Origin of the sequence: Leptospira gomenensis (assembly GCF_004770155.1) — a bacterium.
Lineage (GTDB): Bacteria > Spirochaetota > Leptospiria > Leptospirales > Leptospiraceae > Leptospira > Leptospira gomenensis.
Map to the genome: position 1 here is coordinate 1 of NZ_RQFA01000046.1, position 115,343 is coordinate 115,343.

Genomic DNA, 115,343 nt, shown 5'->3' on the forward strand with positions numbered 1-115,343 from the left:
CTGGAAGAGCGAATTAGATTTTTTGCACTTTCATTCCAATGACGTCCAACAATTGGTGAGCCCGCAAGATTAATAATTCCGTCAAGATCTTCTATATCCTCTTTAAGAAAGAGATTCGACTTAATTTCAATTCCTGTTTTTCCGACAAAAATGCTCGGTAATTTTGAAGACCGGCTAAATACTCTAACGTATTCACCTCTTTCAATCAATCTTAATGCTAATGCTGAACCGATCAACCCTGTTCCACCGGCAATGCCTATTTTCATGAAATTTCCTCCGCCGAATTTCCTTGCTATACTGAAATAGAATCTGGTTGCCGAAACACGGGAGTTCCCGCAACATAGGTATGTGATTAAGAGTAATGTCCTGACTTATTGTTTAATTTTACTATTTCCAATTACAATCATCGCAGGTAATCTTTACCTATTTGAGTCAACGAACAAGAAAGTAGAAATTTACCTACAACAGCCACCATTTTTAGTTTTTGATTTTACGAATTCTTATTTATCTAACAACAACTCCAACATTGCAAATTTATTAGATAGAAAACCTGAAACAACTTGGACCAAGTTGCGCGAATCGATACAAAAAGAAGATTTTCAAGTCGAGCTCAGACAAACTCACCACTTAAAAACGGGTAAGCCCGTAATTTCTGACTGGAGGCATCTGCACATAGTTGCCTGTGCGGGAACTCACGCGGATCTTAAAATATCTATACTTCTCCGAGAATCGATAGATATGGATAAAGAATTAAGAATGCCTAAAGATAAAGTAATTAATGAGCGAATTTTAAAATTCTCAAAGTTGCTTCACTATGAAATTCCGCTAAGTGAATTCTATTCCCCTCTGGAAAGTGCAGAGTTCCCGCAAAACATGTTCATCTGGACAATTCAAGGAACTTGGATGACGGAACAAAAAGACGGACTTGTGAACGCAAAACTTTGTTTGAGCGACATTTGGCTCAGCGAGGACTAAATGAAGAGGAAAAACCGGGAGTTCCCGCAAAAACTGGGGAGAACGACGGGAATCGAACCCGCGACGGCCAGTACCACAAACTGGAGCTCTACCAACTGAGCTACGTTCTCCATCTCTGTTTGTCCTGGTGACCCGAGAGGGATTCGAACCCCCGACCCACTGCTTAGAAGGCAGTTGCTCTATCCAACTGAGCTACCGAGTCTTGAGGAGGATTTCGGAAAAATCGGGATGATAGGATTTGAACCTACGACCCTCTGCTCCCAAGGCAGATGCGCTACCCCTGCGCTACATCCCGTTTCCGACTCCATGTTTTTAAAATAACCCGCACTGTCAAGTAGAGTCTTCGACTTTTTCAATATGTCTCAGAATCTCAGGATGAGTCGGAAGTACGGACAACGCCTTACGAAAGGCAAAAATCGCCTCTTCTTTTTTACCGACCTTTGAAAGAAGAATCCCGAAGGAATCCAAATAAGCGGCATTGTTCGGTTCTTCTTTCAAAACCGACTTTAGACATTCTGTGGCCAATTTCCATTCTTCTTCGGTCGTTTCTCTCTGATGAATCAAAAGATAACCCAAAGAATTCAGACTGTTTTTATGATCCGGACGAAGTCTTAAAATTCTTTTATGAGTTTCAATCGCTCCGTCTATTTTACCCGACTTTTCAAGCGCGAAGGCTTTCATGGAAAGAATCCTCAAATCGTCAACCTGAAGTTTCAGACGTTCTTCACATCTATCCAAAGCCTTTTCATATTCCTTATTTTGAATCAAAGAGAAGATAATCAACAGAAAGGAATTTTCACGTTCTCCGAATCTCGGAAATTTTTCAAGAAGATCATTCAGAACCGAAACACATTTTCTATAATTACCGGTCCTTGCACAGCATATTGCAAAATTATAATATAACTCCGGGTCTTCCGCACCGGAAGAAATCTCCCGATCTATCAGAGTGAGCGCCAACAGAAAATTCTCCTTGTTTATCTCCTGAAGAATTCTCCTTTTTGACGAAGAGGATTTTTTCTTTTTATCTTTTTCGGACATTCTTAATCAAAGTTGCGGAAAGATCCTCTAAAACCGCAAACTCGGTTTGATCGAGCGATAAAGGCGTAAGAGAAATTTTCCCGGAAAAAAAAGCCGCAAAGTCTCCACCTTCCTCCGTAGAATGACCCAAGTCCGATCCGCCCAAATAAAAATCGGCGATCCCGCCGATGATATTCTTTTTGGAATAAGTATCCACGTAAGTGCGTCTTCCCAGTTTAGTTACGCGAAGGTTTTCGAACGAGGCTGAAAAATCGGAAGGAATATTCATGTTATATACGAAACTCGTTTTCAACAGAGAGGAATATTCGCGGATAAAATCCCGAACAAATTCAGCTTCTCTAATATAATCGTATTCGCGATCGATATTTCCTGAACTTACGGCAAGCGATAGTTTATTATGAATGGCGCCGTGTCTCGCCGCCCCGACCGTTCCAGAATAATGAACGTCGTGCCCCATGTTCACTCCGCGATTGATTCCCGAAAGAACCAGATCGATTGCGGGAAATATATCTCCGTGTAGGCCGATGTTCACACAATCGGCCGGATACCCGTCTACGATATAATGATTGTCGTTGATCCTTTCCACGCGCATAGAATCGTAGATGGACAAAGCCATCGAAGTCGCGGAACGTTCCCGCAACGGAGCGATCAAAAAAGTATCATGATCCTTCCGAAGGACCGTTTCTAAGGCTTTAATTCCCGACGAGGCGATGCCGTCGTCGTTCGTAATCAATATATTCATAAAATAATATGTAGAATCGAACCGGACAAATACAGATAAAAAACGAACGGAAAAAATCCCGTAATAATAAGCGAAGTCAACGAGAAACGGATTGCGTCGGAGGTTTTTAAGTCGTAGACGAACTGAATTCCTCTGGAGACGATCATCGTATAATAACCGATTAAAAATAGGAGAATCAGAAAATATCCGATTCCCCCCGTTAGACCCGTTTCACGCAATAGGATCGACAAGGGGCCGAAAAAAACGAGGACCGCCGTCCCGAAGCGACACAGATTGAACGTATAATTGACGTTAGCCGTTCTTTGCTTTTTCTGAGCGTGAAAATCTATCACCGACGCTAAGATCAATGGCAAGGTGGAAATCAAAGACAGATTCGCTGCGAAAGCCACCAAAATCAAAGTGATCGATCCGCTCGTATAAGGTGGAGAAAGATAAGTCGCTCCGACGGAAACGCTCAACGCGCTCGGAATCATAACGAACCAGGAAAAAAGATTCGTATTTTTTTCGGAAAGATTAGCTAACGCGGTTTCCAAACGTATCGGTTCATACAGAACCGCTTCCAGAAGTTCGAGAACGGAATTGAATAAATCTTTCAAGAATTTTTACCTAAGAGCATGCGGAAGAATCACAAGAACGGGGGAGTTCCTAAATTCTTTGAAGAAAATTCTTTCGTTCGAAAAGGAATCCAACTTCGCACCCAACATCATAAACAAACGGTCAAAAGGAGATTCCTCCTCTTCGTAAAGGGGAATTTCTCCGTCGTATTGACAAAGCCTCGATAATTCTTCAAGCGCCTCTTGTCTTCCGCCGATTTCATCCACAAGTTTGTTGCGGAACGCGTCTTGTCCGGAATAAATTCTTCCTTCCGCCAATCCCTGTACCGACTTTACGGTTTGATTTCTTCCTTTTGCGACGTCCTGAACGAATTCCGTGTAGGTATCGGAAAGCATCTTTTGTATCATCTCGTCTTCTTCGGGAGTGGAATCTCGAAACAAGGAAAGCGAATCCTTATATTTCCCTTCCTTATAAGTACGCATCTTTACGCCGTATCGATCCAACAAACCCTTGATATTCGGGGCCATCGCGATCACCCCGATAGAACCGGTGATCGTTCCCGATAACGCGAATATTTTATCCGCTGCGGAAGCGATGTAATATCCTCCCGAAGCCGCCATATCCTTCATCGACACGACGATCTTTCGAGTCTTTCTCAGGCGCATCAATTCGTTATAAATTTCCTGAGACGCTCCGACGGTTCCTCCCGGAGAATTGATTTCGATTAAGATTCCTTTAATATTAGGATTATCTTCTATATCTCTCAGCTTCTGCAGAATCGTTTCCGAACCGGTCGATTCGAAGGTAGAATGTCCGGAATGGATCTCGCCTTCCACTTTGATGAGCGCCGCTCCGATCGGTGCGGTGCTAAAAAAGGTTCCTCCGGAAGTTCGGGAGTATTTGGTGGTACTCGTCGCAAGGGATATATTTACGAGTCCGATGAGAACGGACAAAATGGTGAGAACAAATGTGATTGCTAGGGCAAGTCGGTTTCTTTCCACAGTTGAGATCAGATTCTTCCCTACAAGCGGTGTCAATGAAATAAGGGGCGAAAGCCGTATAGGGGAAACGTGGGGAGTTCCCGCAAATTTTCCGAGTTACGGACGATTCGGTGAATTCGGATGGACCCCCCAGCTTTCTCCGACGAATCCGGGGACAGAAATGAAGATCGCCGGGATTTCGGTTCATGTAGCCAAAATAAGACATAAACCGAGCCGCTTCCCCCGCCTCACCGCTAACCTCATCCGTTGTCCAGGATGTCCTTCCGTGTTTTGACGTGGAGTTCCCGCAATTTCCCCGTTGACACGAAAGATCGCCCTCAAAGACTGACCAGTCAGTCAGAAATTTATGAAATCACTCATAGAATCGTTCATCAAAAATCGCCTCTTCATGTATTTAGGAATGACCTTTATCTTCCTCTCCGGAATCGTCTCGCTCCTCGGTTTGCGACGGGACGCCTTTCCGAACGTGGACATGAAACAAATGGTGATCTCCACCAAATTTCCGGGCGCCTCCCCCGCAGACGTCGAACTTAGAGTCACATATCCGATCGAGGAACGATTGAAAGAGATCGACGGAATCGACGAGATCCGCTCCTTTTCCCGGAATTCCGTCTCGGACATAGACGTACGCGTCAACCTCGAAGAAAAGGATCCCGAAAAAGTATTAAACGAAATCCGACGGGCGGTGGACAACGCCATGTCCGATTTTCCTGCTCAAGTGACGGAAAAACCGAAAATGACGGAGCGAAAATCCGGATCGTTTCCGATCATAGAATTCTCCGTTTTCGGCGGCAAGGACGAGATCGAACTTCATACTACCGCCGAATTCATAGAATTGGAACTGGAAAAAATACAGGGGGTAGCGCGCGTAGACGTTTTTGGCAAACGCGATCGTGAATGGCATATATTAGTAAATGCGAATAAACTAAAACAATACTCTCTCGAACTTCACGACATCACTACGACCATCCGCAACAGGAATATAAATCTACCGGCCGGGTCGGTGGATTCGGAAAACGCATTCGATCTAAGAATCGACGGAGAATTCAAAGATCCTTCCGAAATAGGAAAAATTCCCACGCGGACGAACGAGATTTTCTCCACCGTAAAATTGGCGGATCTCGCGAGAGTGGAGGACACGTTCGAATATCCCCGCTTCCTCGCCATCGCAAACGGAAAACAAGGGTTGACACTTTCCGTAATCAAAAAGGAAAGAGCGGACGCGATCGAAGTCGCCCAAAACGTCCACAAACGCCTGGAAGAACTTTCCAAAACGTATCCTTCGGGAATGAAGACTTTCATCCTAAACGACGAAGCCAAACGAACGAAAAATCGACTGAACGTGGTCACTTCGAACGCACTGATAGGATTCGCGATCGTCTTCGGAATCCTATTTCTGTTTTTGGATTTTAGAACGGCCACCCTTACTTCGCTTTCGCTTCCGTTCTCGATGTTGATGACCTTCTCGGTCCTTCCTTTTTTCGACGTTTCGTTTAACATGATTTCGATGATGGGGCTCATCATTTCCCTCGGTATGTTGGTCGATAACTCCATAGTCATCTCCGAAAACATCTATACATATCTCGCGGAAAAGAACGATTCGTTCACGGCTTCCCTCCGGGGAACGGTCGAAATGATCATTCCCATTTTCGGATCGTATCTAACGACCGTAACCGCGTTTTTGCCGATGCTCTTTATGACCGGGATCATGGGAAAATTCATCTGGGAAATACCGTTAGTCGTCATCGTCGCTCTCACCGCGAGTTTGGTGGAATCCTTCCTCTTTCTTCCCGCGAGAATCGCCGCATTCGCAAAAACTCCCGATCAGATGAAGATCAAAAGCCCGTTTCGCAGGAAGATGGATTCCATTTTCGCATCCCTCGAAGATCGATTCTCGAGACTCGTTTCCTTCAACATCAGACATAAAAAAAGTTCGTTCGCCGTAATCCTCCTCCTCGTCTTCGGATCCTGCGGAGTAATGTCGCAGATGGACTTCATTCTCTTTCCGAAAGAGGACATCGAGATCATCATGATCAAGGCAGAATTCTCTCCGACGTCGCGCATCTTTCAAACGCGCGAGAAGATGAAGTATATGGAGAACGTCGTTCAAAAGATTCCCAAAGGAGAACTGGTAAGTTATTCGACCAAAATAGGAGTACAACAAACCGATCCGGACGATCCGCTTTCCCGTTTCGGCGAAAACCTCGGCGTGGTTCTGATTTATCTTACCCCGGAATCGACCCGTAAAAGAAAAGCATCCGAAATTCTAAAATCCATCGAAGCGGATCTCAGAAAAACTCCGGGAGTCAACGAACTCTTTCTGGAGGAATTCGGAAACGCTCCTCCGATCGGAGCTCCCATCACGATTTCCATCCAGGGAAAAGATTACGAAACTCTAAAGAAGATTTCCAACGAACTTCAATCTTTTCTAAAATCGATTCCGGGAGTATTTTCCGTCCGCGACGATTATCGTTTCGGTCGTAAGCAGATGTACATTCAACTCGACGAAGGTTTGGAAAGTTTCACCGGAGTATCGACACTTTCGGCGGCCAACGGTTTACGCGCCGCATACGACGGTGAAAGAGCAGGAACGGTCCGAAAAGGAAGAACGAAAATCTATCTGAGAGTTCTTTACGACAAGGACTTCCGCAAAAACCCGAACGAGATAAAAACTATTCCTCTGAGAAACAAGGCGGGCAACATCACCAACTTGGCGAAAATCTCCAAGATGGATCTGATCGAATCTCCGGAACTTCTCGCTCACAAGGATTTTGAAAGGGCCATCACGGTAAACGGCGACGTAAAGTTGGATCAGATAACGGCGCATGACGCGAACCAAAGGGTCGCGGACGAATTCAAACCGCTCATCGAAAGACAATACCCCGGCGTATCGATCTCTTTCGGCGGAGAGGAAAAAGACACACAAAGATCGATGACCTCTCTTGCGAAAGCGGGTTTGATCGCCATCTTCGGAATTTTCGGAATTCTCGCTTTGACGATACGCAGTTTCTGGAAACCGGTCCTGATCCTAAGCACGATTCCTTTGGGAATCATCGGAATCGTGATCGGCTTTCCGTTGTCCGGAAAATCGATCAGCTTTCTCGCGATGATCGGAATCATCGGTCTCGCGGGAGTTTTAGTCAACGCATCGATCGTTCTCGTGGATTGTATCGATTCGATCCGAAAAAATTCGAACGCGACTATGGACGAAATTCTAATCGAAGCGAGTCAAAGAAGATTCAGACCGATCCTTTTGACTACGTTGACGACAGTCGCCGGTTTGTTACCTACGGCGTACAGCGTGGGCGGTTCCGATCCCGTACTCATTCCTATGACGTTGGCCTTGGGCTGGGGATTGGGTTTCGGAACGTTAGGCAGTCTTTTATACGTTCCCGTTACTCTTTCGGTGTTCAACGACCTAACCTCTAAATTCAAAAGGAAACCGGCCGCACAAAGGAAATAAGTTCTTGTCTAAAACGGCTAAGACGAGCGCGGAAACGAACGAACCGGGAAAGAAATATTTTCCCGGTTTCGGGGCCTATTATCCCACATCCGGAAAGGAATCCAAAAAATCGCAGGAAACGAAAAACAAACTTTTGGAATCGACCCTTCTCGTTTTCGGAAATAAGGGCTTTCACGAAGCGAGGGTCGAGGACATCACTGCGCAGGCCGGATTCGCCAAAGGGACGTTCTACGAACATTTCAAAAGTAAGGACGATCTCATCTATATCCTAATCGACTACGCCGCGAGAAAGGATCTGGAAATCGCAAAATCCCTTTTCGCACGTTGTACAAGCTCCGTCGATATACGGGAAAATTTTCTGAAACCTATCCTACACGAAATCGAATCGAAGAAGGAACTTTCCAGGGTGTGTTACCAATTTCTCACGAACGAGATCATGACCAAGGACAAGTTGAAATCCAAAATCGAATACTACAACCGTCTGTATCATCGGTATCATTTGAAGATGATCCGAATCGGACAAAATCGTAATTATCTAAGCAAGGATTTCGATCGCGAGGAGATTTTCGTACTTTTCCGTTATATGACGGACGGTTTCGGAATCAATCAGGCGTATTCCCTGATTCATACGCGGAAACCGGAAATTCAAATCGACTCCGTTTTGAAACTATTCGACCGTTCCTTGCTCGTCGTTTCCTGAACGAATCCGCTCCGCGTATTAATCCCAAGTCGTTTAATAATCCTGTCTGTAAATCGAACCACCCGAAACGTTTTCAGGAGAGGAAGTCCCTGTCCAAAAGTTGGCTTGAAACTGGAGATAAACCGCTCTTGAATCCCGGTTGTCCGTCGTATGCAGGAAATAATGTTTCGCCGAATTCGTATGCATCTGTTGGAAGAACAACTGGACCTTATACAGATGATAATCTCCGAGAAGATTGATTCCCGCCCAATAGATGTAATACGCTTCTCCCGGATCGAAACTCTGGTTCTGATTCCAATCGCCTTTTACGAACTCGAACTTAAAAACCGGCATGATGTATTTCGATTCGTAAAGATGAATGTTGTAACCGATCGTACCGTGATATCCCATAACTTGATTGGCGGCCGAACCGGAGAATTTGCTCCAAGCTCCGTTGAGATAAAAACCCTTCCACGTAAACGTCATGTCGTAGGTATGGCCGACGATTCCCAGATTGGGACGCCCGGGTGTGGTGACGGAACGGTCCGCGAGATAATCGGAATGTAGTCCCGTAGGATCGGAGCCCCCCGTCGGAGTCGTTTGCTGGAGGATCAGTTTCGGAGCGGCTTGATTTTTATAAAGATATTCCAACGGAATCGGCTGCGCCGTTTTAACCTGCGTAGTTTGTGCGAGACCGGCTCCGAAGGACAACTTGGCGTCGTTCTGAAAAATTTCGTCGCCCTCCACCCAACCGATATCCTTGTCCGCTTTGACTAGACCGCCGAAGACGTTGTATTGAATTCTACCGTAATAAACGGGAGCGAGGAGTTGCGGAAGATTTTGTCTGGTTGCCGTGTTGTCTTGTCTTCTGCCGTAACCGTAATCGCCTCCGCCTCCGTGACCGTTTCCGATGAAAGCATGGACGGAAAGATGTCTCGTATATTTTTTATCGATCAATTCCAAAGGATGGAACGCGATCATGGCTCCGATATCGAACTGCGGAAGAACGTTGGTGATCAAAGAACGTTCCAAATAAACGAAGTTAGCCGAACTCTGGATATATTCCCTGTTAAACGGAACGTTGATCTGACCAACGGTGAAACGCGAACTCATAAACGGAATGTTCAGCCAAACAACCGCTTCGTGGATCAAACCGCGCGAATCGTTTAGCGTAACGTCTTTGACGTCGCCGGAGGTTTTATCCTTGGTCAACTTCAGGAATTGGCTGTTCAACGCGTTTTCCAAACGCAACTGAGTGGCGAAACCCCACCACTTCGCGCCTTGATAAAAGAATCCTAGTCTCAATCTTCTAAAGTTGGCGTCTACCGTGTTAAAATCCTCGTTTCCGGAAAAGGGTGATTCTTTGCTGCCGCTTACGCCTCGGAATTGTGTTCTTGCAGCGATGACCAATTTTTCCTCGTTCAACTTATCGGGTCTATGTCGGAAGTGATTGGGAAGTTGCATCTCCTTTCGTTCTGGAAAATTCTCCCGAACGAAGGAATCGATTTTGGTCCGGTTCGGACCGGGTTTCGTATAAATCAAACCCGTCTCGTTGTCTTCGTAAAATTCCTTTTTCGTATTTTCCTGGGCCTTCGGGTCCGGGGTGGAATTCGGTTTATCCTGCGACCAAAGCCCCGTTCCAAAAACGAATAAAACGCCGATGACGGAGATCCGCGCCAATCCGCATTCGATCGAGGGTTTCCGCTTTTTCATTTTTACTTTCATCTTACTCTGAAACCGGAATGTAATTTTTCCCGGCCGAACTCTCCTTTTGTAACCTGTTTGAGATGTATATTTCATTCAGGTTACAAAAGGATTAGGGGAATATTTCATTTCGATTACAAAAACCGAGTTTTCCACGGAAACGTTACGAAACGAAATCCGACGCGGATAAAAGACCGTGTTAGGCGCTTGGATAGTTTATACGACCTCATTTCTCGGAACGACGGATCGCACCGATCTTTTCGAAGCGAAGAAAACTTTACCGACGCAGTCGCAGGAAGAAGTGCAGGATGGCGGATATCATTCGAAATCCCGTTCGACGCGTCTTCGTATCCGATCGTCCGGAAGAGCGGAACTTCCGAACTTGTAAAAGATCGAATACTCGCTCCCGGTCGTACGAAAGTACACGCGGAACTACTTTATAAAAATAGAATATTCCCCGCCGGAGATCATCTCGCCGGATCGAACCCAAAGGGACCGTTTGATCGCGTTCCATGGCTCGTGCCGGTATTCTCGGAAAAAACGGAGAGATCGATGTAAAACCATTCCCGGGAACGGATCCTTCCCGGTCGCGGCGACTCCTATCCGGATACCGCGAATCAAGTCCGGACGAAATACGGGAAGTTAGGGATGGAAGCGGGGAAAATAGAAAATAGGATTTTTACGCCGTTTGTGATGTCGCTTAATAATGAATTACGGATTTCAGACGTTCCGAATCCCCGCTAAAACGACTCTTATCCGCAAAACCTCCGCCCGTATCGATCAAATCCAGATAACCGTCCCTAAAAAGGGAAAGGTCTTTTTGCGGAGAGGGCGCTTTTTTACCGGAAAGATCGGATAACGACGCTAAGGCGAATATTTCAAACGCCAAGTCTGAAATATAAATCCGATTGAGATCGAGAGCCTCCGCGTCCGAATTCGCAAGGATTTCCCGAAGCAATTTGGATTTTTTGCGGATCGTCTCCGCCGCGGGAGATTCGAAATCGGTGATATCTTCCGTATATTGAAAAAACGCTTTGGCGACCTTTTCTCGTTTAAAACCGCGTAACACGTGTTCGCTGAGAAGCAGATGTGTTCCTTCCCAGGTTTCGTTTATGATGGAATCGTTATGTAACCTTGGAAGCGCGGAAAAATCGCCTACGATTCCGTTTCCGCCGAGGACCAAAATCGAGTTGTACGTGATTTCCGTCGAAGTCGAGGAACATTTATATTTCAACAGAGGGGCCAAAACTTCTCCTGCGAGTTTCAGAGAATCGGGAGTGTGGATATGACGAAATACGGACGCGAGCATCGCCGTATGTTTCAACCGTTGATCGCTTAATTGCTTTAGCAAAGAAGAAAATTCTAATATTTTACTTCCATAAGCCGTCCTGAATTTCGCGTATTCGTAGGCTTCCATCCATGCCCTTCTCGAAATTCCGGAGGCGGCCAAAGAAACGTGAAGTCTGGAAATTCCGATCACGTATTTGATCAGATTCGCGATCCCGTGCGCGGGTCTTCCCAAGGCCTCGGCCTCGACTCCGTCGTAGACGATTTCCACGGTAAGTTTTCCCCGGGAACCGATGATGTCTTTCTTACGAAGAATATGATGTCCGTTTAACGTACCGTCGTCTTTGATCCTCGGAACCAAAAAAAGCCCGATCGTACTCGAATCCTCGACGCGCGCTGTCGTAACCCAAACGTCCCCCGGATTGGAGCAGAACCATTTCTCTCCGGTTAGAATCCATTTTCCGTTCTCCCGTTTTCTCGCGATCGTACGGTTTGCGCTGACGTTCGAACCTCCGACGCGTTCGGTCACATATTGACCCGCCATAAAATGAGAGGAACTTCCCTCTCCTGCGACCATCGTCAGGAATTTATCCTTCTGTTCCGGAGTACCGAGCGCTTCCAAAACCTTGATCATACCTTCGGTCATCGCAAGCGGACACGTTACGCCCCCTTCTCCGTTTTGATTGGACAAATAGGTAAGAGCGTAACGATGAAGGTCCGTAAACGGATGTTTCCAAGAGGAATGATAATTTAGATTCACGATTCCGTAGTCATAGGAAATTTTTCTGGAAAGTTTTTGTTCGTTGGAATACACGACTTGATCGATACGATTTCCGGTGCGGTCGTATTTGACGATCTCACCGTATTTTCCTTCTTTGTGGGAAGCGTCGGTCAGTTCGTCCAGAATTCCGCCGACAAGAGAACCGTATCCGGAAAGATGATCGATCATCGCCTTTTTATGCGCAGCGTCGTATCCTTCGGAATATTTCTCTACGACGGTTTGCAAAACCCGATCTTCTTCGTAGAAATTTTTTCCCCGATTGCCCTTATAATCGGAAATGTCGAAACTTGCAAGCGCTGGATTGGTGGATTGATTCGACGGATATTGCATGTGATTCTCCGGTTCCTTCGGTCGAAGGATCGTATTGTATTTGGAATTCGTAAATACGATTCTTTGGAGAGTATAACCCGGCCCGGTTTTTGGGGCGAGCGAAAAAATCGCAACCGATCAAGCGACGCTAACGTGTAAAAGACGGACGATCGGGATCGACCGATATAAGTTTCCGTAGGACTAAAACGGTCGAAGTTTCGAAACGATACGCGAGAGAACGATCCGTTGTCAGATCGGAATCTCGCCTATCGAGTGTTCGGTGAACTGGAGTTTGAGGATTTTATCCCTGAGTTTGGAAAGTAATTCCGAATCCTCTATCTTAGAACCATCCGCCGTTTGAAGATAGAAGGAATCATACGCATAATCGGCGCTAGTCGAAACGCGGAGATATCGCACCTTAAGATCCGACTCCAGAATGATCTGAAGAATTTTATATACCAATCCCACCGAGTCCGGCATACGCACTTCCATGATCGTAACGTCGGCGAGATCGGCGTTGTCGAACATCACGGATCGATTGACGATACTTTCCGGAGCGGGTTTTCTAGGATTCCAATCGGTCCTTTGAAACGCGATACTTTCCCGTCTTAAATTACCCGAAGAGATCGCCTTCAATTTCGACTCGAGACGTTCCAATTTTTCGGAAGGTAAATTCCCTCCTCCGGCGGAATCGATCACCTGAACGGAGTTGATCCAAAATTCGCCTAACGTATAACTCTTCATACCGAGAAGACTCAAACCCTCCGACGAAACTGCGCAGGAAAGATCCAGAAGAATTTCAGGACGATGAACCGTAACGACATCGATCGTCACGAAGGCCGGATCCTGCTCCGCCTCGAAAATCATACCGATGGATTCGTTTCTCGCCAACAAACCTACCGCTTTAAAATTCTTTAATATTTTGCGGTTGGAAACCGTGTTCAAATAGGAGGAAGGAATCACCTCGTCGGCAAAACGGATGACCGCCTTGGAAATATCCTCGTCCAGGCCTTCCTTGGAAATCAGATACGTTTTCAGATTGTCCAATTGTACGTCGCGCTTCGGAGAATCGTCGGGAGCGTTTTTGGAATCGTTTACGAGATACGGAATCGTATTCAGATAAAGAGTGTTTAGTATGGAACTTTTCCAATTCGTCAAAACGCCGGAACCGACGGACTTCGTGTCGATCACGGTAAGAATATAAAGTTTTCTTAATCTTTCCCGACTTCCGACCGTTCTTGCGAAATTGAAGATCAACTTAGGATCGGAAATGTCCCGCTTGGAACTCAGCTCGGACATAAGGGTGTGTTTTTCCACGAGGAAACGGCAAAGATCCGTATCCTCTTCGCTCAAACCGAGGCGATCCCCCACGGAGACGGCGAGTTCGGCTCCGTATTCGGAGTGATCTCCCTCTTTGACCTTCCCCGCGTCGTGCAACAAAACGGCAAGAGCTAGAAGTTCCGCCTTGGAACATTCGTCGTATGCCTTCTGTACTTCCGGATCCGGAAATCGTTTCCGGTCCAACACGTCCAGTTCGTGAAGAATCAAAAGAGTATGTTCATCGACCGTAAATTCATGATGGTAACTGAAGAGCGGAAAATTCGTACAGGCTCCGAACTCGGGCAAAATCGCACCCAGAATTCCGGATTCGTGCATCAATTTCAGAACTCGTCCTCTCTCCTTCGGAGTTCTCAGGATCTTTAGGAATTCCTCGTTTACTTCGGGGGAATATTTGAAGTCGTCGTCCAAAAAATTGGAAGCGAAACGAAACTCGTTGAGAAGGGTTCCCGATACCTGCAGATTCCTTTCCTGAATCATACGAAAAGAGAGCATAACGTCCCTGTAAATCGTATGAGGATTCGTGAATATAGTTCCGATCACCGGCGGAAAAACCGTGTCCCCGATCCTGAAAAAGTGGAGATTTTCGTACGGAAAACTCTCTCCTTCCGAACTTTTTCTTTTTTCTATGATGGAATCCAGATACGTTCTGATGATAAAGTAGATGTTCTTCTGGTGTTCGTAAAGAACGTGCATGAATTTTTCGACGGAGGAAAGTTCGGACTTGGTTCCGAAGCCGAGGTATTCGGCGACCTCCTGTTGCAGATTGAGATCCAGACGATCCGTTTTTCGTCCGGTCAAAACGTGCATCGCGATGCGGGTCCGTAGTAGGAAGTCGTACGCTTCCTGGAGCAGTTGGATTTCCCCTCTTTGAAAAACGGGCAGGATAGAAAGTCCTCCGAGAGAGGGAAGATTGCGGACCGACTTTTCCATCCAGAACATGTATTGGATATCGCGCAACCCGCAAAGATCCGTTTTGAGATTCGGTTCGCTTAACAAAATAGGGCGTTCTTCTTTGAGGAATCGCGAGGAAAGAATCTCTTCCTTCGTTTCGTTGTAGTATTTGGTGCGTTTTTCGGGGAGTTTCTCGAGGAAGTCCGCTTTAAACTTTTCGAATAAAGCCCTCGAACCCGCCAAAAATCGAGAGTCCAAAAAAGCGTGATAAGAGGACATATCGTCCAAATAACGGAAACATTCCTTGATCGTTCTACAAGCGTGTCCGACTTCTTTGCCGGAATCGTAAAGATAGGTGTTGATCTTCGAGATTACCGCCTCGAGTCTTTGTTCCTTGATTCCGTTGTGAAGATAAAGAAGATCGATATCGGAATGGGGAGACAATTCCATTCTTCCGTAACCGCCCATCGCGACCAGACAAAGTTCGTCGCCCGACTTGAACTCCACTCCGGAAGTTTCAAACCGGGAAAGTATGAAGGAATCGACTATATGCGTAAGTTGCCGCGAAACGAGACGTCCGCCGACGTTTTTGCTTTTTTCCAAAAGCCTTTGAAAACTATACGCGATATCGAGTTGAAGAGGCATATATTATAAAAATGTAAACTACTTTTTAGAACGAATACGACCGCTCGTATGTAAAGAACACCGACGTCGGCTCGGAGGAAAAACTACTTCAGCTTATCCCCCGGTTTCGCGTCCTTATGGGGAACGAAAAGACTCAAACCTTCCCCTTCTCCGGAAGCCAACAACATCGCTTCCGAAATTCCGAACTTCATCTTTCTAGGCTTCAGGTTGGCCACGACCACAACGTTCAAACCCTTAAGATCTTCCGGTTGATAAGCGACTTTGATTCCCGCGAATACGTTTTTGATTCCCAATTCCCCGAGATCCACTTTTACGTTTACGAGTTTATCCGCGCCTTCGACCGGTCCGGCCTCGACGATCCGTCCCACGCGCAATTCGACTTTCGCCAGATCCTCGACGGAAATTTCTTCTCTCTCCGAAACGTTCGAAGAGATTGGGGCAGCCTGGGAACCTTCCTCAGGTTTAGATTGGGTAGGAATCGATCGTTTATTTTCTTCTAACATAGTCGTTATCGCCTTTTCATCCACTCGTTTCGTGATCATCTCGTACGGATTCACTTTCGTTTTTTCTAATACTTTGGACAAGTCCAGATCCTCGAAAACCGGTTGATTACCAAGGCCGAGAAGTTTATAAATCTTTTCGGATATTTTCGGGACCACGGGATAAAGATAAACCGCCAAAAAACGACTCGCGTTCAAAACCGTCGTTACGACTTCCCTGGTTTTTTCCGGATCCTCTTTTACGAGTTTCCAGGGAGCATTGTCGTTGACGTAACGATTGACTCTGTCCCCGAGACGGGCTATCTCCCGCATCGCGCGCGCGTAGTTCTTGCTTTCATATGAGTTTTTTATGATATTCGAAATCGTATCCTCGGAGTTTCCGACTTTTACGGGTTGGAAGATCAACTCGTTCAACAACTCCTTCCCTTCCGAAGAAACGACGCCTAACGTTCTGTTTAGTTGGTCGAGGATTCCGGTGGAAATCCTCGAAACGAGATTGACCAAATTGCCCACTAAATCCGAATTGACCCGAGCCGTATAATCGTCGAAGGAAAAATCCAAGTCGTCCATTCCCGGACCGAGTTTACCCGCGAGATAAAAACGGAGGTGTTCCGGATCGAGATATTTGGCGTAGGTTCCCGCGTTGATGAACGTCCCTCTGGACTTCGACATTTTTTCGCCGTTGACCGTGATGAAACCGTGGACGTGGACGCGACTAGGAGTGCGGTAACCGCTTCCGTTCAACATCGCCGGCCAAAACAAAGTATGAAAGTATAATATATCCTTCCCGATAAAATGGACGATCTCCGCGTTTTCGTTTTTCCAAAACGAATCGAACTTAGCGCGATCACCTTGGAAAAAATTCAACGACGCCGCCATATAACCGATGGGAGCGTCCAGCCAAACGTAGAAATATTTATCCTCTTCTCCCGGAATTTTAAAACCGAAATACGGCCCGTCTCTGGAAATATCCCAGGCTTGTAGTCCCGCTTCGAACCATTCCCGAAGTTTTTTACGAACCCCGTCCACGACGTGTTCTCCTTCTTCGATCCAGGTTTTGAGGAACTCCTGAAACTGCGACAACTCGAAAAAGATATGATCGGAATGTTTGGGAACGGGAGAGGTTCCGCACAAAGCGCAATGCGAATCGATCAGATCCTTAGGACCGTACGTCGCACCGCAGACTTCGCAACTGTCTCCGTACTGATCCTTCGATTTACAATTAGGGCACGTGCCTTTGATAAAACGATCGGGAAGAAACATCCTGTCCTTCTCGCAATAGGCCTGTTCGATGCTCGTGCGGGAGATATGTCCCTTCCGTTTCAGTTCGGAATAAATTTCTTCGGAGATGATACGATTCTCTTCCGAGTTTGTGGAATGATACCGATCGTGTTCTATTCCGAAAGCCTGTAGATCGCGAAAGTGTTCCTGATGAACCCGTTCGATCAATGTTTCGGGGGTGATTCCCTGATTTCTGGCCGCGAGCATCACCGGAGTACCGTGTGTGTCGTCCGCGCAAAAAAAATAACAATCGTTTCCGATCGCCTTTTGATAACGGACCCAGACATCCGCTTGAATGCCTTCCAGAACATGACCCAAGTGAATCGATCCGTTCGCATAGGGAAGCGCGGAAGTAACCAATATCTTTCTTTTCGGAGAAGAGTTGTTCACAAAAGTCAGGTTCTTAAAATTTAGGTCAAAATCAACGTCTTTCTTTTCGGATTTTCATTGCAAATCCAATGGTTAGGATAGAATTTTCTGAAAACCTGGAGGAATTTCCAATGCCAATCGAGAATCTTTCATCCCTTGCAAGCAAAGTTCTGCCGGGGCATGAATTTTACGAAAAGTTCAGAGAGGAAATGGATCCTCAATCGGAGATATTTCAGCTTAAGTTAAATTACGCCAAGGTTCTCGTGAGCGTTTGGTCTTACTCTTGTATGGCGGACGGAATCTTTCATCAAAAGGAAGGAAGTCTCGTAGGTCAGATGGTCAAGGCCCTTTTCGAAGAAGGATGTATTTTCTACGATCATCAATCCGACAAAACGGACATCATCGGAGAATTATCGGAAGTATTCGAAAATCCTCTTCCCGTAAAAACGATCCGCAACTTTTCGGAAGGCAATCCGATCATGGCCGCGGGTTTTTACGAAGACGCCTGTGTGATCGTTTCTATGGACGGCGGGTTGACCAAAAAGGAAAAGGAATTCCTGGACGATCTCGCGAAAGAATTGGAAATTTCCGCTATGGATAAAAAGAACATCGAAAATCGAATCATCGAAAAAAAGAAGTAAACGCCTCGATTGAAAAACGATCCTATCCCCTTTCCGGCTTCGTTGAGAACCGAAGATTTACGCATCGATCTGAAACGTATAACTCGCATTAGGTTGTGCGCGGTGCTCGATCTATAACGTTCGTATGAGTTGGATCTGGGAAATTCTGTTTTATCTGCTCGTAGTCTACGCGGGTCTGCAGTTCGCGATGTCGGGGCCGGTGATCCAAACGATCGTCAATTTTCTTTCCTTCCGTCATTTCCGATTTCGTTGGACCTCATCTGGAATTCTACTCCCCGTATTTTACGTGATCGCGAAAAACTGCACCGTCGAATTTCCTGGAATCCTGAAAACCGACCAAGTCCACGCAAGGATTTCCTTTCTCAGCCTAAAGATCGACGTTTTCTCTCTGTTTCGGGGAAAGCTGACGATCCCTTCTTCCATATTCAAAAACTTTCATATGGATTATACGAATATAATCAGTCCGCACAAAAAGATAGGATTGATGCCCAAACGAGGAAAAATCGTATTCAAAAATATGAAAATAGAAAACGGTTCCGTTTCCATCGTCGATAAAACGCTGACTCCCACGTATTCCATACAACTTCGGGACGTCGCGATCGAAGGCGGTTATATGGATTCCGGTTCGCCGCTTGAAATCCTATTTCGAACCAAAAGCGGGAGTTGTAGGCTCGGAAAACGGGGCAATCTAAGGATCGGCGTTTTGGGCGGAGAAACGAGAGGATTCTTATCGTTAAACGACATCACTTGGTCGGAATTGGCCGGATTACAGGTGATCCCGCTTCCCTTTTTGAAGAACCGGGTCCAGATCTACGTGGAGTTTAAACACATCGACGACGGGGAAACGATCGTGGAGGGAACGCTGATCCATTTTCCGCCGGACTCGGGCGATAAACCGGAACAGAGTTATCCGTTCCAATTTCGAATCCTTTGGAAGAATTACAATCTTCCCTTCGACCTGGCTCTTCGCGAATTGATCCTGGAACTTTTCTTAAATATAAAACTCAAAGGGGTGATGACGAGGGCGCTGCAGAGCGTCGCAAAAGGTTTATACGCCGTCATCGGAAGAAAACGCACTCAATAGATTTGGAATACAATAAATTCCTAATTTAGAATCGATTCAATTTCGGATCGGAACGAAAACCGAATCAGAAGAAATTCCGACATACCGGAAGCGATTACGATTCCGCAAATCCTAGGATTCGACCGAGCGACCAAGCCGCGACGACGATCATCCGGTCATCCGAACTTGACCCGCGCGAATCATTGTTGGATACAAAGAATATAACGGGTGCCCGTAGTACAGGGAATATTGGAGACCCCGTCGCCCGCCAAACCGAAGCCGCTCATATTATTCGTCCAGTCGTTGCAATTGCTCGCGTTCAGGCTCCAGTCGGAATTAAAACCGGACCAAAGATCCACGGCGGAAACTCCGGTACTTCCGTAGAGGGTGCTGAACGACAGTACACCGTTGTTGTCCGAGGTTCCGACCAGAACGTTCGTACCGTAATAGTAATAATTGGTGTTCTTTGCGATCGGCCAATCCGGCGAACCGGGGATTCTTCCCGGAGCTCCGACCAAAGCCTTGGAGAAAAAACTGGCGGAGGAATTGCAGGACGAATCGGCGCCTTGAATTCCGAAAGCCGCCCCTCCGTATTGTAGATTTCCTCCGCTGATGCGGACGACCTCGCGAATCATCTTATCGTTGTCCACTAGTTTGATCGTAAACGGAAGGGATAAGCCGATCGGAGCAACCGTCACATTCAGGGTGAAGGTTCTGTCGTAATAATCCGTGACCGCGGTCGGAACTGCGTCCGTTGCGGTTACGGAAACGGAGTCGGGATTTGCGAAATTCATATCGTAGGTATCCGGTCCGGGATTAAAATGATTGATTGTAGCCGTCGTGGAAAGACCGACGTGTGCCACCGAATCGGTTGAATCGATGGGTCCACTCAATGCGATGTTGAGGTTCAGAGCCGTGCCGTCCTCTTTGACGGAGATCGGATCCGCGACGGTTTTGGAATTGATCAATACCGTGACACAATAAACTTCCAGATCGAGAACATCCGTTGCGGTAGTTCCCGCAGGATTTTCAACTTGGCCGGAAAAAATTCTGCAAACGTGATCATTGGCCGAACTTTGAATGCTCAACGAATAGTTTTGATTTTGAAAGAGCGAACCCGTAAACTGAAACGACCCGTTTGCGGAAACGGGCAAAACTTCCTCGTTCAATCGAAGTGCGACCGTTCCGGAGATAAGCCCTCGCACGTTTCCCCCAAAACGAAAACTGGGAATCGAATACGATTCTCCAACGTCTTGCGCGATGGTGATCAAAGCGCCGCCCGGACCATCGAGTGAAAAACGCTTTGCCTCGGCACAAGAGAAAACAGATGCCGATAAAAAAATCAACAAAGAGTATTTATAAAAAGAAACGATTTTCATATAAAAAGGTACTTTAGCCTACATGCCTACAATTCTAACTACAAAGTGAATTACTCTTTTTGAAAGGATTCTTTTCGAGAAATGTGAGAGATCCTACACAACGATCAAAACGATCGAATCCTTCTTTAAAAAAGGAAATCGGAGGTCTCCGTCGAACTTCCATTTTTCAGAAATCCGACAAATTCCTCCGGTTTTATCCAGTTTTCGTAAGAGTTCCCGCACCCCACGATTCCACAAAGAATGAACGATGAGGTTTTTTATATGGAATGTGAATATCTCGAATCCAAATCCTCTTCCACTTCTTCCTCTTTATTTTTATAGTTGGGAAGATTCATTTCCCGAAACGCCTTCGGGGAACTTTTTGTTTCCTTTAAAAAAGCGCGATGAAACGCGGAAGAAGAACTAAAGCCGACCGCCATTCCGATCGAAAGAATCGAACGATCCGGTTCCTCCAACAACATCACTTTCGCTTCTTTCACCCTGTGATGATTGATAAAAGAATTGAAATTCATCCCTACGTGTTCATTCAAAAAAGCGGACAAATGATGCACGGAAAGACCCATTTCCGAAGCCAAAGAGGGAAGTCGGAGCTCTTCGTCCAAATGGATTTTTTCATTCTGCATCAACTCATTGAGTTTATTTTCCACCTTTTCGAGATTCAAATCTTCTAGGAGAGAACGCTTTTCCAGATTTGCGTCGCGCTGGGACAGAGCTTTTTCGGAATCCTCGTCGAATTCGCCGTCTTCTCCCAGGTGAAATTCATCCTGAGTTCTCCGAATTTCATAAATGATGGGCACAAATTCGCTCAAAATAATCGGAGAAAGAATCAAAAAGTAGTGATTGATCGTGTTGATCGGCTCGATGATTTTCGCACCTTCAAAATAACGCACAACTTCCGAAAGTTTGATTACGAGCAAAATACTTACAGAAGGAAGAATTCGGATAAGATTTCCCCTGTTTTCCTGGGCCCGCATCGGAATCAAAATTTGGAAGAGCAAATAGGCAAAAAACAGGAAACTTCCCAAAGAAACCATCTCGGAGAGATTCGGAATTTTGAACTCATCCAATAAATCCCAAACCACCACGATCGCCGCCGTGGCCGCAAAACTCCGTAGAAGCAACTTTCTCAGGGCGGATAAATCCCCCGAAATCAACTGCGCATCTCCATTTTTTGCCGCAGTCGCCAAATGCATATAAAACAGAATGACAGTCACGGAAAAAAACGCATAAAGATACTGCGCCAGTTTCTTCGCTAGGGAATATTCCGTTATGAAGATCGTCGCCGTAAACGACCAAAACAGAAAAGCCATTAGGAAAAAAAGCGCTGGGGTGAAAACTTTTTGGTTCCTGTCCCTTTTGAAAAGCCTGAACGCAGCGATGATAAAGTAAAGCATCGCCGCTATTGAGTAGTATTTAACCTCTTCCACATCCGAATCCTTTGTAAGTAGTTATTTATGTATTTTTCCCAGATACTATGTTAACAAAGAATTTACGAGCCTTTGCTCATTTTTTTATTTTTTTGGATTTATAACTTGTGAGTTCCTGAAAAAAAATCCCGGTCTCGATTTTTAACGGAGGAAAGAGGAAGAATTTGTCTATTTCCCCGAACTTGTCGATTCCTCAAAGTGTTAAAAAAATGCCGATTTTTATCTTCCCGAATTATAGAAACGCTCACAGAAGGACAACAGACAGAAACGCATCTTTCACACCAAAAACCGATTTTCTTTCCTAAAAAGTGCAAACACGTATGCTTCCCCAAAGAGTGAAACCTTACTTGAAATACTTTGGTAAATCCGTTTAAATTCAGAGCCCGAAAGACATACTTTTCCCATACTACGAACTGATTTTGAAAAACTTCTGCATGCGCCTGACGAAGGTTTTCCATAAAGTTTTTTCCTCAAATTGCTTCAAGCTCTAACTTATAAACAGAAAATTCCCTATTTATATCTGGTGACGTATTTTAGATAAAAAAAGAGTAAATTCCTTTCAGAACGATTCAAAAATCGCGGATTAAAAATGTTGTGGAGGATCTTTTATGATCAAAACAAACAGAAAACAACATGTGAAAATAAACAAAAAAAATCGCTTCCATACTTCATCAATCCTGGGGCTTGGGCTGGTTGTTTCTATTTGCCTTTCCAACTGTTTAATGGGCGAAGGGAAGAAAGGAATAAATTTCTTTTTCCTACCGACTTCTACCGCCGGCATCGCCTATGCTCCCGGTGACGACGGTTCCGGTAGCATTCCGGTTCCTACGCCTCCCGTTACTCCGATCACGGCTACGAATGGTAACTTAAATTATACTTCTGCGACTACATTTTATGTAAGCAATACCGCGGGCGCAATCGGCTATTATGATATTTCCTGGTCTGCGGATAAGAACGGTTTTTACGAACTTCGCACGGGAACTTCCACTTGCTCCTCCGGAACGGTGAAGGCAAGCGGCGCGATCGCAAGCTCCACAAGCACCACCAATCGTCTCAACGCATCCGATTTGGGTGCGGGAAGTAGCACGGTCAAACTCTGTCTGTTGAGTCCGGATACGACCACTCTTTGGGATGACGTTTCGGTTACTGCGGTTCGGGACGACTCGGCCCCCTCCGTTTCTTTCAGTCCAGCAGGAGGAACTTACGGATCTTCGATTCCCAGCATCGGCCTGACCTGTACGGATACGGGCGCCGCAGGATGTTTGAAGGTAGCCTACCGCAATGATGGAACCGATCCCGGTTTAACGGCCACCGGTTCCGTTTCGAGCGGAACCGCATACAGTTCGGCATTTGCGGTAGCGAACAACGCCACAACGGACGTCAAAGTCGTAGCCGTCGATAAAGCGGGGAACGTAAGCTCTGTTTCCACAAGTCAATACGTCGTTTCCGTCGGAAATCCTACCATCACGATCAATTCCGTATCAAAGTCGGATATACGCGGAACCGACAGCTCGAACATCAATTGGAAATCCGACCTCGCCGGAACGTATGAATTCCGCATCGGGGGAACGAACTGCGCAGCCGGCACCAACGGAAGCGCTTTTTCCACGGCGATTACCGGTTCTGCGGCGGCCAACACGAATATCATCACGAATATTCCGGGCGCAGATCTGGCAGCGGGCGCCAATACGATTCGGGTTTGTCTGACCACCTCCGGAAGCAACGTGGGATCCAATTCGAGAACGATCAACCGGGATGACACCGCCCCTGCAATTTCTTCGATTACGATCGACGGTGGGCCTTCTGCCAGCACCGTGTCCAACGTTACGGTGAACCTAAATACCGATCACCTCGACTTCGTCTTCAGTGAAGACATGGACACGAGCCTCAAACCGCTTCCCAAACACTACGACACCGGAACTTCTCCCGCTACCCTCGTTCCTTGGCCCACCATCACGGGAACCTGGGTGGATGCACAAACCTACCGCGTTTCCTTCAACGGAAAACTTCCGGAATGGCATCTCTTCTATCATCTTTTTGATATGACCGCCGATCCGAAATTTAAAGACAAAGCCGGGAACGTAGTTGCGGGCGCATTTATCGCGAGCAATCAAATCAAACTTCTCTATAAAACGGAATCCGATCCTGCGGTGATCCGAATCACCGACACAAGACAAACCAGTTGTTTCGACGCCGCAGGAAATACGCTCGGTTCTTGTGCGACCACGGGACAAGACGCCGACAACAGCGTTCTCCCTTACGGTTTGATGGTTCCGAGCTCCGACCCGGCATATCCGAACGATATGATAACGGTGGATAACGTGACCGGAAAAACTTGGAAGACTTGCGGGCCCGGTTACGAATGGTCCGCCGGAACCTGCGTGGTCAGCGCGACTCCGGTTTCGTATCAAACCTGGTATGACGCGATCCCGTATTGCCTCCAACTGAATCTGAATAACTCAGGCGCGGGTTTTGCCGGAAAAACTACCTGGAGAGTTCCGACCCTCAAAGAACAAATGAGTCTGATGACCTACGAGGGAACCACCGGAAACGAAGGAATTCCTACCCTGGCCTTTCCGGGATTCGTTCGCAACGATTACCAAAGATACTGGACCATGACGAACGCTATGAGTTCCACACAACCCAACGTTGACTACGCCAACCCCGGACAATTAAGTATGGCGGTTCTGTCCAACGGAACATCCTGGGGAGCCTGGACGACTTCCGTATTCGGAGGCGGAACTCATACGAAACACAAAGTCAACTACGCGGGTTGGGGTACCTGGCCGAACAACTACATATTATTGACCATGTGTGTGGCGGATTAAGGAGAAACATATGAGAAAGTATATTAGAATTATCTTATTGTCTACGATGCTTCTTCTGTTGAAAGCGGAAGGTATTTCGGCGGTGACTCCGTTCGACAACCACGTCGATTTAGGAAACGGAGTCGTAGACGATCAAACCAACCGGATCCTTTGGAGAAAATGTATCCGCGGAAGAGGAACCGCGGGGTTAAACTACACCGATTGTAACACGGTAAGCGGACCCGCGAGAACGAGCAACTGGGCGACCGCACTTACGTATTGCAACGGGCTGAATTTCGGCGACGGTCGGGTTTGGAGACTTCCCTCGGTCAAGGAATTGTTTGCCCTTGTCGATCTTCAACGGGGAATCAACCCTCCCTACATCCAATCCACTCTGTTTCCAGATACGGACATAGGAAGATATTGGACTTCCACATCCTCGTTCCCAAACGGCAACAGCCCGAGCAACTCGGGAAGCAATGATCCGAAACAGTATCTCGAGGAATTGGGTACGAATAACGTTCAATACTTTACGATTCCCGCCAACACGAGATACCGTTCGATGGCGTACATCGTTGACTTTCGGACCGGAGGAATCGTGGAAAAAAGAAAATCGGATTCGGACGGTTACGTTCGTTGTGTAAGCGGTCCGTACTAAACGTTTCGATTCGTCCGCAAACTCGTCACATCAAACGAACGACGGCTTTGTTTGCGGATGAATGTTTCGTAACGCGGCAGGATAGAAAGCCGCGCTTTCTCAAGAGGGTTTCTTTTTCTTCTTCGTCAAATCAGCTTAACGTTTGAAACGGAAGGTCATTCCAAAACGAAAGAGGCGCCCAAGATAAAATCTATATTCTCGCGCGAAATGGATTCCAAACGTTCCCCCCATTTAGCCATCGGAAGTTCCTTTTCCTCTTTTTCGATATAACTCAGTTGGGGAACGACCGTATAGGATTTATTGACCTCGTGCGTCGGCGAATCCGAAAAGGAAATCACGTTATGAATCACAGGAACGCAGTTGGTCTGACCCGAATCGCAATATTCCACTTTCTGTTGAACGTGTCTAACGTGGATATCCGCTTCTTTACCGATCAATAATTTCTTTTTCGGAAAAACCTTCTTCAACGAGAGAACCAATTCGAGCGCCTTAGTTAGGTTTTTTTCCTTTTCGGAAGGCAAATAAATCCTCTTAAAAAGCTCCTCTTGTCTTCTCTGAATACAAGGTTCTACTTCGGGATTAAACGATTCCGGATCCGGGGTTTTACCGCAAATTTCGCGGACGGATTTAGGAACGAAGGATTCTACGACGACCGTTTTTGCGGTCTGAATTTTTTCAAATTTGTTCTGACTTCCGGAATTCTGTTGTGTCTGTTGAGTACCGGCGCACGCAAACAGAAACAAAAGCGGAATGCAGAAAGGGATTCTATTTATCATATAAGTCGAAACAAGGAATTATCCCATTTTTTGAATACATTTTCCCGTTCGGTTTCCACTAACGGATATTTTCAAGTCGAATTTCGGTATTTTCACGTCTAAACGGGGATTCGAAACTCGGATCCGGCCGGCGAAGCAAAAACGATTCTGCTTACCGACGAACATACGTTCGACGACTCCATCCTGAAGAATTCAAAAATTATCATATAGGCGAAACCTTATAAAGCGGGAATTCTCGATCGCTTTAAACTAACAAACTTACATCGCTGAACTGTTTAACAGATCGAAACGTAAACTGGAGAAAATGATGAAGACGTCTGTATTGTTAAAAAGAATCGTCCTTATCCTAGGACTGGCCGTCGTAGGCGGATTGGGGTTTTTGTATCTAAAGTTCCCCGACATCGGCGAAAAAAAAGAGATCAAGATCGCTCATACCGAAGCACAGGTAAAAAGAGGAAAGTATCTGGTCGATAACGTAGCCGCTTGTATGGGCTGTCATACCGGAGACAGGGATATAAAAAAACTTTTTTACCCTGTGGAAAAAAACGCCGGAGCTGGATCGATGAGATTCGGAGAGGATAATTTCGGCGTACCCGGAACGTTCTATTCCAAAAACATCACACCCGCCGTAAGCGGGCTCGGAAATTGGACCGACACGGAAATATTCTACGCGATCACCGCCGGCGTATCCAAAAACGGAAATCCTTTGTTCACGCTTATGCCGTATACGAACTACTCGGAGATGGACGAGGAGGATATCTACTCCATCATCGCGTATCTAAGAACCATACCTCCCGTCGAAAACAAGGTGGAGGAATCTCACGCGAATTTTCCGGTGAATCTGATTTTGCGAACCATACCGAAAGCTCCCAATCTTAAGAAGAGACCGGACACTTCGGACAAAATCGCTTACGGAAAATACATTACAACTTTTGCAAGTTGTATCGACTGCCATAGTCAGCGTGACAAAGGTAAGTTCGTTCCCGGAATGGAATTTGCGGGCGGGGTAACATTTTCTTTACCGACCGGAGGAAAGGTCGTAAGTGCGAACATCACTCCGGATCCGAAAACGGGAATCGGAACTTGGACCAAAGAGGTTTTCATCGCGCGATTTAAAGCGAACCGACTCCGCGCTAAAGCAAATCCTAATATAGCTCCGGGAGAATTCAACAGCGTTATGCCTTGGCTGGAGTATTCGGGAATGACCGACCAAGATTTAGGGGCGATATTCGATTATCTTTCCAGCTTGAAACCGGTTGCAAATCCCGTTCAGGTTTTTCAAAAATAATCTGCTGAATTAGGGTTCTACAGGATGTATAGAGTTCACTATACATCCTTTCGACTTCCGACACAAACACCCTTCCACAGGGAATATTTTTCATAAAAATAAGGAAGGCTTAGTTACTTCGCATTAAAAAGCACCGAAATTTCGCACAAATAACGTACCCTTGCGACACTTTAGCCATTTTGCATCCCGTTCCATAAACAGGAATTATTTTATAAAATAGCTCGAAGCGTAGAATCGCTGTATATATCTAGCAATTATCGATTTATAACAAACGATGATAATAAACCAATAGTTGAGTATACTCAATGATAGCCATGAAACGCTCGCTCCGCCTTCAAATTATCTCGATCTATTCGTTGCTGACTGTGATCAATCTTACGTTTGTTGCGGTGATGATCTTCGAAAATCAAACCGATTTGTTGATCGATAACTTTACTTTGGAATCCGATCAGATCGCAAGAAAAATTTTAAAAAAAATAGAAGGTATCGAAGTTCAGAACTACGACGACCCCGAGAAATTGGCGGACATAGAGAGCAAACTTCTCAGCATCGGGATCGAAAATTTCTCGATCATATCCGTCGAAGATCGTTCGGTGGAAAAGTTCAAGATCAACTTGGAACACGGTAGCTCCTCTTCGATCACTTATCTCAAGAGTAAGCTGACCACCATCATCAATGCGAAAGAAGCCATCAACAGCTCTTACGATATCGAACTGGATTCCGAAAACTTCATCGTAAATCTTATCTTCTACCTAACGGAAAAAACTTTCCTAGTTTCGCAAGTGCGCGTTAAGGAAATTTTGGATCGACTCAACTCGCTCTATATCCAGTTGGGACTTCTGCTTTTATGGGGAGTTGTCTTCCACATTCTGTTCGGAATATTTTTATATCGAAAAATTTTCGTCAGACTATTCATATTGAAGGAAGTCAGCGAAACAATGTCCACGGGGGACCTTTCCGCACGCGCGTCTTGGAACTTTTCCTCGCAGGATGAATTGGATCTTTTGGGTAACACGTTCAACGGAATGGTGGAACGAATCGCTTCTCAGGTGGAAAGCCTGGAATATAAGAATCAACAGATTCAAACGGAATTGGAAATCGGCAAGAACGTTCAGGAATGCCTTCTTCCCGGAAAAAAAAGAAAATTCAATCTTATCACGGCGGATCTTTTTTATAAACCAATGCGCGAGGTCAGCGGCGACATCTACGATATCATCGAGATCAACGAGGAAAGAACCGGCTTCTTTCTCGCGGACGCGACCGGCCACGGGGTTTCCGCCGCACTGATCACTTCCATCATTCACTTCAATATAGAAAACATCATGAAGGAAACGGTTAATCCTTCGTTCATCTTCACGAGACTGAGCGAAAAACTTTTCGATACTCTACAAGGTTCGTTTTTCGCTACCGGAATTTTTATGTTGTTCGACAAGGAAGGTTACGCATACTTCTGCAGCGCAGGACACAACCCGATCTATTACTACCGCAAAAGTAAAGGAAAGATAGTAACTCTCAACTCTACGGGACATATCTTAGGAATCGGGATCCCCGAGGAGTATCAGGTTCTCAAAATCAAAACCGAACCGGGAGACAAGGTGCTCGTTTATACGGACGGCGTTCTCGACTCCACCGCACCGACCGGAGAACAATTCGGAGACGATCGCCTAGCGGAACTCTTCCAATCCAAAGTCAATATCGATCCGAAAGAACTAGTAAACGAAATCAAAACGGCAATCCATACGTTTGCGGATCACTTCCCCGACGACGTCACCTTCGGTATCATCGAAATACAATAAGGATATATGAGGAAGAGTCTTTTCATAGCCGTGGTAGGATTCCTACTGATTCTCCCTTTGGGGTTTATCGTATTGGAAACCAAACTCTTCGAACTGCGAATTATATTAGAAAGACGCAAAATTCTAAACTTCTCGTTCTCGAGCGAAATCTTAAGATCGAAATTCGAAGGGATCATTTCTAACAGGGAAAACATCAAAGCGGAAATGAAATTGAACCATCTTCAAAGCGCGATGATCAACAACTCCAAGGACACGGTGGATTTGGAACCTTCTTTCATCCACGAAACCGGCGCGTTTTTGATCAATTCGGTTCGTACTCTTTCACTCAAAGCGGGAATCAATCTGCATCTGAACTCTTCCAAGATCCGTCTTTTGGAACACGCATTCGCGTTGGAAAGAAATCAATTCTATAAGGAAGCGTATCGGACTTACGAAGAGTCTTTCGATCAGTTCGGAAAAACATCGGAAGAAGGCGGCTTCATCCAACTTCATCAGGGATTTTGTCTCGCGGTTCAGGGAGAATTCGATGCGGCGCTCAGACCTCTCCAGGAAGTAAGAGCCAATCATCCGGGAACCCTTCTTTCCAGCGACGCTGAAATTCTCATCTCGCTCATACTCAAGGCGAAACAAAGCGTCAAAGAAATCGAAACGAATCTGGACGATCCGGAAAAAAGAGCAAAGGCATATTTCGCCAAGGGCAATTACGCAAAGGCGCTCGAAGAAATCGAAAAGGCGAAACTCAACAGCCCGGAACTCAGTTATATCAAAGGTTATTCTCTCGAAAAAACGGGGAATCAACCCGACGCGATCAAAGAATACGCCGCACTCGCATTTTCGGAGAAAAACAAGGACATAGCCATTAAGGCGAACAGACGCCTTCTGATGTTGGGTTATTACTACAATGCGGGTTCCGATATCGCGAACCTATCGGATAAGAACGCGGAAAGGTTGGGAGATACCGCGGAGGCAAAGGAAATCAAAACTTCTTCCGAAAAGTTGAAACAACCGACGCGTCTTTTGGACCAATCCTCGGGTTTGGACGAAAAAAAAGATCCTCTCCTTGAGACCGACTTCGCGAAACAAAATCAAGCGGCCCTTCAAGAAGTGATCCAGAGATCCAATCAGTTTCTGAAAAAAGCGGAAGCACAAGTTGTAAAGGCGATGATTAAAATAACCGTAACCGATTCCAATCCTGTGTATGCAAACAGCATCGTAATCAACGGGGATCAGACGAAACTCTACTCCTCTCACTTCCCGATCACGCTTCCCACGTTTTCGATCGAGTCCATTTCCATGGATAAAAACGCCACTAAGAATTCGAAATTAATAATGTTAAAAGATTCTAATAAACAGTCCTTTTTAAGGGCTTCCGTAGACGACGATTCGATCACGCTTTTCGATAAAACTTCGAAGAAGAAGATTCCGATCAATTCTGCGATCAAGATCGAGGTGATCCAATGAAAAAAATAATTCTTATAATCGCTCTCGCGATTTTTTCCTTCGAGGCTTCCGCGCACAGGATCATACTTAAGTCCGGTGAGGAAATTTCCGGAAACGTTACGGAGAACGATCCTTCCTTGGAGGAGATCACGATTCAAACCGCTGACGGAGAGAAAAAGATCAAAAAGACCGATATTTCGGAAATGAGATTCGAAGAGGACGGAAACAACCTCTGTCTCGAAGTGGACGAGGATCCGAAACGAGTCTGCACGCACAAGATAACCCGAATCAACGCACAGACCGTCTTTTATACGACCGAAGGCGGAGATTATCTGCGGATCGCGATAGAAAGAATCAAATTCATGAAGATCACTCAACCTTCCCCGAGAATACTTCAGCAGTTGTCCAAAACGAACCTGAAATTCATCATATCATCGGAAACGGACGACGACGTATCGTCTCGGATTTCCATCCTCAACGACGAATCGATCATGGTCACACAGGACGAAAACGGATCTCCGATAATAGTAGAAAATAAGAATATATCAAAAATCGTATATAAGCTGGAGGACTTAACACCGAAAAATCCGGAAACCGCGCTCGGTGTTTGGGATTATCTTATTCCCGGTTATTATCTTACTAAGAAAAACTATCTGAAGTCCGGTTACACGCTCATGGGTCTGACCGGTTTGTTTATGGCGGGAGCCGCCTATGAATACTATGTGGGAAGCAACGTAAAGGAAAAACAACCCGTCCTGATTCCGCAGGAGAACGGAACCTTCTTCATTCTCGATCAGGACAATTCCGAATACGCGAAACACAAACAACTGAATCATTTTTTTCTGATATCTTTGACCTTGAACTACGTATTAAACACGGCGCTGATCACCTTCCCGGCGGTTTTTTCCATAGCCGCGACGGAAAGGCCGCTTCCTTATCTGATGGCCAAGGAACGAAACATCGAATTTAAAATGACTTATAACTTTTAGGAGAGTATAAACAAATGCAAAATACGAAGCCCGGCGGAACCTCCAAAGACGAACTTTTGGTTCAGGAAATCACCGATTCCCATGCGCAGGGAATGCTGAAAAAGAACATGGCAATTTTAAAAACGACCGGAGAGATCAGCCTTTTCTCCGCGAAAAAATTCAAGGAAGCCATGATCGAAAGGATCGATAACGGAGTGAACATATTCCTCGTGGATCTGTCCACTACGAGCCATATCGATTCCTCCGGATTGGCGGCGTTTATCAGTACGCAGGCCCGTCTATTCAAGGAATCGCAGGGAAAGATCATCATCTATTCCGTTCCGACTCATCTTCAGAAGATTTTCGAACTTACCAAGCTGGACAAACTGATCGGCATCACGATCGATTTGGACGCGGCGATCGATAAGGCGCTCGCCTAATCGTTCGAACTTCCGGCATTCTTAGGAACCTCGGTTCCAAAATGAGTTGCAATGAGTTTAGCGCTTCCTAATCTTTCCACCGATGGCCGGAAAGCTGTTTTTGATCGGCTCCAACGTCCTTTTGACGGGGGTGCCGATCTTCAACGAACTGCACGAACACTATAGCGCATCCTTTATCGTAAGCAGAAACGAACCCTTCGATTTCAGAACCGGCTCCACGGATTGGATTCGATCGAAGGCGGTATTCGTACGTCCTAACGTAGAACAACAATTAAACGCTCCGAACGAAGACGTATTCGTTTTTTTGTTCGACCCGGACGACGTGCGGATACGGCGCACCCTTTTCGAATTCTCAGAGGAATACAGGGAATTGGAATCCGACGACGCCTACGGAAGAATCGCTGAATTCCTGACCCCTCCCGTCTCCGAAAACGACGCCCTTCGAATATGGAAAAAAACGTTAAACGAATTCAAAAAGAATGATATACCTTCGCGACCGATGGATCCGCGGATCGAATCGGTGGTGAAAAAACTTTCCTCTTCCGTGCCGGAAACAATCTCCTGGGAAGAATGGGCGGCATCGACAGGACTTTCCGAAAGCAGGTTGATCCATCTTTTCAAGGAAGAAGTGGGCATTCCCATGAGAAAATACATACAATGGCTTCGGATCAAAGCGTGCGTATCGTACTTAGCCCAGGGACGGAGTTTGACCGCCGCGTCCCACGAGGCGGGCTTTGCCGACCAAGCTCACATGAGCCGTACCTTTCGGGAAATGTTCGGACTCAAACCCTCCCTTTTTTTGAAGAATAGCAGTTCCGTTCAAGTAATCTTCTGTAAAATGGAGGATGATAACGACCTCTAAGCCGTAATCCGTTTCTGATGGAATTCTTACGATCGTTCGATAAACGATCTTCGAAACGGAACGAAAAACAAAATGAGGATGGGAATAGAACCATGAAAACGATCGAACAATGGCTGAGCGAATACGCGGAAAGTCATCAAAATAAAGTGAACAAGAGAATCCATTGGATCGCCGTTCCGACGATAATGTTTACCTTGTTGGGAATGCTTTGGTCCATTCCTTCGGGTTTCCTCCAAACGATTCTTCCGGAATCTTTGGGACAGGCCCGACTTTTTCTCAACTGGGCTACGATCTTCGTATTGATCACCGGAATTTTTTATCTCAGACTTTCGATTCCAATGTTCATCGGGATGATGTCCATGGTCGCGTTGATGTTGGGCGGAATTTACTACATCGCGCTTTCCGGAATTTCCACTTTGATTTCCGTTTCCGTTTCCGTTTTCGTGGTGGCTTGGATCTTCCAATTCATCGGACACAAAATCGAAGGAAAAAAACCTTCCTTCTTTAAGGACCTTCAGTTTCTATTGATCGGCCCCGCTTGGTGTCTCAGTTACTTATACAAAAAAATCGGAATCTCCTACTGAGATTTCGATCCGAAGGAAATACGGAATTCGGTTGTGGATTCCGTTCTTCGGCGAATTCTCCCACGGAACAAGAAACGTAAAAAACTTGACCGTTTCGGAGGATTCGCTACGATTTCCGATTCTCGTGAGGAATCAACTTTGAAAACCGAAACAAACGATACGAACCGATTCACCAGAAAAAAAATGCTTCGCGTATCCGCGGGTGCCGTTTTGTCCTTAGGTGCGGCGGGTTTCGCCACGGCCAATACGACGGGTTGTTCTTCCGGACCCAAAGGCGCGACGGACAGAAATCTAAAATACACTTCCCTGGATACGGTCCTCGAAGAATTAAATACATTAGAAAAATCGAATGCGATCGAAGGTTACGGAACCTGGGACGCGGGCAAAATATTTCTTCACTGCGCTCAATCGATAGAATATTCGGTCCAAGGTTATCCCGAAAACAAAAGCGTTGTGTTTCAAAACACCGCGGGAAAACTCGCCTTTTTAAAATTCTCCTTTTCCCAAAAGATGTCCCACGATCTGGAAGCTCCTATTCCGGGCGCGACCGAAATCCGGTCCGACACGGACTGGAAAAAAAGTCTTTCCATACTTCGGGAAACGATACTCAAGTTCCGCGCTTACGGAGGGGAACTAAAACCGCATTTCGCCTACGGAAATCTGACGAAAAGCGAATACGACCTGGCTCACGCGATGCACATAGCCGACCATTTCAGCTATATTAAAGTTTCCTAAATTAGTCGATTCTCGATTCGCAAAAAAAAAGACTTCGGAATTCGTCGGAATTCCGAAGTCGGAGAGCAAGTGTTTCGGATAGATTCGTAAGTTGAAAGAAAAATAGAATTGCGAGAATTACAAGGCCGACAAACTCGTTTCCGCAAGTTCGTAACCGCCCATCTGATCCGGATGAAAGTTCGGTTTAAAATATCGTAACGCTCCTCGAAACAAAGGCGGAACCGTAATCCTCATATAATCGCGCGCGTATCCTCGGTCCTGACGGAACCGTTTCCAAGTGACTTCCCCGTCTGCGATCAAAAACCAATATTGAAACAGGATCGCGAAAGACCAGAGCATGACCGTCGCGATCACGAAACCTAAGATTCTTAGGAGATAATTGGGAGCGACTTCGCGCATCACGTCGTAAACGACGGACTTGTGTTCTATCTCTTCGCACGCGTGCCAGACGAGCAGTTTTCTCATGTCCCCGTACGCGTCTCGGGCCAAATCGTATTTCAGGGAAATTTCGCCTAGGGTCGCCGTGTAGTGTTCGAGTGCGGCCGTAATCGAAAGATCCATCTTCGGACCGAATACGAAACCTAAAAAAGCGAAAATGACCTTATAAACGATCCAGTGATAAAAAGCCGCGATTCGATCCACCGGCAAATCGGATTTACGAAGAGAATCCCAAACCCGTTCGTGTTCTTTACCGTGTTGTACTTCCTGACCGATGAAAGCCTTAACACGATTTCTTAATGTTTCGTCTTTGATCTTATCCTGAAACGGTTTGACGCTTCTGATAAAAAAACGTTCCCCTTCCGGAAAGATCACATGAAAGCTGTTTAAGGAATGTGTAATGATGGAATTGTCGTGAAAGTAATATTTAGGAAGATCGTCCAAACCTTCGAAATCCAACTTTCGGACGGAAGGTGCGTTTCGATCGATTTTTTTGGCGAACGGTTTTTTCATTTCCATTTTCTCCCGCTTTCGGCGGAATCGTTTCCGATTCTTCACACAGAATACCCGATCCTCGATCCGAACACTCCTCGAATCCCGAATCCACTGGTGGATTTTGAAATCGGCTAGGATTTTCGACGAGAATCCTTCCGATCGAAATCGGCGACGAAAGAAAACGATCCGGAAGAGAAATCGAAAGAGGGATTCCGATCCGAAGATCAGGAATCTTCTTTACGGATTAACAAGGGTCGGAATTCTGGAATGCAGGTCCGGGGGATTAGCTCAGCTGGTTAGAGCGCTACCTTGACATGGTAGAGGTCACTGGTTCGATCCCAGTATCTCCCACCACGGCCCTGTTCCCAGCATCTTATCCTCTTTACAGTTTCTATCCTCCTCGCAGGTTTAGATACAATGCGTCTTTTTCAGGGGAGAATCGTCACCAAAACCGTTCTGGTTCTTTCCGTAGTCAGCCTGTTCACGGACATCGCCTCCGAAATGTTGTATCCGATTCTTCCGATCTACTTGAAAGAAATCGGATTTTCCGTTTTTCTGATCGGCTTTTTGGAAGGTGTCGCGGAAGCCACCGCCGGTTTCAGCAAGGGTTCGTTCGGAAGAATGTCGGACCTCAGCGGCAAACGACTTCCCTTCGTGCGATGGGGATATTTTCTCAGCGCCCTTTCCAAACCGATGATGACTTTTTTCGGATCGGTGTTTTGGGTTTTTTCGGTTCGAACCGTGGATCGACTCGGAAAAGGCATTCGGACGGCGGCCAGAGACGCGCTTTTATCGGACGAAACGAACAAAGATAACAAAGGAAAGGTCTTCGGATTTCACAGATCCATGGATACGTTCGGAGCCGTTTTGGGACCGGTGGCCGCGCTTTTGTTTTTGACCGCTTTCCCCGGAAAATACCACGAATTGTTTCTTTGGGCGTTCCTCCCGGGAATCGCGGCGATCCTATTGACGTTTTTGATCAGCGAAAAGGAAAAGCCTTCCGCGCCAAAGTCGGAATCCCGAAAAATTTCCGTGATTCAATTCTACCAATACTGGAAACGCGCCCCCGCCGATTACAGAACTTTATGTAAAGGAATTCTAATATTCACTCTTTTTAATGGATCGGACGTATTCCTTCTTTTAAAACTGAAGGAATTCGGAATGAACGATACGTATTCCATCGGGGCCTACATATTCTACAATCTCGTCTACGCGGCGACCGCATATCCTCTGGGGGTTTTGGGGGACAGGATCGGTTTAAAAAGGTTGTTCTTATTCGGTCTATTTTGTTACGGAGCGGTCTATTTCGGAATGGGATTCGGAAACGCGGATTGGGTCCTATGGATCGCCTTCTCCGTATACGGAATTTACGCAGCTTCTACGGAAGGAATCTCCAAGGCTTGGATTACGAATCTGGTTCCTCAAACTGAAACCGCGACCGCGTTAGGCACCTTTAACGCCTTCCAAAGTATATGTATGATTTTCGCGAGTCTGATCACCGGATATCTTTGGACGAGCGTAAATTCCACGGCGGCGCTTTGCGTTTCCGGAGCGGCCGCGATCGTGTCGGCGATTTATCTATCCGGTTTTCGCGAGCCGGAAAAACAAAAAAGCCTCTGACAAACAGAGGCTTTCAATACGGGCTTGGTTTTCGATTTTTTTTCGGATCGTTATAGGAGTATTAGAAATCCTTGTTATTCGACGGAGATCACCGAGATCGTCGGGAGTTTGAATCCGAGAACGGTAGCCAAATCCTTCCGAATCTGGTCCCGAACTCCCTGTTTATCCTCGACCAAAAGCGCCTGACGGAGATAGAATTCCGCCGCCTTGAGATCGACTTCTCCCAGAGCCATGGAAGCCCGGTAGCGGACGGAAGGATTTTCGCTCTTTAACATGTCGCAAAGCGCGTAAAAACTCTTATCCGCAACTTTCATAATATTCACGATGGAATTCAGAATCGCCGCTTTCGTAAAATCGTTCTTTTCCTTTTCGAGGGAGGAAACGAGGAAGTTGACGGTTTCCTTTCGGTTCATATATTTCAAACCGTCCGCGGCGGAAGCACGGATGTAAAAGTTCGGATGACCGAGAGCATTGACGAGAACGTCTTCCGATTCTTTTGCGTAAGGATAACTCCCTATGGTTCTCAGGATTTCCCCCGCGGCGATCACCATCGTATAATCGTCCTTAGACGTAAAATAGGGTTCGTCCTTTTCGGTGATCGTGGGTTCCAGTTTTTTATACTCTTCGATCGTAGGTTTGATTGCGCTTTCCTGATCCATCACCGCCAAAGCCTGCGCGACGGTGAATTTCAGATAAGGATGATTTTCCATGGATTTAGGGGTTTTCGGATTTCCCCGAAGAGCGTTCAAAAGCGGACGAACCGCGAGTTTATTACTCACGAATTTGAGGTAATCCGCCGCTTCCACCCTTTCCTCGTAGGAACCGGATTCCAGTTTTTTGATCTGCTCGAAAAAGACCTTGTCCGCGTATTCGACCGCCTTATCACCGGATAACACCGGTAAGACGATCGAACAGAAAAGAAATACGGAGATAGAAATATTCTTAAACATGGAACTCCCTCCCTTGTACTATCGGTTTTTAGGAATCCCGTCTTAAAGTATCAGGCTTCCTTTTCTTTTACGCTTTCCGCGATTTTGCGGATTTTTTCGGACAGATCCTCCAGAGGTAAATCGGATTCAGCGGATTCTTCCAGCTCTTTCCCGATCTTTTTGAGGTCTTCCTGAATTCTGAGTTTATTTTCGGAAGCACGGCTTGCCATATGTGTGAGGAGATCGTCCCGGTATTCCGTCGCCGTTTCCAGTTTGAGTTCGCCGAGGGAAATCATAGATTGAAGGATTTTTTCGAGACGATCGCGGGTAAGATAATTGGCTCCGATTCCTCCCAAAACCAAACGCCCGAACAAGGAACTGATATCCTTGCCAGTTTCTCGGATCAAAGCCGAAAGCATAAAGTTGGAGAATTCCTCGTTTCTTTGACCCAAGGAAACTTTGAGAAAGGTTTGTCCCAGAATTTTCGGAGTGATATCCGAGCCGGACAGATTATCGATTACGCGAATTTCTTCCCCGTTGATGATCATTTCCGCCACGTCTTCCAGAGTGATCGTCTTACTCGTTTCCGGATCGTACAGCCTTCGGTTCGCGTATCGTTTGAGAACTTTCATTTTAATTGATTGCGTCTTTTACGCATCGCACAATTCTAGAATCCGCCGGAAAACGCTTCGGTCAAGCAAAATACCCCATGCAAAGCCTGTTGTTCGATTGTATCTTTTTGAGCGGACTCACTAAAAAAGAGGAAAAGTTGTTCTTCGCTCTACTCGAATGGAAAGAAATTTCCACGCTCGAATGGACCGGCGCGGCAGGATTTCCCGAAATCAAAAACGGGGAAGTCATCGTTAGAAAGACGATCGACGTATTCTCTCTTCAAACCGCGCTCGACTGGTCCAAACAACCTCTGCTATTGGGAAGAATCGAAACTTCCCTTCTACGGGAACTTTCCCTTTCCGGTCTGGATTATTTTTTGAATTTGGAAACGGATTCCCTTTTGGATCTGCCGCTCGAAAACGTTCCGAAAAAAAAGGGGCTGACCGCGCTCGTAGTCGGACCGGACCGACGTTTGTATCGAAGGATCAAGGCCAGGCTCCGCGTGTTGGGATGGGAAACCTATCCTTGTACGGAGATAGGAACGTTGACGGAACGTTTTCGGGAATTCGAACCGGGACTTCTTTTCGTAGATTGGGAACGTCTCGACGTAAAGGAAACGCTGGAAAAACTGCGGAATCTACCGCAGAGGGCCGTGTTTCCTCCGGTGATCGGAATACGCGACGTCAAACGGGAAGGACTGTTCCAGGATTTATCTGCGGGGATCCGCGACTTTTGTCCGGAGCTATATTCAGAAAAAGAAATATACGAAATATTGAATTTTTCCGTTCTCGAACAAGAAAAGGAATATCCGAGATCGGAAAACCGTAGACGACTGACGTTCGAATTCCGCACCGGACCCAAACCTACCGGAATCCGCATCGAAAAGACGGACCGGATCTCCCCTTGGACAACTCGGACCGAATCCTATAAACTTTTCCGTCTGTTGATTTGGATGGAAGGATTCTTATAACTAAAATTTCCCAAACGACATACGACTTACCGGTAGCCCGCGGTAAAACTAAAACGTACGAATCGGAAAATAATAAAGAAGAGACACGAATTTTGTTATTGAAATAACTATTATCAAGATAATTAATGAAATCGGTAACGACGTCATGCCCTCTTTAAAAGAAACTAAAAATCCTTCTTTGATCGACACCGCCTTCGCCTATTTTTTCCACAGGACCGACCGTCTTTTGAGATTACATTTTACGAAACTTATGTCGGACCACGGCGAGGACATCACAGTCGAACAATGGCTTTTGTTGAATCAGCTATCTACGTTAGGCGTCGCTTCCCAAACCGATCTGGTGGATAAAACTTTCAAAGACAGACCGAACATCACCCGCCTTTTGGACGGACTGGAAAAAAAGGATCTGGTGGCGAGAGAGGATGATTCCGAGGATCGAAGAAAGTTCAACGTGATCCTTACGAAAAAGGGAAAGGCTCTTTTGGAAAGAACGATTCCCATAATGTTGCAGGAAAGAAAACACGTTTACAAAGGACTTTCCTCCGCCGATCTTCAGACCCTGAAAAAAATTTCCGAAACGATCGAAACGAACGTATTAAACGGAAGGCTCTGATCCGATCGACGAAATGGCCCGATTCTTAAAGCGCGATCAAACCGTTTTTTCGTACTGCGGTTGCGGTTGACGAAAGTCCGCGACGATACTCTTTAAATCGTTCAAAGGAATATGATCCGTAACCTTTTTGGAAAACTTAACGAGTTTCAATCTTAGGTCGGGTCCGATCAAAAATTCCGCAGGCATCCGATCCATTTTCATACCCGGAGCTTTTTTCATTTCGAAACCGAGATCGGCGGCTTCCTGAATTTCCTTTTTCGCGGTTAGAATCGTTTTAACGACTCCGATCCAGGAAAAACCGACCCCGTAAAGACGATACAGATCGTTTTCAGGATCCGGGATCAAAGGGAAAGGAACCGACTTACTTCCGACACTCGCGCGAATCCGATCGGCGCCCGATTCGAAAACGGCCAGAATCTTCAACCCTCTGCTCTGCAGATCCGGATAAGCATTGATAAGCTGATGCATCCTAAGATTGCAGAGTGCACATTCCGCGTTTCTAAAAAAAGCCAAAAGCGTGTTCTTACCTCTGAGATCCTCCAAACGGATCGAATTTCCCAAATAGTCGCGGACCGAAAAATCCTTGGCCGCGTCTCCAACTTTTAATCCCATAATCGTTTCTCCTATCGACGTTTACAGCTTAGACTCATTTTGTTGCATATGCAACAATTATTTAGACAATAATTTTTTAAAAAAGGAATTTTCAACCCCTTTTCGGGGTTAAAAATCGGAATTTAGAAACGGGACGGGAAATCGACGATCAGAGAGGAAGTAGATAGGTGGTCTTTTTTTCGGTGAGAGGTTCGTAGATCTCCATCGAAGGTCTTCCCTTCAGATCGCAACCCCTTTCTTCGCAGGCCCTAAAAAGTTTCGGGTAGACCTTATAAATTCCGAGGAAGATGGAGAGAAAATTCTTGAGAGGAAATTCGGCGAGTAGGTATTTGCGCGCGGGAAGGATTCGCATCGTGAGAGGGATAGAAAGACCGGAAGGAAGCGCGGGGATCGGTTCGGAAAGAATCGCTCCTACCTCACAACGGAGTTTTTCCTTAGGTACGTCGTTGGGATTGTCCAGATAAATCGCGAACAATCGGAAGTTCTTGATTCCGTAAAGGGGAAGTTCCTTTTGGAGGGTTTCGAACGTCTTCCCAACGTTTCTATAATCCCCGATTCTTTCGTGTTGAATCGTAAAAAAAGGTCCCCGCGTTTCCTCTTTCACATCGACGGGAGAAAAAGCCCCCATGTAAACGAGAAATAAAAGCGAAGATACGCCTAACAGTAAACCGACGATCGCCGTAGTTTTCATAACAACCTCAAAATTTTAAAATGATAAAAAAGGGAACAGTCCATAAAAGATTCAAACGGAGAAAAATAACGTAACTTTTGAAAACGATCCGATCCCGTTTTAAAAGGAGAAGTTTCGAAAAAAAATCCCGAATGGATAGGAAGGAAGCGCAAAACAAAAGGAAAGGCAGAAAAAATTCCGCGGAAGGATTTCTTTCATACGGAAAGTTCCTGAAAAAACTAAGCCAACCGGATCCGCCTAAGAACAAACTCGCGAACACCAAGGATAAAAATAAGTTACAGGGCAAAAGCAGGAAAATACCCGAAAAAATTCCGGGCTCGAATCTAAGACAATATTCCAAACGCTTGTATTCTCCCGAAACACGTTCCCTGAGACCGGAAATTAGGACGTCGTATAACGAAATCAACGTCAACCTTCCTTCCAAATAAGAATCCTCCAAATGACAGATAATCGCCGAACGAATGTTAGGCGAAAACGAAGCCGGATAGGCGAAATCGACAAATAGTTGCAAAAAACGTAATATCATTTCTCGTTTTTTAAAAGATCCAGACTTTTCGCTTTTATGAGAGCGGATTCCAATTTCTTTAATTCGGATACGAGAACCTTCTTTCCCGTAGCGGTTATCTCGTAATACAACCTTCTCGGATCATCGCCCTCAGCGGCCTTTCGTTTGGAATATCGGATCCAAGCCCAACTCCGCAACTGTTCCAAAGTCCGATACAAAGTCCCCGGCCCCAATTTGAACGAACCCGACGAAGAATCATACAAGGATTTCGCGATCGCGTATCCGTGGGAAGGCTCCTCGGCGAGCGCAAGAAGAATGTGAAACATCGCCGGGGTAATCGACTTTTGCTCCGGGGCATCCCCTTTTTTAGACATATATCCATAGTAGATATATCCGTTTCGGACTCAATTCATTTTCATAAGTAAAAAGACTGCTTTGAATCGGCGGGCGCGCCCGGAAAATTTTTCCGGATCGGTGAAAATTACCGATCCAGCCGGGCCAGGCTACTCCGGGCTCCGCGTTCGCTCCGGTCCGAAAACTCCTCCGATCCAGGAAGTTTTTCTAAAGTTCGGACCAGGCCCTACATATCCTTCGCGCAGTAAACCAGCTCAAAACGGCGATTCTACGCAAAATACGGAAGTGCGGTAGTTCCCGCAGGAAAATACTTCCACGTCAGCGAATTACGAAAGTCCGAATTTGCATTTTTTTGAACATGTTCAAATTTTTGACTTGAACAAATTCCTTTGTTTTGGAAATATTTGAACATGTTCAAATTTAGGAAAAAAATTATGAAACGTATCGTTCTAACGGCGCTTTTATCGTTCGGCATGGGAGCCGATTCACTCTTTGCGGATGCAAAGTACGAATTATTCGAGGAGATCCGCAAGGCGAATCTGAAACGAGCGGAAGCGATTCTCGCGGAAGATCCGTATCTTTTGGAACAACCGGATAACAGAGGAAGGAGCGCGGTCTTCTACGCGATCGAAAGCGGAAAACCCGAAGCGCTGCAATTCGTCCTGGAAAGAAGAACCGGCATCGACGAAGCCGACAACTCCGGCGATTATCCGATTCACGCGGCTGCAAAAATACCTGATTCCAAAATCATGGAACTGCTTCTCACAAAAGATTCCAATCTAGATTATCTGAATCGAAACGGCGAAAACGCGTTGGACTTGGCGACCGACTACGGCAACGTTCAAGTCGCGGCGTTTCTTCTTGCGAGAGGAATAAAACCCGCCAAAGGGAAATCTGGGCCGTTTACGATCGCTCTTTACGTTTCCTTTCTGGTCATCAGCATTCTCATGACCGTCTGGGTCGCGAGAACCCTTTCCAAGAACGGACGCGTTTTTCTCGTGCAGATGTTTTCAGGAGAAGAGAAACTTGCGGATTCGATCAACCATCTTCTGATCGTGGGATTTTATCTGATCAACATTGGTTACATCAGCCTTTCCTTGACCTCCAATCGAAAACCTTTAGATCTGGCAGAATGTATCGAAACCCTAACCACAAAGGTCGGGATCGTACTGCTCATTTTAGGTGCGATGCATTTTTTCAATCTCTATCTTTTCGCGAAATTCAGAAAAAGAATTTCGAATACGTTCGGAGAAACCCACGCTGAAGCAGGAGTATGACTTCTAAAAGACCGAAACAAATCAAAACGAAAGAGACCGGTAAATCGCAACAAACCCGGTCTCTTCTTTTTAATACCGCCGTATCCCTCTTCCAAAAGGAAGGGTACGACGAAACGACGATGCGCAAAATCGCGCAAAAAGCCGGACTTGCGGTAGGCGCTAGTTACTATCATTTTAAAACCAAAGAGGAAATCGTTCTCGAATTCTATCGACTGACTCAAGAAGAAGCGTATATTCAAAATTTGGAATTTTGTAAAAAAGAAAACGAACTGAAGGTTAGGATCCGCAACATCGTCCGATTCAAAATCGAACAGTTCCGAGGATACGAAAAATTCCTTCACGTGTTGGCGCGCAGCGCCGGAGATCCGAGACATCCTCTTTCCCCTTTCAGCGAAGAAACGCGTACTATCCGGGAGGATGCGATCTCCCTTTTCCGGGACGCGATGGACGGCTGCAAAGAATCGATTCCCGCCGATCTGAGGGAAATTCTTCCGTATCTGTTTTGGCTTTTTCAATTGGGAGTCATTTACGTCTGGTTGTTCGACGATTCGGACTCTAAAAACAAAGCCGAAACCTTATTGGAAAGGGGGTGTGATCTGATTTTTCAACTTCTCCGTCTTTCCTCACTACCTCTCCTTAGGTCGGTTCGAAAATCGCTTTTATCTTTCATCGATTTAATCAAACGATAAACGGGAATAAAATATGAATCTCAAGGAAATCCCCACCGTTCCGCCTGAGGGCAAAAACAAGGAAGAAGTCCTTCGTAAAACGGAGGAACTTACCACGGAACTTTCCCGGCTTCAACAAAAGTTATTTTCGGAAAAAAAACATTCCGTTTTAGTGATACTCCAAGGAGTGGACGCTTCGGGAAAGGACGGGACCGTAAAACACGTGTTTGGCGGAGTGAATCCGCAGGGCTGTTCCGTTAAATCCTGGACGAAACCGAATTCGGAGGAGATTCAATACGATTTTCTCTGGAGAATCCACAAATACGTGCCCGCAAAGGGAATGATTCAAATCCACAACCGATCGCATTACGAAGACGTTCTGATGCCCAAGATATTCGGCGAACTTTCGGAAGATCGATTGAAGGAACGATTAGAATCGATCCGAGACTTCGAACGTCACCTTTCCCGTGAAAACCGAACCTTAATCCTGAAATTTTTCCTTCATATTTCCAAAGAGGAACAAAAGGAAAGGATTACGGAAAGACTTTCGGATCCGGAGAAAAAATGGAAATTCGATCCTTCCGATCTAACGACCCAGGATCGTTGGAAACAATACCAAGAAGCGTACGAAATGATCTTGGACGATAAACGCCGACAAGGCGAAGAATGGAACCTCATACCTTCTGATAAAAAATGGTACCGCAATTACAAGGTCGCGAAAATCCTCTGCGAAGAATTGAAAAAACTTCTCGAATGAGAAAGCGCGTTCCGTAGTCTCAGTAGTCGCGATTCATTCCGAGTTTGGAGGCGAAAACTCCGAGAATTTTCAACTGAGCTTCCTGGATTTTTTGGGCGCTTTCACCGGAGTCGTCCGGTTTCATCAGTTCCTTCATCAACCAACGCGAGGACTCTCGATCCAAAAAGTCCAAAACTTGTATGACTAATTTTTCCCGTACGCTCTTCAAAGCCTCCGCGAGATCGGGAAGACTTACCTGTCGCAGTAGATCCCTAAGTTCGTTGTGCGGAAGAGAATGGAAGGTTCTGCTTAAAAGCATATCGGAATCGATCTGCGGTTTGGAGTTGCAAAACTCCGCATAAAAATCGTTGAGAAGAATCGTATCGATCTCTTTTCTTTTTTCGGAAACGTATTCCCAAAATTCCTTGTGATAGGATTCCCCGAAATAGGAAGCGACCTTTTCCAAAAACAGAGCGACGGGAAGTTCCTTCTGAATCGCGGTCATTCCTTCCAATATGACGAGCCGATCCAAAAGCTCTTTGCCTTCGTAACTGCCGGAAACGATATAACCTTTCAAGATGGAACGCACGTTTTCCGATTCCATTCCGAGCCCCATCAATTCGAAACCTTTCCGTAACGAAAACGGATAACGCTCCGAATCAAATTCATCGATCAAAAAATACTTTCCAAAAACGTAACATTTTTCGCTCAACTCGAGCATCATTCCCAAAGTCCGCAAACTCCGTTCTTTATCCGCGTCCGTGCATAATAGCTGATCGGGTCTTATATGTGCCAGCATGTCCGTTTCGTCTCCGAGCCTTGGTTTATTTTGGAAGAACCGCCTTTCCGTTTGGAAGAAACGATTTTCTGTATTTGGATTCTTTTGGAATCGAGATGCCTAAATAGACGGTGAAAAAATAGATTCCGCACCGCTTTTAACTAAATTATAAAACGAAATTCGCAAAGAACCCCCGAATTCATCTCGATTTATAATCCTTTTGCCGTAAATTTCGATCGGAAAGGGAATAGCCGAAAGAGAGATCCGATCGAATTCGTTCTCGACGCTACAATGGAATTCGTCGTCGCAAAATGTGGAAAATTCGAACGAAAACCCCGCATCCGTGTTGGATCCATCCTTGTTGGGAGGTCGCTTTTCTCGGTTTGTAATTTTATTAAGCGAACTATTATTGAATGGGAAAAACCCGAGGCTAACGAAACTTGGGGAAATCGGAAACGATTCGTACAATCCGGGTTTAGGGAAAATCGGATTTTCCTTGTCTGTCTTCCGAAAAGACTCGAATAGCAATTTTAGAAGGTAAAACACGAAAATGAATTTTAAAAAACTACTAATCTCGACGTTTCTAACGTTTTCATTTGTAAATTGCCCCGGAGGCGGTGGCGGCGGTTCCGACATGACGAACCTACTTTTTCTTTTAGCGGCCGGGGGATTTTTCAATCAAAGCAACGCGCCTTGTATGCAGAAGAACGTATTTACGATCAATTCCAGTGCGGGAACGTTCAACGGACCCGGGGGAAATACATATTATTACTCCACCCCGCAGGATTACGTTCTTTCCATCTCAAAACCGTCCGCGATCTTTCATGTTCAACAGGATCATGGATTCGCGGACCGTCCCGTATTCCCGTCGTTTTACGACGATCTAAACTTCAATTATTACGGCCGTGAAGGTTGGAATCTCATTTCCACGACTTCCATGAGCCCATACGGCGAAAACAGCCTTTATTACACGGGAAGAAGCGGCGTTTTCAACAGAGTTGGAAGCGGAGTGACGTACGGAGTAGATTTTAATTTCCCCACTTCTCCTGCGATTACGAACGCACAGGCTTCGATCATTTCCAATTGTAGAATCATGGATAACGACGAATTGGCGTTCCGTGCAGAAAGCGGTACTTCGAGTTCGAACGGCTTGTCCAAAGTTTGGACCAACCGCAAAAAGTTGAACGTAAATCTTATCTTCGTCAAAAACGGAAACGCACGGTCTTATCCGGATCCTACCGTAGAAGGTTTGCAAGCGGCGTTGGATCGTTGGACTTCGATCTATTCGCAGGATTCCGTAAAAGTAGACATTCAATTTACCGCGCAGGAATTGGATTCCGCAAACTTTCTCAGCATCGCTTCCCTTTCTACAGACGACTACGGAGCGGCTTCCAGTTTAGGAAGAATGTATTCCTCTACGGGAGCGTATCAATCCGAAAACGCTTTGAATCTCTTCATCACTCGAGAAGAAACGCAGGTAGGCGGAGTGCTCGGTGTTTCGGGAGGTATTCCGGGAAATATCGGACTCACGGGAACTCCACAATCGGGAATGGTGGTTTTTATCGAAGCGCATCGTAGTTCGGGAGCGGTCGGCTCCGTATTGAGCAACGCGGATCTTACCTTTTTGGGAGACACGATGGCGCACGAAGCGGGTCACTTCTTAGGATTGTTTCACACGAACGAAAGCGCTGGAGCTTCGGGAGTGGCTATTCCGAACATGACCAAGGATCCGTTGATCGAAACTCCGCAGTGCGATAGCACGCAAGACACCGCTCCTGCAAACGGCCAAGTAAGTATTGTGGAATGCAACAATACCGGTTTTTTCAATTCGGGCGCCTTGAATCTGATGTTTTGGGCGGGGGACGGAGTTACCGCACAGACACAACTCACGGGAGAACAAGGCTGGGTTTTACGGATGAACCCTCTCGTTTACTAAAACTTTATAGGATTCTAATATTATGAAAAAATTAACTTTCATCCTTCTTCTAACTCTTTCCGCGGGACTTCTCTTTGCGGAAAGCCTGGATCCGAAAAAACTTTCGGACATTAAATCCGCGCTTTCCGGCACGAGACATCTGGAAAATTCGGAAGCCCTAAAAGCGGAACTCGAGTTTTACGCGGCGGATCCTTCTCCGTATCTGATCGCGATCGTTCAAGATCCCAATCTGCGGGTTTACGTGAAAACAAGAGCGATACGACTTCTTCAGTTTTATCCTTCGGAAACCAATTCTAAGTTTTTAGAAACGAAAATCGCGGCCAACAACGAACATACTTCCGTTCGTAAATTCGCGATCCAAAGTTATGCCATTTCTCAAAAAGGGCAGACTTCGAAGGTTCAGGGATTTTTGGGTAAATTTCGGACGGATTCGGATTTGGGTCCTTTCGTGGACAAAACCTTAAAAGAGACGAATTTCGATTCTAAGCCCTTCGACAAAAATCCTTCCTCGCAGAACGATTCCGAAAGAACTCGTTTCGAAAAACCGAAGAAAAAATAATCGTTTTTTTTTCCTTGGTGAAAAAGGCCCTTTTAGTGGATTCTAAAAGGGCCTTTTCTTTTTTTTGGGGGGGAACGCGGGGTTTTTTCGTTGTAAGGGTGTTGCGGGAACTCCAAACGGATCTGAGTCGGGAAACGGAATCTTTCCGTTGTAAAGGATTGTAGGAACTCTAACATTTCCTCGGGAAAAACGGAGTTTCCCGTGGAAATGCGGGAACTCACACAAAAATCCGACCTTAATACGATCCAATCTTCTTTAAAAACGTGGGAACTCCCCCAAAAATTGGTGTAGATCAAATACCAAAGTTCAGAAATCTGTGCTCATGAGCCAAATTGAATCCGTTCCAATCGGAACCCTCCCACCCTTGGGACAAGTTCCTAAAAAAATGTATGCACAGGTCGTTCGTCCTGAGCGCTACGGCGATCCGATCACAGCCATTCAGGAAGAACTCATCGATGTTCCAGAAATCGCGCCGGACGAGGTTCTCGTCGCGGTAATGGCAGCCGGTGTAAATTATAACAACGTTTGGGCCGCTCTCGGATTTCCCGTAGATGTAATCGGCGCAAGAAACAAAAAAGGCGAACCCGAAAAGTTTCATATCGGCGGGTCCGACGCGTCCGGAATCGTTTACAAAGTAGGTTCTGAAGTTAAGAACGTAAAAGTCGGAGACGAAGTCGTTCTTCACTGCGGAATCTGGGATAAAAACGATCCTTGGGTCAAAGCGGGAAAAGATCCGATGTTTGCCCCTTCTCAGTTGATCTGGGCTTATGAAACCAACTGGGGATCCTTCGCACAATTTTGTAAGGTTCAGGATCATCAGTGTCTTCCGAAACCGAAACATCTTTCCTGGGAAGAAGCCGCCGCTTACATGCTTGTAGGAGCTACTGCGTATAGAATGCTTCACCACTGGAAACCGAACGACGTACAAAAAGACGACGTGGTTCTGATCTGGGGAGGAGCCGGCGGACTGGGCGCAATGGCGATTCAGATCGTTAAGGCAGCCGGCGGAATTCCGATCGCAGTCGTTTCCGAAGACGATAAGATCGACTTTTGTATGAAACTCGGTGCGGCAGGTGTAATCAATCGTAAGAAGTTCAACCACTGGGGAGCGCTAACTTCCGAGATCAATAAGATGGAAAAATTCGTAGAATGGACGAAGGCCGCTCGCGAATTCGGAAAGGCGATCTGGGACATCGCCGGAAAAGGAAACAATCCTAAGATCGTCTTCGAACATCCGGGCGAAACGACCATTCCTACTTCCATGTTCGTTTGCGAAACGGGCGGTATGGTCGTAATTTGCGCCGGAACCACCGGTTTCAATGCGACCGTTGACTTACGTTATCTCTGGATGAGACAAAAACGTCTGCAAGGTTCCCACTTTGCGAACGACGAAAACTCAAAAGGTCTGAACGACTTGGTCATCGACAAAAAGGTCGATCCTTGTCTTTCCAAAACCTTCGCTTGGAACGAAACAGCGCTTTCACACCAATTGATGAAGGAAAACAAACACCCGGCTGGAAATATGTCCATCCTGGTAGGAGCAGACAAACCCGGATTAGGAAAAAAATAATTTCTTTTTGATTCGCTTTCGAAACCCCGAGGGCCTTCGCCCTTCGGGGTTTTTTATTTTGTAGGAACTCTTACTCGAGTTTTTCTTTCCTTCGGACAGGAGATCGCACTTTGCATCCCAAACTGTGTGGGAACTCACACACGGGGAATTTTTCTCTCGAACGAAAGTTTCTCCGACAAAGTGATGCGGGAACTCACACAAAACTCACACTAACACAGGAAGTTTGTTCGATGGAAGAATCCGATTCAACTTATGCTTTAAAAGAGAATATTCCTTCCCTTGAATCGCAAAAGAACCTACAATCCCGTCCCCTCCAAACGCTCCCGAATAAAAAATCTCCGCTCGTTTCGTATCGATCTGAACATTCGTCAGCCCTAAATTCAAAAGCCGCTCCACCTCTTCCCGAAATTCAAACGCCCGATCCCCCCTTCTCCGCACGTCGGTAATCCTACCGGACTTACAAAACACATCGTCCCCCATGTCGTAAAAACGACCGATGGGAAACAAAAGATCCGAAAAGTCATCCCTCACAACCAAAGGATGCCAACCGTCCGTTTCCAAGGGAATTTGATACGAGAATCGTTCATTTTGCAAAAGATAAAATGACTGATCCTCCGCATTCGTAAACGTACGCAGTGCCACCGCCGGCATTTCAGTAGAACCATATTGTTCGATCAAAAGAATTCCCGGGAACCTCTGAAAAATCTTTTTCAAATCGGAAACATAAATCCTTTCTCCACCCAACTTAATCGCTTTTAAGCCCGAAAGAGAAACCGAATCGTCGTCGATCAACTCTCGAATCACGCTGGGATAACAAGAAACGACTTGCGGATCGAACACATCCAACTGATCCACCTCTTCCAATTGAAACGAACGCATCGAAATCGAACCCATCTGTAACTTAACGGCCGCTTCCGTATGTGAAATTCCTCCGAACAACGCGATTCTCTCCGGGTACGAACGGAAAAATTCGACATAAGGTCGAATCACTCTTTTCGCGATATCCGCGACGTCCGCTTTGGATCTTGGAATCAACAAAGGTTCGGAAGTGCTTCCGCTCGAAGCCTGAATGATCACGTCATCGCCGAGAGATTTTCCCGCTAAAAAAGAATCGATCTGTTCCGGCGTAAGTTTGCCTTTTCTAAGAATCTCCGTATATTCCCGTTTCAGAAAATCTTTACCAACGTATTCGCTCATTTTTACCTTCTCATAAGAATCGATCGTGCCGTGAATTTTTGCGGTGCATTAAAATTACAATATTCTCTTTTATAATATCCTAATCTCATTGCCGATCGCAAAGTTTCGGACGTGTAAACTAACTCTTGCTAAACGGTCGGGAACTTTTCATTCCGTACGTTTTATAATAAACAAATTTCAACGAGGAAAATAAATTTACCGTTTGACTCTATTATTTCAAGTCCATTTAATATCCCTTCAGAATTTTTCACTCTTTTGATTCGAAAAAGGAAATACGATGACGAATTTTCTCCAGCTCAATTATTACTCGATCGGATATATCTCTGGTACGATATTTTCGGCGTTCCTTTTGATCTATTTATTGAGCTTAAAAGGAAAATCGAAACAGACTTGGCTATTGGTCGGCTATTTCTTTTTTGCACTGCTCCTAAATCTGGGTTTCGTACTAAGGACGACGGTTTTCTCGCCGAACATCGCTAAGCCGGCGAGTTTTATCATCGCGCTTTATACCTGTTTTTCCAATCTACTTCTGCTTTCCTTTATCTACTCTTTCCCGAAAAACAGGAACAGAAAGGAATCCTACGTTTCTTTTTTCGTACTGACCGCGCTCGGCTTATTCGGTTATCTTTATTATATATTAGGAAATTTGAATTCTGAAGTCGCATACAACTTCGACACGCAGTTGTTCGAGTTTCAAACTCCGCAATCCACCGCGCCGATGAGTCTGATACATTTTTTGACGTTTCTTTGGATCCTGGCCGTCATCATTCGGAAAACGATCGGCGAAGAACGAGAGTTTAGAAAAACGGAAAACAACGGCGAAACCGGATTTTTCCATCTGCTTAGTCCGAACGCAAGAATGCTCCGTTCATTCGGCGCGGCAGTAGTCCTTCATACGTGTTTTTCCGCGGTTTACGTATTGTATGCGACGAACAAGATCTCGTTCGCCGATTTTCAACTTCTACTCACTTCCGCGACAAGCCTTCAACTTTTTATTTATACGGTGATTTATCTCAACAATTCGCCTCAGCCTTCCTCGTTTATGGTCAAAATCGTGGGCGTCACTTTGGTGACGACATTAACCATTCTTAGCGTGGTTTCCAGAATTACATTCAAGATCAACGACGCCTATTTCGACGAAGCAAGAAACATAGAAATAGAAACTATACTTAAGAATATTACGAAATTAGATAAAACGATCATACCCGAAAACGTGGTTTACGTAGCTTCGCGTCAAAAATCGGACGGGTTATTCGCCTCGAATTTTAGAATCGAACATAAAAAGCTGGGAGCGATCCAACCCAAACTTCTCTTCCAAAGCGAAGCCGTGGAAATGGGAAAATATCTGAAACGGATTCCGAACAAAACCCTCACTGCTTCCAAAGGAGAATGGAAGGAATATTACTCGATCGACGAAAACGCATCCGTTGCGATTTCCAAACGGATGTATCGATCTCTCAAAACGCCCAACGGAGAAACGATCCTTCTCGTCCGTTATATTTTCAAACTCGGAGATTCAGTTTACGAAGCGGGATACGCGTATTCTACCTATTTGGAAATGGTCGATTCGATCGTATGGAAGATGGCTACGATCATCGTTTTAACCGCACTTCTTATACTTCTTTTATTCCCGTATCTTTTTCACGGAGGTTTGATTCGCCCGTTGATGGTTTTATTGAGCGGGGTAAAGGAAGTCAACGAGGGAAAATACGACGTTTCGGTTCCGGTTCAAGCGGAAGACGAAATCGGATTCTTATCCAGATCGTTCAATCATATGGTGACTTCCATCAGCTCCGCGCAGGCAAAACTACAAGACTACGCGGAAACCTTGGAGGAAAAAGTCACAGAAAGAACCAGAGAACTACAACAAAGTTTGGAAAAGGTTCAGGAATTAAAAACCAAACAGGACGCGGATTACTATCTTACTTCGCTTTTGATTCAACCTTTGGCGCAAAATAAATCCAGTTCACAAACGGTCTTCGTCGAATTCCTTACGGAACAGAAAAAGAAATTCCAATTCAAACGTTGGGCCTCCGAGATCGGAGGAGATCTTTGTGTTTCGAGTAAAATCAACCTAAAGGGAAGGAATTATACCGTGATCCTAAACGGGGACGCGATGGGAAAGTCCATGCAAGGAGCCGGAGGAGCCTTGGTTTTGGGTTCGGTTTTCGAAGCGATCCTAGAAAGATCCAGAAACTCTTTCGACGTGATGAATCTGTTTCCGGAACGTTGGTTAAAGAATACTTTTATAGAACTTCATAATATATTCACGAGCTTCGACGGTACTATGCTCGTATCCGTATTCGTATCCCTTCTCGACGAAGAATCAGGGTTGTTGTATTATATGAACGCGGAACATCCTCTCCCCGCATATTACAGGGACGGCATCTCGAACTTTCTTCCACACCGTTTTTTTTATCGCAAACTGGGAATGCCGATCAACATGGAAACGAGCCTACACATCAACACGTTTCAACTCCGACCGAACGACGTTTTGATTATCGGATCGGATGGAAGGGACGATATCCTGATCAAGGATAAAAACGAATCGGGCGAAGAGGAAACCAACATGAACGAAAATGAAGATCTGTTTCTTCGATTCGTGGAACGAGGGAACGGACAACTTCAAAACATCGTACAAGAAATCAAAAACGCCGGAGAAGTGACGGACGACATATCCTTGATCCGCGTGGAATACAAACTCGATACGGCGATCGAATTCAACGAGCCGGAAGAGGTGATCAAAGCGTATTCGAAAGCGAAAGAGGAGTTCAAACAAAAGAACTACGACGACACGATCGCACTTTTGGAAGGTATTCTCGCAAAGGATCCGATCTACCAAAGAAGCCGCAAGGTATTAAAACTTTTGACCAACGGGTACATTCAAAAAAAACAATATCAAAAAGCGGCGGAAATCGCACTTCACTACAGCAACACGACCCCGGACGATTCGGATTGTCTGTTTATCATTTCGAAATGTTACAAGAATTCGGGTAACATAAAGAACGCGACCGATTTCGGAGAAAGATTAAGACTTAGAAACCCGGAGCATAAGCAAAATCTAATACATCTTTCCGAAATATATCAAAACGCGGGCGATCTCAGCAGGGCAACCATGCTGATCAACGAGGCAAAATTCTACGAAAACAACGGAAACAACCACAATGAATAGCGAAAGCGGCCTAATCGACAACGTAAAATTGGTGAAACAATACGCCCCCGACGTCGAAAGAAGGGAACACGGAAGAATCGACGTCAGAATGGGCGGAGACATTCTTCTTTTCGCAACTCATCCGGGATGGAAGGAGCCGAAAGAGTTCCGCGTTTTGGACTATTCTTCCCTTGGACTCGGAGTCGAAAGTCTGGATAAAAACCTGAATCTATCGAACGCGGATTTCCGAGAGAACATCAGCATCGACGTAAACTTTCGTCTTTCTCCCAGGGACAGCAATCCCTACAATTTCGTATGCAGAATCGCTAATATTTCAAAAAAACAGGATCAGCCTTTACGTTTAGGATTACATAGGATCCTCGGATCCGAAGATCTTTTCGGAGACAAGCTGGACTCCCTGATGGAGATATCCGATCAAATCCCGCTTTTCGGTTTGATGGATCATCCTTTTTTGTACGACCAGACGTCGCTCATCAAAGTGAAACGGATATCCAGAAAAAGATTTTTGATAGAAAACTACGATCAATCTCTCGCGATCTTTCCGTCTATGGAACTCGTATTCAGCCTAAACCTATTCGCGGGAAACGAACCGATCCACGCTCGTGTCGAAGCCGTAAAACCGATTCCAAAAGGAATCAGTTTCATCGCGAATATCGATTTTTTATCCGATACCACCGAGAAAGCGATCGTACGGTATTTTCTACGTTTGATCGACATCGGCCCCTTCGCCCTCCGCAAAATCGGATTCAATACCGCGAACATAAAGAACATCATGACGTATCGGTTCGTAAAATCGCAGCAAGAGTATTTAGAAGTATTAAGGTTAAGAAAACTTGCATATTCAGCGGTTAAAAAACTGGATAAGGAGGCGGATCTTTCCGACGTTTCTCATTGGTACGATCCCAACAGCAGAATCATAACCGCATGGCATCACGATCGACTGATAGGAAGTGCGAATATATTTTTCGCGAACGGGGAAGACGTGCCGTTCGAGTTACAACGTCACATCAAACCGGAGGAATTCAAAAAACTCCCCAATCCCAAGGACATGATCGAAGTTGTGGGTCTTTGTATGCACCACGACTATCGCAAGAGCGATATTCTTATGGGAATTTTCGAAAGAATTTTCCACGTTCTTATCACGACCAACAAGTCCTACATCATCGCCGCTTCGGATCCGTATCTTTGGAAGATCTACGAGTCGATCGGATTCGAAAAAACAGGAATCAAATACACTCTTTTCAAAACGAGAGAATTGGTTTTGGACGTAATCATGGTCCATAGAAGGGTAGGAACCTACGGAGGATTAAAGCTGGATCCGTTACGCTGGAACGAACTCTATCGGGATATGTCCACCTATCTCGACGGACAAGGCGTTCTTCCGAAGACGATGGGATATAAGATTCTTTCCCCGATCTATAAAACATATATTGAATATGCGAAATTCCTGGATAACTCCCAGCGTATGATAAAACAGACACAAAAGGGAATCATCGGCTCGAGTATCGTACAAAAGGTATTGGATTACGAAATCATAAAACGATTTATCGATAATTACGAATCCCAATCGGACAAAAAGGAAAAACCGTCGGATTGACCGCATCCATCGAAGACCTTCTAAACAAGTATCACAACGGGACGAAGGTGCGGTTGCGCGAGATCCGAAAGCATTACGTTTTTCTTTTGTATTGAAGAACGACCGTGCCCGACCGGAAGGTTTGCGAACCGATAAACTTCAAAAAAAGTGTCTCCCGCAATGAAACGTTATCGAACAAACGCGGCCCCCTACCGGCGATAACTGGATGAACCGCGAAATGATATTCGTCGATCAGATCCAGTTTCGAAAGTTGCGATGCAACGCTCAAACTACCCACACAAATATCTTTTCCAGGCAATTGTTTTAATGCGCGTATTTCTTCACCTACGTCCGCACGGGCGAGTCTGGAATTCTTGTCCTCCACATTCTTTAAGGTGGTGGAGAATACTATCTTTTCAATCGAATCGAATACGCGCGCGAATTCGTTCGTCGCATCCGACATGGATTGATCCTTGGCGATTTCGGGCCAAAAGGGAACCATAAGTTGATACGTAATTCGACCGTAAAGAATTACATCCGCGGTTCGGAGTAACCGGGTGAAATGTTCGTGCAATTCTTCGTCCGCGACCATATCCATGTGACCGCAAAATCCGTCCGCGGAAATGTTGATCCCGAAAATAACCTTTCTCATAAACCTATGTGTAGAACCTTCCTCGGAAAATTTAAGCGCCTAACTTCGATTTGACGAAAAGCAAAACTCATCCTCCGATCAAATCGAAAAACGGCGAGATCCGATATCGTCGGATAAACGATCTAACGATTTCTTCGTACGCCTTAGGATTACGATCCCAATTCTCGCTGTGTTTCGCGTTCCATTGCGTAAGATGAAGCTCTTTCTCCTTGACCGACAATTTCGAAAAGATGCGCTCCGAATGTGAGGGTAATGTGGCTATGTCCGCAGCGGAATGCATTAAAAGTGTAGGAGTTCGAATCAGATCCGCGAAGTATTCTGGAGCGGAATCCCGTAGATCTGCGCCGGATCGAAACGATGCGAGCCAAACGGCGGACGGTAACATCGCTAAAATCAATCGCGAATAACGTACGACAGCCCGTTCACGGAATACGAGCGTCGCGATACTATAAGAAGAGTCGGCCAAAATAAACGAAAAACGCTCCTTCGATTTTGCGAGTGCAAGTAAAGAAATAGCGGCTCCCATAGATTGACCCGCGATCGCTATTTCGGAAGATTTAAGCCCGGTCTTATTTTTGAACCAATCGATGATAGCCAACAAATCGTCCTTTTCGTAATAGCCGTAAGTCGATGAATTTCCCGTACTCAAACCGTGATAACGAACGTCGTAAACCAAAGAAGAACAACCTAACTTATAAAAAAACTGAGCGTATTTAAGCACGGCATAACGCGTAACCGTATAACCGTGAGTGATGACAGATCCGCAACGTTTCTTACTTTTAGGCTCGAAGAGCCAGGCCTGAATCGTTACGTCCTTTAAGGGAATAGCGACTTCAAGCGGGTGATCGTCTAACCCGAATTTGGCGAGCGAAAGAATGTTCTGTTCTTTTTGATCCTCTTCCAAAGTTTTGGTCTTAAAATGAATTATTTGATCGGAAAAATAGTAGGCGGCCGTTGAGTAAAAAATAAGAATAATACCCAAAAATATCGCGAATCGTTTCATAATGAGGCTTCCATTCGGAAAAAGTAAATTACGTAGAAGGAGAATCGAGTCAATCGATTAATGTCGATTTTACGGCAAAACCGCAAAAAAAGTTCTTTATCTAACAAACAGATAATATAAAGGAATTTTTTTCTCTCCGCAAAAACTTTAATATTCCTTTTCTTTGATACGATTTCTTCGACCGATGAAACGGTTCGATCCGATAGAAAAAGAAAATTCAACGTAAAAATAGGAACGAAACATCCCGAAAATCGGATTGATTTTTTCCGCATTCGTTCGATTCTCCGAAGAAGAACGGATCGGAAACGACGAAATAACCATGAAATTACCCGAATCGATCCTTTTCACCCAATGCCTTCAGAACGACTTCGTAGCACTTCTAGAAAAATACGACCCTCTTCCCAACTCTTTACACGTGGGCTATCAGGAATCGAAACGTCTTCTCGGAGAAATGACCGAATACGGGCCCGTACATTCACTGATCGAATGGGCCTATTCGGTCCCAGAGGACGACTTATGGATCGTACATATCCGCGACTGGCACGACGCGAACGATCCGTTACAAAAAGAACACCTGAGACAATTCGGAAACCATTGTATTAAAAACACAAAAGGAGCCGAATTCGTATTTCAACCTTGGATTACCGGTAAGGAAAGTAGACACAAAATCATAAACGCTTCCGGACTCAACGATTTCGTAAACACGGATCTTTCGAGACTTTTGGAACCGATTGAAAAGCGCAAAATCAAAGTCGGAATAACCGGCGTTTGGACGGAAGCAAAAATTCAATTTCTTGCATACGATTTAAGAACGCGTTATCCGGAATGGGAAATAGCCGCCTGCTCCGCGCTTTGCGCATCCTCTTCGATAGGAATGCACTTTATCGCTCTCGATCAAATGAAGGAAATTTTGGGAGTTGTCGCTTTTCCTTCCATCGGTGCGTTCACTTCTTTCCTAAGTGGAAGTGTTCCTAATTTGGAAAAACGAATCACACATTCCAGGATATCAACGGACCATTTTCGATACAAAGACGGCTACCGTATCGCTCCCACCGACGAAAAACTTCTACTCTATCTGTTTCGGGATTGTAAAGACGTAGAATACGCGTGCCTGGACGGAGGTTTTTCGGGCAATGTCGTATTAAAATCCAAGTCCACGGATCATATCGGACACAATCAGGTGCCGTGTGTGATCAAAATCGGACCGAGGGATTCCATAGCAAGAGAAAGGATCGCGTTCGAAAGGATCGAGGAAGTGCTGGGAAACAACGCACCTTCGATCGTCGATTTCGCGGAGCTGGAGGAAAGAGGTGCCATCAAGTATCGATACGCTGCTATGTTGGAAGGGAACGTGCGTACTTTTCAAAAAACCTACGCAACCGTAGAAGACACTGAAATCCTAAAGTCCGTTCTGGACACAGTATTTCTCAGACAACTCGGAAAATTATACGAAGCCGCTTCCAGAGAGAAGATTAATTTATTAGAATATTATGATTTTCATTCTAAATACGCTGCCTCTGTGAGGGAAAAAGTGGAGATATTAATCGAAACTAAGGCGGAAGAGAATCTTCTGGAAATATCCCCCGGATTCTTCGTTGCGAACGTATGCAAATTTTATGAACAGGATTTGACCTCTTTAAGGGAATATACGGCGATTTCCCACTACACTTCCTACGTTCACGGAGATTTAAACGGAGCAAATATCATTCTGGACGCGCAAGATAACGTATGGTTGATCGATTTTTTCCACACTCACAAAGGACATATCCTGAAAGACCTGATCAAACTTGAAAACGACATACTTTACATATTCACGAAAATAGAAAGTCCGGAGGATTGGAAAGAAGCTACCGAACTTAGCGACGAACTTTTGAAAATCGGCGATCTCGGAATTCCAGTTCCGAAAATTTCGAAACGAAAATGGAAAAATCCCGACATCGGAAAAGCGTACGAAATCGTCGCACATCTTCGTTCCTACTATCCGGCGCTTTTAAAAACGGATCGTGATCCGTATCAACTTCATGTCGCGGCTCTGCGTTACGCGATGCACACTCTTTCCTTCGACGAATCGAACGAATACCAGAAAAAATGGGCGCTTTACTCCGGATCGATTTGTGTCAGCTCTATACGCGATTACATTCGAAAATCGAAAGCCCTCCGAATCGATTACCTGAAACCGGACGATCGTGTTCCCGATCTTTCTAAAATCGGACTTACCATTCTTCCGGGAAGAAAAGACAGGGAAAGAAATCTGCGTGAGGATATGAAAACGATACTCGACGAAAAAATCACGCACGTGCTTTGTCTCCTTACGGAAAACGAGTTCGCCGAATACGGAGTAAAGGAACTCAAGTTCGAATACGAGTCCGCGGGTTTGCAAGCGTTGTATTTTCCGATCCTAGATCAGGCCGCCCCGTTGGCGGAACAGATCGAACCCGTCTTGTATTGGATGGATCAGGCTTTGTTCCAAGGCGGAAAACTACTCGTACACTGCGTGGGCGGCTTGGGAAGATCAGGAACGTTAGCCGCTGCTTACGCTATTTGGAAGGGAAACTTGAGTTTCGGAGAAGCGGTTTCGATCGTACGAGAATCGAGAAGCGAACGCGCGATCGAATCCAAGGTCCAGGAGGAATTCCTATCCGGCCTGGAGAAAAAAAAGATTACTAATAAATAATATATATTGAATATTCTAATCTCCTAAAATTGTAATTCCCTGCCAGTTTTCCGGAACTCCGAAACGACAATAATGAACGGATCTTTCCAGATAAACCCTCGCAGCCTGATCGGCCCGGTTTTTCTCCAAAATCCTGTTAAAAACCATACAGGCCTCTTCGAACTGTTTTTCACGATACATCAAAACCCCGCGCTCGAACTCTTCCCTCGTGTTCACGTAAGATTCGATCAAAGGATCCGGAAGTCCATTAAATACTTCTAATACGGTATAAACACTTCTATGTTCCCGGATTTGAATCCTATCGACGACGCGGTAATGATACTTGGTTGAATCCGATAAACGGAACAAAGTGGCGTCCGTGATCAGCAACGAAGACTCATACGTCCTACAAAGTTGTCCTATCGTGGAGACCACGTTTACCGAAGGGGAAATGACAGTACTCTCCATTCGTTCCGCTTCACCGATCGTTCCCAAAAGAATCGGGCCGGTATGAATTCCACTTCCGGAACGAATCGGAGTTTTTCCCATAGCGATCCGTTCCCGATTGAATTCACGGAGAACTTTTTGTATTTCAACGGCGCTATCCAGTGCCTTCTCCGGTTCGGGAGGAAACAACGCCAAAAAAGCCTCGCCGAAATATCTATCGATAAACCCCTCCCTTTCCCGGATAACCGGGCCGGCTTTCGCCAAAAAGGCATTGATGAATTCGAAACTCGCCTTTCCGTCCGTTTTTTCGGAAACTTCGGAATACGTCCTTATCTCGTTGTAGAGCAAACTCATTTCCTCTTCCGCCGTATCTCCGAGTTTGATATCAACAATATCATGTTTATTTAATATTTTAAGCAACTCTCGGGGAACGAAAAGCCCGTAGGAGGAATTTATTTTTTTGAGACTTTCCGAAAAATCCTGCACTGCGTTAAAGGCTAAAGAATAACGTTTCGCCAAAAGGAACGCCTCCGAAAAGATCAAGGCGACCAGTCCGAAAGGCGCAAGAATAAACGTAGGAATGATCCTTTTATTGTAGAATATATCCTGGCTGTAAGCCAGGAAAAATAGAAAAAGTCCGAGGGCGATCGCGACGGAGCCCGGTTTTTTGCGCAAGAGCGCCAAAGTAAGGGAATAAAAACCGAAAGCAAAACATAAGAATGTAAAAATATAATAATATTCTATAGTTCCCGTAAAAAACACAGGATCCTGAGAAAGGACGATGAGGGAAAAAACCATGGCAACGGTCGTGACAACGTAATGGATTTCCTTTCTGACTTCGTCCGGAAATAACGATTTCAAAAAAGCGGTGGTGATCGGAGGAATCAGATAAAAACTGAGATACACGATTCTCATGTGAACGTGGTAGGAAATGCCGGGGAAGATGACCTGTATAAGATTTTGCCCCGTACTCAGTTCGCGAAAACAAAACACAAAACATAGAACGCCGAAGTAGAGTAATGCAGCGTCCTTCTTACGCAGAAAATACAAGGTGAAATGATACAATGCCATCGCCACCAAAAAGCCGAGAAGAAAAACGTCCACCGTCATCCTTCTCTCCCGAAGACGAATGATCTGTTCTTCCGTTCCTAAAATCAAACGCGCCGTCAGTCCTCCGCGAGCATGATAAAAATTGGAAAGAGGAATCCGGATCTGAAACTCGCTGGTTTCGATTTGAAAAGGGAAAATTTTAACGTTCCACTCCGGAACGGACCGTTCTGCAGTTTCTGCGGGAACTCCCTGACCTCCTATTTTTTTTCCGTCGATCCAAACCTCGTATGCGGTTTCGGAAGTTTCACCTAACAAAGCCAGACGATTAGGATCGGTCGATTTCGGAAGGGTGACTTTCAAAAAATACGTGGCGATCCCCGTCCCCGGATAATTTTTTCCTTCCGCATTTTGAATCCGCGTCCAGGCTTTGGGAACGGGTATGGTTCTATTTTTTTCGGGAAGATACTCGGGACGATCCGCGAATTCGTTCCAGCGAAAAATCCAATCTCCCTGCAAAGCGATCGGTCCGAACGCTTCGAAATCCCAAGCGGACAAATCCATCCTACCCTCGATCGCGGATATTTGCGGACGATCGGGTTCATTCATGCAGTGTACGATCGTTAAAAGAAACACCAAAACGATCTGGATCTTTGCGAAAAAACGGTTCGATAAAAGCATGGACTTCTTAATTTTTGCGCGCTTTCTACGATACGGTCAATAATAATATCGCTCCTCGTTTTCTCGTCCGAGGAAAATTCAACATTTCTTATACGTTTATCCCGTATAACGACGTAGGTTTCTCGAAGTTTGCGGTGCTGAAGCCCGTTAAACACGCGAAAGAATTGGCAGGAGGTTTGAGCGAACCTTAGTGAGCGTCTTGCAAACAGAGTGACAAAGCAAATGTGCCGAAGGCCAAGCGAGAGTCGCGGAGCGATCTCGAAGCGCCGCGAGAAACCGCTGTTAGGCGAAGTGCCCGGGTCTACACTATCGGTTCATAAAGATCATACTTTCCAATAAACTTAGGCTTATTAAAATCACAATATTCTTTTACTTTTCTATTAAAATTACAATCTGACTTCGGATGAGTTTGAACACTCTCGATAAAATCCTTAATATAAGATATATCAACCTTATGCCAGTCCGGGCTTAAATTTTTCAACAAGCGTTCGTATTCAGTGCCTGTTAGCGCACTTTTGAATAATTTTTTTTGCTCTGGACTCCCTTCGTTGATAACTTCAAATTTTTTAAATATTAAACGAACTTCCTGCTCGTAAGAAAATGGCATTCGTTTTAGCGTATATATTTTCTCGAAATCAGTCTTATTCTCGCGAATCCCTATTTTTTCCAATTCCGCATTTAAATTGATTTCACTTTGATAATCTACCTCTAACAAATTTACGTTTCTTATTTCTCTGATTTTATGTTCGGCAACAGAGATTCTAATGGCTTAGTTATTAGAGCTATAAGAATTCCATATTGCTTCGCTCTAACCGTTCATCGACCAAGATCGAGCAAAAAATATTTTTTCAAATTGTAATGCCAAATCTACAAATATTCCTTTGGCTAAAGTATCCGGATATGTCTTTAGTATTGTTCTTATTTCATTCTGGCCCTTAGCGGTTTTTAATTTTTGAAAAATATACCCCTCATGCTTATCTTCCCAAATTTCAGGACGAACAAAATGAAGAGACTTTTTTGAATTAAGTCATCGAATTTTTCAAAGTTGATGTATCTATAAAAATATCTATTCTTCAAAGTATACCTCCAGCATTTCGTCTAACGATCCAGGTTTTCCGACGTCGCTGATCCCGGAGCGCCTGCGCGCGGAGGGATTGACGGAGGCTTGAGCGAACCTTAGTGAGCGATTACAAGCCGAACGTCAAAGCGAATGTGCCGAAGGCCAAGCGAGGGTTGCGAAAGCAATCCCAAAGCGCCGCGAGTAGACGAAGTTAGACGCCGTTTCATTTATTATGATTATGAATCCACCAAATGTTAGTTAATTTCATAATCTCCTCCATTTCCTTTTTAGAAGGGTTTTTACTAAGGTGTCTATAGATAATAGAGTCACATACTTCTCTTAATTGAATATTCTCGTGCAGTCTTTTCTGAGAGGAGAAATGAAGACCAATTTCTTTGTTTAAAGTTTCGGCTAGATTAGCAAAATTATTATGAAAATGGAAACTAATAATGTCTAAATAAGCCTGAGATCGGACGTCTTTATCACTAGAAAATAAATCTAAAATCTTAATATAAACATCATATTCTACTAGTGCATTTATTTCATCCTCATCATATATTTGCTTTAGAATATTTATGCCCCCTAAAGTTCCGTAATCTTTGAGAACTCGAATTGCTTTGAATTGACGTTCTAAATTTAAATTTTTCGTATTTAAATATACGACGTACCAAGAAGCGACCAAGCTCGTTATAGAAATAAATATAGCTAATGTGTTAATAAAAATTAACGTATTCCGTTTTAATCTTTCCTGAAATTTTATAATCATTGTTAAGATATATTCTTAATGTTGGAGACGGTGTAAATAAGAGGAATAGGCTACCTCAAATGCACCATTTCTATATTTAGCATGATTAATTTTATCAAAATTGTCAATAGTAAAGTTAAGATCTGGATTTCGCATCCTTTTCGAAAAACTGTCAACCCTAGCCATTCTAAGTAGTTGATTATTGCCAACAAATCTTTTAAGTATTTCTTACTCCATAAGGCTTTTCCAATATGAACGCAGAAAAAAGAATATCTCTTGTTTCATGTTTCAATTAAATTAGAAACTTTACTTTGATTTGATTTATGTTATTTATCAATTTCCGCTTTTTACTCCTTACTTTTGTGAAATGGCGTCTAACTTCGATTCGATGAATTTCGGTCAAACGTCCAACACGGTGATTCCGTCCCAATTGTTAGGCGAACCGAATCTGCAATAATGAATCGACTTCTCCAAATACCATCGAGCGGGGCGATCCAACTTGTTTCTTTCCAAAACCCTGTTGAACTTCACGCAAGCCTCTTCGAAATTACGCTCTCTAAAAAGTGAGATTCCTCTTTCAAATTCCTCTTTCGTATCCATGAATTGCGCGAGAACAGAGTCCGGTTGTCCGTTAAAAACCTCTAAAATCGTCACGACCGAATTGTGTCCTTTCAACTGGATCCTATCCAAAACGCGCGTGTGGTATTTTTCCGGAGTTTCCAAATTGAAGAGTACGTGATCGGTGATCAGAATCGCGGAATCGAATAAACGACACAGTTGCCCCACTCTCGTCGCGATCGTCACCGATGCGGACATCACTGCACCTTCCATTCGTTCCGCTTCTCCGATGGTTCCCAATACGATCGGTCCTCGGTGGATGCCGCTTCCCACTCGAACCGCTTCCTTACCTTTTCCGATCCGATCTGTATTAATTTCTCTTAATATACTTTGTATTTGGACCGCGCTTTCCAAGGCGTCGTCGGTCCTTTGCGAGAATAGGGAAAGGAACGCGTCACCGAAATACTTGTCGATAAAACCGTTTTTGTCGCGGATCAAAGGACCCACCTTTCCCAGATAGGAATTGATGAATTCGAAGTTTTCTTTGGCGGAATCCCGGTCCGTCACGAATTGCGAGGGACGGATTTCGTTGTAGAGGATCGTCATCTCCTCTTCGGCGGTGTCTCCGAGTTTCACGTCTATGAAATCGTTCTCGTTCAATATCTTCAAAAATTCCCTCGGAACGAACAAACCGTAGGAATTGTTCGTTTTATTAAGCGTAGTCGTCAGATCAACGATCGCTCCGAAGGCTTGGGAATATCTCCTCGCCAAAAGGAACGCCTGAGAAAACAACATCGCCAAAAGACCGATCGGGGAGAAATATCCGGTGTTTATTATTCTTTTATTATATAAAGTATCTTGAATAAATAACGCAAAAAAGACCAAAAGTCCGCCCATGAGCAGGAATGCCCCGTTTCTTTTTTTGAGAACGGCGGAGACAAGGACGTAAAATCCGTAGAAAAAAACAGAGAACGTGAACGCGTAATAGACGTCGATCGTCCCGGTGAAAAAGGCGGGGCTAGTGATTAATACGGTGGAGGAAGCCAATCCGCCTACGGACAAAATCGTATAATACGCGTAAGTCGGAAACTCGGAGGGAAAAAGGGAACGGAAAAACGCTGCAAAAATCGGAACGGTAAGATAAAAGGAAAGATATACTATTTTACTATGAACGGCATAATCCAAATCCGGAAAAGCGACCTGAATCAGATTTTCCCCCGTACTCAACGCGCGGAAACAGTAAACCAAACAAAGAAGCCCGAAATAGAGTACGGATTTCTCCTCCCTTCTTAGATAAAACAGCGTAAGGTGATACAACGCCATAATCGCCAAACTTCCGAAAACGAAAACCTCCAAAGACAGACGTTTTTCACGGATGGATTGTACGGAAGGTTCCAATCCCAGATAAAACTTTCCGGTCAGACCTCCTCGTGCGTGATGAAAATTGGATATTAGAATTTTGAGCTCGATCTCGTTTTCGGCGTTAAAAAAAGAGAAGATCTTCTTATTCCAGACCGGTTTGGCCGATTCAGCGGTTTTGGAGACGGTTCCAGTTTCGCCTAACTTGCGAGAATTTGCATATATTTCGTAGGCGGTTTCCGAGATATCGGACTGAAGCGCCAATTCCTTTCCAATCGCAGACGGGGGAAGTTTTATTTTCAGAAAATAAGTGGCGAATCCGTAGGAAGGATAATTCGCGCCCTGCCCGTCGGCGAGTTTGACCCAAGTCTTCGGAACTGTCGCAAACGAAGAAACGTCCGTCCAAGAACGATCCGATAATTCGTTCCACAAAAATCTGAATTCTCCCTCCAAAAGGGCCGGTCCTTCGTTTTCGAAATCCCACTCACGCAGATCCAAAATACCCCGTTCCGCTTTCGGAATTTCGGTAGGAGCAAAACTTCTTCCCCCGCAGAAAAGGATCGAAACGATACAAAAAACGAATAGAATGTTAACAATGATTATACGATAACGCATAGACGGACCGCCGGAAAAAATCGTTTCGAAAAAGAAGTTCGCTTAACAAAATCGAATGTGGACCTCGAACGGATTTCTCGTTACGACGTACGAAATTTTCCGCGGTTTTCATAAAAGGTCAATGAAGATTCAAGCCGTAAAGATCGATTTCGTTTTCCCTTCCCTTTACCTTATGCCTGCCTAAAAACTCGAACGAGAACCGATTCTGATCCGTAAGAAGTTCGTATACCGTCGATGAAATCAGTATTTTTCTGGAAAGCGCGGAACAAAGTCCTTCGATGCGGGAAGCGGTATTGACCGAATCCCCGATCACAGTGAAATCGAGACGATTTTTAGAACCGATCGTGCCCTGTACGACTTCGCCGTAATGAAGACCGATTCCCGATTCGAGAACCGGTAAACCCGACAAAGCCCAATTGCGATTTAAAAGATTCAATTCCTCCTGCATTTCCGAAGCGGCCTTAACTCCCGCATCGACAGGATCGTTCAGTTCCACAAGTCCGCCGAACACGGCCATAATCGCGTCGCCGATAAACTTATCGATCGTTCCTCCGTTTCTGGAAATACAATCCGCCATTCGATCGAAGTATTCGTTTAACTGAAGAATCAACTTTTCCGGATCCGATTTTTCGCTCAAAGAAGTAAAGGATCTCAGATCGGAGAATAGTATGAGGACCTTCTTCTTATCGATCTTGTCCGTTACGCCCTCTTTGAGAAGTTTCTCCCTCACCTCTTCCGATACGAATTGTCCGAACAACCTGGAAATGTTGGATTTTTCGCGTTCCCGTTCCAGAACTTCGGCTAACAATCGTTTGGTGTTTCGGACCAAAACTCCGACCACGATTCCCGAAAAAACCATCATCACGGATTTGAAAAAATAAATCGGGGGATCGGTAAGGTCGTGCCATTGTAGAGGATCGGCCGACTTGATTTCCGAAATTCCGGATTGTGATACCAGAAAAAATCCGAGGTATTGGATTCCGCAGTAAGCGCCGGTTAACGTGGAAAGACGTTCGTTCATTGCGAATCCGGATAGAATCACCATAAAGAAATAAAGATAGGAAGCAGGACCGGTTATATAAGTCGCCGCGCCCGAGGGCAAATACGCTTCCGCAAGAAGGTATAGGATTCCGGGAAGAGTGGAATACGAAAGAATTACGAAATAAATTTTGTTCCCGCGAACCCGCCTGAATTTGGCGAGAAGATAAAAGAAAAAGGAAAAAAAACCTCCGATAAACGTCCAAAGAATCGGAACTTCCATACGCGCGACAAAACCGAAACGTTGCATTACGATCAGCGCGAATCCCGAACCTACGCCCATGATCGTAGAATAAAAACTCACCCTGCGTAGGGTCGTGTTGATCTCCTCTTCGAGATAAATCGAATACGTTTCCTTTTCCTGACGGGACGACATCGCGTTAAAGACTAAACAGGAAGATTTCGAAAAATTCCACGACATTTTAAACCGAATAGGATTTTTATTTTCTTTTCCGATACGAAGGTTTCGTCACATTCGTTTTCTAAAAAGAAAGGCAATCATACCGGATATCCATTTATGAAGAGAATCGATCGATCCAAACGCAACTTATTATTCGCGCTGACCTTACTCGTCGGCGGCGTTTTGTTTTCCCAGGAAAATACGATCGATCCGAAGTCGATCGAAAGAACGTTAACCGAACTTCTACGGGAAAAAGGGATCACGTTTCCGTTCGAGATCGGTCAAGGAGAAGAATCCTGCAAAGCGGATTTCGATTCGGACGGAATCCAGGATTTCGCCGCGACCGTTCGTTTCGTCGGATCTCCGAAGGACGAATCCGAAAACTTCCGCGACCAGGACGGTTTTTTATCCCTGGTTATCGGGGACGGAAAACGGGGAATTCGATCGAACTCGCTTCTTCCGATCGTTCCCTGCGATTCCTGCGGAGGTGTTTACGGAAGACCGGAGGTCACCGTACAGTGCAAAGGTGCTACTGTCAAAGTTCAAAGTTACGGAGGTTCGAATTGGAGATGGGCGAACGCGGAAATTCTTCGTTGGAAATCCGGGAATTGGCAGTGGATCGGATCCGATTCTTACAGTTATCATACCTACTTCGGCGACGGCATTAAAACTTCCTTAAATAGAATCAACCTAGACGCGACCCGCGAGTATGAAGGAAGATCGAATCCGGAAACGCCCAAACTTCCTTCCAAAGGTCCGATCCGTTTTAAACGGATCGTCTCTTCTCGTTCGAAAGGAGATTCCGAAAAAGATAAAAAGAACGAGGATATTCAAAATCTCCCGTTTTCGATCGACTCGAAGGATTGGCTCGTGGAAGGAAAATCGAACTGGAAAGGACCTTCGGATCTTTCGTTTAAGATCGCTTCCCGTTGGGACACCCAGAGACTTTTTTTAAACGTAGAAGTTACCGACGATTCGATACTCGCCTGTTCCGAAGGAAAAAACGATTGTGATTCGATCGAAATCGTGTTGGATTCCGATCCTTCCCTTCTCGACATCGGACCGGACGGCGGTTTACGAAAAACGCCGGAGAAACGTTGGATGAAACTCGTCCTTCCGATAAGGGACGAAGAAGGTGAATGGAAATACGACGCGAAAACTTCCGCAAAAGATCGCATTAACGTGAAATTCGTTAAAACGAAATCCGGGTATTCGATTTACGGCGGAATTCCCTGGAGCCGATGGATCGAAGATCCGAAAACGAATACGCCGAACGTAGGAAGCGTTTTTTTGGCTACGGTTTCGGTAATCGATTTCGATTTCCCGAAAGACAAGGGAAAAACCATGTCCAGCTCCAAAATCCGCGGCAAGGATCCGTTTACTTTCGGCGAACTGGAACTTTCGGAAAACCCCTATTCCCTCGGATCCTATCGAAAAGGCGAATAAAACACATTCACATATTATAAAACTTGAACATAATAAATTTCTCATGCGATACGATTTAAAAAATTCGTTCGGGTCGATCGCGGAATTACGCGTTAGGCTTCCGTTAGACAGAACTTAAACGCGGTTTTTAAACGAACCCGGAACGCGGATATCCCGTGAAATCCTTTGTTTTTTGGAGCATTCAAAAATCGATCTTGATTCGAGCGGAAACATCGTTTTCTATCCGATAAAGCCCTCTCCAAGACCCTACTTCTAAGAAACGTCGCGTTTTTTCCACGATTCCTCGTTTTTTGGAGAAACTCCGTGAATCCTTTTGAACGCTTTGGAAAACGCGAACGCGGACGAATATCCGACGACACGCGACACTTCCTCCAAAGTGGCGCCTTGTTCCTGAATCAGATTTCTTCCCTTTTCGATACGAAGCCGGGAAAGATAATCCATTGGAGTACATCCTAAAACCTCACGAAAGCGGTTGGCTAACGAGGCCCTGGAAATTCCCACCGAACTCGCAAGGGTTTCCAACGTCCAAGGATGCGCCGGTTTTTTATGAATCACCTCCAATACGGAGCGGATTTTTTCGTCTTTAAAAGCGCTTCTCCATCCAGGAGAACGAGAGGGATTAGTCTCCAACCAATGACGAATAACATAATAAAGTAATATATCTGTCAGCTTCTGCAGAATCAAATCGGAACCCAGACCGGAATCCACTTCCTGAGAAATGAGAACCAGGGTCGTATGAAGAGGATGGTGGGAGGGAATTTCAGAGGAGCGGATCAGTATCAAATCGGGTAATTCGAGAAAAAACGGATGTTGCGCCGTTTCCGGAACCTCGTATCGCACGGAAACGAACGTGGTGATCGGCTTACCGTCAAATCGGTTTCCCTTTTTTAAAAACTCCCGAAACTTACCTATATCCATCGCTTTGTTCGCCGGAGAGGATATCAACTCGTGATCGAGTCCCTTGGCGATGAAGAGAATATCGCCTTTTTCCAAAGACAATATTTTACCCTTGAACCGGACGTAACACGAACCCTGGGATAGGATGTGGAATCCTCCGCTTCGTTCACAAGGGAAGCGCAAACCCCAAGCCTTATACATGGGAGTTCGCGCGAGTAGATCGCTTTTCCAAGCGGCCGCAGTGAGAATTTCGGAAAGTAGGTCCATGGTTTAAGATTACGACACAATATCTAAAAGTCGATTCATTTATACGATTGGATATTCTTTTTGGATTCCGGGACATAGCAAAAAAAACGGTTCGGTATTATCCTTTCCTCAATCAGGAGAATTTGTTTATGAAAATTTTCGTATATGCGGGAACAGGACTCGTTTCCGGTTTGGTCATCGAAGGGCTTCTCGCAAAAGGTCACGAAGTTTATGCCGGTTCCAGAAATCCGGAATCCGCTAAAAAAGCGCCGCGTCTTCATTGGATAAAAACGGACGTTTCTCAGCCGAATTTAGGCGCGGAGGTTTTGGAAAAAACGGAGAGGGCGTTTCTACTTTGTCCTCCCGGGATCGCGGATCAATACTCCGTTCTCAATCCTTGGATAGAATCCGCTAAATCTAAAAATCTGAAAAAGATCGTTCTCATGACTGCGATAGGAGTGGATCAATCACCGGAGGACCTTCCTTTCCGCAGACTGGAAATCGCTCTGGAAAAATCCGGAGTTCCGTTTAATATCGTTCGTCCGAATTGGTTTATGCAGAATTTTCAGACCTTTTGGATTTCAGGGATTCTGAAAGACAAAAAGATATACTTCCCCGGAGGAAAAGCGAAAACGAGTTTTATAGACGCAAGGGACATTGCCTCTTCCGTCGTATCACTGCTGTTAGACGATTCTAAAAACGGAGAAGGATTTGCGCTCACCGGAAAAGATTCTATCTCCCACGATGAGGTCGCTGAAAAAATCTCCTCGGCCACGGGATTGTCCGTTCAATTCGCAGACATCACTCCTGAGCAATTCAAAAAAGGTCTGTTAGACGCCGGAGTTCCCGAGGACTACGCCAACGTTCTGGTTTTTCTGGCGGGTATACTCAGAGAAGGCCATGTCGCCGCGGTTTCGGATAACGTAAAACGGATCACGGGCAAAGAACCGATATCTTTCGATCAATACGCGCAGGACAACAAAAAAGTTTGGCTACAATGAGTTCGGATCGTCCGAGTCCGCGCCGATTAAAGTTCTTGGATACTCGGAGTTGATCGACGTTTCATCATCCGTAGTATCTAGAACAAACGAATACCGCGGTTACGCGTTAGACGGCGTCGAATAGGTTTTCCGATTTAAATCCGTCCCGATTCGTTCGGGACGGTTACTTTATTTTTTACCTAAGTTCCGTTTCGTAAGGTAGAATCGAAAACAAACTCAGAGATTTCTCCTTCCCCTTCACCTTAACGTCCCCCATGGCCTGCGCGCGAAATCGGTTTTCCGAGGCGACCCTTTCCAAAACCTCGTTCGAAACCAGAAAATCGGAATTCAATTCCTTACACGCAGACTCGATCCGGGAAGCCGCGTTGACCGCGTCACCGATGACGGTGAATTCCAATCGCTCCTCCGTTCCGATATTGCCGCAGACCGCATCTCCATAATGGATCCCGATTCCCTGCCTCAACTCCGGTTGCCCTTTTTGAAGTCGAAGTGCATTCAATTTTTTTAATGCTTTTTTCATTTCAAGGCCCGCTGATACCGCGTTTTTACAATCGGTTTCGGATGATTCCGGTATTCCGAAGGTGACTAAAATTCCGTCTCCGATAAACTTGTCCACGGATCCTCCGTTTTCAAAAACGACCCGCACCATCTCGCGATGATATTCCGCCAATAGGGAAATGACCTCCTGAGGGGAAAGTTTTTCGGATAAGGAAGTGAAATCCCTTAGGTCGCAGAACAAAACGGCGACCTTCTGCAGACTTCCTCCGGGGGCGAAAAGATTATCCTCGGCAGTGATCCGTTGTACGACACCGGGGGAAAAATACCTTCCCAACTGAGAACTTTTTCTTTCCGAACGAACCGATTCCTGAAGCAAGGAGCGGGCCGTATACGCGATAAAGGATGTCACCCCTCCGTACAAGGCAAGCAGAGCGACTATGGTAAAGTAATATTCCGCGCTTGCCTTGGAAGTCAAAAAAGCCTCGGACAAACTTCCGGTCCAAACAGTCCTCGGGTCCTCGGATACATAAGAAAAAATGAATATACAAACCGCAAACGCCGAGATGGACACTAAAACCGGATAAAGCGGCTTTAGGGAAAGTCCGTTGAGCAGGATAAAAACGGCGGACACGGGTATGAATGCGGTTTTCAATAAATACGTTCTCGGGATGGAGTTCCCTCCCACCGAATCGTACCAGGTCCAAGGAAGTATACAAAGTATCAGCACGTCCAAAAAAACACCGAGCCAGCCGGCGATTCGATTGTCGTCCTTAAGACAAAATCTTTCCTCGGAAAGAAACCAAATCATCCCGGCGGACACGAAAGCGGCCCCGAGATATAAAACCAAAATCCAAATCCGTTCCGTGCCGCTCTGCGATATAGAAAGGCTGGCCGGAGTAAACGAAAGAGCCAATAGGATTCTGATGATATATCCGATTCGAAACGCCCTTTTTTCCTTCAATCCTAAAATGTCTTCGGTAGGTTGCACTCGGTTTCACCTCGCTTGCAAATAGTTCCCGTACGATAACTTAGACAAAACGTCTCCTTGATTTAGCTTCGATCAAGAACGAAATCGAATCGGGCCCGTTTCGTTTATAAATCGAAACTCGATCCGATAGGAAAATAAAATAATTCCTTTACAAGATAAACTCGAAGGTGATACTTCCGTCCCAGGAAAATTCACGATGACACGAATCGTTCTTTTATTTCTCGTTTTTACTTTCGCCTACGCCCCCGTCTTTTCTCAAAGCCAACCTCTATGGCAAACCGTTTTCGGAGGTGAACAATACAGCGGCTTAAAAGCCAACGAATGCCCCGAAGATCTTCCTTCTGGATTGGTCGTCGCAAAAGACGGAGGTTTCATCGCCGTCGGTTCCGCGAACAACTGCAAACGGGAAGACATCAATCCTTTGGTGGAAAAGAAAAAATACAGCGCTGCTTGGGCCGCAAAGATCGCTTCCGACGGAACTCCGGTCTGGTGGAAATATCTTTTTCCGAGTAAACCGGTGGATATGGACGGCTATTCCGTTAACGTACACGGTTTCGACAGCGTACGAGGAGGAACTTTAACTTCCACCCGAGACGGAGGTTTTGCCGTCGCTGGCACGATAGGAAGTTCCACCTACAACCGCAAACTTTCCTTCGCTCGATACGATTCCTCCGGAGAATTGGTTGCCGATCGTTTTTCCGAAGCGAAGGAATTCTGTGACGACTTCTGCGGCGCGGAAGATCCGCAGATTTATCATCTTCAGGAACTTTCAGGAGAAAAACTGAGGGCTTTGATCTCCGTAACGCACAGGGTTCAATCCGAAACGAAGGAGGGTAATACCACCGTCGTTAAGGATGAGAATAGAACGAGTTTCTTATATTCACTTTTTGGAAAGGACGGTTCCGTGAAGAAATCCGAATATCTTCCCGAGATTCCGTTTGCTCCGAGCGCTGCGACGGCCTTGGACGAAGGAATCGTCGTTGCGTTAAGCACGGATAACGTTTCAGGAAAGGAATCACAACGGGACGTGATCGTTCAGAGATACGACGAAGACGGAAAGATGTTGTGGAAAAAAAGATTCGGAACTCCCGGGGTTGAGGATTTTATCGTATCGATTTTGAAACTCTCCGACGGAAACCTCCTTTTCACCGGAGGAATTTCGAACGCGCGATCCAAAGAAGCCTGGTTTATAAAACTTTCTCCGAAAGGAGAAACGATCTGGGAGACCAAACAAAAAGTCGGAGGTCTGAATTTTCTGGATCCTATTGTGGAATCGCCGGATGGAGGTTTTTTGGCGGCCCTCTCGGAAGGAGAAGGGCCGTTGACTTTGATCAAACTGGATTCTTCCGGAAAAAAACAATGGGAGAAAAAACATTCGCAAAGGGTTTACTTCGCGAACAATATTCTGAAAAACGAAAAGGGTTATGTGATCCTGGGTTACACGAAAAAAAAACCGGCGTTGTATACGGATGCTATTCTGATACAAACCGATTGGAACGGAAACATCTCTAAAGACGCACAACGTAGAAATTTCCCGTAAGTTTTCGGCGAAGCGCAGGTTCTAAAAAAACGGACCGCGCAACATGACACAGGATCGATCTTAAAAGCGTCGCGCAATCTCTTTCGGAAAAACCTTCCGAAGATATGCGAAGATTCAGGATTTCTTTTTTACGAAACAATGACAGTCAACGGTATGATCCATCACCATACCCGTCGCCTGCATAAACGCGTAACAGATCGTGGAACCCACGAATTTAAATCCCTTCTTTTTCAACTCTTTGCTCATCGCGTCGGAGATCGGAGTTTTTCCGGGAACTTCTCGCGTATTTTTCCAGGTATTGTACAAGGGTTTTCCCCCCACGAAGCTCCATACAAACGAATCGAAAGAGCCGTATTCTTTTTGAATATTCAAAAAACATGATGCGTTTGTTACGGCCGATCGAATCTTCAATTCGTTCCGGACGATGCCTTCGTCCGTCATCAAGGATCGGATCTTCTTTTCCGAAAATTTCGCCACGATTGCGGGATCGAAATCCGCGAATGCCTTCCGATAATTTTCCCTTTTTTTTAGGATCGTTATCCAGGAAAGTCCCGCTTGCGCACCTTCTAATATTAGAAATTCGAAAAGTTTTTTATCGTCGTGAAGAGGTTTTCCCCATTCACGATCGTGATAATCGACATAAAGCGGATCCTTCTCGGCCCAGGTACAACGTGATAGGTTAGATTTTTGTTTCATCGTAACATCGTAGAGGTCATGAATTTTACGTAAATTCCGGTTTTCGGGGAGTTCCTACGATCCTCCGTCATACTCGATTCCAAACGCTTTCGTTTCGGAATCGAGGGAGTTCCCGCATTTTCCGAAACCAACGAATCCTCCGCTGGAAAAGAAGAGGGAGTTCCCGCACAAGTTTGTCGGAACAACAAAAATCCGATTTCTAAAACCGTTTGACGAAAACGGCGATTTTTTCCCCGGTCGAACAGAAACAAACGAGGCTAAACGGGGCTCCTCAATCCAAAAACGAAAACCGGAAAAAACCGTCCCGATCCGGAACGATATCCAAGTTCTCCGAAACCGCGTCCACATTCAAAAAACCGAATATATGCGGAAAAATATTCTTTCCATCCTCTTCGGAAAACTTGGCGGAATGAGAAACCTCGTATTTCAAAGGAGAACGTAAACGTGCCGGATCCACGACGAGCAAAACGAGATCCCTTCTTCCGAAGAAAATTCGATTGGCCGTCTCCTCCAATTGATTACGTTTGGAAGCGTGAATAAAACCCTCCCGTTCCAAAGAATCGACGACATAAGAACCGGTTCGCACCGCCTCTTCCCAATCCTTCCGAAACGCGATTACATAGATCCTTTCCATCTTGATCGGAGAATTGACCCTTACCAACGAGCGATATGATCTTCGGCCCAACCCTGTCCGTTCGTAAGTTTGTATTCGTTTTTACCCAGACGAATCACTCCTTCAAAAGAACCGATCATCTGGTGAACGGAAGACGCCAACAAACCCGTGTTAGTCGTGGCCTTTCTGTGGAAATCGGGGGTGAAATTCAGATCGATCGCCTGCGAATCCTTCGTATAAAGACGCCAGGGTTTCATCCAATTATCGCGATCGATTTCGAATACGGCGTCCGACGGAATTTTATAAATCCTACCGTTGACTAAGATCGCGTTTTCCGTGGTTCCCGTATCGTCCGTCCAACCCGCGCCGAGATTCATACCGATCCTCTCGCCCGCGTTAGTCGCCACCATGGAGGCCCAATTCCATTTCGTTGAATACGGCCAAACTCCTCTTCCGAAATCCAAACAAGCGAACGAAGATTTAGGATCGAATTTATATTCCATCGCGCCGTAACGGACGGTACCTTCCGCACCGACTCCGAACAATTTTTCGGTGAATTGAAATCTTCTTTTGGACCAGGGAACGACCACGTTCAACGTTTCCCAGTTTTCTGGAACCGGCACCGTTATCTCCGCTTGAACGGGAATTTTATTCTTCGGAGAAAAATTTACGGACAAACGATATCCTTCCCCTTCACGGAAGAATTGAAGACGTGCATTATTCCCGATATAAGTAGCGTTGCTGCCTACGAGTTGGCCCAGACTAACGCCCGCACCGAAAGGAGAAAGAATCGTTCCTTCCTCGAAATCCCCCGTCTTTCGGTTGAGCCAATACACGAATATCACTCCCGCGTAATCCACGTCGGAAATCGTGAACGACGCGAGAAAGTTTTCGTCATAGATACACCAATAATTCCATTTTTTCTTTCTCAGATAATGACCGCTTAGATTGCATCGGTGCATCGGCTTTTTGGACCAGCCCACGGCGTTTAAATTCAAATTTCCCGATTTGTCGCAGAGGTTGGTTTCCTGTCTGATTTCCGTTTCTAAATTCATCGTTTCCAAAGACTCTTTTTAGGTTTTGAATACGGTTATCACGATCGTCTCCGTAACGTCGATCGATTTACGGAGATCCCGACACCCGTCCTCGGAAAGAAAATTATCGAAAAGGAAACAAGACGTATTTCAAGAGGAATCAAATTCTTCTCCGTTTCAAAACTTTTCCTCTCCGAACTGTTAGATCCATTGAAACGCGGACAAAACGGAATCCTGAAAAAACGACATTATAGTTTATAATTCGAAACAGAACTTCGCCGCGCTCATCCGAACCTCTGCAGAAAAAGGGATGATATCAAATGACAATGGGAGAAAAACCATGAAGACGAAATTCCATCGGTTGACGAAGAGGATTTTATCTACATCCTTAATCGTACTATCGGCACTTTATTTAAACGTATGCTCCAATAGCAAGGAGAACGTTTCCATGGAATCGGCATTCACCCTTTTAGGAATATCGGGCACGACTTCCGGAGCTTCCTGTGAAGGAAAAAAATTGACTCTTTTTACGGATCCGATGCCTTCGGAAAGCCAACTTCCCGTACTTCAATTGGGAGAATCGATCGTGTTGGATCGCAGCACACACGCGTTTTTGGAGGCGCCCGTTTGGGATTTTTCCCTGGGAAGCGAATACGAGGGATATTTTCTCCGTTACAAAAGAGGATTGGAAACCTCAGCTTGTCACGAATTCAAACCTCTTTTCCCGGGATATCACTACGTGAAACTTTGCAACAATCCGACTAACGGCGAATATACGTGCGTCGCGAGAGGATTCATAAAAGTGGAAGGTGAGATGAATAAAGCGCCGTTCGCCGCGGTCGCACAAAACTCCCAGAAAATATTCATGGGACAAGCGGCGACCTTGGATATGAGCGCCAGCAACGATCCGGAAGGGGATAACTTAAAATTCGCCTGGAGATTATTGGATCTCCCTTCCCACTCCTCGGCCCTCGCTCCTAAATCGGAAGCCGCCGTTCAAACGTTCACTCCCGACGTTCCGGGAAGATACGTTCTGGTCGGATACGCACAAGACGGTTACGAAAATCATCTTCGATTTTTGGACGAGGTCAAGAGTACGGTCGTCGCTACGGTTCATAGTAGAATCCAAGGCAACGCGGCGCCTACGATCGCTATGAACAGAATTCCCGCACAACCGATCGCGGGACTGCCGATTCGATTCGACGCGTCCACAAGCACCGACCCAGAAGGAGAGTTGCTACGATTACATTCCTGGTACATCGCCGTAAAACATCCGGACGGAGTTTACGAATACTTCGATTATCAGGAGGACTTCGGCCCGGGAGAACTCAGAGTTGGACGCACTTTACAAGCGGGGACGTATCTCGCGGGAGTTTGTCTCGTCGATAACGCGGCCCGTACTCCGGAACTACCGGAAGAAGCGAACAGTTGTTGGGAAGAGGAATTCGACGTGATCGATCCGTAATACGATCTCGAATACAACGATTACGGAATCACCGAAACGTTGAAACGAGTCGGAAGCGATCGAAACGAGGTCGCTTCCGTTTTTTCGTCGCGGACATTCCGGCCTTACGTTTCTACGTTATCCCAAAAAACGAAATCCGCAGAACCGTTCTCCGAACCCGGAAACGGATCCCTGAAAAGAGGGCTTTCCTTTTTCATAATGAATTGATAAATCTGTAAAAATGAATCCTTTGCGGTTTTATACGATTCTTATCGTAGCGTTGTATGCTTGTTCACCGACGCAGGAATTCAATCCTTCCGATCCGGGCACAAAAGAGTATTGGATGGAACTTCTATTGGGAAAGGTTAGAATTCCCTTTTTCAGCGAAAACGAAGGAACCTTACAATGGGCGGTAGTAAACGGAAGCGCGGGCTTGCCTAGTTTAGGAATCGCCCTCGCTACGGATGCAAACGGATTCAGTCACGTAGCCGGCAATACTTCGGGAACGTTATTCGCACCTTCTCCGATCGGCGCTCTGGATCTGATTCTCGCCAAATACGATACTCGAAAAAATCTGCTTTGGGGAAAACAACTCGGCGTTTCCGGCGCCTCCGTCACGGTCACCGGAATCGCGATCGATCCTTTCGGTAATTCGTACGTCGTAGGTTTTACCAACGCATCCTTCCAAGCGCCGGCGATCAGCGGTCAAGACACGTTCGTCTTGAAATTCGACCCGGAGGGAAACAAAGTCTGGGGAACACAACTCGGTCCCCCTTCCGGCGCCCACTTCACCCAATCGACCAAAATCGCCGTGGATATATTCGGAAATTCTTATGTAATCGGAACCACCAACGGGGCGTTCGGAGGTCCGGCCCCTTCTTCGGGATTGAACGGATACGTTTTCAAGCTGGATTCGAACGGGGCTTTACTTTGGATCAGACAGAACGCGATTCCGACGGCCAATTATAATTCCGAGGGAATCGCCTTTGATCGGAATACGGGAACGATTTATATGGTCGGATTCGGCGGAGCGAATTTCGAAACGGAAACGGTTCCTTCGATCGGAAACAACGACTTATTCATTGTCAAATACGATCCGGCGAACGGCGCCAAACAATTTTTCGCACAATTAGGATCGGCTTCGAGAGAAGCGCAAGGTTCCGCGATTGCGACCGACGTTTACGGCAACGTCTATGCGGGAGGAATGAGCAACGCCGACTTCGGATCGAACGCGGACGGAACCTCTTATTTAGGATTGATCGTGAAATACGACTTCTTCGGAAATCGACAATGGATCCGTCAATTCGGTGCTCCTAGCGGATCATCGATCATCACGAAGGTTTTCGCATTGAGTACCGACGCCGGAGGAAACCTATTCGCGACTGGAAGCACACAAAGCGATTTGGTTTCCGACTCAGGTCCTTCCGCGGGAGGTTCGGATTTATTCCTTATCAAATACGACCGCTTCGGTCAAAAGGAATGGGTTCGACAATACGGAGAAACACTCAAAACGGCGCAAGGTTTGGACCTACAAAACGATTTCGAAGGAAACGTATATTGTACCGGATCCGGCTCGATCGGCTTCCTCGGAATTCCATCGATAGGAACGCAGGATTTGTTTCTTTTAAAATTCAGATAAACCGTTTTCCGGTTCGAATTTCTTTTCTGTTCAAAATAGGTCCGCCTGCTACAAAGGACCTTGAACACGATCATGAACCGAAATCGAAACATCATACACGTGGGTCTCGGCGATCTTTTTCTCCCGATCGTCGTACGATCCAAAACCGAAATACTACAATTCCAATCCAACCTCGAGGAATTGGGGATAGAAATCACCGGCACGAACTACGGACCCAATCAGAACGTATTCACGAGACAACGTTCCCAATCCGTACTTACGATCCAGACGATCAACGGAGGACCCAACATCACCCAACTTTTGGTGATATCCGAAAATCCGGAAGGATCGCTCGAATCCATAGAGGAGGATTTCGAAAGGGCGATCGACGCTTTCGACAAAGTCTGGCAGATCCGCGGCAAAAACGCCGTCAAAAGCGATCTTACGATACGGATGTTGATCGACTCTTCCACCGAACACGCGTTTGGCGAAATTTGGGAAAAACGACTGCGACAGGATAAAAACGACCTTCAGAAATTGGGAAGACCGATTTTGGGCGGAGGTTTGAGATTCGTGTTACCGCCCCTCAATCCGCAGGATCCGGAGGATCACGGAATCGAAATCAAATTGGAATCCTTTTTCCCGGATCCGAGAAAGATTTTTTTGGAGACGATTTTTCTTTGGGGAGCGCCCAGAATCGTAGACGACAAGTGGAACGCCGGCGATCGGATCCAAAAGGTCGTCCAATACGTCGAACAGAATCTGATCCCCTTTCTGGATCAAGCATAACGGAAATTGAATATGATTCGAGTTTTACACACCGCGGACCTTCATCTCAGTCAAAAGGAAAAGGAATATTGTCTTTCCGTCCTAAAGGAAATCGTCTCGATCGCGGGCGAAGAAAAATGTACGCACATTCTGATCTGCGGCGATCTTTTCGACAGAAACGGGGAAATAGATCCTTTAAAGGACGAAGTCAAAAAAATCCTCGGCGACTTCGGCGGCAAAATCCTTTATATCCCCGGCAACCACGAGGAGTTGGGACTCGCAACCGGAAAGTATCCGATAACAGCGGACCTTTCTCCCCTATCTTATCCGCAAAAAGGCGAGTCCGTAAAATGTTGGACCGAGGAGATCGACGGAGTGACCGCCGAATTTTTCGGATTTCCGTTTCAACGTAATTTAGAAGATTCGAATATTCGATTTAAGGAAAAGAAAACGCAATACAGGATCGCGCTTCTCCACGGAACGGAAACGGAACTCGTGGAATATCTGGGCCCTTCTCCCGAAGAAGCGGACTCCGTCCTGGATTCGGGACCTTTCTCCGAAGCGCACTTCGACTATCTCGCGTTAGGTCATATCCATTCCGGGAGATCCGCCACACAAGGATCTATGATAAAACGATATCCCGGTTCTCCCAGAGTCGTTTCCTCGGGAGAATTCGGACCGCGTACGGTGACGATCGTCTCCTTCGGCAAAAACGGAACTCCCGAACTGCGGGAAAAAATCGTGGTCTCCGCGGGTCAATACAGGGAATTTTCCGCGACCGCGGATCTTTCCGGAAAAATCCCCGAGTTGGAAACGATCCGTTCCGAGTTCGGAGTAACGGATTCGGTTCGGATACGGATCTCCGGAATCGTAGAGGACGAACATACCGTTTCCGCGGTTTTGAAGGAGTTCGAAAAAAACTGCGTCTGTAGAAGGATGGAATTCAAAACGGAAATAAAAACCTCCGCGGCGCTGATCAACAATCCCATCGCTAAAGTATTTTATGATAAACTAATGGAACGAAAAGCCGCTTGGACGGGCGCCGAACCTCCGGATTGGAATCGCGTGCTTACGATCGGGTTGGAGCAAATCGAGGAAAACGCGGGGAAAAACTGAGAATGTTAAAATCGATTCAAATGATTTCCTTCGGCAGATTCTCGGACGTCAAGTTCGAGTTCGGATCGGACGCGACGGTTTTTTTGGGAAAAAACGAGTCCGGAAAAACGACGATCTTCGACGCGATGCGTCTCGCGTTGGGAAGCGGACTTCTCACCGCAAGTCAGGAACCGAAAAAAAGTATCCTGGCCCGTTACGGAGAAAAATGCGCCGAAGGATACAAACTCTTCGGAGAAATCCCGAAGTTGACCAAGGAAGCGGCTCCGCAATACGTACATTGTGTTTCTCTTCGGGAAGGAGAATTGGAATTCTCGTTTCTCGACAATCGTTTCATCAAGGCGGATTTTTTAAGAAGCCGACTTTTCAACAACAAGGTCAATCTGGAAGGCGTTTCCTCTTCGTTGAAAAAAATCCATTCCCCTCATCCGAACAGCGGAGAATTCCCTCAATTCGAAAAACTCAAGACGGAGATAGAAATCCTGAAGTCGGATCGAACTCGGCTCGTTTCGCAGATCAATGAACTCCATTCCAGAAACAGAAACAATCTACAAAAGGATTCCGACTCCGCGAAAGATAAGGAAAGGGTTTCGGAGATAGAAAACCTTCTGCAGAACATAGAGAAGGAAAACGTTCTGGAAAATAAAATTCAAAAGAAGAACAAACTCCTCGAATCGTTAAGCGAACTACAAAAATTAAAATTGGGCCGGGAAAAACTGAAGGAGAATTTCCGTTATTCGAAAGACGAATCTTCCTCTTTCGAATCGATCGTAAAGGAAGCGGACGTTTTACTAGTATCCTGTTCCGCTTCGGAAACGCTTCTTCTCGAAAAACGAAAAAACGTGGAAACGAAAAAAAGGGAATCGGAAGAACTGCAAACTCGATCCACTACGCTTCAAAAAATGAAATCCAGAGCGGAGGAATTTTTCGAAAAAATCGAATCCGCTTCCAGAGAAAACGGATTCAAAGAGGAGATCCGCACCGAAAGCGCTTCCGGCAATTCGAAACTCGTCGGGTTAATCGTTTCGTTGCTCGGCGGTTTCGGCTTATTAGGAACTTTGATAACGTTCCTGGTTTCCTCTGCTTCACCGCTGCTTCTTCTTACGTGTGTTTCCTTTTCCGGAGCTTTGATCGGAATCGGTTTCTATCTGTTCTCCCGAAAACATACCGAAGTCGTAATCCGACACAGTATGGAAAAGGAAAAGGAATTCGTAAAAAAAAGTTCGGGGGAATGGAACGTAACGTTTCCCGAAACTCAGATTCCCGCTCTGGAACGCCTGGAAAACCTGAGACAATTTCTTTCCAAACAGATTCAAAATTTTGAATTCGTTTTACAAAAAATCGATTCGTTAAAAGAGGAAATCGTTTCCTTGGAAAAGGAATGCGATTCGATCGATATCAAAGTCAAACGGGAGCGGCAAAAATTACGGGAACTCACGTCCTCCAAAGAGGCATGGCTGTCGGAGCGTCAGGTTCATACGATTCAGGATTATCACAAACGTATCGCGGAATTTCAGGCCGCAGATAAACATCTCGTTGAAATTTCGCGGAGACTGACTTCGGAACGATCCGTCCAAACCCCCGAAGAAGTCGAGATTTTATATAAGACCGAATTAGTTGCGTTAGACGAAATCCCTTCCGGACCCGTAGATGAAAACCGGAAAACCGTTCGGGAAATGAGGAAAAAGGAACTTCAATCGGAACTGCAAAATCTTCAAGATCGTCTCAACGAGTTAAAACTATCCGTTCGCACCGAAGATACGAGAATCAAGGATTCTTTGCCGGAAAAGGAAAACGAACTGATTCAAACGCTCCAAAAACTTTCCGATCGCGAAAAAGAATTTTCCGACTTGGAATCCAGACGAAGATCCGCTCGTCTCGCCCAGGAAATCATCGAGGAGATTTCCAAGGATCAATCCGTACAATTCTCTTCCGTCGCATCGGAGATAGAAAAAGATCTGCATCTTCTTCTTTCGGAACGTAAGATCAACGTGGAAGCGATCGATAAAAAAGAGGGGATCAAAATGCAGGACCGATCGGGAACGTTACGATCCATCGATCATTTGTCCGGAGGTACTCTCGCGGTTTTTTATCTCGTATTTAAACTGTTTTTAGCGCGAAAAACGGTTCCCAAAAAAGGGATTCTACTTTTGGACGAACCCTTCATCCACCTCGATCCGGAGCGGACCGAAACCGCATTGAACTACTTAAGAAATTTCGCGAAAGAAACGGAGTATCAAATCCTATTTTTCACGAAACAAGACGAACTCGCATCGAAAATCCGGAACTGTTTCGAAAACACGAATCTGATTCGACTTTAACGTAGAAGCCGGGCGACTCGATAACGTTATGCGAAATATCAGTATATCCGTATAACATCGTATTACGGTCATTCCAACGGATAAAAATCCATGAAATGGGTGAAAAAGTTCGATTTCAATCCAAACGTTTCGAATATAGAATCGATCGTATTTTTTTCATTTTAATCGTTCTCTTTCGGTTAAATTTAATTAACTATTGACACACTTTATATTTTCTTCAAAGGTAAATTATATTCTATTAAGGAAATCCAATGAAGCAAAAAATTCTATTACTCACCATAAGCGCTGCGCTCTTGTTCAGCACCACACAATGCGCATTTTTTAATGCGATCGGAGTTGCTCCGGGCAGAATCAAAGGCGAAGAAGCGCGGAAAAAAATTTCCGAAGCTGCGTCCACTTCGGATTTCATCTATTACGTCCTTATCGAAGGAACGTTTCCTTCGACCGCAACGACCCTTACTTCTAGTCTGACTCCCGTCCTCGTCGGAATCAAAGACGACGGATACTATCTGGAAAAAGACGTAGACAAGTGTGTGGATTCGATCACTACGATCGGAACCTTCGTACTGAGTCCTTTTTTAGTCGGACTTTTGAAGATCGATTGCGACATTCAGGAAGACAAAGCGTTTATGGATTCTCCGTTCCCGGAAATATAACGTTTTTGTAACATTCTTTCGCCCGATTTTCGCAAGAAGATCGGGCACTTGCACTTTTAAATTTGTTTCCGTGATTCGCTTCAAGAACGCGGGTCGATCAAAGCGGTTATTTTTTCTATTGACCGGAGTGGTTCGCCTTTCAGAATTTCCTAAATTTATTATAAGAGGCTGACCTTGAAAACGGCAATTCACAAAATTCTCATTCTGTTTTTTCTTTCTCAAGTTTCCAATTGTTTACTTTTCGATACCCTCGGGATCGCTCCCGGCAGAATCAAAGGTTCGGAAGCGGGGAATCAAATCAAAGACGCAGCCATCGTTACGGACGTTGTAAACACGACGGTTTTTTCGGGACGACCCAGCACATTGATTCTTTCGCTGATTGCGGATCAAGTGGCTGCCATCAAAACGGACGGTTATTATGTGCAGTCCGAGGTGGACGATTGTGTGGCCGAAATCAAGGGACTTACCGGTTATGTTTTAGGTTCCTTTTTGACGATCGTTCTTCAATCCAAATGTACGTTGGAAGAGGACAAAACATTCTTGGATTCTCCTTTCCCCGAAATTTAAGTTCTATAGATTCCCTACGTTTTTAGTCCCGTCCCTTTCGGAGAAATTTCTTTTTTGAAGTTTCTGATTCCGGAAGATGACGGGATTTTTATTTTTCATCTCATCTTACCGGTGTTTTTCGAGAATGGGCCGGTTTGATTCTGCGCTTTACGCCGTTTTCCACGATCGATCCGTGGAATTGTGGGAACTCATACGCGGATTCCGTGTGTGAGAGTTCCCACGTTTTCAGCCGAACAATCCCCGTACCCACGCGGATTCCGTGTGTGAGAGTTCCCACGTTTTCAAGCCGAACAATCCCCGTACCACGCGGATTCCGTGTGTGAGAGTTCCCACGTTTTCAGCCGAACAATCCCCGTACCACGCGGATTCCGTGTGAGTTCCCACGTTTTCAGCCGAACAATCCCCGTACCACGCGGATTCCGTGTGAGTTCCCACGTTTTCAGCCGAACAATCCCCGTACCACGCGGATTCCGTGTGAGTTCCCACGTTTTCAGCCGAACAATCCCCGTACCACGCGGATTCCGTGTGAGTTCCCGCAAACCCGCTTTGCCACAGGAAAGCCGCACTCCGTCACTTCTTTTGCAACACAAACTAAGAACGGGAAAAAACGCTTACACTTTCCAGATGACTCGTATGCGGAAACAGATCCACCGGAGTGATTTTCTCAAAACGAAAGGATTTGACGAGTTCGAGCGCGTCCCTTCGCAAAGTTTCCGGGTTACACGAGACGTAAACGACGCGATTCACTTTAGAATTCAATAATATTCTTTTGGTCTCCGGATCCAGACCCTCGCGAGGCGGATCCACGACGATCACATCCGGTTTTTCGCCGACGGCGGAAGACAAGGTCTGCAAAACCTTCCCCTTTCTAAACAGAACGTTCTCGATTCGATTCGCATTGGCGGCGCCGATCGCGGAGCGGACGGAAATAGGATTTTCCTCCAAACCGATGACCTTCTTCGATTTGGAAGCGACGAATAGCGAGATCGTTCCGATGCCGCAATACGCGTCTATAACGGTAGAATTTTCGGGTAAATCCGCAGCGACCAAACCGTAAAGGTTTTCTATCTGATACGGATTGACCTGAAAAAAAGTGGATAAACCGATATGAAACTCCAACGTCCCGATCCGTTCTTTGATGAAATGTCTACCGTACCAAGTGGTTTCCTTTTCGCCCAAAACGACTTTGGTATTCCTCCGATTGACGTTCTGAACGATTCCGACCAATTCCGCTTTGGACTTTTCCTTAGATAAGAATTGTTTAATATACGAATGTAACCCCGAGACCAAATCCTTTCTTCCGGGCAGTTCGTTCTGGTTCGTAACGATTCCCGCGAGAATTTCCTGACTTGCTTTGGCTTTTCGAAGAACGATATGTCTCAGAAGCCCGCTTCCGTTTCTTTCGTTATACGGACTTAAATTTTCGGTACGCGCCCAGTGCCGAATCGCGGCCGCGACCGTAGTTAGATCGGGATCCTGAATTCTACATTCTTTCTGATCGATGATGAACGTGTTCTCTTTATTGTGAAGCCCTAAGGTCAATACGGATTTTTTTCCGATCTTTCGATGACCGAAAGGAAGCTGAACCTTATGACGATAGGTTTGTTCCCGAGGACTTCTTACGATCGGAAATATCTCCAAACCCCTGAATCCGCCGAACGCGGATTCTATTTCTTCCTGTTTGTGTTGAAGTTGTTTTTCGTATCCGATATGAAGTCTGTCGCAGCCGGCGCATTCCGGGTAGTGTTGGCAGGATTGACTCGCGGGAGGTTTCATTCTACCCTTCAGGCTTTTAGAAAAGCCCGCTCTGTCAATTGAATTCGACGAAACCCAAAATCACATCAGATAGATTTTACCGTGTTTGTCCTTGATCATCGGATCGGCGCCGTATTTCAACAGAAGCTCCGCGAACTCGGACATACCGTGAGAAGATTTCGCGAGATTCATACAAGTGACCCCGTCGTTATCCTGCACGTTCGGATCGGCCCCGAATTCCAAAAGGATTCGGAAGGGCTCCAATTTTCCTTCGTTGACACAGTGATGCAAAGGACTCATTCCTATAAAATCCTTGAGATCCGGATCGGCCCCGCCTTCCAACAAAATCGATACGATCTCGATCGGATTTTCTTCCAGGATAGAATGAATCAGCGGACTGAGTCCGGTGATCTCGTCTCTTCGATTCGGATCACAGCCCGCGTCCAAAAGAATACGGACCGTTTCGGGCTCGGCGTATTTGACCGCAAGCGACAAAGGATTCAAACCGTAGTAAAGATTTCCGTTCACCCGAAACCCTTTCAAAATCAGCTTACGAAGACGTTTCCAATTACCGTCTTTGATCGCTCCGAAAAAAAGAAAACGTTTCCAAAAAGAATCCGATCGTAATTCCTCTTCCATTTCAAACGACTCCTCCGCGCACGATCGATTCTCGGATTTCGTTCCGCGATTTCTGCGGGAACCCTTCCGTTGTTAAGCGACATTCTCTTGCGCGATCTTATTATTCTACTAAAAGGAAGCGGGTCTTGTATTGTAAAAAAGGGACAGAATGAAATCCCTTTTTTCGAACCAAAGCGCGGGAGAATAACCGGAAAGCGCCGAAAATTCCCGGGTTAAGTGGGGTTGGTCGTAAAACCCCGCCTCCAACGAAAGGTCCGACAAATTCCGCGCGGTCGAATTCATCCAAGCCGCGTTTTGAAACCGCACCAAACGCGCGAACTCCTTTGGATTATACCCGACGTTCAGTCTGAATTTACGCTCCAGATTTTTTTTTCCGACACCCAAAATCTCTTGTAGTTCGGCGATTTTGATCCGTCCCTTTTTTGCGACGATCCGTTTTAACGCTTCGTTTATCAACGGATCCGAGGAACTCCGTTTTTTCCTTAAACCGAGCAGATAAGAATCCGAGATCTCGGTTCTCCTTTCGAAACTTTCCGCGTCCCGAATTCTATTTAGAAAATCATAATATTCTCGATTATTAGGTAGCTCCAGTTCCGTAACGGGAGAATCCGCCTTTTCCGCGGGAACGCCGAACAACGTATAAAAAGCCGCCGGCGCCAAACGCACGTTAAAGAAACCGACGTTCCCGACCGGCGCGATACGGAACGGAGAAAGATGATTTCCCACGATATGACCCCGGGAAATCGTCCATTTCTCGCCTTCGTTTTCGCGGAACCCGATCCGTATCGGATCCGCATAAGAAATATGAATCTCGTTTTCTACGGACGGAAATACTTTCGGAAATTCTAATATTTCCCCAGTTGACGCCGAAAACTCCCAACCCCAATAACAGGAAACCACGTCGGAAAGGAGCGGATTCGGTTTTGCAAAACGAGGTTTCACTTCGACTCCCGAATCTTGCGTAAAAGCTCCCGATTCGATTCTTGGCGAAGGACGGCGTTTTTATATCTTCGTATCTCCGCTTCCGTTTCGGGTTTAATCTGCGGAACCGGAGCAGGTCGTTTGGTTTCGTCTAACGCGACGAACGTCAAATACGCGGTAGTCGCTCTGACCACGGTGCCTTCGTACGGATTTTCCTTGGAAACCTGAACCCCGACTTCCAAGGAAGTTTTTCCGGTATAATTCACGCTGGCCCTTAATACGACGTGATCACCGATCGCGATCGGCGCTATGAAATTCAATCGGTCCACGCTCGCGGTCACGGCCTCTTTACCACAATGTCTTTGCGCGACCATCACGGCGATCATATCGATCCAACCCATCAACGTTCCTCCGAACAAGGTTCCGTAATGGTTGGCGTGGTCGGGCATCACGATATGTCTGGTTTCTGCGGAGCTTTGCGAAGGAGTTTTTTCTTCCATACAATCAACCCAACCAATCGGAAGCGACTTCCATATGATAATGATCCGGAACGATTCCCTTGGGACCCGTAAAATTCCGTTCTTCCACGACCCGAAAACCGAGCCCTTTGTACAAAGAGATCGCGGGTTCGTTTTTTTGAGAGACGTCCAAGGACAAAACGGAGTATTCCGGAAATTGGTTTTTCATAAATCGAATCAATTTTTTTCCGATTCCCAATCCTCTCCGTTTTTCCGAAACCGCGATATGACCCAAATACAAACGTCCCGACTTGGGGGGTTGGATCATCGCCTCCGTGATCAAACCTCTCGCGATCACACGAGGTGCGGAAAATCCGTAAACGGAAACGATCCTCAACGCCGTTCCTCCGTTTAAAAGCAAAAACGAAGGTCGGCGATAACTCAGAATCGTTCCCGCAACCTCTCCTCCGATCTCCGCGACGAAATGATTTCCGTAAGAAATCGTATTTCCCCGTTTAACGAAAGACGTATTCAAAAAATCGAATGGAGTTTTTTGTCCCTGTGAAAACACGAAATCCCAGGCGGCCGGTCCGGAAGAATGAATCAACGGAACACAAGCTGCGACGTCTTGGGGTTTTGCGGGACGAATTTTGATCTCTTGGTTCAACGGCGACCTCTTTGTGCGTATTTTACGATTCTATTCGTTTCACGAAAAAAAGAACGGAGTCCTTTCCGAAAACGCGGCCCATACCGACCTTCCAAAAAAAATCCGGGGAAAAACCGCAGAAGTTCAAGCCAGAAATTCCCGTTCGTTCACTTTTAAAATCCCGCGCAACACGTCGCTGCGAGTGACGATTCCGATCACTCGACGTTCTTCGCTCACGACGGGCAGACATCCTATTTTTTCCTCGAACAAAACTTTCGCGATTTCTCCGATGCCCGCGTTCGAATGGACGGACAAAACCCTGGTTTTCATTACGTCTCCGATTTTGTTCGCAGAAACGGTTTGTCCCTCAGAGTTCAGCTTCCAAAACATCCAATCTCGATCGGAGAGAATTCCGCATAACAGCGATTTGTCGTCCACTACGGGAACGTGACGGAATCTTTTTTTAAAGAAAATCTCCTCCGCTCTTTCGACCGGATCCGATTCGGAAAACGTCAGCACCGGAGCCGTGGAAAGATCCTTCGCGGTAAGAGCGGAAAGGGATTCACCGGTTTTGGAACGGACGTTTCCCAACGAAGCGTTGTGTTTGTAGAGAAAATCCACCTCCGTATAACGACGCGAAGACGAACCGGATTCGGGCGAAGGTTTCTCCTCCTTCCCGTCCGGCTTTTTCGGAGGAGCGGAAGCGGATACGGAATGTAAGGGAGGAACGATTTCCGGACGGACCGGCGGAACATACGGCTCCGAAATTCCCCTGGAAATCCAGAAAAACAATCAGCGCATCCTTAGGATGAGATAATTGTAGGACGCGATGATCCTCTGCGTCATTTCCAAACCGTCCTTGTTGACGTCGGGATGATATTTTTTGATCAATTCCTTAAAACGTTTTTTCAACTCTTCCAAAGTGCACGGACCGTCGAAACCGAGGACGTCCAAATGTCTCTGCGTTTCGGGATCCATTTCCTGAAACACGGAAATCGGTTTTTTCTTTTTCGGTTTTTTGCGGAAGGTTCCGAACAATTCGTAATACGCTCGGTCCCTGTATTCCCTCGTAATTTCGCGGAGATGAAACAGTTTTGTGTTGAGCACGGAAAAAATATGATTCTTTAAGAATACGTCCGCGCCGTAATCGTTCGAAATGGATTTCGTTTCCATAAAATCCGAAATTCCGTTTTCCACGATCCGTTCGAAACTGAACTTATCGTCGAAGTAGGAATCGAAAGCGTCGTCGAAATCCAAAGTCGCCGAAGAAAGCAGAAGAAGAAGTTCCCGATCCAATTCGTGTTTTTCCAGACGTTTCCGAATATCCTCTTTTAGGGAAATCTGAAGTTCGGAAAGATAATTATCGTCGAAGTATATTCCGTTTTTTGCAAATTCATCCTCGATCCCTTCGATCTTGAGTATTTTGGAAAGAAGTTGAATGAGCGAATCTGCTTGCGTTTCGTTAAAGCCGGCCGCGGCTCGGGAGGAAAAATGCACGTCGTTTCTCAGACCGTAAAAAATCCGATAGTAATCCTCTTTGCGAATCCCGAGCGCGGAGATGATCTTTTCGACGGGGATATACCATTCGCAGTTCGTACATCCGGATTGGATGTCGAAGATGATGTCTTCAAGCGACGAGCGGATCTGTTCAAAACTGCGGGTTTGCATTCTCGTTCCCTTCCAGATTTTCCACCCCGGCCGATCCGTTCATCAATTCTTTTTCCGATCCAGTTCACGGAATCGTAATTCGAAATATTCGCCCCGAGACAAAAAAGGTTTGCTCGGATCCTTTCTTAGACTCATCCATCCTTATTATGCTTCCTTTGATCGCGGTTCTTGCGTGTTTTCTCGTTTATTTTCTGGGATATAAATTCTACTCGGGCTACATTTCCAGATCGATCTTCGATCTAAAGAACGATTCGGGAACGACTCCTGCACACGTCCTTAACGACGGAGTGGATTACCTTCCCACCAAACCTTTGGTTTTGTTCGGACATCACTACGCTTCGATCGCCGGTTTGGCCCCCGTGTTGGGACCGGCCGTCGCCGTGATTTGGGGTTGGCTTCCCGCAATGGTTTGGGTGGTTTTGGGAAGCATTTTCGTAGGCTGCGTCCACGACTTCGGCGCCTTGGTGGTATCGGTCCGCAATCAGGGAAAAAGTATCGGACAAGTTGCGGAAGATCTGCTCGGTCATCGCGCTCGGAGTTTGTTTCACGCGATCATATTTTTCTTGGTGGCCTTGGCGATGGGAGTATTCGTGCTGGTTCTCGCGGAAATGTTCTCCGCGGATCCGAAATCCGTTTCGGCGAAGGACAACGTTAGCTCCTCTTCGAACGTAAAAGACAGGGAAGGAGTTCCCGCGACGAAACCGGTCTTAAAAACGGAGGATCCTTCCGTTTCTTCTTCCCGGATCGAAACGAAAACCGAGGATGTCCGAAAAGAGGTCCACGATCATCCCGGAGAAATCCGAACCGAAGAAAAACCTTCCCTACGATTGAGAAGCCATTTTCCGGAAGCGGTCATCCCTTCTACGGCGATCCTAATCTTGGCGATCCTGGTCGGAATTCTACATTACAAAAAAGGAATTCACCTAACGCCGCTTACGATCTTCAGCGTTCTCGCGACCTTGGGTTCCATGTTTTTGGGAATGCAGGATTCCGTTTTGCAGTGGACGGGACTGGCCGACGTAAACACATCCCCTTCTACCGGAAGTTGGAAATACATCCTTTTGTTTTACGCCTTTTTGGCTTCCGTAACTCCGATCTGGCTTTTGTTGCAAAGCCGCGATTATATCAACTCCTTCCTTTTGTATCTGGGAATCATTCTGATCTACTTGGGTTTTTTCAGCGGCGCGATTACTATGAATTTTCCTTCGTTCAACGCGGAGGCGGTGCGAAGTTCCTCGATCGGTCTGGATCTGATTCCGTTCGTGTTTATCACGATCGCGTGCGGAGCCGTATCGGGATTTCACGCTTTGGTAAGTTCCGGTACGACCGCCAAACAACTCGATAAGGAAGCGGACGCAAGACCGATCGGTTACGGCGGAATGATCGGCGAATCGTTGTTAGGTTTATCGGCGGTGATCGCCTGTACGATCGGATTCTCTTCCGCGGAGGAATGGAACGGATTTTATCGCTCCTGGTCCGGGATCCAAGGGCTCGCGCCGCAGGTAGGGGCGTACATCTACGGAACGGGAAGGTTCCTTTCTCAAATAGGAATTCCGGAAAGTATCGGACAAGGATTCATCGCGCTCATCGTGATCAGTTTCGCGTTGACGTCCCTGGATTCCGCGACCCGATTGTTGCGTTACAACATCGAAGAGATCGCCGAGTCTTCGCGAATTTCCTGGATCCGAACCTTGGTCGGAAACCGTTACGTTTCCAGTCTGATCGCCTGCGTTGCGATCGGTTTTTTCGCGTTTATGGAAATCGAACAGGACGGTAAAAAGAAACCGGCCGGACTCGCCCTTTGGAAGTTGTTCGGAACGACCAATCAACTTTTGGCCGGTTTGGCGCTTTTGGTTGTAACGGTTTTCCTTTTGAAAACGAAGAAAAAAATCAAAGTCGCTTTCCTGCCGATGTTGTTCGTATTAACGGTCACGCTCTGGGCCATGATCCGGAATTTTTTCGACTTTCTATCGGGACCCAATCCCAATCTTTTGTTGGCGGGCGTCGGAGGCACCCTGATCTTTTTGACGTTCTGGCTTTTGGTCGAAGCGACGTTAACGTGGAATCGCATTAGAAAAGTATGAAATACTGTAGTTCCTGCGGCGGATCCGTATCCAAAAAAATCCCCGAAGGAGACAACCGTCTCCGATTTATCTGCGAAACCTGCGCAGTCGTCCACTATGAAAATCCGAAAGTGGTGGTGGGAAGTATTCCCGTTTGGGAAAATAAGATACTACTCTGCAAACGAGCGATCGAACCGAGGAAAGGATTTTGGACCTTACCAGCGGGTTTTCTGGAAAACAGGGAAACCGTGGAGGAAGGCGCGGTTCGTGAAACCGAAGAGGAAGCCAACGCCAAAATACGGATCGTCGGACTTCAGTGTGTTTACAGCATTCCTCACATCAGTCAGATTTATATGTTCTTTTTGGCGGATCTCGTGGACGGCAATTTCTCCGTGAGTTCGGAATCGGAAGAAGTCCGGCTTTTTTCCGCGGAAGAAATTCCCTGGGAAGAATTGGCGTTTCTATCCGTTTCGTATGCGCTGCGTCGATACGTGGATTCTCCGATCAAAAACACCCTCCACGTCGGAAGCACGCGCGACAGAAAAGATTCGTCTAAAAAAAGCTAAACCGACATCGGCTTCCCGTTTTAAAAAAACATAGGAAAAAAAAGGTGTTCATCGAGAATGTACTTATGCGGATCGGAATCGTTTTCGTACTTTTTTCCCAAGTATTTTTTTCCCGTGCGTTGAACGCCGATTCCTTTCTAAGGACCAACACGGATTCGTTTTCTCCTAACTGGGACGGAAAAAACGATCGTCTCGAATTTAAGATCTCCAAATCGGCGCTTCCCCGTTTGTCCGATTGGGAACTTACCGTCAAAAACGCGGGAGACGATATCGTAAAAACGTTTCGTGCCGATCGCAGAAGAAAAAAAGGATTTTCTCTGCTTCCGTTTTTTCAGGACGATTCCAAAGCCGTTCCGTCGGAGATATCGATTCCGGAAACGATTCACTGGCTCGGAGACGATTCCAAAGGATTTCTTCTTCCGGACGGGGAATACAAATACAGACTTCGATTGGTTACTGAAAATCGGGAAAATCTTCTCTCCGAAGAAAAGACGATCGTACTCGATTCTAAACCGCCGAATGTCGAGTTGAACGCGAAGACGAGGGTTTTGTTTTTGGCGGGGGATCGTTCCTCTTCGCGCTTTCACATAACGCAGAAAGTCGCAGGCGAAGGTTCGGATTTTTTTACGGGAGAATTTTTCGATTCATCGGGAAAGATCGTCAAGTCCTACACTTGGAGATACAAGGACGTTCCTTCCGTTCTCAGTTGGGACGGAACCGATTTTTCGGGTAAACAACTTCCCGGCGGCAATTATTCGTATCGATTGACGGGAACCGACAAGGGAAAAAACGAATTTTCTACCTCGCTCTGGGACCTTACGATTCGCACCGAATCGAACGGGATCGATTTGTATTCCGATTTAAAGTTGTATTCGTATCTTCCAGGAAGCGCGAAAAATCTCGTCCGTTTCAGTTCTTTCGTTTCTCCGAAACTCAAATCCGATTCCTACGAGATAGAAATTTTTCAGAAAAAAGGAAACGAGGAAAAAAACGTCTATCGTCATCGAGACACGGGCGAACCTCCTTCCGAATGGAAATGGGATCTGAGGAACCAAACGGGGGAATCCGTTTCCGAGGGAACGTACGAATATCGTCTAACAGTGTATAGTCGATATGAAAAACATCAATCCGTTCCGTCCTCGTTTCAGGTTTCGAAAGAATCCTTCGATTTGGATCTTTCCGTTTCTCCCAAGGAATTTACCCCGGACAACGACGGCAAAAACGATCTTCTTTCGATCTCCTTAAAACATTCGGGAATTCCGCTTCAATCCTGGGAAGTCACGTTATACGAAACACCGCCTTATACTTCCCTCAAACGCAAAATCAAAACGTGGAGCGGATCCGGATCGGCACCCGAAGAAATCGTTTGGGAAGGATGGGACGAATCGGGAGTTAAGGTCGGATCCTTGAGCGAATTTTATTTCGAATGGAAATACTCGGATCAATTGGGTCGAGAAGCGGACGGACAAGGCGCCGGTTTTAAGACCGGAATCCTGGTCGTGGAGGAGGATCACGCGTTACGAATTTCCGTTCCGGAATCCCAGGTCGAGGCGCGTTGGTGGAGTCTTCCCGGAACGATCCGCGGAGTTTTGGATTCTTATCCGGGATATAAGATCGAACTACAATCGCATTCCTCCCACCAAGGAGACGAAGAAGTGAACCAAGTATCGACCGAAGAACGGGCACGAACCGCGTTCGAATATTTCTTTTCCAAAACCGTACCGTACGGAAGAATCCGATTCCGCGGATACGGAGAAACTCTCCCTCTTATTCCCGGCTCCGGAACTTACGAAGCCGAAAAGAATCGCAGAATCGATTTTTATCTTACCCCGTAACGTTTCGAAGTCATGTGCACCGCGATCATTCACAGAAACGTCGAACAACGATTATTCGGATTGGGATTCAATCGAGACGAATCCGTAAAACGGAAACCCGCTTTGCCTCCTACGGTTTTCGGAAATTCTCCGCAACTGGCGATCGCTCCTTTGGACGGAGATTACGGAGGAACTTGGATCGGCGCCAACTCGTCGCGCGAAATCTTCTGCCTTTTGAATTACTACGAGGCAACGTTGAAACTTCTGCGGAATCCGACGAGTCGAGGTCTTCTCGTACGCTCCTGTTTGTTAAACGAAGTGCGACCGGAAACCCTCCAAGCGGAACGGCTTGCGGATTTTTATCCGTTCAAACTGATCCGGATCGATCTCGATAAAACTTCTATTTTCGTCTGGGACGGAAAGGATTATTCCGTATCGGAAAATCGGGATTCTTATTTTATACTCGGAAGTTCCTTTACGCAGGGACCCAAGGCTCAGATTTCCAGAGAAGCGGTTTTTAGAGAGAGTTTTTTGCCGCAAAAGCCTACGGATAGAAACGGATTTCTGGATTTATCGAAACGTTTTCTAACGGCGCATCTTCCCGAAAAAGGAGCGCTTTCTCCTTGTATGCACCGAAAAGACGCGCATACCGTTTCCAAAACGGAGGTCGTGATCGCGGAGAACACGTTGACTCTTACATACCAGGAAGGACAACCGTGCGAGTCGCCGGAACCGACCTCGGTCAATTTGACTTTGACGGATTTTTCGGTGCTTGAATAGTGATCCCATGGCAGGCACGAAGTCCTTATTCGACGATTCTTTTGAATATAGAGATCCGGCTCTTCAAAAGAGAAAGAACGCAAGAGTTAAGATCACCTTAGACGCAGAAATCTCCATCCAAGGAAAAAAGGAACGTTATCCTGTCACGATTCTCGACATCGGAACCGGAGGAGTCGCGATCGATTCCAGAATGACCGTGTTCGAAGGAGATAGGATTCATCTTCATACGAAAATCAACGGAAAAGACATGACCTTGGAAGCGGAGATCATTCGTTCTTCCGGAAAAAAAGCCAACAGCATCTTCGTGAATATCGCAGACGAAAATAGGAATGAAATCCAGGAACTGATCCATAAAAAATTCTTCGAAAAAGAAAAGAAGCTCAACTGAGTTTCCCCTTTTTTCAAAATCGAAATCGTTTTCTTTTTTTAGATTGATTGCCGTTTTATAACGGAGAAGAATTCATTCCATGTGTTCTTCCCGAGACTCCGCACTTCCAGAAACCTTATACGCACGATTGTTTGCTCGTTTTTACGATCGATTTATGAATCGTATCGAAACGACCGTTTTACTTCACAGACGGAAACGGTTGTTGCGTCCCTTACGAGGAAAAATTCTTGAGGTAGGAAGCGGAACCGGAATCAACTTTCCACTCTATTCTCCCGGCGCCGATGTCTTAGCGATTGAACCCTCGCGATCCATGATGCAAAAGGCGGAAGAACGGATGACTTCCCTCGGCTTTTCTCGAAACGCCGGATCTTCGCCGGAAATCCGTACCGCAACATTGGGAATAGGAGATCCGGAGTTGGAAAATCTCGTTCCGCCTAACAGCGTCGATGCGGTCGTATTTACTTTGGTACTTTGCACCGTACCCGATCCCGAATATGCGATTCGGTTCGCGAAATCCAGATTAAAAAAAGGGGGAAAGCTGCTTTTGCTCGAACACGTCCGTGCCTCGACCTCGGCGGGTAGAATTCTCCAGAAAACTTTGAATCCGTTTTGGACGCGGTTCGCACAAGGTTGTAATTTGGATCGTGAACCCGTTTCCCTCGTACGAGCCGCAGGATTCCGTCTTTTAGAAGAGGATCGATTCCGCGACACGTTACCCTTTTATCAGGCGATTTACGAATCGATCTGAAATCACGGAACGGATTCGATGATCTGATACGTTGGATTTGTCTTCCTACAAAAACTGGGCATACAGACGAATTTGATTCCCGCAGGATAACCCGTTAAGGTCTGCGGATAGGTTTGTGTCAGATACGCGTCACTCGCTTCGGAAAGCATTTCGCCTAACGCGGTTGCTTCTTCCCGGTAAACATACCAGGAGGAACCGTCTACGATGTCGCGACCCGCGCACTTACAATGCAGATCTGTGTTTATGCTCACGTTAGTCGCGTTGATCGGATTGTTCGTCGCGGCATCGAAAATCTGATTTCCCGCTCCTGGAACGTAACACGTTTGAAACGAGGATTGTAATTGTCCGTCCCCGCTACAACGAAACGGCGTATAAACCCGGGAATACGAAACCGAATGCGTAACGAGATATAACAAATCGTCGTCGAAATCCCAAGCCGATTTGGTTTTTCGTTGATACGTATCTCGGAGCGATCCGTTCTCGCAGGCCGCCAAACAAAGGAACGAAAAAAGGAAAATCGATACGATCCCCGAATTCTTCGCTTTTTCGGTTTTCCTATAAATTCTAATTTTTGAATATACAAAATAAATAATCTTCATGGAACCGAACCGATTTTTTGAAACGCACGTATTAAACTTCCCGCTTCGGGAACGCAGGCGAACGTCCTACCGGGAGGATATCCGACCAAACGAAGGGGAAAATAACTCAAATAATCCGAACTTACGATCGACAAGGGTTGTTTGGAATCCGCCTTGACCGGATCGTAATCGTACCAAAGTCCGGCGCCTCCGCCTTCCATGAGGCATTTCAATACTGTGCCCGCAGAAACCGTAGTACCGGAAACCGGCTCGTCCGTATTTCCGTCCAAAATCATATTCTCCCCAACCGGATGAAAACATTCCCCGTAGTTTTCCACCCGGATCGCTCCCGGATACTCGCAAAAAGCCTGACGCTGAAGGGTGCTCGACAAAACGTAAAGCAGGTCTCCTCCATCCGAATCCGATCCGGGAGCACAAAAGAACACGAACAAAATCGGAACGAGCAGAAACAACGTCGAAGGCAGATTCATTCTTTAGATTATGCTAAAGCGACATCGAAAAGCAAACAAAAAAAGGCGCAGATAACCGACGAAATCCGATCGCTAACGAAGCCGAGCCTCTTGCTTTCTAAAACGAATCGGGTGAATCCTCGACGCCGACGACGACCGAATACTTCGCAAAACAGAGCAAAGGCGCCAAAGGGAGAATACAAAACGGAGCCCGAAAGACAAGATCAACGTTCCGTAATACGGATGCGCCGCTTTTGATTTCCGCTTCCTTCAGATACGAATCCAAACGAACGGGTCCCCAATAAACGAATCCTATCTTAAATCTATCGAACTCCGCGGATTTCGAATTTCCGGTCCTAATTTCTCCTTTCGGTCTTTCCATAGAAAGATAGGAAATTCGTTTCGGAGCCGGAGAAGAACAGAAAGTAAACGTACAAAGAAATATTAAGATAATTGAAAGTGATTTCATCGATTCGCTCCTTTGCGGATTTTCTGGCTTTGAATCGCCAATCCCCGAACAGAGACGCAGTTGAACGGAACCCAAACTCCCGTTGAGTGTGTAACTTCCGCGTCCAAAATCGTATCGTAACCGGAATTTTCCAAAGCGTTCGCGAAAGCACGGGAAAGACTGTGTTTGATGCCGCAATCCTCGCCGGATTTGAATTCGCCTAAAGTCGCCAAAGAAGCGACTTCGGGAATCGTTTTTCCCTCCCAATCACCGTAGGAAAGCAGGTATACCTTCTGCACGCTGCTGCAAAAGGAAATAAAGGCCGTCATCCAACAAAATAAAACGATCCTCTTCCAATCGATTCGATTTCGAACGTAATTCATTTCGTCCCTCGTAAAGTTTTTTCGAAGACGATGCAAAAACCCGTGAAAAATTTCAATTGGATTCGATACATCGTTTATTTTTTATTCATAATATTCAATTTATTGAATGCTTTAAAAACAAAGAACGAACCCGGTACAAACGACCGAATTTTCCGAATTCATTCGTTCGAATTATAATCGGAACCGCAAAAGAATAGCCTTCCTAAGATTGCGACGAATTTACCCGTAGAACGATTCGCTCCATCAATCGACATAACCCTAAAAAAAGGGAAATCCGCATTATTTCGGCCCGGCATTGAATTTAGAGATTCGATTTCCCGAAAATTATACTATGAGAGCGGGATTCGGAATTCTTATCGTAGTATGTCTTTGCGCACCCGCCTCCGTCTTCGCCGACCTTGCCAGCAACGGCGCGACACATTTGGTCCGCGTGGAAAAGGGACTCAAGACGAACGAGTTTCTCATCAAGGCCTTGAACAGTTCCGTATCCAATTTGGGAACGGAAGCCGACAAAGCACTTTACAAAAGGATCATTCAACATCACGTCGAAACTAATCAGCTGTACCTCCAATTCGATTTGGAACGTTCCTACTCGGAACTCAAACGGACGCAGGATTTACTCGTGATCCTTTATTCGACTTTGATCGAATCAGGAAAAAAAACTGTGCGCTCCGAACTCGGCTTTCTCGGATATTATGCGATTCGAGGAACGGAGGCAAAACCGAAAAAACACCTCGAATTGGGTTATCGCGAACTCGCTTCCGCGGAACAGAAAAAGCTGATCTCCGACAACACACGCCCGTATTTGCAGCCGATCAAACTCGAATTACTTTATGAATCTTTAAAGTTGCTGAAACAATCCAGGAAATACGTCGTCCTTCTTTCGATGGAATATCTTTCGGATTTTCCGTCCGATCCGGAAAGCGAGGACTTCCTGGGAATATTAAACGAAATCAACAGAGCCATGTTTTCGAGAAAGGACGAATTCGCCCGGATTCATTTCGACAACCACTTCCACGCTTATTCGGGGGAAAATCTGTACGACACCTACTGGCAGGATCCCGCCCTCGAAGAGTTGGAAAAACCTCTCGGAGAGATAGACGCGGCGTATCTTCGCGCGAGAAGAAAAGCGAAACGTTGATCCGGTCGATTTTTTCCGCGGGGTCGTTTCGAAATTCAGATGACAAGGAATTCTCTCTTGGATACAACCGATCCTTGTGTTAGAACTGAGTTGTCCCAACTGCGGAGCACCCGTACCGTTTCAAAGTAAGGTTGCGATTTACGGAGTTTGTCCGAATTGCAAAACCCTCACCCTTCAAAAAAATCAATCCTTGGAAAGTCTGGGTAAAGCCGGCGATCTCGTCCCGGATCTTTCTCCGATTCAGATAAGAACTTCGGGTAAAACCAAGGACGGCATCGGCTTTCGTATCGTCGGACGCATTCAGCAAAAATATTCTCTCGGCACTTGGAACGAATGGCACGCGATCACTCCGGACGGAAGATCGGTTTGGCTTGCGGAAGCTCAGGGTCAATATATGCTTACGGAACTCAGACCCACTTCCTCAAAGCAGAAGTTTCCCGAACACGACCAGGTTCGGGATTTGAACTCGCCTCCGGATGTTTATTTCACGACGGCTCAAAACGCCAAACAACTGTTACGCGCCGGAGAAACTCTCGAAGTGGAAAACGATCTCTGGATGATCCGGGAAATCGGCCTTGCCACCTGTATCGCAGGAGAAGGCGAATTGCCGATAGGATTTCAAACCGGAAGCACTTCGGTTCTTTTGGATCTAGCAAACGATCAGGGTTGGTTTGCTACATTAGATTATTCTCATACTCCTCCCCTTTACTTTAAGGGAAAGATCTATTCCTTCGACCAGATCGAATTCATCAATCTGAGGGACCCGAAGGCGTTTACCGGTTTTCAAAAAATAGACCAGGCCAAGGCGGTACAATGTTTAGGCTGCGGCGCGTCTTTAAGTCAGAGAAGTCCCGACTTTTCCCAATCCGTCGCTTGCGAATATTGTGGAACCGTAATGGACACGACTAGAAAAGAATTGAAGATCCTTTCCAAATTTCAGGAGATCATCAAGGATCGTGTGTTCCTTCCGCCCGGAACGAAACTGAACCTAAAGGGAAAGGAGTGCGAAGTTTTGGGAGTGGTCAAAAAATCCGTCCATTCGCACGGAGAAATTTTTCCATGGACGGAATATCTTCTGCATTATACGGGCGGTTATTTTTGGCTCAACGAAACCGACGGACATTGGACCCTGTTCGAACCGACTCCCGTGATTCCGAGGACGGTCCAGAACGCGTACCCCGCAAGAAAGACGTTTCAAAACGAGGAATTCAAACTGTTCAACTCTTCGACCGCAGGAGTCGATTTCGCCTTCGGGGAATTCTATTACAAAATCAACGCGGAGGATACGGCGGAACTTTCCGATTTTATAGCCCCGCCTCGTATGTTGTCCTCGGAAAATACGAAAACCGAAATATTCTGGTCGATAGGGGAATATATTTCCAGGAACGACCTGGCCAAAGCGATTCAAGGAGAAGTGGATCTGCCTTCTCCGATCGGAATCGGAATAGTTCAACCGAACCCATATGAAAAATTAAAAAAACGGAATATTAAATTAGCTGCATTTATTTCGGCGATCATGCTCATCGTCCAGATCGGTTTCTGCCTGAACGCTCAAGACAAAGAAGTCCTTTCCAAGCAGTTTTTTTACGCGCGCAATCCCGCTCCCGGAGGAACTACGGATCCGTCCTTCGTTACGGAAACGTTTCAATTGGAAGGAAGCTCCAGACAAAACGTCCAAATCAAATTGAACGTTCCGGATCTTTCCAACCGTTATATCTACTATTCTCTCGCTTTGATCAATACACAAACCGACGTCGCATACGACACCGGCCTGGAAGTGAGTTATTACGAAGGGGTCGAAGACGGGGAAAGTTGGAGCGAAGGAAGTAAGTCCGCGGACGTCGTTATCGGAGAAGTCCCCGGAGGGGAATATTATCTGAGATTGGAATCGGAATCGGATTTTCCCGTCGGAAAAGGAACGGACGTGTTTCTTTCGGTCCGAAGGGACGTAGATCAGTCATTTTATTATTTCCTATTTTTACTGGGAATTTGGTTACCGGTCCCCTATTCTTTTCTACGGAGTTTCTCCTTCGAGGGATCGCGAAACGAAAAAAGCGATTTTGCTCCGGTTAGCTCCGGATCGGACGACGATGACGACTCTTCATCTTATGACGATTAGGCGGGCGAATCGAACATCGGAGATTTTCCGCATCGATCGGAAAGACGCGCGATAGGAACGGTCGCAATCACAAAGGAGGAAAGGAATGGATTTGATTAAAAAGATGTTATATCCGGTTTATGTGCTTTGGCTCACCGGTTATTTGACTTATTCGAACTTCTACGGAGGGGGCTCGAACGACGTGGACGAGGTGGAAAACGTCCCTAAAACGGTTCGGGAAAATCCGGGAGTTTATCGTTCTCATTATTTGAATTTTATGCGTTATTCCGGAGGGAAGTGATCTTTTTTGCAAACCGCCCTTTACATTTCCGTACTTATCATCTCCTCCTGCGGGCTCGTCTACGAGCTGTTAGCTGGAACGGTCGCTTCCTATCTTTTAGGTGAAACCGTCACTCAATTTTCCCTGATCATCGGAACCTATCTTTTCTCAATGGGAGTGGGTTCGTGGCTGTCCAAATTTCTGGAAAAGGACCTAATACCCAAATTCCTCGAGATCGAACTCGCGATCGGCCTAACGGGGGGTTTTAGCTCTTCTATTCTTTATTTAAGTTTCGGACATATAAGGTTTTTTCAAGTCCCTCTATTTTTGATCGTAGTTTTGATAGGAATTCTAGTAGGGTTGGAAATTCCCATACTTCTGCGAATCCTGAAGAAGGAATTACAGTTTAAGGAATTAGTCTCCAGAGTTCTCAGCTTAGATTACGTCGGAGCTTTATTGGCTTCGATCTCCTTTCCCATTTTTTTCGCGCCGAAATTAGGCCTTGTGAGAACCGGATTCGTATTCGGAATATTGAATGTAGGCGTCGCCCTCTGGGGGACTTGGGCCTTACCTTTAAAATTTTCCAGAATGCTCCTACTTAGGACGCAAGCCGTGATCGTTTTAACGCTCTTAGTTATCGGCTTTTCCTTTTCCGATCTGATCACGTATTACAGCGAAGAATCTTTGTATACGGACGAGATCATTCTTTCCAAACAATCCCAATTCCAGAGAATCATAGTGACCCGTTGGAAAAACGAGATTAGGCTTTTTTTAAACGGACATCTACAATTTTCCTCAAGGGACGAATATCGTTATCACGAAACTTTGGTTCATCCCGCGTTGCTTGCTCATCCCAGACCGAAACGTATTCTCGTGTTAGGCGGTGGAGACGGATTAGCGGTCCGGGAAATTCTTAAACATGAAAGTGTGGAATCGGTCACGTTGGTGGATTTGGATCCTGCTATTACGGATCTGTTTTCTAATCACGGAGTTTTAAACGGATTAAACGGGAAAAGTTTGAAAAATCCGAAGGTTGAAGTGATCAACGGGGATGCGTTCGTATGGCTTGAAAACGAGGAACGGATTTTCGACGTTGTAATCATAGATTTTCCGGATCCGAGTAATTTTTCATTAGGAAAACTTTATACAACCGCCTTCTTTCAAGTCCTCAAAAGAAGGATGAATGAAACTTCGGTTTTGGAGATTCAATCCACTTCTCCTTTATTTGCGCGCTCTTCTTTTTGGTGTATAGAACGTACGATATCTTCGGTGGGCTTTCACACACTTCCCCTACACGTCTATGTTCCTTCCTTTGGAGAATGGGGATTCGTCCTTGCTGGTCAAAAACCGATCCGGATGAAAAGGGAATTTCCGGACGATCTGAAATTCATCAACGAAGACGAACTCGAATCGATCCGGACGTTTCCCCAAGACATGTCGAAAGTTCCGGTCGAAATCAATCGTTTGGACAATCAGGCGTTGGTTCGGTATTACGATCGGGAGTGGAATCGGATCTTGGATTAAGAACGAAGGAGATCACCGTATCACCGTAATTCCGACGATTTTTCCGTGATATCGGCCCCGCCCCGCCCCGAAATTGGGTGGAGGAGGCGGGTCCGTGGGATAAATCGCCGAATTTTCCTTTACACGAAAATAGCCGTTTTGTCGATCCTTTTTAGAATTGTATTTCGCCGTAATTCCTACGAACAACTTTCAAAAAACGGAATAGACGTTTTCGCGAATTGCAGCTCGCCGGATAAGGTTGACAAATTTCCGTAAAAAGAAGAATCTAAAATCGGAAAATTTTTTCCTATCTCAGAAAAATCGAGGGTTCATGAAAAAAAACAGATTCAATACCTTACTTCCCCTACTCGCGTTAGTCGCTCTTTGCACGATCTCCTTACAGGCCGGTCCAGAGCGTAAGATCGAAACCACAGTCCACGACTTTATGGAAGATTATCCGAAAAAGGCGTTAAAGGCCGCGAAAAAGGGGAATCCGGAATACATAGAGAAAATCCTCGCGGAAATCCCCAATCTCGCACTCGAAGATCAAAAAGCGAAATGGACGGAAATTTCCCAGGAGGCGATTAAGTCCAAAGACTACGAACAATCCTGCAAAACTTGTCATAAGGAATTTAAAAAGGAATATAAAAAGACCTACAGAAAAAGACCGGTTCAAATTTCGAGCGACCTGGTAGAATATTTAAAAAATCTAAAGTAGTTGAACTAAAATTCGATCGGGGAAACGAAAGCCCCCGGTCGAATTTCAAAGTCTTATTTACAAGGTGTCGCTGTAGGAACCGGCTCCTTGGTTTCCACATCGATCAGTTTAAACGAAGCAGGCCCCAAAGCGACCAACTCCGGCGGTAAATATTCCAAATACAACTGCTGATCCGCCTTCAATTGAAAACAGCCGGCAACCGTAGCGGATTCGGCTACGAAGTTACTCCGATCCGTCAGAAGAAGTTTGAATTCGTAGGCGCCAGGTTTCAACTCAACGAACGTTTCGGAAGAATATTTGATCCTATGTTCTTCGGTCTCGTTCAACTTGATGGAAGTACGATAAACGCTGGTAGAAAAAAAAGGACGCGACGTTCCTTCCAGATAAATCCCGGTTTTTCCGGGGATCCGAGTCAAATGGGAAACCGGATCCGACGGCACCGAGCGAGTTTGTTTTAATCCGCAAGCCGTCAAAAGAAGAATTCCGGACATCAATAGAACTTTTTTAGTCATTCTTTACCTTAATTTTTTCGGGAACGATCTACGATCATTCTTTCCATAGATTGTATTCGATCCGTTTTCGAAAACGGACCCGATCCTTTTTTTACGGACAGGAAAATGGGACGATTTCCCTCGTCTGTAAATCCTCGATCTCCAATTGACCGGGGGAAGTCGTCAAAAGAGGAGCCGCGTATTTGAAAAACAACTGTTGTCCGGGTTTCAATTCGAAACAACCGGTTACGATGCCGGAGCCGGATGCGGTTCCGTAATTCATTCTTAGATTGAATTCGTGTTTTCCCGGCTTAAGTTCCAAAAATTCCAGAATAGCGTATCTGAATTCCTTGACGGGATTTTTATCGACTCTCATTTCCATTCCCGAAAATAGCAAACCCGCTTGCGAATTGTGATAGATCGCCTTTAAATAAATTCCTGTCTCGGGGCGATCGGAATTTATACTCTGAATTTGACTCGGCCTCGCGCTACAAGAAAAAAAGAATATTAGAATTATCTGAATTACAAGGATTCGTTTCATATCCGTCGATAATGTTCCCGGAAAGAATTTCGGCAAACGTAAAAACAAAATTCAACCGCCCGTTTTGGTCGTTTCCCGATTCGAAAAACCCGAAGGATTCTCCGTTCGTTGCACCGAACCGTTCAGGTCGAGGATCATCAAGGTTATATCGTCCTCGAACTGATCCCCTCGACCCGACCAACCTTTTACCGTTTCGAACACGAGTTGATTCAGAACTTTTCCCGTCGCGCCGGAATTGGATTTTAGAAGTTCGTAAAATCTCTGATAACCGAATAATTGACCGAACTTATTTCTCGCCTCGGTGACGCCGTCGGTAAACAAAACGATCCGATCGTCGGCTTTGATCGGAATGATCATTTGTCCGTTCTTTAAATTCCCGTCCAATCCCATAATCCAACCGGGCAGAAATATCTCCCGAAATTCCCCGCGCGAACGATTGAGAATGGCTATGGGAGGATGACCCGCGTTCGAATAGACGACGACCCCTTTTTTCATATCAATGACAAGATAAGCCGCTGTGATGAAATGTTTTCCGTATTTTCCCATCAATGCTCGGTTGATGTTCTTCAATACGTCGGCCGGCTCCGATGATTTTCTAACTTCGATCGAAAAAGCGAGTTTGACCATCGATGCGATGATCGCCGCGGGAATTCCGTGACCGGAAACGTCGCTGATAAAAATTCCCAATTTGCCGTTTCCGTAATCGTGAAAGTCGTAAAAATCTCCGCCGACGGAACTGGCGCATTCCATTCTAACCGACAACTCGACGCCTTCCACCTTGGGAAGTTTATCCGGAAGAATGGATTCCTGCAGTTCTCTCGCGATCTTCAGCTCCTGTTCGATCTCGGAAAGTTTGATCTGATTTTCGTATGCGTCAATGCTCGTCTGCAGACTTTCGGCCTGAAGAGATTTAAAACGATCCGCAAGGGCGAAGGAAAGAAGCGTCATCTCGAACAAGGAACCGATCAATGATCCCCAATTCGTGAATAGATTACTCGGCAAAACGGATAAATTCCGGAGAACAGTCGCCATGATAAAAACGACGAGAACGGACCAGGCCAGTAGAAAAAAGCGGGCCGGTCTGTATCCTTGACGATATCTGACGGTTCCGGCGTAAATTACGATCACCGAAGTAAAAATCGGCAACAAAGTCAACGCCTGCATATTCCAAAAATAGAATATAGGAAAAACGGAAAGTACGGCTCCCACGATTCCGGGAACCATAAAAAGGATCAGAATAACATCCAATATCTTCGTATTACGATCCGTATGAAGAAACGATCTCGTGAATTGTACGGAAAAAACGATGGCGAGATACGCGAACGGCACAAGCAGATCATTCCACGATTTCAGCGGAAAATAAAGATAATGGACGCCGACCCCCGTCACCGACAACTGCCAAAGGATGAAAAATAAAAGGTATAATACGTAAAAAAGATAACCCGCTTCCCGAACCGTGAATAACACAAATCCGTTATATACGAGCATTACCAGGATCGCGCCGAAAAACAGACCGAAAAGTATGTTTTGAATCTGGACGTTTTCGAGGAATTCGTAGACCGTCCAGGCCTTTAGATTCAGAATCAAGGATCTTCTCGTGGAAACCTTGATCAGATATTCCTCCGTATTGGAGTTCGAAGCGACGAGACGATAAACCGGATGAAAGTAACGGACGCTCCTTTCTTTTTCGATCTCTTCGTATCGAATCGGAAAACCGGAAATTTTTTTATAAAGTTTGAATTCCTCGGAGGCGGGATTGGCCAATTCCAAAAACCAAGTATGAAAACCTGTAAAGCCGTCCTCCCGTTTCGCTTTAAAACGGAGCCAAAAAGAAGAGCGCGTATAACCCTTGGATACGGAATCTTTTCCGAAGTCCGCCCAATCCGGATTGAAAAAAGGATCGCTGAAATTCCGGATTCGAATCGTATCTGCGGGGTCTTCGAGAATTTGCAGGGACTTTCCTACGAATTCACCGTTCATCGTTTCGGAAAGAAGGAAAACGCTCTTTTTCGTAAGCGAAGAACTTTTCGTGCGCAAACCCGTTTGGGAAAGAAGAGAGGAAATTCCCGCACACAGAAGTACCGCGAAGAATAGGATTTTGCGGTTCAAAGTTTCACGCCCGCAAGTCCCAGAATGTACTGAAACTCGGCGGGAGAAACGGGCTGAATGGAGAGGCGCGATCCTTTTTGCAGAAGCACCATGTTCTTCAGTTGTTTGTGCTTTTTCATTTCTTCCATCGTGACAGGTTCGGGGAATTTCTTTTTAAATTTGATATCCACCATATACCAGGTAGGCTTCTCCAACTTACTCTTCGGATCGAAGTATTTGTGAGAAGGATCGAACGCGAAACGATCCGGATAACCGGGTTTCACCACTTCCGCGATTCCTACGATGGAAAGGGGGTTGGCCCTACTATGGTAAAAGAGAACTAAATCCCCTTTTTGAATACTGTCACGCAAGAAATTGCGCGCTTGATAATTTCTAACCCCTTCCCAAGGCGCGATCCGGGAAGGAGCGTTGTAGAGATCGTCGATCGAAAAAACGTCCGGTTCTGTCTTAAAAAGCCAGTAATTCATTCCATTCCGGCGTTATAAGCGGGATTCGTTTTAATTCCGTTTTGCTTTTTCGATTTCACCGTTTTTTCCGGTTTTTTTTTGACGTCTTCGTTGGCCGGATGTACGATCGCCATCAACTCTTCGTGCGAAATCGTTTCCTTAGCGAGAAGCGCTTTCGCCAAACCTTCAAACTTAGAGGCGTTTTTACGAACCAGATCCCGACCTTTGTTCAAACAACTTTGAACGATGTCCCGCACTTCCTTGTCGATCATCGCGGCGAATTCTTCCGAATAATATTTGCTGCTATGACCCATGTCCCTTCCGACAAACACGTTGGCTTGATCGCCGCTGTAATTGACGGTCCCGAGTTTTTCGGACATTCCCCATTCACAAACCATTTTGCGTGCGATGTTAGAAGCCTGTTGAATGTCGTTGCTCGAACCAGTGGAAGTGACTCCGAACTTGAATTCCTCCGCGATAAAACCTCCCATAGCAACGACGATCTGATCGAGCCAATAGGTTTTAGGGAGAATGTGTTTGTCTTCTTTAGGAAGAGATTGTGTAAGACCGAGAGCGCGTCCTCTCGGAATAATCGTAACCTTATGAACCGGTTCGGTATAAGGAAGAAGGGTTCCGAGAATCGCATGACCCGCTTCGTGATACGCGATGACCTCTTTTTCCTTTTCGGAAATGAAGAACGATTTTCTTTCGGGTCCCATCATCACTTTATCGCGCGCTTCTTCGAGTTCTTCCTGAGTGACTCGTTTTTTATTCTTACGAGCGGCGAGTAACGCGCCTTCGTTGATGAGGTTCGCGAGATCGGCTCCGGTAAAACCGGGGGTTCCTCTTGCGATCGAATGAAGGGAAATATCGCTGGTCATCGGAACCTTACGGGAATGCACTTTGAGAATTTCTTCCCGGCCTTTGATATCCGGAAGATCGACCATCACTTGACGGTCAAAACGGCCCGGTCTGAGCAAAGCGGGATCTAAAACGTCCGCACGGTTGGTGGCGGCCATCACGATCACACCTTCGTTCTTTTCGAAACCGTCCATCTCGACGAGCATCTGGTTGAGAGTTTGTTCCCTTTCGTCGTGGCCTCCTCCCAGACCGGCTCCTCTTAGGCGACCGACCGCATCGATCTCATCGATAAAGATGATACAAGGAGAATTCTTTTTCCCTTGATCGAAAAGATCTCTTACCCGAGAAGCTCCGACCCCGACGAACATTTCCACGAAGTCCGATCCGGAAATGGAGAAGAACGGAACTCCCGCTTCTCCCGCAACCGCTCTTGCGAGCAAAGTTTTACCGGTACCGGGAGGACCGACTAACAGAACACCGGTGGGAATTCTAGCACCGATCGCGTGAAACTTTTTCGGATCCTTGAGAAATTCTATGATTTCCACAAGTTCTTCTTTCGCCTCTTCGCAACCCGCTACGTCTTCGAAAGTGACTTTTACTTTCGGGTCCACGGTCATCTTGGCTTTGGATTTACCGAAAGAGAAGGCTTTGTTTCCGGTGGATTGAATCTGTCGCATCATGATGAACCAAAAAAGGCCGATCAAAATTACGATGAGAAGAATGTTGCTTCCGATAACGCTCCAGAATTTTCCCTCTTCCGCCGAACGCGCGTCAAACGATACGTTCGCTCTTCTTAAGGATGCGATCAGATCCTTGTCCAAAGGAGCGACCGTCGTTCTGAACTTTACGGGTTTGGCCGTTTTGGATTCGGAATATTCGGAAGGAATATAAAAACCTTCGATCACGTCTTTTTCGACTTGGATCTTATTGTACTTATCGACGCTGCCTTTGTACAACTTACCGAGAGGTTTTTTTCCCTCCACCGGTTCGAGCATATTCAAAAAATCGGAATAGGAGATATCCTTAGTCGCGCCGGCGTTATTTTCATAATTATAGGCGATGATCAAAACGACCATCATTATGATCAGGACGAAGAATACGTTTTTCAAGTTCTTGTTCATGGAGTTCTCCCGTTAACTTAGACGCCTGTGAGATACAAAAAACAGGCAAGAGGTTCCTTCCGATAGCATTTCACGTTTCTTCAAAAAGGCAAGGAAGAATTGATCGAAACGTAGAAACGGAATCCGAAAGAAGAGGCAAATCTTGGAAATTTTTTACTGCGACTTTGAAAATTCGAACCTACGGATCAAAAACAGAGCGATACAAAACGCCGCCCTTCGCGACAAAAACGCGACGATTTTAAAGATGATATTTTTCGATCACGTCGTCGATATCTCCGAGAGAAATCGAACGGATCGCAGCTTCCGCATCGTTGATGATCTGGATGAGACTTAGGTTTTCCATCGGTTCGAAATCTTCCTTCAAAAAGGATTCCCTCGTTTTTCCCTCGAAACCTTCGTTGCGGATTCCGATCCGAATTCGGATAAAATTCGGGGAACGTAACGATTGAATGATGGACTTAACTCCGGGATGATCCGTTTCCTGGGTTCCCTTATCGACCACGATTCTACCGAGGGTAAGATTCCAGTCCTCTTGAATGACCAAAATCTCCCCTACTTGAATCTTTAAAAAGGAAGCGATGTATAAAACGGATTCGCCGGAAAGATCGCTGAACGTCTGCGGTTTTAAAAGAACGACTTCTTCGCCTTCGAAATCTCCGCGGCCGATCAGGGATTTTTTCTTCTTGGTCTTGATTTCAACATTGATGTTATTCGCGATAACATCCAATATTTTGAAACCGATATTGGAGCGATTGTTGTTGTATCTATCTCCTGGATTCCCGAGTCCGACGATCAGCTTCATGAATACCTATCTGTTTTTATCAGATTAGACCTGATGAAAGTTCCGTTTTATTTTTTTCCTTTCTTAGCCTTATCGTCGCCTGCGCCTTTGGCTTCCGCTCTTTCGGCCGCAAGAAGCGCCTTGGTTTTGTTAACCGAAGTTACGATCGGATCTCCGTTGATCAAAATTTCCCAGCTCGCTGGAACTTTCAACTGGCTGATCTTGATCGCGTCTCCCACGTCGAGATCGGTGACGTCGATGGTGAGGTTTTCGACCAGATCCTCGGGGATCGTTTTAACGCGGAGTTCGTGGATGATATGTTCGAATTGACCGCCGGTTTTGGAACCTTTTGCGATTCCGGTGGTTTCGATGCCTATCTTGGTGACGATCTTTTGACCGGGAACGACTTTGTAAAAATCCACATGACGGATTCTGTCGATCTCCGGAAATCTTTGGATTTCCTTAACGAAAACTTTTTGCTGACCTTGACCTTCCACGTCGAGTTCGATCAGAGTGGACTGACGAATTCCGGAGTGAACCATCCTTTCCAGTTCCTTTTCATTCACCGAACCGGAAGTCGCAACTCCGCCGCCGATGATATTTACGGGAATCATTCCCGACGCACGAAGGCGATTGTTTTCGTTTTTACCGGTTTCCGTTCTTTTTTTAACCGCGATTTTGTGAGTAGTGTTTTGGCTCATTCTTATTACCTAACCTTAATCGAATAAAGTGCTGACTGATTGATTTGTGTGAATCCTTTTGATCGCGTTGGCGAACAAAGGGGCTACGGACAATGATTTCAATTTGTTGATCTTTTTGGATTCGGGGATCGCGATCGTGTTTGCGAGAACGACTTCGGTGAAGTTGGTCGCGTTGATCCTGTCCACCGCTTCTCCGGAAAGAACCCCGTGCGTCGCTGCGCAATACACCGACTTCGCTCCGTGTTTCAAAAGGGCATCCGCCGCCTTGCAGATCGTTCCCGCGGTATCGATCATATCATCGAGAAGAATACAATTCTTCCCTTCGATCTCTCCGATCACGTTCATCACTTCGGAAACGTTCGCTTTCGGTCTTCGTTTATCAATGATTGCTAATGAACCGTTCACTTTTTTACCGAAGGCTCTCGCTCTTTCGGCTCCTCCCGAATCCGGGGAAACGATCACGAGATCTTCTATGTTTTTGGTGTTGATGTAATCCGCCAAAACGGGCGCGAAGTGAAGATTGTCCACGGGAACTCTAAAAAAACCCTGAATCTGATCCGCGTGCAAATCCATGGTAAGAATTCTGTTTAAGCCCACGACTTCCAAAAGATCCGCGACGATTCTCGCGGAAATCGGAACTCTCGGTTCCACTTTACGGTCCTGACGACCGTAGCCGTAATACGGGATCACGACGCTGATGCTGGAAACGGAAGCTCTGCGAAGCGCATCCATGATCAAAAGCAATTCCATCAAATGATCGTTCGCCGGAGCGGACGTGGATTGAACGATGAACACTTCCCGACCTCGAACGTTATCGTCTATCTTAACCGAAATCTCTCCGTCGGAGAATTTCTTTAAGTTAATCTTTCCCGGTTGAATATTGAGATGCGTGCAGATCTCTTCGGCGATTTGTTTGTTGGAACTTCCCGCGAATACGGCGATGTCTCCGTTCATGGATGGACGGCCTCCCCTTTGATCATGGCGGAAAGCATTTGTAAATCTTCCGGAGAATTCACTCCGTGACTTTCGAGGTGGTTTTTCAATTTCATGGCACCGAGTTTCTTTCCGGAATTTCTATATAATTTCACTAAGTCGGGAAGGTAATATTCTCCCTGTGCGTTGGAATTTCCGATTTGTCGGAGAGAATCGAATAAACCTTCTCCGTCAAAAACGTAGGTTCCCGTGTTGATTTCGTTGATCGATTTTTCTTCGGCGGAAGAATCCTTTTCTTCCACGATCGCGACGACTTCGCCGGAAGAATTGCGGATGATTCTTCCATAACCGGTCGGTCGATCCACGACCGCGGAAAGAATCGTAGCGGAGAATTCGTTTTGTTTGTGTTCTTTTACGATGTTGGCGAACGTTTCAGAGGTGATCATCGGAACGTCTCCGCAGGCAACGATGACCGAACCGGAAAAATCTTTGAGTTCGGGTTCTGCACACAGAAGTGCATGTGCCGTGCCGAGTTGTTCGGTTTGTTCGGCGAACGTGACACCGGAAATTCCGGCGCACAAGGATTGAACCAGTTCTTTTTTGTAGCCGACCACGACTACGATCCGTTCCACCCCGGAAGCCCTCAGGTGATCGAGTACGTGCAGGAGTAACGGTTTGCCGTTTAGCTCGACCGCAACCTTAGGCTGATCCGTTTTCATACGGGTGCCCTTCCCTGCGGCCAATACCACAGCGACCTTATCCTGAGTAGGTTTCATCGTTTAATCAATGTCAGTAAAACAATTTGGCTGGGCTGCTAGGATTCGAACCTAGGAAATGGCGATACCAAAAACCGCTGCCTTACCACTTGGCGACAGCCCAGTTTCTAAAAATTGAATCGTACGAATGTGAGATTTGGGAATTCCTGCCTCAGCCTTTGCAGCAGTTCTTCTTGGATCTCAAGACCCTGGACCAGCCCGTACATGCTCGAACCAGAACCGGTCAAAGAACAATAACTGGAACCGAACTCCAGGAATCTGTCCTTGAGAACTCCCAATTCCGGATGAAGTTGGAAGGCAACCGGCTCAAAATCATTCCAGAGCCTACCCTGTAGAGAGCCCCAATCTCCGCTTTTTAAGCTGAAAATCAGATTTTCCGACAGCGTATTCCCATTTTTCTGAGAGGGCCCCTCTTGTAAAGGTTTTTTCAAAAGAGAATACATTTCCGCCGTATTCATGACTTGCGGAGTGAGTGCGAGAATTCCTTGTCCCGGGTGAATTTCTATTTCCTCGGAAAGTTCGCCTCGACCGGTTACGAACGCGTGCCCTTCTCCCAAAAAAAAAGGAACGTCGGATCCGATTTCGGAAGCGAGAAGTTTCATTTCGTCGGTGGTAAAAAAGGAACGCCACGAAAAAAGAAAGTTTAAAAGAGAAGCGGCGTTCGTACTTCCTCCGCCGAGACCGCCCGCCGGCGAGATCCGTTTGGTGAGATGAATCCTTACTCCGGGAAGCTCCGGAAAAAGGGAGCGGGCCTTTTCAAACGTCTTATACAGTATATTTTTTTTCAAGTCTCCGAGTTCGGAGACACGATCATACAATTTACGCTTTTCTAATACAATTTCGTTGACCGAGACGAGCTCAAAAACCCCGTTATCCGCGGGTTCGATTTCGATGTCGTCTCCCCAGGATATTTTAAGGAAGATACTTTTGATTTCGTGAAAACCGTCGGAACGTCGAAACGGAATCTCCAATCCGAGATTGATCTTAGCGGGGGATAACATACGATTCCCCTTCAAAATCCTTTTCCGTAAAAAATCCGAAACGAGACCCTATGATTAGAATATTAAAATTTTCTGTTTTT

General features: G+C 45.9%; 102 protein-coding genes, 5 tRNA genes and 1 pseudogene. 50 read left to right on the plus strand and 58 right to left on the minus strand.

Annotated features, from left to right (window positions below; translation table 11 throughout):
• Positions 1 to 266, minus strand: a 266-nt coding sequence (locus tag EHQ17_RS10685) for an NAD-dependent epimerase/dehydratase family protein (protein WP_135736179.1), incomplete at its 3' end; no start/stop codon positions are given.
• 82 nt (positions 267 to 348) lie between these two features.
• Between EHQ17_RS10685 and EHQ17_RS10690 the strand changes: the two genes are divergently transcribed.
• Positions 349 to 975: a hypothetical protein gene (locus EHQ17_RS10690; protein ID WP_135594686.1), complete on the plus strand. Its 627-nt coding sequence runs from the start codon at positions 349 to 351 to the stop codon at positions 973 to 975.
• 34 nt (positions 976 to 1,009) lie between these two features.
• Here EHQ17_RS10690 and EHQ17_RS10695 read toward each other — a convergent pair.
• From EHQ17_RS10695 to sppA, 7 genes are all read right to left on the minus strand, one after another.
• Positions 1,010 to 1,085 (minus strand) — tRNA-His (locus EHQ17_RS10695).
• A gap of 15 nt (positions 1,086 to 1,100) precedes the next feature.
• A tRNA-Arg gene (locus EHQ17_RS10700) sits at positions 1,101 to 1,177 on the minus strand.
• 21 nt (positions 1,178 to 1,198) lie between these two features.
• A tRNA-Pro gene (locus EHQ17_RS10705) sits at positions 1,199 to 1,270 on the minus strand.
• A gap of 35 nt (positions 1,271 to 1,305) precedes the next feature.
• Positions 1,306 to 2,013, minus strand: a complete 708-nt coding sequence (locus tag EHQ17_RS10710; RefSeq protein WP_135594684.1) for a tetratricopeptide repeat protein — start codon at positions 2,011 to 2,013, stop codon at positions 1,306 to 1,308.
• On the minus strand, positions 1,997 to 2,755 hold the full coding sequence (gene surE / locus EHQ17_RS10715) for a 5'/3'-nucleotidase SurE (protein ID WP_135594682.1): 759 nt from the start codon (positions 2,753 to 2,755) through the stop codon (positions 1,997 to 1,999). Before surE ends, EHQ17_RS10710 begins: the two co-directional genes overlap by 17 nt.
• Positions 2,752 to 3,351: a hypothetical protein gene (locus tag EHQ17_RS10720; RefSeq protein ID WP_135594680.1), complete on the minus strand. Its 600-nt coding sequence runs from the start codon at positions 3,349 to 3,351 to the stop codon at positions 2,752 to 2,754. Before EHQ17_RS10720 ends, surE begins: the two co-directional genes overlap by 4 nt.
• Before the next feature lie 6 nt (positions 3,352 to 3,357).
• The gene (gene sppA, locus EHQ17_RS10725) at positions 3,358 to 4,311 is read right to left on the minus strand and encodes a signal peptide peptidase SppA (RefSeq protein WP_135594678.1); all 954 of its coding nucleotides are present in this window, start codon (positions 4,309 to 4,311) and stop codon (positions 3,358 to 3,360) included.
• 346 nt (positions 4,312 to 4,657) lie between these two features.
• Here sppA and EHQ17_RS10730 point away from each other — a divergent pair, with 346 nt between their 5' ends.
• Together EHQ17_RS10730 and EHQ17_RS10735 are read left to right on the plus strand one after the other, a co-directional pair.
• Complete coding sequence (locus tag EHQ17_RS10730; RefSeq protein ID WP_135594676.1) at positions 4,658 to 7,774, plus strand: efflux RND transporter permease subunit; 3,117 nt, start codon at positions 4,658 to 4,660, stop codon at positions 7,772 to 7,774.
• A 4-nt stretch (positions 7,775 to 7,778) separates the two neighbouring features.
• Positions 7,779 to 8,474: a TetR/AcrR family transcriptional regulator gene (locus EHQ17_RS10735; protein ID WP_135594674.1), complete on the plus strand. Its 696-nt coding sequence runs from the start codon at positions 7,779 to 7,781 to the stop codon at positions 8,472 to 8,474.
• A gap of 33 nt (positions 8,475 to 8,507) precedes the next feature.
• Here EHQ17_RS10735 and EHQ17_RS10740 read toward each other — a convergent pair whose 3' ends face one another.
• The 4 genes from EHQ17_RS10740 to metG all read right to left on the minus strand — a co-directional run bounded on the left by EHQ17_RS10740 (position 8,508) and on the right by metG (position 17,582).
• Complete coding sequence (locus EHQ17_RS10740) at positions 8,508 to 10,178, minus strand: hypothetical protein (protein WP_425460703.1); 1,671 nt, start codon at positions 10,176 to 10,178, stop codon at positions 8,508 to 8,510.
• Positions 10,179 to 10,857: 679 nt separating this feature from the next.
• Positions 10,858 to 12,555 carry an acyl-CoA dehydrogenase family protein gene (locus EHQ17_RS10745; protein ID WP_135594672.1) on the minus strand — a complete coding sequence of 566 codons (1,698 nt, stop codon included), beginning with the start codon at positions 12,553 to 12,555 and terminating at the stop codon, positions 10,858 to 10,860.
• Between the two features lie 228 nt (positions 12,556 to 12,783).
• Positions 12,784 to 15,411 (minus strand): bifunctional uridylyltransferase/uridylyl-removing protein GlnD, encoded by a 2,628-nt coding sequence (locus tag EHQ17_RS10750; protein ID WP_135594670.1) that lies wholly within the window; start codon positions 15,409 to 15,411, stop codon positions 12,784 to 12,786.
• A gap of 83 nt (positions 15,412 to 15,494) precedes the next feature.
• Positions 15,495 to 17,582 carry a methionine--tRNA ligase gene (gene metG, locus EHQ17_RS10755; protein ID WP_135594668.1) on the minus strand — a complete coding sequence of 696 codons (2,088 nt, stop codon included), beginning with the start codon at positions 17,580 to 17,582 and terminating at the stop codon, positions 15,495 to 15,497.
• Between the two features lie 116 nt (positions 17,583 to 17,698).
• On the opposite strand from metG, the gene EHQ17_RS10760 reads away from it, so the two are divergent.
• Both EHQ17_RS10760 and EHQ17_RS10765 read left to right on the plus strand, forming a co-directional pair.
• On the plus strand, positions 17,699 to 18,202 hold the full coding sequence (locus EHQ17_RS10760) for a tellurite resistance TerB family protein (RefSeq protein WP_425460705.1): 504 nt from the start codon (positions 17,699 to 17,701) through the stop codon (positions 18,200 to 18,202).
• Positions 18,203 to 18,326: 124 nt separating this feature from the next.
• Positions 18,327 to 19,286: a hypothetical protein gene (locus EHQ17_RS10765; protein ID WP_135594664.1), complete on the plus strand. Its 960-nt coding sequence runs from the start codon at positions 18,327 to 18,329 to the stop codon at positions 19,284 to 19,286.
• 179 nt (positions 19,287 to 19,465) lie between these two features.
• Here EHQ17_RS10765 and EHQ17_RS10770 read toward each other — a convergent pair whose 3' ends face one another.
• Positions 19,466 to 20,644 carry a DUF1554 domain-containing protein gene (locus tag EHQ17_RS10770; RefSeq protein WP_135594662.1) on the minus strand — a complete coding sequence of 393 codons (1,179 nt, stop codon included), beginning with the start codon at positions 20,642 to 20,644 and terminating at the stop codon, positions 19,466 to 19,468.
• 257 nt (positions 20,645 to 20,901) lie between these two features.
• Entirely contained in the window at positions 20,902 to 22,071 is a 1,170-nt protein-coding gene (locus tag EHQ17_RS10775; protein WP_135594660.1) for an AraC family transcriptional regulator, read from the minus strand.
• Between the two features lie 722 nt (positions 22,072 to 22,793).
• Between EHQ17_RS10775 and EHQ17_RS10780 the strand changes: the two genes are divergently transcribed.
• On the plus strand, positions 22,794 to 24,899 hold the full coding sequence (locus tag EHQ17_RS10780) for an Lcl C-terminal domain-containing protein (RefSeq protein WP_167881080.1): 2,106 nt from the start codon (positions 22,794 to 22,796) through the stop codon (positions 24,897 to 24,899).
• 10 nt (positions 24,900 to 24,909) lie between these two features.
• Entirely contained in the window at positions 24,910 to 25,536 is a 627-nt protein-coding gene (locus EHQ17_RS10785; RefSeq protein WP_135594656.1) for an Lcl C-terminal domain-containing protein, read from the plus strand.
• A gap of 155 nt (positions 25,537 to 25,691) precedes the next feature.
• Here EHQ17_RS10785 and EHQ17_RS10790 read toward each other — a convergent pair whose 3' ends face one another.
• Complete coding sequence (locus EHQ17_RS10790; protein WP_135594654.1) at positions 25,692 to 26,312, minus strand: hypothetical protein; 621 nt, start codon at positions 26,310 to 26,312, stop codon at positions 25,692 to 25,694.
• 304 nt (positions 26,313 to 26,616) lie between these two features.
• On the opposite strand from EHQ17_RS10790, the gene EHQ17_RS10795 reads away from it, so the two are divergent.
• The 8 genes from EHQ17_RS10795 to EHQ17_RS10830 all read left to right on the plus strand — a co-directional run bounded on the left by EHQ17_RS10795 (position 26,617) and on the right by EHQ17_RS10830 (position 34,425).
• Positions 26,617 to 27,600 (plus strand): c-type cytochrome, encoded by a 984-nt coding sequence (locus EHQ17_RS10795; RefSeq protein ID WP_210412851.1) that lies wholly within the window; start codon positions 26,617 to 26,619, stop codon positions 27,598 to 27,600.
• A gap of 314 nt (positions 27,601 to 27,914) precedes the next feature.
• Entirely contained in the window at positions 27,915 to 29,396 is a 1,482-nt protein-coding gene (locus EHQ17_RS10800; protein ID WP_135594650.1) for a SpoIIE family protein phosphatase, read from the plus strand.
• A 6-nt stretch (positions 29,397 to 29,402) separates the two neighbouring features.
• On the plus strand, positions 29,403 to 30,857 hold the full coding sequence (locus tag EHQ17_RS10805) for a tetratricopeptide repeat protein (protein WP_135594648.1): 1,455 nt from the start codon (positions 29,403 to 29,405) through the stop codon (positions 30,855 to 30,857).
• On the plus strand, positions 30,854 to 31,825 hold the full coding sequence (locus EHQ17_RS10810) for an LB_137 family protein (RefSeq protein ID WP_135594646.1): 972 nt from the start codon (positions 30,854 to 30,856) through the stop codon (positions 31,823 to 31,825). Before EHQ17_RS10805 ends, EHQ17_RS10810 begins: the two co-directional genes overlap by 4 nt.
• Positions 31,826 to 31,839: 14 nt before the next feature.
• Positions 31,840 to 32,244, plus strand: a complete 405-nt coding sequence (locus tag EHQ17_RS10815) for an STAS domain-containing protein (protein WP_135594644.1) — start codon at positions 31,840 to 31,842, stop codon at positions 32,242 to 32,244.
• 100 nt (positions 32,245 to 32,344) lie between these two features.
• Positions 32,345 to 33,106, plus strand: coding sequence for a helix-turn-helix domain-containing protein (locus EHQ17_RS10820; RefSeq protein WP_135594848.1), 762 nt, complete (start codon positions 32,345 to 32,347; stop codon positions 33,104 to 33,106).
• A gap of 92 nt (positions 33,107 to 33,198) precedes the next feature.
• Positions 33,199 to 33,690 (plus strand): Mpo1 family 2-hydroxy fatty acid dioxygenase, encoded by a 492-nt coding sequence (locus EHQ17_RS10825; protein ID WP_135594642.1) that lies wholly within the window; start codon positions 33,199 to 33,201, stop codon positions 33,688 to 33,690.
• Between the two features lie 183 nt (positions 33,691 to 33,873).
• Positions 33,874 to 34,425, plus strand: coding sequence for a DUF1569 domain-containing protein (locus EHQ17_RS10830; protein WP_135594846.1), 552 nt, complete (start codon positions 33,874 to 33,876; stop codon positions 34,423 to 34,425).
• Between the two features lie 117 nt (positions 34,426 to 34,542).
• On the opposite strand, the gene EHQ17_RS10835 is transcribed toward EHQ17_RS10830, so the two are convergent.
• Positions 34,543 to 35,376, minus strand: coding sequence for a metal-dependent hydrolase (locus EHQ17_RS10835; RefSeq protein ID WP_135594640.1), 834 nt, complete (start codon positions 35,374 to 35,376; stop codon positions 34,543 to 34,545).
• A 259-nt stretch (positions 35,377 to 35,635) separates the two neighbouring features.
• On the opposite strand from EHQ17_RS10835, the gene EHQ17_RS10840 reads away from it, so the two are divergent.
• Positions 35,636 to 35,712, plus strand: a tRNA-Val gene (locus tag EHQ17_RS10840).
• Positions 35,713 to 35,775: 63 nt separating this feature from the next.
• Positions 35,776 to 36,978, plus strand: coding sequence for an MFS transporter (locus tag EHQ17_RS10845; protein WP_135594638.1), 1,203 nt, complete (start codon positions 35,776 to 35,778; stop codon positions 36,976 to 36,978).
• Between the two features lie 74 nt (positions 36,979 to 37,052).
• Here the strand turns inward: EHQ17_RS10845 and EHQ17_RS10850 are convergent, their stop codons facing one another.
• Positions 37,053 to 37,928: a HEAT repeat domain-containing protein gene (locus EHQ17_RS10850; protein WP_135594636.1), complete on the minus strand. Its 876-nt coding sequence runs from the start codon at positions 37,926 to 37,928 to the stop codon at positions 37,053 to 37,055.
• 50 nt (positions 37,929 to 37,978) lie between these two features.
• Positions 37,979 to 38,539 (minus strand): polyhydroxyalkanoate synthesis regulator DNA-binding domain-containing protein, encoded by a 561-nt coding sequence (locus EHQ17_RS10855; RefSeq protein WP_135594634.1) that lies wholly within the window; start codon positions 38,537 to 38,539, stop codon positions 37,979 to 37,981.
• Between the two features lie 77 nt (positions 38,540 to 38,616).
• On the opposite strand from EHQ17_RS10855, the gene EHQ17_RS10860 reads away from it, so the two are divergent.
• Both EHQ17_RS10860 and EHQ17_RS10865 read left to right on the plus strand, forming a co-directional pair.
• On the plus strand, positions 38,617 to 39,489 hold the full coding sequence (locus EHQ17_RS10860) for a hypothetical protein (RefSeq protein WP_342776119.1): 873 nt from the start codon (positions 38,617 to 38,619) through the stop codon (positions 39,487 to 39,489).
• A 145-nt stretch (positions 39,490 to 39,634) separates the two neighbouring features.
• Complete coding sequence (locus tag EHQ17_RS10865; RefSeq protein WP_135594630.1) at positions 39,635 to 40,102, plus strand: MarR family winged helix-turn-helix transcriptional regulator; 468 nt, start codon at positions 39,635 to 39,637, stop codon at positions 40,100 to 40,102.
• Between the two features lie 36 nt (positions 40,103 to 40,138).
• Here the strand turns inward: EHQ17_RS10865 and EHQ17_RS10870 are convergent, their stop codons facing one another.
• Entirely contained in the window at positions 40,139 to 40,714 is a 576-nt protein-coding gene (locus EHQ17_RS10870) for a peroxiredoxin-like family protein (protein ID WP_135594628.1), read from the minus strand.
• A gap of 148 nt (positions 40,715 to 40,862) precedes the next feature.
• Positions 40,863 to 41,405 (minus strand): GyrI-like domain-containing protein, encoded by a 543-nt coding sequence (locus tag EHQ17_RS10875; RefSeq protein WP_135594626.1) that lies wholly within the window; start codon positions 41,403 to 41,405, stop codon positions 40,863 to 40,865.
• 131 nt (positions 41,406 to 41,536) lie between these two features.
• On the opposite strand from EHQ17_RS10875, the gene EHQ17_RS19805 reads away from it, so the two are divergent.
• A complete protein-coding gene (locus EHQ17_RS19805) occupies positions 41,537 to 41,833 on the plus strand; it encodes a hypothetical protein (RefSeq protein ID WP_167881079.1) in 297 nt (98 codons plus the stop codon).
• Between the two features lie 94 nt (positions 41,834 to 41,927).
• Here EHQ17_RS19805 and EHQ17_RS10885 read toward each other — a convergent pair whose 3' ends face one another.
• A complete protein-coding gene (locus EHQ17_RS10885) occupies positions 41,928 to 42,284 on the minus strand; it encodes a PadR family transcriptional regulator (protein WP_135594624.1) in 357 nt (118 codons plus the stop codon).
• A gap of 414 nt (positions 42,285 to 42,698) precedes the next feature.
• Here EHQ17_RS10885 and EHQ17_RS10890 point away from each other — a divergent pair, with 414 nt between their 5' ends.
• The 3 genes from EHQ17_RS10890 to EHQ17_RS10900 are packed head-to-tail and all read left to right on the plus strand — an operon-like array spanning position 42,699 to position 44,966.
• Entirely contained in the window at positions 42,699 to 43,541 is an 843-nt protein-coding gene (locus EHQ17_RS10890) for an ankyrin repeat domain-containing protein (RefSeq protein WP_135594622.1), read from the plus strand.
• Positions 43,538 to 44,230 carry a TetR/AcrR family transcriptional regulator gene (locus EHQ17_RS10895; RefSeq protein WP_135594620.1) on the plus strand — a complete coding sequence of 231 codons (693 nt, stop codon included), beginning with the start codon at positions 43,538 to 43,540 and terminating at the stop codon, positions 44,228 to 44,230. The genes EHQ17_RS10890 and EHQ17_RS10895 overlap by 4 nt, the downstream gene beginning before the upstream one ends.
• Before the next feature lie 13 nt (positions 44,231 to 44,243).
• Positions 44,244 to 44,966, plus strand: a complete 723-nt coding sequence (locus EHQ17_RS10900; protein ID WP_135594618.1) for a PPK2 family polyphosphate kinase — start codon at positions 44,244 to 44,246, stop codon at positions 44,964 to 44,966.
• 19 nt (positions 44,967 to 44,985) lie between these two features.
• Here the strand turns inward: EHQ17_RS10900 and EHQ17_RS10905 are convergent, their stop codons facing one another.
• The gene (locus EHQ17_RS10905; RefSeq protein ID WP_135594616.1) at positions 44,986 to 45,744 is read right to left on the minus strand and encodes an LIC10244 family PerRA/PerRB upregulated protein; all 759 of its coding nucleotides are present in this window, start codon (positions 45,742 to 45,744) and stop codon (positions 44,986 to 44,988) included.
• Positions 45,745 to 47,350: 1,606 nt separating this feature from the next.
• Here EHQ17_RS10905 and EHQ17_RS20410 point away from each other — a divergent pair.
• The 3 genes and pseudogenes from EHQ17_RS20410 to ccrA all read left to right on the plus strand — a co-directional run.
• A pseudogene (locus tag EHQ17_RS20410) lies at positions 47,351 to 47,659 on the plus strand (M43 family zinc metalloprotease); the annotation flags it as partial.
• Between the two features lie 22 nt (positions 47,660 to 47,681).
• Positions 47,682 to 48,218 (plus strand): hypothetical protein, encoded by a 537-nt coding sequence (locus EHQ17_RS10915; protein WP_135594612.1) that lies wholly within the window; start codon positions 47,682 to 47,684, stop codon positions 48,216 to 48,218.
• Positions 48,219 to 48,540: 322 nt separating this feature from the next.
• On the plus strand, positions 48,541 to 49,788 hold the full coding sequence (ccrA, locus tag EHQ17_RS10920) for a crotonyl-CoA carboxylase/reductase (protein WP_135594610.1): 1,248 nt from the start codon (positions 48,541 to 48,543) through the stop codon (positions 49,786 to 49,788).
• A 204-nt stretch (positions 49,789 to 49,992) separates the two neighbouring features.
• Here the strand turns inward: ccrA and EHQ17_RS10925 are convergent, their stop codons facing one another.
• Positions 49,993 to 50,985 (minus strand): phenylacetate--CoA ligase family protein, encoded by a 993-nt coding sequence (locus EHQ17_RS10925; RefSeq protein WP_135594608.1) that lies wholly within the window; start codon positions 50,983 to 50,985, stop codon positions 49,993 to 49,995.
• Positions 50,986 to 51,262: 277 nt separating this feature from the next.
• On the opposite strand from EHQ17_RS10925, the gene EHQ17_RS10930 reads away from it, so the two are divergent.
• Together EHQ17_RS10930 and EHQ17_RS10935 are read left to right on the plus strand one after the other, a co-directional pair.
• Positions 51,263 to 54,157 (plus strand): SpoIIE family protein phosphatase, encoded by a 2,895-nt coding sequence (locus EHQ17_RS10930; protein WP_135594606.1) that lies wholly within the window; start codon positions 51,263 to 51,265, stop codon positions 54,155 to 54,157.
• Positions 54,150 to 55,754: an N-acyl amino acid synthase FeeM domain-containing protein gene (locus tag EHQ17_RS10935; protein ID WP_135594604.1), complete on the plus strand. Its 1,605-nt coding sequence runs from the start codon at positions 54,150 to 54,152 to the stop codon at positions 55,752 to 55,754. Before EHQ17_RS10930 ends, EHQ17_RS10935 begins: the two co-directional genes overlap by 8 nt.
• Positions 55,755 to 55,827: 73 nt before the next feature.
• On the opposite strand, the gene EHQ17_RS10940 is transcribed toward EHQ17_RS10935, so the two are convergent.
• Both EHQ17_RS10940 and EHQ17_RS10945 read right to left on the minus strand, forming a co-directional pair.
• On the minus strand, positions 55,828 to 56,385 hold the full coding sequence (locus EHQ17_RS10940) for a dihydrofolate reductase family protein (protein WP_135594602.1): 558 nt from the start codon (positions 56,383 to 56,385) through the stop codon (positions 55,828 to 55,830).
• Positions 56,386 to 56,452: 67 nt separating this feature from the next.
• On the minus strand, positions 56,453 to 57,388 hold the full coding sequence (locus EHQ17_RS10945) for an alpha/beta hydrolase (protein ID WP_135594600.1): 936 nt from the start codon (positions 57,386 to 57,388) through the stop codon (positions 56,453 to 56,455).
• A 319-nt stretch (positions 57,389 to 57,707) separates the two neighbouring features.
• Here EHQ17_RS10945 and EHQ17_RS10950 point away from each other — a divergent pair, with 319 nt between their 5' ends.
• Positions 57,708 to 60,062: a phosphatase domain-containing putative toxin gene (locus tag EHQ17_RS10950; RefSeq protein WP_135594598.1), complete on the plus strand. Its 2,355-nt coding sequence runs from the start codon at positions 57,708 to 57,710 to the stop codon at positions 60,060 to 60,062.
• A gap of 15 nt (positions 60,063 to 60,077) precedes the next feature.
• On the opposite strand, the gene EHQ17_RS10955 is transcribed toward EHQ17_RS10950, so the two are convergent.
• The 5 genes from EHQ17_RS10955 to EHQ17_RS10975 all read right to left on the minus strand — a co-directional run bounded on the left by EHQ17_RS10955 (position 60,078) and on the right by EHQ17_RS10975 (position 68,012).
• Entirely contained in the window at positions 60,078 to 62,144 is a 2,067-nt protein-coding gene (locus tag EHQ17_RS10955; protein WP_135594844.1) for a 7TM diverse intracellular signaling domain-containing protein, read from the minus strand.
• Between the two features lie 373 nt (positions 62,145 to 62,517).
• Entirely contained in the window at positions 62,518 to 62,931 is a 414-nt protein-coding gene (locus EHQ17_RS20170; protein WP_246057532.1) for a hypothetical protein, read from the minus strand.
• Positions 62,932 to 63,499: 568 nt separating this feature from the next.
• Positions 63,500 to 64,042: a hypothetical protein gene (locus tag EHQ17_RS10965; protein WP_135594596.1), complete on the minus strand. Its 543-nt coding sequence runs from the start codon at positions 64,040 to 64,042 to the stop codon at positions 63,500 to 63,502.
• 378 nt (positions 64,043 to 64,420) lie between these two features.
• Positions 64,421 to 66,553, minus strand: a complete 2,133-nt coding sequence (locus EHQ17_RS10970; RefSeq protein ID WP_135594594.1) for an adenylate/guanylate cyclase domain-containing protein — start codon at positions 66,551 to 66,553, stop codon at positions 64,421 to 64,423.
• 118 nt (positions 66,554 to 66,671) lie between these two features.
• Positions 66,672 to 68,012, minus strand: a complete 1,341-nt coding sequence (locus EHQ17_RS10975) for an adenylate/guanylate cyclase domain-containing protein (protein ID WP_135594592.1) — start codon at positions 68,010 to 68,012, stop codon at positions 66,672 to 66,674.
• A gap of 96 nt (positions 68,013 to 68,108) precedes the next feature.
• Here EHQ17_RS10975 and EHQ17_RS10980 point away from each other — a divergent pair, with 96 nt between their 5' ends.
• Entirely contained in the window at positions 68,109 to 69,437 is a 1,329-nt protein-coding gene (locus tag EHQ17_RS10980) for a sugar-binding protein (RefSeq protein WP_135594590.1), read from the plus strand.
• A 252-nt stretch (positions 69,438 to 69,689) separates the two neighbouring features.
• On the opposite strand, the gene EHQ17_RS10985 is transcribed toward EHQ17_RS10980, so the two are convergent.
• A complete protein-coding gene (locus EHQ17_RS10985; RefSeq protein ID WP_135594588.1) occupies positions 69,690 to 70,601 on the minus strand; it encodes an AraC family transcriptional regulator in 912 nt (303 codons plus the stop codon).
• Between the two features lie 128 nt (positions 70,602 to 70,729).
• Here EHQ17_RS10985 and EHQ17_RS10990 point away from each other — a divergent pair, with 128 nt between their 5' ends.
• On the plus strand, positions 70,730 to 71,581 hold the full coding sequence (locus EHQ17_RS10990; RefSeq protein ID WP_135594586.1) for an NmrA family NAD(P)-binding protein: 852 nt from the start codon (positions 70,730 to 70,732) through the stop codon (positions 71,579 to 71,581).
• Positions 71,582 to 71,756: 175 nt separating this feature from the next.
• On the opposite strand, the gene EHQ17_RS10995 is transcribed toward EHQ17_RS10990, so the two are convergent.
• Complete coding sequence (locus EHQ17_RS10995) at positions 71,757 to 73,067, minus strand: adenylate/guanylate cyclase domain-containing protein (protein WP_135594584.1); 1,311 nt, start codon at positions 73,065 to 73,067, stop codon at positions 71,757 to 71,759.
• Between the two features lie 196 nt (positions 73,068 to 73,263).
• Between EHQ17_RS10995 and EHQ17_RS11000 the strand changes: the two genes are divergently transcribed.
• A complete protein-coding gene (locus EHQ17_RS11000) occupies positions 73,264 to 74,607 on the plus strand; it encodes a hypothetical protein (RefSeq protein ID WP_135594582.1) in 1,344 nt (447 codons plus the stop codon).
• Between the two features lie 114 nt (positions 74,608 to 74,721).
• On the opposite strand, the gene EHQ17_RS11005 is transcribed toward EHQ17_RS11000, so the two are convergent.
• The 3 genes from EHQ17_RS11005 to EHQ17_RS11015 form a co-directional block, all read right to left on the minus strand.
• Complete coding sequence (locus EHQ17_RS11005) at positions 74,722 to 75,303, minus strand: DNA-3-methyladenine glycosylase I (RefSeq protein ID WP_135594580.1); 582 nt, start codon at positions 75,301 to 75,303, stop codon at positions 74,722 to 74,724.
• A 271-nt stretch (positions 75,304 to 75,574) separates the two neighbouring features.
• Positions 75,575 to 75,937 carry a DUF952 domain-containing protein gene (locus EHQ17_RS11010; RefSeq protein ID WP_135594578.1) on the minus strand — a complete coding sequence of 121 codons (363 nt, stop codon included), beginning with the start codon at positions 75,935 to 75,937 and terminating at the stop codon, positions 75,575 to 75,577.
• A gap of 20 nt (positions 75,938 to 75,957) precedes the next feature.
• On the minus strand, positions 75,958 to 76,971 hold the full coding sequence (locus EHQ17_RS11015) for a DUF2804 domain-containing protein (protein WP_135594576.1): 1,014 nt from the start codon (positions 76,969 to 76,971) through the stop codon (positions 75,958 to 75,960).
• 427 nt (positions 76,972 to 77,398) lie between these two features.
• On the opposite strand from EHQ17_RS11015, the gene EHQ17_RS11020 reads away from it, so the two are divergent.
• The 7 genes from EHQ17_RS11020 to EHQ17_RS11050 all read left to right on the plus strand — a co-directional run bounded on the left by EHQ17_RS11020 (position 77,399) and on the right by EHQ17_RS11050 (position 85,437).
• The gene (locus EHQ17_RS11020; protein ID WP_135594574.1) at positions 77,399 to 78,415 is read left to right on the plus strand and encodes a hypothetical protein; all 1,017 of its coding nucleotides are present in this window, start codon (positions 77,399 to 77,401) and stop codon (positions 78,413 to 78,415) included.
• 220 nt (positions 78,416 to 78,635) lie between these two features.
• Positions 78,636 to 80,033: an SBBP repeat beta-propeller lipoprotein, LipL53 family gene (locus tag EHQ17_RS11025; RefSeq protein WP_135594572.1), complete on the plus strand. Its 1,398-nt coding sequence runs from the start codon at positions 78,636 to 78,638 to the stop codon at positions 80,031 to 80,033.
• Between the two features lie 72 nt (positions 80,034 to 80,105).
• The gene (locus EHQ17_RS11030; RefSeq protein ID WP_135594570.1) at positions 80,106 to 80,801 is read left to right on the plus strand and encodes a hypothetical protein; all 696 of its coding nucleotides are present in this window, start codon (positions 80,106 to 80,108) and stop codon (positions 80,799 to 80,801) included.
• A 12-nt stretch (positions 80,802 to 80,813) separates the two neighbouring features.
• Positions 80,814 to 81,896 carry a metallophosphoesterase family protein gene (locus EHQ17_RS11035; RefSeq protein ID WP_135594568.1) on the plus strand — a complete coding sequence of 361 codons (1,083 nt, stop codon included), beginning with the start codon at positions 80,814 to 80,816 and terminating at the stop codon, positions 81,894 to 81,896.
• Positions 81,897 to 81,898: 2 nt separating this feature from the next.
• The gene (locus tag EHQ17_RS11040; RefSeq protein ID WP_135594566.1) at positions 81,899 to 84,214 is read left to right on the plus strand and encodes an ATP-binding protein; all 2,316 of its coding nucleotides are present in this window, start codon (positions 81,899 to 81,901) and stop codon (positions 84,212 to 84,214) included.
• Positions 84,215 to 84,465: 251 nt separating this feature from the next.
• The gene (locus tag EHQ17_RS11045; protein WP_135594565.1) at positions 84,466 to 84,870 is read left to right on the plus strand and encodes a TIGR04452 family lipoprotein; all 405 of its coding nucleotides are present in this window, start codon (positions 84,466 to 84,468) and stop codon (positions 84,868 to 84,870) included.
• A 174-nt stretch (positions 84,871 to 85,044) separates the two neighbouring features.
• On the plus strand, positions 85,045 to 85,437 hold the full coding sequence (locus EHQ17_RS11050) for a TIGR04452 family lipoprotein (protein ID WP_135594564.1): 393 nt from the start codon (positions 85,045 to 85,047) through the stop codon (positions 85,435 to 85,437).
• Positions 85,438 to 85,662: 225 nt separating this feature from the next.
• On the opposite strand, the gene EHQ17_RS11055 is transcribed toward EHQ17_RS11050, so the two are convergent.
• The 8 genes from EHQ17_RS11055 to EHQ17_RS11090 form a co-directional block, all read right to left on the minus strand.
• Positions 85,663 to 85,923: a hypothetical protein gene (locus EHQ17_RS11055; RefSeq protein WP_135736180.1), complete on the minus strand. Its 261-nt coding sequence runs from the start codon at positions 85,921 to 85,923 to the stop codon at positions 85,663 to 85,665.
• 105 nt (positions 85,924 to 86,028) lie between these two features.
• Positions 86,029 to 87,213: a 23S rRNA (uracil(1939)-C(5))-methyltransferase RlmD gene (rlmD, locus tag EHQ17_RS11060; protein WP_135594563.1), complete on the minus strand. Its 1,185-nt coding sequence runs from the start codon at positions 87,211 to 87,213 to the stop codon at positions 86,029 to 86,031.
• 60 nt (positions 87,214 to 87,273) lie between these two features.
• Positions 87,274 to 87,831, minus strand: a complete 558-nt coding sequence (locus tag EHQ17_RS11065) for an ankyrin repeat domain-containing protein (RefSeq protein WP_135594561.1) — start codon at positions 87,829 to 87,831, stop codon at positions 87,274 to 87,276.
• Between the two features lie 108 nt (positions 87,832 to 87,939).
• Positions 87,940 to 88,773 carry a helix-turn-helix domain-containing protein gene (locus EHQ17_RS11070; protein WP_167881185.1) on the minus strand — a complete coding sequence of 278 codons (834 nt, stop codon included), beginning with the start codon at positions 88,771 to 88,773 and terminating at the stop codon, positions 87,940 to 87,942.
• Positions 88,770 to 89,252 carry an acyl-CoA thioesterase gene (locus tag EHQ17_RS11075; protein WP_135594557.1) on the minus strand — a complete coding sequence of 161 codons (483 nt, stop codon included), beginning with the start codon at positions 89,250 to 89,252 and terminating at the stop codon, positions 88,770 to 88,772. Before EHQ17_RS11075 ends, EHQ17_RS11070 begins: the two co-directional genes overlap by 4 nt.
• Before the next feature lie 4 nt (positions 89,253 to 89,256).
• On the minus strand, positions 89,257 to 89,877 hold the full coding sequence (locus EHQ17_RS11080) for a GNAT family N-acetyltransferase (RefSeq protein ID WP_135594555.1): 621 nt from the start codon (positions 89,875 to 89,877) through the stop codon (positions 89,257 to 89,259).
• Between the two features lie 123 nt (positions 89,878 to 90,000).
• On the minus strand, positions 90,001 to 90,648 hold the full coding sequence (locus tag EHQ17_RS11085; RefSeq protein ID WP_135594553.1) for a CBS domain-containing protein: 648 nt from the start codon (positions 90,646 to 90,648) through the stop codon (positions 90,001 to 90,003).
• The gene (locus EHQ17_RS11090) at positions 90,649 to 91,524 is read right to left on the minus strand and encodes a J domain-containing protein (protein ID WP_135594551.1); all 876 of its coding nucleotides are present in this window, start codon (positions 91,522 to 91,524) and stop codon (positions 90,649 to 90,651) included.
• A 146-nt stretch (positions 91,525 to 91,670) separates the two neighbouring features.
• Between EHQ17_RS11090 and EHQ17_RS11095 the strand changes: the two genes are divergently transcribed.
• From EHQ17_RS11095 to EHQ17_RS11120, 6 genes are all read left to right on the plus strand, one after another.
• On the plus strand, positions 91,671 to 93,608 hold the full coding sequence (locus tag EHQ17_RS11095) for a carbon starvation CstA family protein (RefSeq protein ID WP_135594548.1): 1,938 nt from the start codon (positions 91,671 to 91,673) through the stop codon (positions 93,606 to 93,608).
• Complete coding sequence (locus tag EHQ17_RS11100; protein WP_135594546.1) at positions 93,605 to 94,153, plus strand: NUDIX hydrolase; 549 nt, start codon at positions 93,605 to 93,607, stop codon at positions 94,151 to 94,153. The genes EHQ17_RS11095 and EHQ17_RS11100 overlap by 4 nt, the downstream gene beginning before the upstream one ends.
• Before the next feature lie 65 nt (positions 94,154 to 94,218).
• The gene (gene lsa66 / locus EHQ17_RS11105; protein ID WP_135594842.1) at positions 94,219 to 95,988 is read left to right on the plus strand and encodes a fibronectin-binding adhesin Lsa66; all 1,770 of its coding nucleotides are present in this window, start codon (positions 94,219 to 94,221) and stop codon (positions 95,986 to 95,988) included.
• A gap of 12 nt (positions 95,989 to 96,000) precedes the next feature.
• Positions 96,001 to 96,747, plus strand: coding sequence for an NRDE family protein (locus EHQ17_RS11110; RefSeq protein ID WP_135594544.1), 747 nt, complete (start codon positions 96,001 to 96,003; stop codon positions 96,745 to 96,747).
• Between the two features lie 7 nt (positions 96,748 to 96,754).
• A complete protein-coding gene (locus EHQ17_RS11115) occupies positions 96,755 to 97,135 on the plus strand; it encodes a PilZ domain-containing protein (protein WP_135594542.1) in 381 nt (126 codons plus the stop codon).
• Between the two features lie 154 nt (positions 97,136 to 97,289).
• Positions 97,290 to 97,883 carry a class I SAM-dependent methyltransferase gene (locus EHQ17_RS11120; RefSeq protein ID WP_167881184.1) on the plus strand — a complete coding sequence of 198 codons (594 nt, stop codon included), beginning with the start codon at positions 97,290 to 97,292 and terminating at the stop codon, positions 97,881 to 97,883.
• A 2-nt stretch (positions 97,884 to 97,885) separates the two neighbouring features.
• Here EHQ17_RS11120 and EHQ17_RS11125 read toward each other — a convergent pair whose 3' ends face one another.
• The 4 genes from EHQ17_RS11125 to EHQ17_RS11140 all read right to left on the minus strand — a co-directional run bounded on the left by EHQ17_RS11125 (position 97,886) and on the right by EHQ17_RS11140 (position 99,708).
• On the minus strand, positions 97,886 to 98,482 hold the full coding sequence (locus EHQ17_RS11125; protein WP_135594538.1) for a hypothetical protein: 597 nt from the start codon (positions 98,480 to 98,482) through the stop codon (positions 97,886 to 97,888).
• Complete coding sequence (locus EHQ17_RS11130; RefSeq protein WP_135594536.1) at positions 98,479 to 98,952, minus strand: hypothetical protein; 474 nt, start codon at positions 98,950 to 98,952, stop codon at positions 98,479 to 98,481. The genes EHQ17_RS11125 and EHQ17_RS11130 overlap by 4 nt, the downstream gene beginning before the upstream one ends.
• Positions 98,953 to 99,049: 97 nt before the next feature.
• On the minus strand, positions 99,050 to 99,400 hold the full coding sequence (locus EHQ17_RS11135) for an LIC10260 family lipoprotein (RefSeq protein WP_135594534.1): 351 nt from the start codon (positions 99,398 to 99,400) through the stop codon (positions 99,050 to 99,052).
• Positions 99,397 to 99,708, minus strand: a complete 312-nt coding sequence (locus EHQ17_RS11140; RefSeq protein ID WP_135594840.1) for a hypothetical protein — start codon at positions 99,706 to 99,708, stop codon at positions 99,397 to 99,399. The genes EHQ17_RS11135 and EHQ17_RS11140 overlap by 4 nt, the downstream gene beginning before the upstream one ends.
• A gap of 385 nt (positions 99,709 to 100,093) precedes the next feature.
• Here EHQ17_RS11140 and EHQ17_RS11145 point away from each other — a divergent pair, with 385 nt between their 5' ends.
• From EHQ17_RS11145 to EHQ17_RS11165, 5 genes are all read left to right on the plus strand, one after another.
• On the plus strand, positions 100,094 to 100,903 hold the full coding sequence (locus EHQ17_RS11145) for an adhesin OmpL37 family surface protein (RefSeq protein ID WP_135594838.1): 810 nt from the start codon (positions 100,094 to 100,096) through the stop codon (positions 100,901 to 100,903).
• 76 nt (positions 100,904 to 100,979) lie between these two features.
• Positions 100,980 to 103,022, plus strand: coding sequence for a DUF4178 domain-containing protein (locus EHQ17_RS11150; protein ID WP_135594532.1), 2,043 nt, complete (start codon positions 100,980 to 100,982; stop codon positions 103,020 to 103,022).
• An 85-nt stretch (positions 103,023 to 103,107) separates the two neighbouring features.
• Positions 103,108 to 103,302, plus strand: coding sequence for a DUF4806 domain-containing protein (locus EHQ17_RS11155; protein ID WP_135594530.1), 195 nt, complete (start codon positions 103,108 to 103,110; stop codon positions 103,300 to 103,302).
• A gap of 6 nt (positions 103,303 to 103,308) precedes the next feature.
• Positions 103,309 to 104,805, plus strand: a complete 1,497-nt coding sequence (locus tag EHQ17_RS11160; RefSeq protein ID WP_135594528.1) for a polyamine aminopropyltransferase — start codon at positions 103,309 to 103,311, stop codon at positions 104,803 to 104,805.
• Positions 104,806 to 105,115: 310 nt separating this feature from the next.
• On the plus strand, positions 105,116 to 105,502 hold the full coding sequence (locus EHQ17_RS11165) for a hypothetical protein (protein WP_135594526.1): 387 nt from the start codon (positions 105,116 to 105,118) through the stop codon (positions 105,500 to 105,502).
• Positions 105,503 to 105,555: 53 nt separating this feature from the next.
• Here EHQ17_RS11165 and EHQ17_RS11170 read toward each other — a convergent pair whose 3' ends face one another.
• The 11 genes from EHQ17_RS11170 to EHQ17_RS11220 form a co-directional block, all read right to left on the minus strand.
• Complete coding sequence (locus EHQ17_RS11170; protein WP_135594524.1) at positions 105,556 to 106,014, minus strand: hypothetical protein; 459 nt, start codon at positions 106,012 to 106,014, stop codon at positions 105,556 to 105,558.
• Positions 106,015 to 106,105: 91 nt separating this feature from the next.
• The gene (locus EHQ17_RS11175; RefSeq protein WP_135594522.1) at positions 106,106 to 106,534 is read right to left on the minus strand and encodes a hypothetical protein; all 429 of its coding nucleotides are present in this window, start codon (positions 106,532 to 106,534) and stop codon (positions 106,106 to 106,108) included.
• A 51-nt stretch (positions 106,535 to 106,585) separates the two neighbouring features.
• A complete protein-coding gene (locus tag EHQ17_RS11180) occupies positions 106,586 to 108,643 on the minus strand; it encodes a 7TM diverse intracellular signaling domain-containing protein (protein WP_135594520.1) in 2,058 nt (685 codons plus the stop codon).
• Complete coding sequence (locus EHQ17_RS11185; protein ID WP_135594518.1) at positions 108,640 to 109,110, minus strand: EVE domain-containing protein; 471 nt, start codon at positions 109,108 to 109,110, stop codon at positions 108,640 to 108,642. The genes EHQ17_RS11180 and EHQ17_RS11185 overlap by 4 nt, the downstream gene beginning before the upstream one ends.
• Positions 109,107 to 111,071, minus strand: coding sequence for an ATP-dependent zinc metalloprotease FtsH (ftsH, locus tag EHQ17_RS11190; RefSeq protein WP_135594516.1), 1,965 nt, complete (start codon positions 111,069 to 111,071; stop codon positions 109,107 to 109,109). The genes EHQ17_RS11185 and ftsH overlap by 4 nt, the downstream gene beginning before the upstream one ends.
• Positions 111,072 to 111,309: 238 nt before the next feature.
• On the minus strand, positions 111,310 to 111,873 hold the full coding sequence (gene pth / locus EHQ17_RS11195; RefSeq protein ID WP_135594514.1) for an aminoacyl-tRNA hydrolase: 564 nt from the start codon (positions 111,871 to 111,873) through the stop codon (positions 111,310 to 111,312).
• A 47-nt stretch (positions 111,874 to 111,920) separates the two neighbouring features.
• Complete coding sequence (locus EHQ17_RS11200; RefSeq protein WP_135594512.1) at positions 111,921 to 112,553, minus strand: 50S ribosomal protein L25/general stress protein Ctc; 633 nt, start codon at positions 112,551 to 112,553, stop codon at positions 111,921 to 111,923.
• 15 nt (positions 112,554 to 112,568) lie between these two features.
• Positions 112,569 to 113,507 (minus strand): ribose-phosphate diphosphokinase, encoded by a 939-nt coding sequence (locus EHQ17_RS11205; protein WP_135594510.1) that lies wholly within the window; start codon positions 113,505 to 113,507, stop codon positions 112,569 to 112,571.
• Entirely contained in the window at positions 113,504 to 114,262 is a 759-nt protein-coding gene (locus EHQ17_RS11210; RefSeq protein WP_135594508.1) for a sugar phosphate nucleotidyltransferase, read from the minus strand. Before EHQ17_RS11210 ends, EHQ17_RS11205 begins: the two co-directional genes overlap by 4 nt.
• 27 nt (positions 114,263 to 114,289) lie before the next feature.
• Positions 114,290 to 114,365 (minus strand) — tRNA-Gln (locus tag EHQ17_RS11215).
• A 4-nt stretch (positions 114,366 to 114,369) separates the two neighbouring features.
• The gene (locus EHQ17_RS11220) at positions 114,370 to 115,263 is read right to left on the minus strand and encodes a 4-(cytidine 5'-diphospho)-2-C-methyl-D-erythritol kinase (RefSeq protein ID WP_135594506.1); all 894 of its coding nucleotides are present in this window, start codon (positions 115,261 to 115,263) and stop codon (positions 114,370 to 114,372) included.
• Between the last annotated feature and the right edge of the window lie 80 nt (positions 115,264 to 115,343).

Excerpts from the sequence above, each read along its gene's own strand:
- EHQ17_RS10710 (WP_135594684.1), bottom strand. The coding sequence starts at position 2,013 with ATGTCCGAAAAAGATAAAAAGAAAAAATCCTCTTCGTCAAAAAGGAGA.
- surE (WP_135594682.1), bottom strand. The coding sequence starts at position 2,755 with ATGAATATATTGATTACGAACGACGACGGCATCGCCTCGTCGGGAATT.
- EHQ17_RS10730 (WP_135594676.1), top strand. The coding sequence starts at position 4,658 with ATGAAATCACTCATAGAATCGTTCATCAAAAATCGCCTCTTCATGTAT.
- EHQ17_RS10740 (WP_425460703.1), bottom strand. The coding sequence starts at position 10,178 with ATGAAAGTAAAAATGAAAAAGCGGAAACCCTCGATCGAATGCGGATTG.
- EHQ17_RS10745 (WP_135594672.1), bottom strand. The coding sequence starts at position 12,555 with ATGCAATATCCGTCGAATCAATCCACCAATCCAGCGCTTGCAAGTTTC.
- EHQ17_RS10750 (WP_135594670.1), bottom strand. The coding sequence starts at position 15,411 with ATGCCTCTTCAACTCGATATCGCGTATAGTTTTCAAAGGCTTTTGGAA.
- EHQ17_RS10765 (WP_135594664.1), top strand. The coding sequence starts at position 18,327 with ATGAGTTGGATCTGGGAAATTCTGTTTTATCTGCTCGTAGTCTACGCG.
- EHQ17_RS10770 (WP_135594662.1), bottom strand. The coding sequence starts at position 20,644 with ATGAAAATCGTTTCTTTTTATAAATACTCTTTGTTGATTTTTTTATCG.
- EHQ17_RS10780 (WP_167881080.1), top strand. The coding sequence starts at position 22,794 with ATGGGCGAAGGGAAGAAAGGAATAAATTTCTTTTTCCTACCGACTTCT.
- EHQ17_RS10785 (WP_135594656.1), top strand. The coding sequence starts at position 24,910 with ATGAGAAAGTATATTAGAATTATCTTATTGTCTACGATGCTTCTTCTG.
- EHQ17_RS10790 (WP_135594654.1), bottom strand. The coding sequence starts at position 26,312 with ATGATAAATAGAATCCCTTTCTGCATTCCGCTTTTGTTTCTGTTTGCG.
- EHQ17_RS10795 (WP_210412851.1), top strand. The coding sequence starts at position 26,617 with ATGATGAAGACGTCTGTATTGTTAAAAAGAATCGTCCTTATCCTAGGA.
- EHQ17_RS10800 (WP_135594650.1), top strand. The coding sequence starts at position 27,915 with ATGAAACGCTCGCTCCGCCTTCAAATTATCTCGATCTATTCGTTGCTG.
- EHQ17_RS10805 (WP_135594648.1), top strand. The coding sequence starts at position 29,403 with ATGAGGAAGAGTCTTTTCATAGCCGTGGTAGGATTCCTACTGATTCTC.
- EHQ17_RS10810 (WP_135594646.1), top strand. The coding sequence starts at position 30,854 with ATGAAAAAAATAATTCTTATAATCGCTCTCGCGATTTTTTCCTTCGAG.
- EHQ17_RS10815 (WP_135594644.1), top strand. The coding sequence starts at position 31,840 with ATGCAAAATACGAAGCCCGGCGGAACCTCCAAAGACGAACTTTTGGTT.
- EHQ17_RS10825 (WP_135594642.1), top strand. The coding sequence starts at position 33,199 with ATGAAAACGATCGAACAATGGCTGAGCGAATACGCGGAAAGTCATCAA.
- EHQ17_RS10830 (WP_135594846.1), top strand. The coding sequence starts at position 33,874 with ATGCTTCGCGTATCCGCGGGTGCCGTTTTGTCCTTAGGTGCGGCGGGT.
- EHQ17_RS10835 (WP_135594640.1), bottom strand. The coding sequence starts at position 35,376 with ATGAAAAAACCGTTCGCCAAAAAAATCGATCGAAACGCACCTTCCGTC.
- EHQ17_RS10845 (WP_135594638.1), top strand. The coding sequence starts at position 35,776 with ATGCGTCTTTTTCAGGGGAGAATCGTCACCAAAACCGTTCTGGTTCTT.
- EHQ17_RS10850 (WP_135594636.1), bottom strand. The coding sequence starts at position 37,928 with ATGTTTAAGAATATTTCTATCTCCGTATTTCTTTTCTGTTCGATCGTC.
- EHQ17_RS10855 (WP_135594634.1), bottom strand. The coding sequence starts at position 38,539 with ATGAAAGTTCTCAAACGATACGCGAACCGAAGGCTGTACGATCCGGAA.
- EHQ17_RS10860 (WP_342776119.1), top strand. The coding sequence starts at position 38,617 with ATGCAAAGCCTGTTGTTCGATTGTATCTTTTTGAGCGGACTCACTAAA.
- EHQ17_RS10865 (WP_135594630.1), top strand. The coding sequence starts at position 39,635 with ATGCCCTCTTTAAAAGAAACTAAAAATCCTTCTTTGATCGACACCGCC.
- EHQ17_RS10870 (WP_135594628.1), bottom strand. The coding sequence starts at position 40,714 with ATGGGATTAAAAGTTGGAGACGCGGCCAAGGATTTTTCGGTCCGCGAC.
- EHQ17_RS10875 (WP_135594626.1), bottom strand. The coding sequence starts at position 41,405 with ATGAAAACTACGGCGATCGTCGGTTTACTGTTAGGCGTATCTTCGCTT.
- EHQ17_RS19805 (WP_167881079.1), top strand. The coding sequence starts at position 41,537 with ATGGATAGGAAGGAAGCGCAAAACAAAAGGAAAGGCAGAAAAAATTCC.
- EHQ17_RS10885 (WP_135594624.1), bottom strand. The coding sequence starts at position 42,284 with ATGTCTAAAAAAGGGGATGCCCCGGAGCAAAAGTCGATTACCCCGGCG.
- EHQ17_RS10890 (WP_135594622.1), top strand. The coding sequence starts at position 42,699 with ATGAAACGTATCGTTCTAACGGCGCTTTTATCGTTCGGCATGGGAGCC.
- EHQ17_RS10895 (WP_135594620.1), top strand. The coding sequence starts at position 43,538 with ATGACTTCTAAAAGACCGAAACAAATCAAAACGAAAGAGACCGGTAAA.
- EHQ17_RS10900 (WP_135594618.1), top strand. The coding sequence starts at position 44,244 with ATGAATCTCAAGGAAATCCCCACCGTTCCGCCTGAGGGCAAAAACAAG.
- EHQ17_RS10905 (WP_135594616.1), bottom strand. The coding sequence starts at position 45,744 with ATGCTGGCACATATAAGACCCGATCAGCTATTATGCACGGACGCGGAT.
- EHQ17_RS10915 (WP_135594612.1), top strand. The coding sequence starts at position 47,682 with ATGAAAAAATTAACTTTCATCCTTCTTCTAACTCTTTCCGCGGGACTT.
- ccrA (WP_135594610.1), top strand. The coding sequence starts at position 48,541 with ATGAGCCAAATTGAATCCGTTCCAATCGGAACCCTCCCACCCTTGGGA.
- EHQ17_RS10925 (WP_135594608.1), bottom strand. The coding sequence starts at position 50,985 with ATGAGCGAATACGTTGGTAAAGATTTTCTGAAACGGGAATATACGGAG.
- EHQ17_RS10930 (WP_135594606.1), top strand. The coding sequence starts at position 51,263 with ATGACGAATTTTCTCCAGCTCAATTATTACTCGATCGGATATATCTCT.
- EHQ17_RS10935 (WP_135594604.1), top strand. The coding sequence starts at position 54,150 with ATGAATAGCGAAAGCGGCCTAATCGACAACGTAAAATTGGTGAAACAA.
- EHQ17_RS10940 (WP_135594602.1), bottom strand. The coding sequence starts at position 56,385 with ATGAGAAAGGTTATTTTCGGGATCAACATTTCCGCGGACGGATTTTGC.
- EHQ17_RS10945 (WP_135594600.1), bottom strand. The coding sequence starts at position 57,388 with ATGAAACGATTCGCGATATTTTTGGGTATTATTCTTATTTTTTACTCA.
- EHQ17_RS10950 (WP_135594598.1), top strand. The coding sequence starts at position 57,708 with ATGAAATTACCCGAATCGATCCTTTTCACCCAATGCCTTCAGAACGAC.
- EHQ17_RS10955 (WP_135594844.1), bottom strand. The coding sequence starts at position 62,144 with ATGAATGAACCCGATCGTCCGCAAATATCCGCGATCGAGGGTAGGATG.
- EHQ17_RS10965 (WP_135594596.1), bottom strand. The coding sequence starts at position 64,042 with ATGATTATAAAATTTCAGGAAAGATTAAAACGGAATACGTTAATTTTT.
- EHQ17_RS10970 (WP_135594594.1), bottom strand. The coding sequence starts at position 66,553 with ATGCGTTATCGTATAATCATTGTTAACATTCTATTCGTTTTTTGTATC.
- EHQ17_RS10975 (WP_135594592.1), bottom strand. The coding sequence starts at position 68,012 with ATGTCGTGGAATTTTTCGAAATCTTCCTGTTTAGTCTTTAACGCGATG.
- EHQ17_RS10980 (WP_135594590.1), top strand. The coding sequence starts at position 68,109 with ATGAAGAGAATCGATCGATCCAAACGCAACTTATTATTCGCGCTGACC.
- EHQ17_RS10985 (WP_135594588.1), bottom strand. The coding sequence starts at position 70,601 with ATGGACCTACTTTCCGAAATTCTCACTGCGGCCGCTTGGAAAAGCGAT.
- EHQ17_RS10990 (WP_135594586.1), top strand. The coding sequence starts at position 70,730 with ATGAAAATTTTCGTATATGCGGGAACAGGACTCGTTTCCGGTTTGGTC.
- EHQ17_RS11000 (WP_135594582.1), top strand. The coding sequence starts at position 73,264 with ATGACACGAATCGTTCTTTTATTTCTCGTTTTTACTTTCGCCTACGCC.
- EHQ17_RS11005 (WP_135594580.1), bottom strand. The coding sequence starts at position 75,303 with ATGAAACAAAAATCTAACCTATCACGTTGTACCTGGGCCGAGAAGGAT.
- EHQ17_RS11010 (WP_135594578.1), bottom strand. The coding sequence starts at position 75,937 with ATGGAAAGGATCTATGTAATCGCGTTTCGGAAGGATTGGGAAGAGGCG.
- EHQ17_RS11015 (WP_135594576.1), bottom strand. The coding sequence starts at position 76,971 with ATGAATTTAGAAACGGAAATCAGACAGGAAACCAACCTCTGCGACAAA.
- EHQ17_RS11020 (WP_135594574.1), top strand. The coding sequence starts at position 77,399 with ATGGAATCGGCATTCACCCTTTTAGGAATATCGGGCACGACTTCCGGA.
- EHQ17_RS11025 (WP_135594572.1), top strand. The coding sequence starts at position 78,636 with ATGAATCCTTTGCGGTTTTATACGATTCTTATCGTAGCGTTGTATGCT.
- EHQ17_RS11030 (WP_135594570.1), top strand. The coding sequence starts at position 80,106 with ATGAACCGAAATCGAAACATCATACACGTGGGTCTCGGCGATCTTTTT.
- EHQ17_RS11035 (WP_135594568.1), top strand. The coding sequence starts at position 80,814 with ATGATTCGAGTTTTACACACCGCGGACCTTCATCTCAGTCAAAAGGAA.
- EHQ17_RS11040 (WP_135594566.1), top strand. The coding sequence starts at position 81,899 with ATGTTAAAATCGATTCAAATGATTTCCTTCGGCAGATTCTCGGACGTC.
- EHQ17_RS11045 (WP_135594565.1), top strand. The coding sequence starts at position 84,466 with ATGAAGCAAAAAATTCTATTACTCACCATAAGCGCTGCGCTCTTGTTC.
- rlmD (WP_135594563.1), bottom strand. The coding sequence starts at position 87,213 with ATGAAACCTCCCGCGAGTCAATCCTGCCAACACTACCCGGAATGCGCC.
- EHQ17_RS11065 (WP_135594561.1), bottom strand. The coding sequence starts at position 87,831 with ATGGAAGAGGAATTACGATCGGATTCTTTTTGGAAACGTTTTCTTTTT.
- EHQ17_RS11075 (WP_135594557.1), bottom strand. The coding sequence starts at position 89,252 with ATGGAAGAAAAAACTCCTTCGCAAAGCTCCGCAGAAACCAGACATATC.
- EHQ17_RS11090 (WP_135594551.1), bottom strand. The coding sequence starts at position 91,524 with ATGCAAACCCGCAGTTTTGAACAGATCCGCTCGTCGCTTGAAGACATC.
- EHQ17_RS11095 (WP_135594548.1), top strand. The coding sequence starts at position 91,671 with ATGCTTCCTTTGATCGCGGTTCTTGCGTGTTTTCTCGTTTATTTTCTG.
- EHQ17_RS11100 (WP_135594546.1), top strand. The coding sequence starts at position 93,605 with ATGAAATACTGTAGTTCCTGCGGCGGATCCGTATCCAAAAAAATCCCC.
- lsa66 (WP_135594842.1), top strand. The coding sequence starts at position 94,219 with ATGCGGATCGGAATCGTTTTCGTACTTTTTTCCCAAGTATTTTTTTCC.
- EHQ17_RS11110 (WP_135594544.1), top strand. The coding sequence starts at position 96,001 with ATGTGCACCGCGATCATTCACAGAAACGTCGAACAACGATTATTCGGA.
- EHQ17_RS11115 (WP_135594542.1), top strand. The coding sequence starts at position 96,755 with ATGGCAGGCACGAAGTCCTTATTCGACGATTCTTTTGAATATAGAGAT.
- EHQ17_RS11120 (WP_167881184.1), top strand. The coding sequence starts at position 97,290 with ATGAATCGTATCGAAACGACCGTTTTACTTCACAGACGGAAACGGTTG.
- EHQ17_RS11125 (WP_135594538.1), bottom strand. The coding sequence starts at position 98,482 with ATGAAGATTATTTATTTTGTATATTCAAAAATTAGAATTTATAGGAAA.
- EHQ17_RS11130 (WP_135594536.1), bottom strand. The coding sequence starts at position 98,952 with ATGAATCTGCCTTCGACGTTGTTTCTGCTCGTTCCGATTTTGTTCGTG.
- EHQ17_RS11135 (WP_135594534.1), bottom strand. The coding sequence starts at position 99,400 with ATGAAATCACTTTCAATTATCTTAATATTTCTTTGTACGTTTACTTTC.
- EHQ17_RS11140 (WP_135594840.1), bottom strand. The coding sequence starts at position 99,708 with ATGACGGCCTTTATTTCCTTTTGCAGCAGCGTGCAGAAGGTATACCTG.
- EHQ17_RS11145 (WP_135594838.1), top strand. The coding sequence starts at position 100,094 with ATGAGAGCGGGATTCGGAATTCTTATCGTAGTATGTCTTTGCGCACCC.
- EHQ17_RS11155 (WP_135594530.1), top strand. The coding sequence starts at position 103,108 with ATGGATTTGATTAAAAAGATGTTATATCCGGTTTATGTGCTTTGGCTC.
- EHQ17_RS11165 (WP_135594526.1), top strand. The coding sequence starts at position 105,116 with ATGAAAAAAAACAGATTCAATACCTTACTTCCCCTACTCGCGTTAGTC.
- EHQ17_RS11170 (WP_135594524.1), bottom strand. The coding sequence starts at position 106,014 with ATGACTAAAAAAGTTCTATTGATGTCCGGAATTCTTCTTTTGACGGCT.
- EHQ17_RS11175 (WP_135594522.1), bottom strand. The coding sequence starts at position 106,534 with ATGAAACGAATCCTTGTAATTCAGATAATTCTAATATTCTTTTTTTCT.
- EHQ17_RS11185 (WP_135594518.1), bottom strand. The coding sequence starts at position 109,110 with ATGAATTACTGGCTTTTTAAGACAGAACCGGACGTTTTTTCGATCGAC.
- ftsH (WP_135594516.1), bottom strand. The coding sequence starts at position 111,071 with ATGAACAAGAACTTGAAAAACGTATTCTTCGTCCTGATCATAATGATG.
- pth (WP_135594514.1), bottom strand. The coding sequence starts at position 111,873 with ATGAAGCTGATCGTCGGACTCGGGAATCCAGGAGATAGATACAACAAC.
- EHQ17_RS11200 (WP_135594512.1), bottom strand. The coding sequence starts at position 112,553 with ATGAGCCAAAACACTACTCACAAAATCGCGGTTAAAAAAAGAACGGAA.
- EHQ17_RS11205 (WP_135594510.1), bottom strand. The coding sequence starts at position 113,507 with ATGAACGGAGACATCGCCGTATTCGCGGGAAGTTCCAACAAACAAATC.
- EHQ17_RS11210 (WP_135594508.1), bottom strand. The coding sequence starts at position 114,262 with ATGAAACCTACTCAGGATAAGGTCGCTGTGGTATTGGCCGCAGGGAAG.
- EHQ17_RS11220 (WP_135594506.1), bottom strand. The coding sequence starts at position 115,263 with ATGTTATCCCCCGCTAAGATCAATCTCGGATTGGAGATTCCGTTTCGA.